The following is a 113,643-nucleotide window of genomic DNA, read 5'->3' on the forward strand; positions in this document are numbered from 1 at the left end:
GGCAAGGCTGATGCGGTGGTCGGTGGCGAGCCGGTGGACGGGGGTGGCGTCACGGAACCAGCGCAGCACCAGGACCGCCTGCTGGTAGGGGGTCAGTGCGCGGCGGCCTCGGCGAGTGCCGCGCCGCCTGCGCTGCACCCTCAGAAGACGGGCAACGAACCAGACCAGCTCTCGCGCCACGTCGAGCGTGGCACCATAATTGATCACGTGGGGCCGCTGGAACCTCGGACTTGATCTTCGCAAATCCAGTCCTACCAGGAGCCCCACGCCTCAACCCCGGCCAACACGCGCACCCGGCCCCAGCCTTACTGAGAAAACCTCAATGTGGCCTTGGTTGCGTCTGACGCACCGAAGGCCGCCTTGGGTGCGCCTGACGCACCGAAGGCCACATTGGGGCGCTCGGGTCGGAGCGGCCGGGACGGAGTGAGCGGCGCGCCGGGGCGGCGGGCGAGCCGGGGGCGGGCTCGCACAGTAGGGTTCCGGCCATGGCCAGCAAGCCCAAGCAGCTGCTCGCGGAGTTGACGCACCCGGGTCCGCACGAGGTCCTGCGGGGCGATCTCGCCCTGGTCGGGCTGCCCGGCGTGGTCTTCACGCCGCGCGCCGGGCTGGGGTTGCCCGCCGTCGCCTTCGGGCACGGGTGGCTGCAGCCGCCCCATCGGTACGCGCAGCTGCTGCGCCACCTGGCCAGCTGGGGCGTGGTCGCCGCCGCGCCGGCCACCCAGCTCGGGCCGCTGCCGTCGCACCGGCTGCTCGCCGCCGACCTGCTGACCACGCTGGACGTCGTCACCACCGTGCGGCTCGGCCCGGACGGCATCAGCGTCGACCCCGCCAAGCTCGGCCTCGCCGGGCACTCGAGCGGTGGCGGCTCCGCCGTCCTCGCGGCCGCTCAGGACGCGCAGAGCGAACGGCCGCGGATCAAGGCCGTCGCCACCATCACCGCGGCCCAGACGCTCCCCTCGGCCACCGAGTCGGCGAAGGCGATCACCGTCCCGGGCCTGCACCTCGCCGCCGAAGACGACCTGGTCGCCCCCGCGGTCGCGCACGCCGAAGCCATCGCCGACGCCTGGGGCGGCGACGACGTCCAGCTGCGGTTCCTCGGCAAGGCGTCCCACCTGGGCGTCACCGAGGGCAAGCACTGGTCGCAGCTGTTCCTGCACGGCAAGCCGCACCGCAAGACGCAGCAGCTCACGCGGGCGCTCTTCACGGCGTTCTTCCTGACCCACCTGACCGGCACCGACAAGTACCGGCCCCTGCTCGAGGCGGACGTCAAGCGCGCCCCGATCGAGCGGGAGGAAGAGCCCGCCCGCTGACGCGGCCGGGTCAGTCGACCAGCCAGGAGTTGTTCGAGAAGTCGTCGTCGTCGAAGGATTCGACGCGGGCGTGGCGGCCCGTGCGGCGGGGCGCCGGCGGCGCGGGTTCCGCCGACGGCGGGGGCTCCGGGGCCGCGCCGTGCGCCGGTTCGGGCACCCCGGGCACCGACGGCGCGATCGGCGGAGGCGGCGGCGCCGTCTCGTGCCGCGGCTCCGGCCGCGCGTAGCTCGCGAACTCGTCGGCCGGAGCCGGTTCGTCGTCTTCGGGCCCGAACGACATCTTGTGGTCGCGGTCGGCGAGCGCCTTCTCGGTCAGCCAGCCGCCGGACTTCTGCTGCCGCTTGTTCAGCTCCTGCATGCGCTCGATGTAGCGCGCGTGCACGGCCGCGTCGCGCTTCATCGTCTCCAGCGCCGCGGCCTTGCCCTCTTCGACGTGCCGTTCGCGCAGCCCCCGCTGTTCCTGCTGTTCCCGGGTGGCCATGGCCAGCGCGTTCATCGCGGCCGCCAACCTGTCCGCAGCACTCATCGGCGCCTACCCCCTCATCGCTCGTAGCTGATCGAACGGTCGCCTTCGTCGTCCAGCGATCCGCTGATCCGCCCGCCGGACCCGCGGGTCTCGAAGACCGCGCCTTCGACGCGGTACTGGCTCGGGCCGCGCTGCTGGTCGCCCCCACCGCCGCCGGGCGCCCCGCCCATCATGCCGCCCATCATGCCCATGCCGGGCATCGAGCCGCCCGCCGAGGCGCCGCCCGCCGACGCCATCGCGTGGTCCATCCCCGTGGGCGCGACGCCGAGCCCGACGTCCGCCGAAGCCACCGGCGTGGTGGCCCCGGTGGTGGCGCCCGCTTCGAGCGCGGTGCCCTCCCCGGTGATGGCGTTGCCGAACCCCGCCGTGGTGGTCGCGTCGGCCGCGCTGCCGCCAGCGGATTCCGCACTCCCACCGCCGGTCGCGGCACCGCCGCCTTCGCCGCCCGCGGTCGCCTCGGCGGTCACGGCGCCGGCGTCCACGCCGCCGGGGGCGCTGAACCCGCCGGTCGCCGCGGCGGAGGCCACCGGAGCCGGCTGGCCGTCGGCGCTCGCCGGCATCGTGGTGACCTTCTCCGGCCTGCCGTCCGGACCGGCCGGACCGGACGCCTTGTCGCCACCCTTGTCCGCCCCGGCGCCCTTGTCCTGGCCGTCGGTCTTGTCCGGCCCGCCTGCCTTGTCCGAGCCGTCGGCCTTGGCGTCGCCGCTCTTCTCGTCGTCCAGGGTGTAGGTGGTCGGCTCGCCCTTGCCGTCGTCGACCGTCACCACGGTGGGCCCGTCCGGGCCCTCCGGCTGCTCGGCGGTGATCTTGAGGTTGCCGTCCTGGATGTGGATCTTGCCGTCCGGGCCCGGGTGGTACGCGCCGTCCGGCCCCGGCTTGCCGTCCTTCGCGCCCTGCGGGCCGAAGTCGCCGGTCTTGCCGTCGGCCCCGGTGGCTCCGGCGGCGCCGTTCTTGGCTTCGCCGTCCTTGGGGGTGTCGAAGTCGAGCTGGTAGTCCTTCGGGTGACCCTTGCCGTCGTCGACCTTGACGTCCATCTTGCCGTCCTGGTCGGGCTCGGTCATCGAGATCTTGTTGTCGCCCTTCTGGACCGTGACGCTGTCGTGGTCGACGTCCTTGATCGTCGCCCCCGTCTTGGGGTCGATCGGGTAGGGCTGCCCGGTGTCCGGGTTGACCTCCAGCGGTTTGCCGGTGACGGGGTTCGTGCCGTCCCCGGGCTTGTGTTCCGGCTCCGCCGTCGGCGGCACCGACGCCGACGGCGTCGTCGAGCCGCCACCCGTCCCACTGCCACCCCCGGTGCCCGTTCCCGTCCCCGTACCGGTTCCGGTTCCGGTTCCGGTTCCCGTGCCCGTCCCGGTCCCGTTTCCATTGCCGTTCCCGTTTCCGTTGCCGTTGCTGGGCTTCGGCGCGGCCGCCGGGTCGGGGAACGGGTTCGTGTAGTCGGCCATGAACCGCGTCAACGTGTGGAAGTGCTGGTTGATCGTGTCGGTGGCGTTCTTGCACAGCGCCTTGAACGCGTCGTAGCGCTGCCCGAAATCGGCGGCGAAGCTGCCCTTGAGCCACTGCTTCGCCGCGCCGATCGCGTATTCCTTGTTGTCGTCGTTCAGGTCCTTGCTGTCGTCGCGCAGCCGCTGCTCGAGGTTGTTGCCCGGGCACGCCGAGTCCAGCCAGTGCGCGATGTCGAGCAGCTTGTCCTTCGAGTCGACCTTGCCGTTCGCGACCTCGATGACCTGCTTCGCGATGTACAGGGGCGCGGTGGCGACCTTGTCCGTGCGCAGCTTCAGCACCTCGTCGACCTTCGTCTTCAGCGAGGTGTAGATGTGCGTCATCGTCTCGGGCACGAGCTTCCCGACGCCCTCCATCTGCGTCAGCAGTTCCTGGGCGTCGGGCTGGATGCGCTGCTCGTACTTGACCTTGGCCGCCTTGGCGCCGTCGCCCTTCCAGTCGTGGAACAGCGTGTTCAGCGAGTTCGTGGCGTCGGTGCGGGTCTGGTCGACGACCTGGTGGGACTTGGTCATGTCCTCGACCTCGTCGAGGAACTTCTGGAAGTCGATCTCCCGGTTCTCGTGGAACTTGTCCCAGACGTCCTTCTTGTGGTCGATGGGGCCGGGGCAGTCCGGCATCTTGTTCCACACCTGCTCGGCCCACTGGGAGAAGAAGTCGAGCGCGGGGTTGCCGAGGTCGAGCACCTCGTCGGACTTGGTGACGCCGACGCCGCCGACCGCGGGCGGGGTCTGGGCGTTCAGGTCCTGCTCCGCCTTCTTGGCGGCGTCGCCCTGGGCCTTGTCGGCCTGGGCGTTCGAGTCGTGTTCGGCCTTGGCCTTGGCGTACGCCTGCTCCGGGTTCCCGAACACCATCGCGGTGAGGAGCGAGTCCTTGGTGCCCGCGGTGACGTAGGGATCGTCGAGCATGGCCTGGATCTCGGCCTTGGTGGGCTGTGCCATCAGTTCGCCCCCGCCTTCTTCGCGGCCGCCGCCTGCTGCTCGTCGTTCGAGGTGTACTTCGTCGCGGCCGTGCCGACGCCGCCGCCGAGCTGGGTCAGCTGGCCCGCGTACCCCTTCATCGCCGCGCCGATGCTGTCGATCCCGGCCTTGTAGTCGGCGAAGTACTGGCCGTGGACGCGGCCGAAGGACTGCTGGGCCAGGGGGGTCGGCGCCACCTTGCCGGCCTGGCTGGTGGTCTTCTCGGCGGCGCGTTCGAGCGCCGTCTGCGCCGTGAGCATCGCGTCTGAACTCGCCTGGTAGCCGCCGTCCGGCATGACCAGCGCCCCCTCCTCGTCGGTGAAACCCTTCGCCCCGCACTGTCCCGGCTACGACGCACGCCGATGGCCCGCGGTGCCGTCGCACATGCACACAAAATGTACCGAGCGGCCTTCCGGGCCGCCCGGGCCTTCACCCGGCCCGCTGCCCCAGCCGGACCACGGGCCGGTCACCCTCGACGGTGTCGGCGAGGACCTCCGCGGCGTTCCGGATGTCGACCAGCCGATCCAGCTCGTCGAGATCGATTTCGAGCCCGAATTCGACCTCGACCTCCACGAGCAGCCGGACCCGCTGCCGCGAATCGACGCCCATTTCGGCGAACGGGGTGTCCGGGCCGATCGTCGCGGGGTCGACGTCGAACACCCGGCACACGAGGGCGATGATCCGGTCGAAGTACTCCGCGGCGGGCATGCCCCGATTGTGACTCATGCCCGCACTCAGCGGGGCCGTTTGGCCCAAAAGCGGGTCCGGGCCGCCGACCGGGACACCTTCCCGCTCGAGGTCCGCGGCAACGCACCCGGCTTGACCAGCAGGAACGTGTGCACGCGGAGGTCGTGCCCGGTGGCGACGGCCCGCCTCGCCGCCCGTGCCACTTCGTCCTCGGCCACCCCGGCGCCCGCGGCGCCGCGGGCGCGTTCGGCGACGACCACCAGCTTCTCCCCCGCCGGGTCGTCCACGCCGAAGGCGGCGATCCGGTCCGGTCCCAGCGCGGGGTGGGCCGCGGCGACGGTTTCCTCGATGTCCTGCGGGGTGTGGTTGCGGCCGTCCACGATGATCAGGTCGCGGATCCGCCCGGTGACGTAGAGCCGCTCGCCGTCCCAGAACCCCAGGTCGCCGGTGCGCAGCCAGCCGTCCTCGCCGTCGAGCCGCCCGCCGAACACCTCGGCGGTCAGCTCGGGACGGCGCCAGTAGCCGTCGGCGACGTTGGGCCCGTGCACCCAGATTTCGCCGGTCTCGCCGTCCGGCACGGCGACGCCGCGCCCGGGGTCGACGATGCGCAGCCGCTGACCGCACGGCCGTCCGGCGGAGACCAGCTCGCGCCCGGACACCTCGGTGGTGACCGGCCCCGTCCCGTCACCGCCGGCGACGAAGACGGTTCCTTCGGCCAGGCCGTACGACGGCCGGTACGCCCCGCGGGGGAACCCGTGGGGCTCGTACGCGGCGAGGAAAGCTTCGACGGTCTTCGCGCGCACGGGCTCGCTGCCGTTCAGCGCGACATGTACCCCGGAGAGGTCGAACTCGCGGCGCCGGGCCTCGGGCACGGCTTCCACCAGCAGGTCGTAGGCGAAGTTCGGGGCCGCGGTGAGCGTCTTCGGGTACGCCGCCATCATCGTCAGCCAGCGGACCGGGCGGCGGACGAACTCCAGCGGCGCCAGGAACACCGAGCGCCCGCCGCTGTGCACCGGCCCGCAGACCAGCTGGATCAGCCCCATGTCGTGGAAGAACGGGATCCAGCCGACGCAGGTGACCGCGGAATCGACGGCATAGGCGGCGCACACCTGCCAGCAGGCGGCAGCGAGCGCGCGGTGGCTGATCACCACTCCGGCCGGCGACCGGGTGGTGCCGGAGGTGTACTGCAGGTAGGCCGGGTCCTCGGGGCGGACCGCGGCCGGCGGGAACTCGGCGACCTCGGGCAGGGTGTCCACCGCGACGACGGCCCGCGGCCGCGGCACGCCGTCCAGCTCCCGGACCTTCGCCAGCAGCGGCTCGGTGGTCAGCCAGACGGCGGCGGCGCAGTCGTTCAGCGCACCGGCGAGCCGCTCGCGCTGCGCGCGCAGGTCCGGCGCCGACAGCGGGACGGCCACGGCACCGGCGTAGAGCGCGCCGAAGAACGCGACGACGTACGACAGGTCCTGCCGCGCGATGATCGCGACCCGCTCGCCGGGTTTCACCCGTTCGCGCAGGTCCGCGGCGACGGCGCGGACCCGCGCCAGCAGCTCGGCCCAGGTCAGGGTGCGCTCGGCGAGTTCGGCCCCGCCGGAGCAGTCGAGGTGGGTGTAGGCCGGGCGCGGGTCGGCGGCGCGGCCGGCCAGCCGGAACGTCAGCGGGGTCGCCAGCACGTCTTCGGGAACCTCGTCCGGCACCACGGCATCATACGGAGGTGGACGACTTCCTCGTACTGGACGCGCGCGCGGACCGGGCCGCCGTGCTCCGCGACCCGCGGCTGAGCTCCAGCCCGGACACGTCGGTCCCCGCGAACCTGCTATTCATGGACGGCGCGGAGCACCGGCGGCTGCGGGAGGTCGTCAAGGAGGTCATCGGGCTCGTCGAGCCGCTGCCCGCCGAGGTCGGGGCGGGCATCGAAGAGATCGTGGGCGGGCTGGCGGACCGGGCCGAGTTCGACCTGGTGGCCGACTTCGGCCGGCCGGTGGCCGCGCTGGTCGCCGCCGCGGTGCTGGGCGCGGGGCCGTTCGACGACCGGTTCCTCACGGCGCTGTCGGAGACCACGGCCAACCTGAACGTGTGGTCGGGCCAGGCGTCGCCCGCCGGCGACGTCGCGGCGCTGCGCGTGGCGATGTTCTTCCTCAAGGCCCCGGACACCGGCCGCGGCGGGCTGGCCCTGCTGCGCCGCGCGCACGCGGAGGGGCGGATCAGCGAAGACGAGCTGATGGTGACGCCGGTGATGCTCGCGCACGCGGCGTACGAGAACTCGATGAACTTCCTCGCCCTGGCCGGGCTGGGCCTCGTGACGACCCCGCGGGACGACCTCGGCGCGGCCGGAGTGCGGAACCTCGTCCAGGAGATCGCCCCCACCCGGTACGCGGCCCGGCGGGCGGCGGCCGCCTGCGAGGTCGCGGGCCGGTCGCTGGCCGCGGGCGAGAAAGTGGCTGTCCCGCTGGGTGACGGCCTGGCGTTCGGCCTCGGCCGGCACGCCTGCCCGGGCGCGCGGGTGGCGGTGGCGGAGGGCGAGATCGCCCTCCGCGCCCTCGCTCGGATCCTCACGCCGGACCACGTCGTCACCGGAGTCGGGTGGAAAACCCACCCGGTGTTCCACGGCCTGGCCTCGGCGCGCGTGGTCGTGCGCGGCAAGGCGGGTTGACCCGCGCCTCGCCGCTCACGAGCGGCTCAGGAAACGGCCGAGACCACGCCGGCCAAGCGGTCGGCCGCCGCCTGGGCCGTCGACTGCGCCGGCGCCTCGACCATCACCCGGACGAGCTGCTCGGTGCCCGACGGGCGCAGCAGCACGCGGCCTTCCTCACCCAGCTCGGCCTCGACCTCGCCGACGGCGTCCCGGACCTCGGCGGAGCCGGCGACGGCGGCCTTGTCGGCGACCGGGACGTTGACCAGCACCTGCGGCAGCCGGTTCATCACCGCGGCCAGGTCGGCCAGGGACTTGCCCGTTTCGGCCATCCGGCTCATCAGGCGCAACGCCGTCAGCAAACCGTCGCCGGTGGTCGCGTGGGCCGGGAGCACGACGTGGCCGGACTGCTCGCCGCCGAGGGCGAACCCGCCGGCGCGCAGCTCCTCCAGGACGTACCGGTCGCCCACCGCGGCCGTGACGACCGTGATGCCGTGCGCCTTCATCGCCAGGTGCAGGCCGAGGTTGCTCATCACGGTCGCGACCAGCGTGTCCTTGGTCAGCTCGCCGGCCTCGGCCAGCGCGAGCGCCAGGACGGCCATGATCTGGTCGCCGTCCACCAGCTCGCCGGCGGAGTCGACGGCCACGCAGCGGTCGGCGTCGCCGTCGTGCGCGATGCCCAGGTCGGCGCCGTGCTCGACGACGGCCTTGCGCAGCTTCTCCGGGTGGTTCGAGCCGCAGTGCTCGTTGATGTTGATGCCGTCCGGCTCGGCGAACAGCGCGACGACCTCGGCGCCCGCCCGGCGGTAGATCTCGGGCGCGGCGGCCGACGACGCCCCGTTCGCGCAGTCGACGACCACCTTGAGCCCGGCCAGCGGGTGCGGCGTGGCGTCGAGCAGATGGGCGGCGTAGCGGTCGAGGGCGTCCTCGACATCGGTGACGCGGCCCACACCGGCGCCGGTCGGGCGGACCTTGCCGTCCGCGAGGCCCGCCTCGATCTCGTCTTCGATGCCGTCGGGGAGCTTGTGCCCGCCCGCGGCGAAGAGCTTGATGCCGTTGTCGGGCATCGGGTTGTGCGACGCGGAGATCATCACGCCGAGATCGGCCTCGAGCGAACCGACCAGGTAGGCGACGGCGGGCGTCGGCAGCACGCCGACGCGCAGGACGTCGGCCCCCGCGGAGGTGAGGCCCGCGACGACCGCGGCTTCGAGCATCTCGCCGCTGGCGCGCGGGTCCCGGCCGACGACGGCGACCGGCCGGTGCGAGCGGTCGTGCGCGGCCAGCACGCGGGCGGCACTGGCCGCCAGCGCCAGTGCCAGCTCCGGCGTCAGCTCGGCGTTGGCCAGGCCACGTACCCCGTCGGTACCGAACAGGCGTGCCATCGATCGACCTCCCTTGTGGAATGACCACGACAACCTAGCGACGTGGGCGGAGCGCGTTCCCCCACCCCCGAGTGTCGCTCCGGACCGCGGAGGCGAAACACCCCGGGAATCGCCGGGTCTGGAAAACGCCGGAGCGCCCATCCGATGGACGGATGGGCGCTCCGGTGGGTTGCGCCAGGGGCGCGATCAGCGCTTGCTGTACTGCGGGGCCTTGCGGGCCTTCTTGAGGCCGTACTTCTTCCGCTCCGTGGCGCGGGCGTCACGGGTCAGGAAGCCGGCCTTCTTGAGGGCCGGGCGGTCGTCGGCGTCGACCTCGACGAGCGCGCGGGCGATCGCCAGGCGCAGCGCGCCGGCCTGACCGGAGACGCCGCCGCCCTTGAGGTTGGCGAAGATGTCGAACGAGTCCGGCTTCTCGACCGTGACCAGCGGCTCGCGGATGAGCTGCTGGTGCACCTTGTTCGGGAAGTACTCCTCGAGGGTGCGGCCGTTGAGCTTGAACTCACCGGTGCCCGGGACGACCCGCACGCGGACGACGGCTTCCTTGCGGCGGCCGACGGTCTGGGCGTTGCCGCCGGCGGCACGCGACGGACGCGGCGCGGCAGGGGTTTCGCTGGTCGCGACGGCGCCGGTCTCGGTCGCCTCGGACACTTCAGCGGCCTCGACGACCTCGGGGGTCTCGGTCTCGGTGCTGGTCACAGACTGTTCCTCACTCACTGCGCGACCTGCGCGATCTTGGTGATCTCGCGCGCCTGCGGCTGCTGCGCGGCGTGCGGGTGCTGCGGGCCGGCGTACACCTTCAGCTTCTTCGCCTGGGCGCGGCCGAGCTTGTTCTTCGGCAGCATGCCCTTGACGACCTTCTCGACAAGGTGCTCGGGCTTGGTGTCCAGCAGCTCGCCGAACGAGCGCTTCCGCAGACCGCCCGGGTAACCGCTGTGCCGGTAGGCGAACTTCTGCTCGCGCTTGTTACCGGTGAGCGCGACCTTCTCGGCGTTGACGATGATGACGAAGTCACCGGTGTCCACGTGCGGGGCGTAGGTCGGCTTGTGCTTGCCGCGCAGCAGCGTGGCGACCTCGGTCGCCAGCCGTCCGAGCACGACATCCTCGGCGTCGATCACGTGCCAGGCACGAGTGACGTCGCCGGGCTTGGGGCTGTACGTGGGCAAGGGTCTACCTCGTCGTCAACATTGCGTGTGGGTTCTGTGCGGGCCTAGCGCTTACGCGCCGCAGCGCACAACGACATATGAAGATACCCCCACGGTCACCGCACCCGCGCATGGGGGGTGGTGGAAGCGCCCATATTAGGCTCCAGGCGGCCCGGGCGCAGCCGGGACCCTACCGGATTTCCCCGCCGAACCGCCTGCACGCGCCACCGCGACACGCGAGGATGGGGCCATCCGGACGGCACCAGTCGAGCAGGGGACGGCATGAGGAAACGACCGACGGCGATCTTCGTCCTGGGCGCCCTGCTGGCCCTGGCCAGCGCCTGCGGCACGGCGAAGGCGGGCACCGCCCTGCCGAAGGGCGACGACGCCGCGGACTACGTCGGCGCCAAGTTCGAGCAGGTCATCGGCAAGCTGTCGGACGCCATCACCGACTCGCGCGACGTCACCAACTCACTCGACGCCTACTTCAGGTTCGACGACAAGTGGGTGCACAGCACGGTGACGTCGGCGCGCACCGGCAGCCCGGAGAGCCGGGCGGTGCGGCACCGCTCGCAGAAGAACCCGGACGAGATCATCGACACGTACACGCCGGCGGACGGCACGGTCGAGTACACCTACCTCGGCCCGATGTACGTGCAGAAGGGCGTCTCGCCGACGGCGTGGGTGTCGATGCCGAAGCCGGAGGGCGGGCTGGTCGTGCCCTGCGCCTGGGGCGGGGTGCTGACGCCGTGCCGGATGGCGGACTCCACGCTCGACGCCTACAAGGCCGACAAGCGCGCCGTCCGCGGGGCGAAGAGCCTCGGTGACGGCAAGACGGCGCTGACGGTGAACGTGCCGTTCGGGATCTTCGTCGAGAACAAGGTCGAGATCCTGCCGCCGAGCATCACCGGTCAGGTCGGGCCGGAGCTGAAGAAGGCCGCGGTCCCGGCCACGATCACGCTGAACCCGGACGGCAGCCTCGTGTCCTTCGTGATGGAGGCGAAGTTCGCCGGCGACGGCCACCAGCTGGAGCTGAAGTACGAGTTCCGGTTCACCGGCAAGGCGAGCCTGCAGGACATGCCGAAGCTGCCGGAAGCGAGCCAGATCACGGTGCTGCCGGACCGGGCGGCGATGGACGAGTTCTACCGGCGGCTCGGCGAAGCGCAGGGCAGCTGAGGCGTGACCACGACCCGAGGTGATCTCCGATGACACAGCCGCCAAAGCCGCCACAGCCGCCACAACCGTCGCAGCCGTCCCAGCCGTCCGATCCGCGGCAGCCGCAGTGGTGGCAGCCGCCGGCTCCCGGCGCCGCACCACAGCCCGGCGCACCACAGCCCGCCGCGCCACAGCCCGCAGTACCGCAGCCCGGTGCGTGGCAGCCCGAGCAGCAGGCGACCGGCCCGCACGCCGGGCAGTGGCAGCAGCACGCCGACCCGGGCACCGGCTCCTACACCGGGGCGTGGCACCCGGGACAGCCGTCGGGCTCGTTTTCCGGGCCGTGGCAGCCGGGCGGGCCGAGCGGGCCGTGGCAGCCGCCGTCCCAGCCGACGCCGCAGCAGCAGCCGCCGACCCCGACCTCGACCCCGCAGCCGCCGGCGCCGGGCCACGGGCAGCCGCAGTACGGCGGCGGGTTCCAGCCGGGGCAGTACGGCGGCCTGGGCGCGTTCCCGGCCGAGCCGGCGAAGAAGCCGAAGTCGAAGAAGCCGGCGCTGATCGCCGTTGGCGCGGTCCTGGTGCTCGCGCTCGGCGGCGGCGCGGCGTGGCTGCTGGGGGCGTTCCGCGGGGACGTGCTCGAGCAACAGTCCCTTGAGGACGGTGTGGTCAAGGTCCTCAACGAGAACTACGGCGAGCCGGACGTGAAGAACGCGCAGTGCCCGGCGAACGAAGCCGCGCAGAACGGCACGACGTTCGACTGCACGGTGACCATCGGCGGGCAGCAGAAGAAGGTGACCGTGCGGGTGCTCAACGACCGGCCGGAGTACGAAGTCGGCGCGCCGCACTGAGTTCACCGCCGGTACGCCGCGCGTTCTCCGCGCCTTGGCGGCCGGTTCCCTTACCGCGCACCGCGCTTACGGTTTTCGGTGCAGCACAAAGGAAAACGGCGGGCTCCGCACCGGAGTGCGGGCCCGCCGTGGTTTCCGGGACTACCGGCTCAGAACAGGCCTTCGACGGCGCTGTCCGTGGACTGGTAGCCGTCGGCGATCTGCGGCAGGGCGGCGGCGATCTGCGCCAGAACCTGCTTCAGGTCCTCGAACTTCTGGTCCCAGGTGCGCTGCGCCGCGTCGTACTGCTCCTTCGCGGAACCGGTCCAGGTGGTGACCAGCGGCTTGAGGTCGTCCTTGAGCCGGTCGAACGCGGTCTGCAGCTCGGTACCGGTCTGCGTGCAGTCGTCCGCGGCCGCGCGGATCGTGGCGTAATTGACGAGAATGCCGGGTGCATCGGGCATGATGAGCTCCTTTTTTGCGGAGGAAGTTCAGGTGGGTGGCGAAAAGATCAGGGTGGCGCTCAGCCGAGCTGGTCGAAGCCCTTGTTGACGGCGCTGAGGATCTCCTGCTGCTGCTGCTCGGAACGCTCGTACTTGGAGCCGGCCTCCTTGAGGAGCTCACCGATGCGCTGCAGGGCCTGCGCCATGCCGCGGGCGTCGTCGTCGAACCGCAGCATCACGTGGTCGAAGGCCTTCTTGGCCTCACCCTGCCAGCCGGCCCGGGTGGCCTCGATGCGGTCGCGCAGCGTCGCCAGGTTCTGGTCCATCTGCGCACGAACCTCGGTCACCTTGCCCTCGGCGTCGGTGAACTGGGCAACTGTCCCTGCAAATCCAGGCCCGCTCATACCGGGACCCCCTTCTCAAGTGTGATGGTTGGCCGTAACCAAGCTTCTTCGTTCGTACGGCCCTACGACGCAGACACTGCCATGTCCGGTTCCCCCTTGTCGTGGTTCTTCCGGAAGTAGTTGCTTGCGTTAACGCCCGCGCCGGGAACCGGTCGCCGCCGGTATCCGCAGAACGCTCCGCACCGGTGCGGCAGCAGCCGGAAACACGTTCCCCACCAGCGGAATTAGCACGCGCACAGCGACCATCCGCCGAGTTTCAGCGGTCGCGCTGCATGATTCGCATCTGGGAAAAGTCTTCGTCGTCCTCACCCGATCGAGGGGATCGCGCGGAAGATTGCGAACGCGAAGTAACCGGATCGGGAACGGCGGGAACCGCGAGCCCGCGGGCGCGGCGGAATCGTTCGGCGGCCGCGCGCAGCGTGCCCGGCGTCGGATCGCCGGACTTCGCCCCGCGCCCGCTCTGCTTCAGCAGTTCGGCGTTCTCGCTGTGCCGGCGGCGGCTGCGCGCGAGCGCGTTCCCGGCCACGCGCCGGGAATGCGTCACCGCGTCCTGCCCGAGCCGCCGGAAGGACGCCGCGGCGCTTTCGAATTCTCCGGACGGCACCGCGTGCCCGCCTCTCAGTTGAGGATTTCGACGGTGCGCACGGCCTGCACGCACGCGGCACCGACCCGGTCCCGCAGCGGCGCCGTGGCGTACTGGCAGCCGATGTGGACCCGGATCCGGCCCTTCGCGACCACGTACCAATCGACCTGGAGATCGGGCCGGTCCGGCTTGCTCTCGTGGTAGCCGATCACCGTCTTGCCGGCGTAGGACAGGCCCGGGTTGAACGCGCTGTAGCGCTCGGGCTCCTGGTCCGCGCTGCGCTTCAGCTGGTCGGTGAGCTTCTGCGGGTCGGCGGTCGCGTCGTAGTCCATGACGTACTCCTGGGCGACCACGAGGTCGTTGCCGTCGCGCGACTCCTGCGGGTGGATCACGACCTGCTTGTCGGCCACCCGGTCGTCGGTCTGCACCCAGTCGTCCGGGGCGACGAACTTGAAGTCGTACTGCGACAGCGTCCGGCCGGTCTCGACCTGGTTCCCGGAGTTGCGGAACACGAAGAACCCGCCGACGACGAGCGCGGCCACGACGACCACCGCCACCGCGAGCACGCCCCACAGCCTGCGGCGGTCCTTCCCGGCCGGCTCGGGCGCGGGCCGGGCGCCGGCGAGCGGGCCCGGCGGGTTCGGCGGCTTCGGCCGGGCGGGCTGCCCGGCGGGCGGTGTCCAGGGTCGGGCCACCGGCTGGCCGGACGGCGGCGACGGCGGGGGCACCGGCCGGTTCCCGTACCCGCCCGGCGGTGGCGGGGTGCGCGGCGGGGACGGGCGCGGGGCGACGTCGCCGGGGCGGACGACCTCCGTGCGCTGCGCCGCCGGGCCGGTGGCGCCGCCCGGGGTGGCGGCCAGCCGGGCCATCGCTTCGCCGGGCAGCGCGCCGGTGCGGTCCGGGTCCACCAGCACCGCCCGCAGCGCGCCGCGCGCGACGACCGTCTCGGGCTGGTCGAGGCTCGTCGGCACGACGCCGGTGCGTTCGTGCACCAGCCGCGAAATCATCGGGATCCGGCTCGACCCGCCCACCAGGAAGATCGCCGTGAGCTGCTTCGGGCGCAGGCCGGCGTCGCCGATCGCGGCGACCGTCAGCTCGACGGCCCGGCCCAGCGGCGCCGCGATCAGCCGTTCGAGGTCTTCGCGGGTCACGTGCGCGTCGGCGAACGGCGGTGGCATCGGCACGTCGGTGTAGGCGTGCCGCGACAGCGTCTCCTTCGCGCCCCGCACGTCCTGGCGCAGCACGCGCCGCCTCCGCCGGTCGGTCAGCTCACGGCCTTCGACCAGCTCGCGCCAGGCGGCCGGATCGGCCGCGGACACCAGGGATCCGATGTGCTCGAGCAGCGCCTGGTCGATGTCCGCGCCGCCGAACCCGGGGTCGCCCCGGGTGGCCAGCACCTGGAACCCGCCGCGCTGCGGACGGCCGGCCCGGTCCCGCGCGGTGTCCGGCGGCAGCCGCCGCACCACGCTGACGTCGACCGTGCCGCCGCCGAGGTCCAGCACCGCGAGCGCGTCGCCGGGGCGGCCGCTGAACTCGACCGTGCGGTCGTTCGTCACGTCCTGCGGCGCGAAGGTCGCCGCGTGGTAGACCGCCGCCGCGACCGGCTCGGGCACCAGCGCGACCTCGCGCGCCAGCCCGCCCGCGGCCTGCCGCAGCAGCCGGGTGCGGATCGCGCCCCAGTCCGCGGGGTGGGTCAGCACCAGCAGGTCGACCTCGGCGTCGCCGGCCAGCCGGCGGGCTTCGGCCACCGCGCGGCCCAGCACGGCGTGCACGACGTCGGTGACCCGCAGGACCTTCTCACCCAGCAGCAGCTCGCCCTCGTCGATCCGCCGCTTCGGGTTCGGCTCGTACCGCGACGGGTCGACGGCCGCCTGCCGCTCGGCCTCCTGGCCGACGAACAGCGTGCCGTCCGCCGCCGCGTACACCGCCGAGGACATCAGCGGCTGGCCGTCGATCACCACGACCTGCGGCTCGCGCCCGTTCACCGAGGCGACGACGCAGGTGCTCGACGTCCCGAAGTCCACCGCAACCCGGACCGTCACCAGCAGCTCCCGCACATTTCGTCGCGCTCCCCCGCGCCCCGCCGGCGGGACGCCTCCACGGGGAGGAACCTACCTCCCGGTGCGGAACGCCCCGCCGTCGTGCTCAGTCCGGCTGGATCCACGACACCTGGATGAGCTGCTTGCCGTACTTGCGGGTGAGCATGTTGCCCCGGCCCGGCGGCATCGCGGACGGCTTGATGTTGCCGACCAGCGCGCCCTCGTCGCGGGAACCGTTCATCACCATGCCCGGGGCCGCGATCTCCTTGAGCTTGCCGATGATCGGGTCGTACATCGCCTTCGACGCACCACCGGTGCGCCGCACGACCACCAGGTGCAGGCCGACGTCCTTGGCCTGGGGCAGGAAGTCGGAGATCTTCCGCAGCGGGTTGTTCGTCGACGTGGCGACCAGGTCGTAGTCGTCGACGAGGATGAACAGCTCCGGCCCCTTCCACCAGGACCGCGTCTTCAGCTGCTCCTGCGTGACGTCGGGGCCGGGCAGGCGCCGCGTCATCGAGTTGAAGACGTCGTTGATCATGCTCTCCAGCTGCGCCGCCGACACCGCGTACCCGAGCAGCGAGTCGCCCTGGATGAACCCGAGCATCGTGCGCCGGTAGTCGACCAGCAGGATCAGGCCTTCCTTGGCGGTGTAGCGCTCGGAGATACCCCGGGCGATCTGCCGCAGCAGGTTGGTCTTGCCCGACTCGCCGTCCGCGAACGCGTAGAAGTGCGGCTCGGCGTTGAAGTCCAGGTAGACCGGCTGCAGGTCCTCTTCGTTGACGCCGATCGGGATGAGCTTGGAGTCCCGGGCGGAGTCGAGCTTGAGCACCTCTTCGTAGGTGATCAGCTCCGGCAGCAGGCGGACCTGCGGCGCGACGCGGCCGCGCCAGGCGCCCTTGATCTTCGCCACCGCGTCGGCCACGCCGGCCGCGATCGTCTCCGGGTCACTCGAGCCGTCGATCCGCGGGAGGCCGCCCAGCATGTGCAGCTTGTCGCGGGTGAGGCCGCGGCCCGGCCGCCCGGCCGGGATGTTGACCGCGATGCGCCGGTCGATGTCCGACTCGGTCGGGTCACCGAGGCGCAGCTCGAACCGGGTGCCGAGCATGTCCTTGATCGCCGGGCGGATGTCGGCCCACCGGTTGGCGGCGATGATCACGTGCACGCCGTAGGACAGACCCTGCGTGGCGAGCCGGGTGATCGTGCCTTCGAGCTCCTCGAAGTCGTCGCGCAGGGCCCGCCAGTTGTCCACGATCAGGAACGCGTCGCCGAACGGGTCCTGCTCGGGGCGGATCTCGCCGCGGCGCTTGCGGTTGCGGAACTCGGTCATCGAGTCGATGCCCATCGCCCCGAACCGGCCTTCCCGCTCGGTGAGCAGGGTGGTCAGCTCGGCCACGATCCGCCGCGCCTTGTCCGGCTCGCGCCGGGCCACCGCGACCCCGCCCACGTGCGGCAGGTCGGCCAGCCCCGCCAGGGTGCCGCCACCGAGGTCGAGGCAGTAGAACTGCGCCTCTTCGGGAGTGTGCGTCAGCGCCATCGACATGATGAGCGTCCGGAGCATCGTCGACTTGCCCGTCTGCGGGCCGCCGACGATGACGCCGTGCCCCGCCGCACCGGAGAAGTCCGCCCACAGCGGGTCACGCCGCTGCTCGTACGGCCGGTCGATGATGCCCAGCGGCACCTGCAGCCGCCCGTTGCCGAAGAAGCCGACCGGGGACAGGCCGCGGTCGTCGGTCGGGTTCAGGTTCGGCAGCAGCGTGTCGAGGGAGTTCGGGTCCTTCAGCGGCGGCAGCCACACCTCGTGCGCCGGCGGGCCCTGGCCCACCAGGCGCGAAACGATGACGTCGAGCTCGCTGGGTTCGACCGCCTCTTCGGGCTGCCGCTGCTCTTCCTTCGGCGCCGCCTCGATGATCTGCGGCTCCGGCTCCTTCGGCAGTTCGACGAAGTCCGGGACGAACAGCTGCGGCCGCTTGTCCGCGCGGACCACGGTCGCCGCCGGGCCCGCCGCCTTGAGGCCGGCCGGCCGGTACGGGCCCGAGACGTAGGCCGCCTTGAACCGCACCAGCGTCGAGGTGTCGTACTTGAGGTACCCGCCACCGGGGACCGACGGCAGCTCGAAGGCGTCCGGGACGCCGATCGCCGCGCGGGATTCCGCGGCCGAGAAGGTCTTGAGGCCGATCCGGTACGACAGGTGCGAGTCGAGGCCGCGCAGCTTGCCTTCCTCGAGCCGCTGCGAGGCCAGCAGCATGTGCATCTGCAGCGACCGGCCCAGCCGGCCGATGGCGACGAACAGGTCGATGAAGTCCGGCTTCGCGCTCAGCAGTTCGGAAAACTCGTCACAGACGATGAACAGTGCCGGCAACGGGTCGAGGTCCGCGCCGTTTTCGCGCGCCTTCTCGTATTCCCAGACGTTCTTGAAGTTGCCGCCGTTCTTCAGCGCTTCCTGGCGCCGGTTCATTTCGCCGGCCAGCGCGTCCTTCATGCGGTCGACCAGCGTGACCTCGTCCGCGAGGTTCGTGATCACCGCCGACACGTGCGGGGCCTTGTCCAGGCCCAGGAACGTCGCGCCACCCTTGAAGTCGACGAGGACGAAGTTGAGCGTGGACGAGGAGTGCGTGGCCAGCAGGCCCAGCACCAGCGTGCGGAGGAACTCCGACTTGCCGGAACCGGTGGCGCCGATGCAGAGGCCGTGCGGGCCCATGCCTTCGGCGGCGGCTTCCTTGATGTCCAGCTCGACCGGCTGCCCGTACTCGCCGACGCCGAACGGGACGCGGTAGCGGTCGCGGATCGGCCGCGGCCGCCACGCCTGCTGGACGTCGAAGGTCATCGGGTCGCCGGGGATGCCGAGCAGCTCCAGCAGCGACGGGTTGGACAGCAGCGGCTCTTCGTCGCCGACGTCCTGGCCGGCGGCCCCGCCGACGCGGTACGGCGAGATGAGCCGGGCCAGCGACTCGGTCTCGACCAGGCTGAGGGTGTCCGGGCGGCCGAACCACTCGACGCCGCCGGCGCTGCGCGCGCCCAGCCGCTCGGCCTCGACGACGAGCCGGAGGCCGCGGCGGGCGGCGAGGTTGCCGAGGGAGTCGGACAGGTCGATCAGCGTGACGCCGACCAGGCCCTCCTCGAGGACGATCTGCTCTTCGCGGGTGACCTCGGCGTCGTCGATGATGATGACGACGTGCGGCTGGTCCGGCGCGGGCGTGGCGTTGCGGGAGAAGCGCTGGCGGTCACGGAGTTCTTCGTCGAGCCAGTCTTCGATCTGGGCCAGCGAACCGGCCATCATGCGGAGCTGGCCGATGCCGTCCGACAGCGTGGGGTGCTGGGCGTGCGGCAGCCACTTCGCCCACTCCCACTCCTCCTTCGCGCGGCCCGCGGTCGCCACCGCGATCAGCACGTCGTCCGGGCTGTGGAAGGTGACGAGCTGGGCGAGCATCGCGCGGGTGAGGCCGCGGGTCAGCGCGCGGTCGCCCTGCATGCTGACCGCGGCGAACCCGCGGAGGGTGATCTGGGTCGGCAGGTCCGGCACGATCGAGTGCGCGCGCACGAACCGGCGCAGCGCGAGGGTGGCGATCGGCTCCAGCTCGTCGACCGGCCCGGTCTGCGGCGGGACCAGCCGCGTCGCGAGGCGGTGCGAGCTGCGCCCGACGCGCAGGTGCAGGAAGTCCTGGTCGTTCTGGCGGCGTTCCCACATCCGGCGGCTGGCGGCCAGCGACCAGAGGGACTGGGGGTCGGGGTGCACCCATTCCAGGGCGGCGCGCTGGTCGACCATGGCCTCGCGGGCGCGATCGCGCATCTGGCCCAGGTAACGCAGGTAGTCCTTGCGGTCTTCGTCCATCTCGGCGCGCTTGGCGCCGCCGCCCTTGCCGCCGCCGCCGGCCATCATCCCGAGCGTCCCGACGACCATCATGCCGCCCATGGCCATCATCATCGGGTTCCGGTTGCTGGCCTGGAACATGAAGACCATCATCCCGAGCGAGGCGACGATCATGACGACCGGAAGCGCCTTCATGACGATGTTGCCGGGGATGACGCGGGGCACCTCGGGTGGCGGCTCCAGGTGCACCTCGCCGCCCGGCGGCCGCGGTGCCGCCAGCCGCGGCGACTTCTTGAACTGCAGCGTGCTCATCGAAGGACCCCTCTTCAAACTCGACGATGGCGGCCACCGCAAGGTGTGCGGACAACCTATCGAACGCCCCGTGGGAATTTCGCCGGATGCTCGGAAACCCCTCGTGAACGCGCGTTTGCCCTCGTCGTCCGAGTGTACGGCCCGGCACCGGCAGTAATGCCGCGTTCGTCGCGCCGAGCTGGAATGCCGGTGAATTTCGGACGTTCGGTGATGGCCGCGGCGGGGTTCGGTATAAGTTCCTGCGGGAGCAGCATCGACCGAGCGGGGGCAGTGCAGTGGCCACGGGCACGACAGTTTTCAGCAGGGTGACGGTCGTCGCGCCGTCCACCCGGATCGACGTCGCGCTGCCCGCGGACGTCGCGGTGGCCGATCTGCTGCCGATGCTGCTGGACATGGCCAAGGAGACCTCGCCCGACGGCGGGGCCCGCCACGGCGGCTGGGCGCTCGCGAAGCTCGGGGACGCTCCCCTCGACCCGAGCCGCACCCTGGCCTCGCTCGGCGTGGTCGACGGCGAACTCCTCCAGCTGCGCAAGCGCAACGAGAACCCGCCGCCGCCGCTGTACGACGACGTCGTCGACGCCATCGCCGAATCCTCCCCCGACAGCTTCCGCCCGTGGACCAAGGAGACGGCGAACCGCTTCGGGCACGTCGCCGGCGGGCTGGCGCTGTTCGCCGCCGCCGTCGCGCTGTTCATGAGCGGCTCCTTCTACGGCGGCAGCGCGCTCGGGGCCGCCATCGCCGGCGGCATCGGGGCCATCGCGTGCGTCGCGGTCGGCGCGACGCTCGCGAAGGCCTACCAGGCCGAGGCCACCGGCGTCCTGATCGCCGCGGCCGGGGGCCTGCCCCTGGCGTTCGTCAGCGGGTTCTACATCGTGCCGGGGCTGTCCCTGCGGGCGAACCTGCTCCTCGGCGCGGTACTGGTGATCATCGTCGCGTCCGTCTGCATCATGGTCATCGGCGCCGGCATCACGACGTTCATCGCCGCCGCCACCGCGGGCACCTTCGGTGCACTGGCCTTCCTCTTCGGCACGCTCGTCGCGCACCCGGCGCCCGGCATCGCCGCGGGCACGGTCGCGGTCGCCCTCGCCTGCATCTCGATCCTGCCCCGCGCCACCATCTGGCTCGCGAAGCTGCCGCTGCCGCACGTCCCGAGCAACGCCGAAGAACTCAAGGAAGACTCCGGTTTCCCGGACTACCGGGCGATCGAGCGCCGCACCGCCGTCGCGCACAACTACATGACCGGCCTGATGGTCGGCTGCGGGGCCACGGTCGCGGTGTCCGCGATCATCGCCGCCACCGCGCCCGGTGCGTTCGGGATCATCCTGGGTGTCGTCGCGACGCTCGTCCTGCTCCTGCGCGCCCGCGCGTACGCCAACGGCAGCCAGGCGATCGCCCTGCTCACCACCGGCCTGGTCTCGGCCACCGGCATCGCCGTCGGCTGGCTGGTCACGGCGAGCGCCCAGAACCGCCTGCTCTACATCTTCGGCGCGCTGATCCTGCTCGCCGCGGGCGCGCTGGTGGTCGGCGTGATCTTCCCGAACCAGCGGTTCTCGCCGCCGCTGCGGCGCACGGTGGAGATCATCGAAGCGATCTGCATCGCCTCCGTGCTCCCGCTCGCCCTGGGTGTGATGGACCTCTACACCACCCTGCGGCACCTGAACTTCAAGTGACCGGATCGGGTGAATCTCGGATGTCAGCAGGACGCCCCTTCGGCCCGGTCCGGCGCGCCACGACGGCCCTGTTCGCCGGCACGATCGGCGTCCTGGCCTCGGTCGCCGTCGCGGCACCCGGGCAGGCCCAGACCGCGCCGGCGGACGGCTACTTCGCGACCCCGCCGCCGGTGGACATGGGCAAGCTCATCCCGGACGCCCGGCAGCCGGACAAGAGATACAAGCAGTCGAAGGGCTGCGTCCAGCGCAGCACGCTCGGCCAGAACATCGTGCTGAAGAACCGGCCGTGGGGCCAGGACTACCTGCAGATCTCGAAGGCGCAGGAGATCGTCAAGGCGGCCACCGGGAGCGCCGGCGGCAACGTCCGGGTCGCCGTCGTCGACACCGGCGTGACCCCGCACCCGTGGTTCCAGAACCGGGTCAAGTCCGGCGGCGACTACGTCGCGAAGCCGAACGGCGGCAAGCCCGACGGCCTCGAGGACTGCGACGGCCACGGCACCGAGGTCGCCGGCATCATCGCGGGCAAGCCGGACAACCCGGAGGTCGGGTTCGTCGGCGTCGCCCCGGACGCCACGATCGTCTCCTACCGCCAGCTGAGCGAGAACTACGAGCCCGACACGTCGACCTCGACCCCGCCCACCGGCACGTCGAGCGGGACGCCGTCGTCGAGCACCAACCCGCCCGCCGGTTCCGAGTCCGCGGCGCCGCCGAGCACCGAGGGCGGCGGTGGCGGCTCCGGGGAAGGCGACCGGACCTCGCCCGGGCAGTCGAACGGCGGGCGCCAGCTGGAAAAGGCCGGCACGGCGGGCACGCTGAAGACGCTGGCCGAGATCATCCACGGCATCGCCGAGCGGAAGGAGGCCGACATCATCAACATGTCGGTCGACAACTGCCGCCCGGCGACGGGCTCGATCACCGAAGGCGAGCAGCAGGTCCAGGCCGCCGTGCGGTTCGCGGCGCAGGCGGGCATCGTGATCGTCGCCGCCGCGGGCAACGCGACGGACACCTGCCCCCAGAACGACCAGCCGGACGCCCGGAAGCCGAAGACGATCGTGACGCCGCCGTGGTTCGCCGACGACGTGCTGTCGGTCGGGGCGATCGACGAGTTCGGCAGCGTGGCTTCGTTCAGCGTGCACGGCCCGTGGGTCGGTGTCGCGGCGCCGGGGACGCAGATCATCTCGCTCGACCCCGCGGAAGGCTCCGACAGCCTGGCGAACCTGACGTTCGAGAACGGCGACAAGGCCAGCCCGATCCAGGGCACGAGCTTCGCGGCGCCGTACGTGGCGGGCCTCGCGGCCTTGGTCAAGGCCAAGTTCCCGAACCTGGACGCGAAGGGCATCATCAACCGCATCAAGGAGACGGCCCAGCACCCGGCGGCCCCGGGTGGCCGCGACAACTTCGTCGGCTACGGGGTCATCGACCCGGTGGCCGCGCTGACCCAGAGCCTCCCGTCCGAGGTGGGCAACCAGGCCCCGATCCCGCCCCCGCAGGCGGCCCAGCTCCCGCCGGCGAACGACAACAACACGACCCCGATGATCGTGGCACTGGCCGGAACGGCCGGCGGCCTGGTGGCCCTGCTGATCACGCTGTTCGTGATGCGCACGATCCGCCGCAACCGCCCGGCCGACCCCGGCCCCGCCCGCCGCTGACCCGCTGCGCCCGTGCGGGAACGGGCATCACCCGTGATCGGACGGGCATCACCCGTGATTAGAGGGTCATCACCCGTGATTAGCGGGGCATCACCCGTGATCGGACGGGCATCACCCGTGATTAGAGGGTCATCACTCGTGATTGGGCGGGCATCACCCGTGATGCCCCTCTGGACACGCGTGATGTCCCTGGGGTCACTTCGCCGGGGGTTTCTTCGGCGGTGGGGTTTCGTCCTCGCCGATCACCGGTGGGGCGACCAGGCCCGGCTCGCCCAGCAGCTCCGACGGCTTCGTCGCCGGGCGGGTCTTCGACTGGCGGCGGCCGCCGCCCCCTCCGCCGAACGCGCCGAAGCCCATCATCGGCATCATCGGGACGCCGCCCGACGCGCTCTGGTGGTCGTCGGCGGGCGGGGGCGGGGCGGGCGCGTCGGCGGGCTTGGCGTCGTCCGGGGAGGCGGCACCCGTGTGCTTCGGCTCGGCGGCCGAAGACGGCGTCATGACCTCCTCGGAATCCCCTTCGTTCAACGCGTCGTCGTGCAGCTTGAAGCGTTCCGCGGGGTACCGGTGCCGGATCTCGATGGTGCGGGACGCCGCGTCGGGGTCGTCGACGCCGTTGCACAGCCGGTCGAACGCCTCCAGGACGTCGCGCGCCGTCTCGTGCAGCGACTTCGCCGAGTCCTGCGTCTCCTCCAGCTGCGCACGGGCCCGCTTGGCGCCACCGCTCGGCAGGAGCATCGTCTCCGAGGTCAGCTCCGCCGCGTCCACCAGCACCTCGGCGAGGTCGACGACGACGTGCCGCAGGGTCGTCACCACCTCGTCCAGCGCGCCGGCGAGGGCTTCGAGCGCTTCACGCAGGTCGCCGCCCGCCACGCCGATCGCGCGGATGTAAGCGACGAACGAGTCCGCGTCCCGGCCTTCCCAGCCCGCGTCGAGCCGGCCGAGCCGGTCGTCGAGGCGCGCCGAGACCTCGGCCGCGGCCGACGCGGCCCGGCGCAGGCGGTCCGCCTCGGCGCCCAGGTCGGCCCAGCGGCCGACCAGGGGGCGGAAGTACGTCTCGACGGGGTCGATGACGCCGAGCTCGCGCGCCAGGCCGGTGAGGTACTCCAGGTACGGTTCCGCCGCCGCCGTGAGGTCCTCGCCCGCGGGACCCGGCACGGTCGCGTTCCCGGCCCTCATCCGTCGAGCCGCCCGGCCCGCTTGATCAGCTCGGCGGCCTCCGCGTCCTGCCCGCCGTGGCGGACCGCGACGTGCCGCAGCGCCTCCGCGGCCGAGTTGAGCGCCTCCGCGCCGTCGGCCAGCTGACGCCGCAACGCCCCGGCCGCGCGGCCGTACGACTCCCCGAGGCCGATCCGCGCCCCCAGCGCGCCGAACGACTCCCCGGCGACCCCCTCGCCACCCAGGTCCGCCGCGGCGGCGTGGAGCTCGCCGGCGGCCTCCTCGGCCGTCTCGGCGTAGTCCGCGACGACCGCGGCGTCCATCCTCAAGCCGGCCATGGCACCTCTCCGCTCACCCGGGAACCCCTCCGGCGTGTGACGTCCGCGGGCGCCCGCCGGTTCCGCCTCAGCCGCCCGCCTGCTGCGTCTGGACCGGGAACGAGCCGGCGTTCGGGTCGATCGGCACGGCGTCGAACTGCTTGAGCACGTCCTGGGTGTTCAGCGAAGCCCCGGTCGGCAGCAGGCCGATGATCGACTCCGGCGCGGGCTGCCGGTTGTTCAGCCCGATCGCGTCCGCGGTCGCCGCGTCCGGGACGCTGTAGCGGACTCCGCGGTCGGAGATCAGCTGGATGGCGCCCTTGCCGAAGCTGGCCTTGCCGGTCGCGGACTGGACCACCGCGCCGAAGCCGGGCGGCAGGTAGAAGCCGGTGATCGGCACGCGGTTCGGGCCCGGCGTGGTCACCTTGATCGTGGCGAACTTGGCGCCGTGGCTGTTCTGGCCCGGCAGCTGGGTGTCGATGTAGACCGACGTGTGGCCGTCGCGGTTTTCGCCGTCACCGACCACCGACCAGCCGAGGCAGGCGACCGCGGAGTTCTTCGTCGCGTCGAGCACCGTCGGCACCGAACGCGGGAAGTCGTCGACCCTGATGTAGTCCGGGTCGGTCGGCTGCAGGACGCGGACACCGTTCAGCTTGTCGAGGCCCAGCGTCTGGATCCGGCCGGAGCTGCCGTTCTTGTCCACGCGGATGATGTCGGCGACGGCGTTGGACACCTTCTGGATGCCGCTCGGCGTGATCGCCCAGAACTCCGGGTCCGCACCGGCCGGCTGCGTCGCGAAGACGTCGCCCGTGGTCAGGCCCCCGAAGTTCCCCGGGGCCGCGCCGTCCGGGATGTGCGGCGGAGTCAGCCGCGACACTTCGGGGATCGCGTTCAGCAGGCCCTGGGTGATCTTGCGCGGCTTCTGGTTCAGCTGCAGCGCCGTCGAGACCGCGTTGTGCGTGTCACTGGTGTCGATCTCGGCGCGGACGGTGTTGGCGTTCGGGCGGTTCTGCGTGCTCGGCAGCCGGTAGATCAGGTACGTCTTGCCGTTGTCCGCCTTCGCCAGCAGCGCTTCCTTCTCCCCCAGTTCGGTGCCGAGCGCGCTCGGGGCGACACCGCCGAAGACGTACGTGTTGGTCTGGTTCACGCTGTCGGGCACCGGCAGCGTCGGGTCGAGCAGAACCTGGTCGCACACCGCCCAGTTGGGGGAAATCCGCTGGGAATCCGTCGGAATCAGCTGCGGTCCGTCCGGAATTCCGGTCAGTTTTCCGCGCGGAATGTCCTTCAGCTGCTCGTCGGAAACGACCGTGGGATTCTTCACACTCGCCGCACTGGGTGCGGCCGGCGCCGGCGCCGGCGCCGCTCCGCCGGCGTTCCCCGCACTCGATGACTTTTGCTGGGCCAGGAGAAGAAGCCTCGCGGAAGCCAAGTTGAACGTCGGGACAAGGGTCTTCGGGTTCCCCATCACCACGTAGACCGTGCCGGACTGTTCCCCGATCACGATGTTCCCGGCCTCGGGCACCGACGGCGCCGGGCTGAGCAGCCCCCAGACGACGAAGACGATCATGCCGAGCGCGCCCAGCACCACTCCCACGATGGTGGCCCGCGTGTGGGTGCGCATCGGGTCGTGCAGCATCACGGCGTCCCGCCGGACCAGCGCCGACTGCATCCGCCGGAGGACGAACTGATACGCCTGGACCTGAGACTTAGTCGTCGGTGTTGATGGCATTCTCGACCTACAGCTCTCCCCGTCGCGGTACGGTTCCGCAGGATAGCCGTACGGGGACCGTCTGGTGTGGGGTTTCTACCAACTCAAGCTAGTGTCGGGCACCCCGGGACCCGGCTTCCGGGTACGCAGCAAGCACGAGGGGAAGAGAAAGCGCGGATGTCCGTCACCACTCCTCCACGTCCGCCTGGCCCGCCCGGGCCCCCGCCGCCCGGTGGCCGTCCGCCGGGCCCACCCCCGCGGCCCGGCCGGCCCGGTGGACCCGGTGGCCCGGGCGGCGTTCCCGGCGGACCCGGTGGCGTCCCTGGTGGACCCGGTGGCGGACCCGGCGGCGTTCCCGGCGGTCCCGGTGGACCCGGCATGCCGCCGCGCGGTCCGGGCGGCCCCGGTCCCGGTCCCGGCCCTGGCGGCCCCGGCGGACGTCCGGGTGGCCCTGGCGGACCCAGCGGCCCGGGCGGACCCGGCGGTCCTGGCGGGCCCGGTGGTCCCGGAGGCGGTGGTCCCGGCGGCCCTGGCGGCCCCGGCGGTGGCGGCCCGGGTGGTCCCGGCGGCCCGCAGGGACCGGACGACAGCGGACCCGCCACTCCGCCGCCCGCGGCTCCCCGCGTGGCCCCACCGGCGCGGCGCCGCTCCTCCGGTGTCACCCTCGGCCCGCTGCCCGTCGCCAACCTCGTCGTGCTCGAAGTCGGCCTCGCGATCGGCCTGGTCCTGCTGGCGATCGACATGTCGCTGAAGTGGGTCGGCGTCGGCATCCTCGGCTTCGCGCTCATCGTCGCGCTGCTGCGCTGGCGCGGCCGCTGGTTCACCCAGTGGGTCGGGCTGACGCTGCGCTACTCCTTCCGCGCCCACGACCGGGTCGCGAACCCGCTGCCGCCGAGCACCGTCGAGGAGCTGGCCGCCGAGGAAACCACGGTCACCGGGCCCGACGACGCCCGCGTCAACCTGCTCCGCGTCGCCGTGCCGGACCTCGTCGTCGCGCACGGCGTCGACCACGAACGCCAGCAGGTCGGGCTCGCCTGGAACGACGGCACGTGGACGGCGGTGCTGCTCGTCGAGCCCACCCCGGCGCTGATCACCCAGGCCGACGGTGCGCCGAGCCTGCCGCTGTCGGCGCTGGCCCCCTGCCTCGAGGACCGCGGCGTGGTGCTCGACTCGATCCAGGTGATCTGGCACTGCTACCCGGGCAGCGCGGCGCTGCCCTCGGACTCGCCGGCGCTGAGCTCCTACATGGAGGTGCTGGGGCCGCTGCCCGCGGCGGCGCGGCGGACGACGTGGGTGGCGATCCGGCTCGACCCGAAGCGGTGCCCGGCCGCGATCCGGGAACGCGGCGGCGGCGTCGTCGGCGCCCACCGCGCGCTGATCGGCGCGCTGTCGCGGGTGCGCAACGCCTTGGAGTCCCAGGGCGTGCCGACGCGCCCGCTCGACCCGGACGAGCTGCTGCGGGCCGGCATTTCGGCCGCGGAGCTGACTTCGGTGGCCGGTTCGCCCACCAAGGTGACGTTGCAGGAACGCTGGTCCGGCGTGACCGCGGCCGGCATCGGGCACGCGAGCTACGCCATCACCGGCTGGCCGAAGGGCAAGATCACCGGCACCCTGAACGCACTGACGAGCGTCCGCGCGCTGTCGGCGACGCTCGCGATGTCGATCTCCCCGGCGTCCGACGAAGGCAAGATCGGGCTGCGCGGCGTGGTCCGGGTGAGCGCGCGGAACCCGCGTGAGCTCGACGCCGCCGACCAGCGGCTGCACGGGTTGTCCGAGCGGCTGGGGGTGGACCTGACCCCGCTGCGCGGGCTGCAGGTCTCCGCGTTCGCCGCGACCTTGCCGATCGGAGGCACAGCATGAGGGACCTTGCGACCGGATCATCCGGCACTGCGTCTTCGGCGAAGGCCGCACCCAGCGCCAGCGAGGTGTGCGCATGAGTTCGCGCGTCCGTGACGCGGGGCAGAACAGCGGCGTCGCACCGGAGTTCACGGTGGACCCCGCGATGCTCGACGCGATCAGCCCGTCGGGTGACCGCGGCGGCATCGTGCTCGGTTCGGGGCTGAAGGGCGAGCCGCTGACGATCTCGGCGCTGCGCTCGACCCCCACCCGGATCGTCCTGGTGGGCGGGCTGTACCTCGCCCGCCAGGTGGCCATGCGGGCGATGGCGGTCGGCGCGTGGGTCGTGGTCGCGACCGGGCGCCCGACCGAGTGGCAGGTGCTGTCCCGGGCGGCGGGCAGCCGCGACGGGCGGCCGTCGCCGCTGGTGCAGATCCGCCGGCTGTCGCCGGTTGAGCTGCCGCGCCCCTCCGAGGACGCGCCGCTGCTGGTGGTGACCGACGGCGGCCCGACCCCGCAGGACCTGTTCCCGCCCCGCTCGCCCTGGCAGACGACGGTCTACGTGCTCCCGTACCTGCACCCGCAGGCGGGCGCGACGGCCAACGCGGCGGACCTGGTGCTGATGCAGCGCCTCCCGGCGGGCCAGGCCGAGCTGGCGGCCCGCATCTGGCGCCTGCCGCCCCAGATGATGCGCCAGCTCACGACATTGCAGGACGACCAGGTGGTGGCCCTGGGCCGCAACCTCTGGCGCCCGCTGCGGCTGGTGACGACGGGCAAGGAGCAGCAACTCCTCGGCCCGGTCCGCCGCGGCGACTGAGGTTTGTTCCGGACAGGCGAAAGCGGGTGGTTCCCTTCGGGGAGCCACCCGCTTTTCGCTGGTCAGAGTGAGGTGCGGACGTTCCGCGTCTGTTCGGCGCGGGCGGCCAGCTCCGCGTCCGGCGGGTAGTCCACGCCCAGGAGCGTCAGGCCGTGGGCCGGGGCGACCGCGCTGTCGCGGAGGCCGCTCTCCAGGACCTTCGACGGCCACGCGCCGGTGCGGCGGCCGTCGCCCACCAGGAGGAGCACTCCCACCAGGCTGCGGACCATCGAGTGGCAGAACGCGTCCGCCGAGACGCGGACCTCCAGCAGGTGGTCGTCCACCCGCGTCCACTCCAGGCGCTGCAGCTCGCGGATCGTCGTGCCCGTGTCACGCTGCTTGCAGTACGCCGCGAAGTCGTGCAGGCCCAGCAGTTCCGCCGCGGCCGCGTTCATCGCGTCCGTCGACAGTGGACGGTTCCACGCCAGGGTGTCGTGGCGGCGCAGGGGGTCCACGCCCCAGGGCGCGTCCGAGACCCGGTAGCGGTAGTGACGGCGGATCGCCGAGAACCGGGCGTCGAAGCCCTCGGGAGCGATCCGGGCGCCCAGCACCCGCACGTCACCCGGCAGCAGGCGGTTCCAGCGGCCCGCCATGCGCGTCAGGTCCGGGATGCCCTCGGGGGACACCGGAATCCGGCCGGACTCCCCCGGAACGAGCGGGACGACGTCGACGTGCACCACCTGGCCGGTCGCGTGCACGCCGGCGTCCGTGCGGCCCGCCACGACGACGGACTTCGGCACCGCGGCCCCCGGAGGCTGCCGCCGCAGCGCCTCTTCCAGCAGCCCCTGGACCGTCCGGCGACCCGGCTGGCGGGCCCAGCCCGAGAAGTCCGTGCCGTCGTAGGAGACGTCCAGGCGCAGACGAACGAGCCCGCCCTCCCCGAGGGGAGTGGCGGGCTCGTCCGGTGTCGAATCGGCCGTCAGGACGTCAGTCCTTCTTGGCGTCCGCGTCCGCGTCGTCCGAAGCCGGAGCCTCGGTCTCGGCGGCGGCGGTGTCCTCGGCCTTGGCCTCCTCGGCCGGAGCCTCCTCGGCGGCGGGCGCCTCGGTGGTCTCCTCCGCGGCCGGAGCAGCGGCGGCCTTCTCGTCCTTCGCGAACTTCGTCTTGCGAGCGCGCTCGGCTTCCGAAGTCACCGTCTTCTCGGCCACCAGCTCGATGACGGCCATGGCGGCGTTGTCGCCCTTGCGCGCCATCGTCTTGGTGATCCGGGTGTAACCGCCCGGACGCTCCGCGAAGTGCGGACCGATCTCGGCGAACAGCTTGTGCACGACGTCCTTGTCACGGACGACCTTCTGCACCTGACGACGGTTGTGCAGGTCGCCCCGCTTCGCCTTCGTGATCAGCTTCTCGGCCAGCGGGCGGACCCGGCGGGCCTTCGCCTCGGTGGTCGTGATCTTGCCGTGCTCGAACAGCTGCGTGGCCAAGTTGGCCAGGATCAGCCGCTCGTGCGCGGACGACCCGCCGAGCCGGGCTCCCTTGGTAGGGGTGGGCATTGGTTCTCCTAGTTCAGCTCACAGCGTCCAGGCACACGGCCTCAGAGCTGCTCGGTCTCTGCGTAGTCCTGGCCATCGTCGTGGCCGTCCGAAATCCCGTCGGCGATGCTGCCGACCCCCTCCGACCAGCCTTCACCGTCGTAGCTGGCGGCCGCGGCGGTCGGGTCGAACCCGGGCGGGCTGTCCTTCAGCGCGAGGCCGAGGCCGACGAGCTTGAGCTTGACCTCGTCGATCGACTTGGCGCCGAAGTTGCGGATGTCGAGCAGGTCCGCCTCGCTGCGCGAAACCAGCTCGCCCACCGTGTGGATGCCCTCGCGCTTGAGGCAGTTGTACGACCGGACGGTGAGGTCCAGGTCCTCGATCGGCATCGCGTAGGCGGCGATGGTGTCCGCCTCCTGCGGCGACGGGCCGATCTCGATGCCCTCGGCGTCGACGTTCAGCTCGCGGGCGAGACCGAACAGCTCCACCAGCGTCTTGCCGGCCGACGCGACCGCGTCGCGCGGCGTGATCGACGGCTTGGTCTCGACGTCCAGGATCAGCTTGTCGAAGTCGGTGCGCTGCTCGACACGGGTGGCCTCGACCTTGTAGGTCACCTTGAGCACCGGCGAGTAGATCGAGTCGACCGGGATCCGGCCGATCTCCGCGCCCGCCTGCTTGTTCTGCAGGGCCGGAACGTACCCGCGGCCGCGCTCGACGACGAGCTCGATCTCGAGCTTGCCCTTGCCGTTCAGCGACGCGATGTGCAGATCCGGGTTGTGCACGGTGACACCCGCCGGCGGCACGATGTCGGCCGCCGTGACCTCACCCGGGCCCTGCTTGCGCAGGTACATGGTGACCGGCTCGTCCTCTTCCGAGGACACCACGAGCTCCTTGAGGTTCAGGATGATGTCGGTGACGTCTTCCTTCACCCCGGGAACGGTGGTGAACTCGTGCAGCACGCCGTCGATGCGGATGCTCGTCACGGCCGCGCCCGGGATGGACGACAGCAGCGTACGACGCAGCGAGTTGCCGAGCGTGTAGCCGAAGCCGGGCTCCAGCGGTTCGATGGTGAACCGGGAGCGGGTCTCGTTGACCGTCTCTTCGCCGAGAGCCGGCCGCTGGGAAATCAGCATTTCTTCCTAATTCCTTTCCAGACGACGCCCGCCATATGACGTCGAAGGGATGGCGCGGCGGCGGCGCACCTGTTGCGCCGCCGCCCGTACTCCAGCCGGGGCCGGACTACTACTTCGAGTAGAGCTCGACGATCAGCTGTTCCTGAACCGGAACGTCGATCTGCGCACGCTCCGGGAGCTGGTGGACCAGCACGCGGAGGTTGGACTGGACGACCTGCAGCCACGCCGGGATCGGGCGGTCGCCGAAGGACTCCTTGGCCACGACGAACGGCAGCATCGAGAACGACTTCGGCCGCACGTCGATGATGTCCCACTTCGAGACCTGGAACGACGGGACGTTCACCTTCTGGCCGTTGACCAGGAAGTGGCCGTGGCTCACCAGCTGACGCGCCTGGCGGCGCGTGCGGGCGATGCCGGCGCGGTAGATCACGTTGTCCAGGCGGGACTCGAGGATCTGCAGCAGGTTCTCACCGGTCTTGCCCGGACGCCGGACGGCTTCCTTGTAGTACCGGACGAACTGGCGCTCGAGCACGCCGTAGGTGTAGCGAGCCTTCTGCTTCTCCTGCGACTGCAGGAGGTACTCGGACTCCTTGATGCGCCCGCGGCCGTGCTGGCCCGGCGGGTAGGGGCGACGCTCGAAAGCCTGGTCGCCGCCGATGAGGTCAACCTTGAGGCGACGCGAAATACGCGTCGCGGGGCCGGTGTAACGAGCCATTTCTTCTTACTCCTCCCCGTTCCTCAGACCCGGCGCCGCTTGGGCGGGCGGCAGCCGTTGTGAGGCTGCGGGGTCACGTCCTGGATGGTGCCGACCTCGAGGCCGGCCGCCTGCAGCGAGCGGATCGCCGTCTCGCGGCCCGAACCCGGGCCCTTCACGAAGACGTCGACCTTCTTCATGCCGTGCTCGGCGGCCTTGCGGGCAGCGTTCTCGGCGGCCATCTGCGCGGCGAACGGGGTGGACTTGCGGGAGCCCTTGAAGCCCACGTGCCCACTCGACGCCCACGCGATCACGGCACCGGTCGGGTCCGTGATCGAGACGATGGTGTTGTTGAAGGTGCTCTTGATGTGCGCGTGACCGTGCGCGACATTCTTCTTTTCCTTGCGGCGGACCTTCTTGGCCCCGGCCGCAGTACGAGACTTCGGTGGCATGTTCTGAGGGTTCTCCTGTTAGCGCGCGTTCTCTTGGTGAGCGGCGACCGCTTCGGCCTGGCCGCGCCGGATGATCGAACCGGCGTCGGTGTACAGGTTGCGGAGCGCCATCGGGCGGGCGTAGAGCGCCTTGGGCGAGACACAAGCCGAGCCGCGGCGGTGAACGCCACCCATCTGCACGACCTTCTTGCCCTGGACGCTCACTTCTTGCCAGCCTTCTTCTTGCCGGCGACCGTCTTCTTCGGACCCTTGCGGGTGCGGGCGTTCGTCTTGGTGCGCTGACCACGGACGGGAAGTCCGCGGCGCCAGCGAAGGCCCTCGTAGCACCCGATCTCGATCTTCCGACGGATGTCGGCGTTCACCTCACGGCGAAGGTCACCCTCGACCTTGAAGTTCTCTTCGATGTACGTACGCAGCTTCGCGAGGTCGTCATCGCTGAGGTCCTTGACGCGGGTGTCCGCGTTGAGCTCGGCAGCCTTGATGAGCTGCTTCGAGCGGGTACGGCCGATGCCGTAGATGTAGGTAAGCGCGATCTCCAACCGCTTTTCGCGGGGGAGGTCTACGCCAGCGAGTCGTGCCATTGGCGTTGATGCTCCTTCTTCGGTTTCATCTTCAGGTCTGCTCCCCGTCCGGTTCCGGGACCGACTCGCCTGTCGTGCCCTCGGCTTGCGCTTCGGGTGTCCCGGCCCCGGCCTGAAGCCCGGGGGTGAACCGGTTCGCTCGCGTGAACCGGCAGGTGCGGGGAGGTTGTGTAGCCGTCAATCCACTCTGCTCGAGTGCTGTGATCAGCCCTGCCGCTGCTTGTGCCGCAGGTTCTCGCAGATCACCATGATCCGGCCGTGACGGCGGATCACCTTGCACTTGTCGCAGATCTTCTTGACGCTCGGCTGGACCTTCACGTCTTCTGCTCTCCTAGTAGCTGCTCTTCGTGATCACTTGTAGCGGTAGACGATGCGACCACGAGAGAGGTCGTAGGGCGAGAGCTCCACGACAACCCTGTCCTCGGGCAGGATGCGGATGTAGTGCTGCCGCATCTTGCCGCTGATGTGTGCCAGGACCTTGTGACCGTTCTCCAACTCGACGCGGAACATCGCGTTGGGGAGCGGCTCGACTACGCGGCCTTCGACCTCGATGGCCCCGTCTTTCTTCGCCATGTCCTCCGCATTTCCTTGTCTGCACTGTCGGCCGCCACACCTGATCAACTCGAGCACTAGTGCTGGGTCGGGTGTTGCGTGGCACACTGGTGCCCGGCTCCCAAGACCGTGAATTCACGAGCGCGCAGGATCCGGGCGCGATAAGTGCGCCGACTTGACAGTGTACGCATGTCGTGTCGCGACCCCCAAACCGGGGGTGACCATGCTAAAGGACCGTGCAGGTGGACGTGACGACGATCACCGCTTGTGGGTGAATGCGCAGGTCAGGCGTCTTCCGCGGCAGTAAGCACCCAGGGGCCGTCTTCGGTGATCGCGACGGTGTGCTCCCAGTGGGCCGCGCGGGAGCCGTCGGCCGTGACGACCGTCCAGCCGTCGTCCAGCTCGCGGGTCTCGCCGCCGCCGCCGGTCAGCATCGGCTCGATCGCCAGCGCCATGCCGGGCTTGAGCCGCGGGCCCTTGCCCGGCTTGCCGACGTTCGGCAGGAACGGGTCCATGTGCATCTGCCTGCCGATGCCGTGCCCGCCGTACTCGACGATCATCCCGTACTCGACGCCGTCGTCGCGGCCCGCGCGCTCGGCGGCGGACTGGACGGCGTAGGAGATGTCGGTGAGCCGGCCGCCGGCGCTGACCGCCTCGATGCCGGCCCACATCGCCGCCTCGGTCGCGGCGGACAGCGCCAGGTCGGCGTCGGAGACCTGGCCGATGGCCAGCGTGACGGCGGAGTCGCCGTGCCAGCCGTCGAGGATGGCCCCGCAGTCGACGGAGATGATGTCACCGTCGGCCAGCACCTGGGTCCTGGCCGGGATGCCGTGGACGATCTGCTCGTTCACCGACGCGCAGATCGACGCCGGGAACCCGTGGTAGCCCTTGAACGACGGCACCGCGCCGGCGTCCCGGATCGTCTGCTCGGCCAGCTCGTCGAGCTCGGCCGTGCTGACACCGGGTTTCGCGATGGCGCGGACCGCCGCGAGCGTGCGGGCGACGACCAGGCCCGCGGCCCGCATCGCCTGCAGCTCGTCCGGGGTCTTGACTTCGATCATGCGCCCGCGGCGGAGCACTTGCAGAACACGCAATCCTCCGAGGTTCACGTGCGGTCGCGCAGCGCTTCCAGCACCCGGCCGGAGATCTCTTCGACACTGCCGACACCGTCGACGGTCACCAGGATGCCGGCGTAGTACTCGAGCAGCGGCGCCGTCTCCGACACGTAGATCTGCTGACGGCGGCGGATGACGTCTTCGGTGTCGTCCGCGCGGCCACGCGACATGAGCCGCGTGACGACGACGTCCTCGGGCACCTGGAGCTGGATCACCGCGTCGAGCGCGACGTCCGCGTCACCCAGGATCTCGCCGAGGACCTCGGCCTGCTTGGTGTTGCGGGGGAAGCCGTCGAGCAGGAAGCCGGCCTTGGCGTCCGGCTCGGCGAGCCGCTCGCGGACCATCTCGTTGGTCACCGAGTCGGGCACGAGCTCACCCGAGTCCAGGTAGCGCTTCGCCTCCTGGCCGAGCGGGGTCTCCTGGCCGACGTGCGCGCGGAACAGGTCACCCGTGGAGATGTGCGGGACGCGCAGCTGCTCCGACAGGGCCACCGCCTGCGTACCCTTGCCCGCGCCGGGCGGACCCACGAGAACCAGACGCGTCACTTCAAGAACCCTTCGTAGTTGCGCTGCATCAGCTGGCTCTCGATCTGCTTCACGGTGTCGAGGCCGACACCGACCATGATCAGCACAGCCGTGCCACCGAACGGGAAGTTCTGGTTGTTCCCGCTACCGGTCACCGACAGGAAGAAGTTCGGAAGGATCGCGATGATGCCCAGGTACAGCGAACCCGGCAGGGTGATGCGGCCCAGGACGAAGCTCAGGTATTCGGCCGTCGGGCGGCCCGGGCGGATGCCCGGGATGAACCCGCCGAACTTCTTCATCTCGTCCGCACGCTCGTCCACGTTGAACGTGATCGTGATGTAGAAGTACGTGAAGAAGATGATCAGGCCGAAGTACAGCGCGATGTGCACCCAGCTGGACTGGTTCACGATGTAGTTCTTGATGAACACCTGCCAGCCGGAGTTGCTGTTCTGGTCGCCGACGAGGCGGCTGATCAGGTCCGGCAGGTACAGCAGGGACGACGCGAAGATGACCGGGATGACGCCGGCCTGGTTGACCTTGATCGGCAGGTAGGTCGACGTGCCGCCGTACATCCGGCGGCCGATCATGCGCTTGGCGTACTGCACCGGGATCCGGCGCTGCCCCTGCTCGACGAAGATGACGCTCGCGATGATCACGAGGCCGAAGATGCAGATCATCGTCAGCGCGATGCCACCGCCGTTGGACAGGATGTTCCCGCCCTCGACCGGGATGCGCGCGGCGATGTTCAGGAAGATCAGGACGGACATGCCGTTGCCGACGCCGCGCTCGGTGATGAGCTCACCCAGCCACATCATGACGGCGGTGCCCGCGGTCATGGTGATGACGATGATCGCCAGCGAGTAGACGCTGTTGTCCGGGATGATCGGCTGGTCGCAGTCCGGGAAGAGCTGCTTGCGGTCCGCGAGCGCGACCACGCCGGTGGCCTGCAGGATCGCCAGCGCGATCGTCAGGTACCGGGTGTACTGGGTCAGCTTGCCCTGGCCCGACTGCCCTTCCTTCTTCAGCTCCTCGAACCGCGGGATGACCACGGTGAGCAGCTGGATGATGATGCTCGCCGTGATGTACGGCATGATGCCGGTCGAGAAGAGCGACAGCTGCAGCAGCGCACCACCGCTGAACAGGTTCAGCAGCTGGTAGACGCCCTCCTGCTGCGCCTGGGAGCTGCAGGCCTGTACGGCGCCGTACGAGATGCCGGGCGCCGGAATGGTCGCACCGATTCGGTAAACCGCGACGATGGCTAGCGTGAACAGGATCTTCTTGCGTAGATCCGGCGTCGCGAGAGCCGAGCGGAAGGCGCTGAGCACGCGGGGGACCTCCTCGGCGTCGTCGGCTGTCCTAACCGACGATCGGCTTGGCCGGCACGGGGCCGGCGGGAACACACAGCACTACCTGGCACGCAAGCCAGGAACGCTTCGGGGCACACTCGTCCCGAAGCGTGTCGCCGACTCTAACAGCTTCACAGGGCGTGTCCGCAGTCCGTGTGCGTTTTCCGTACCAAGGTTGCTCCGGCGGGTTGATCCACATCGCCGTCTTGGCCGTATTCCTTGACAGATCGACTGACAGATCGACTGACAGACCGGCTGACAGACCGGCTCACGCGTTCGACGTCGCGAGCACGCCGGCGAGGCCGACGAGGACCACTCCGGTGCCCCGGTCGAGGGTGCGCCGCGCCCGCCGGGACAGCTTGACGGTCTTCACCGCGGCGCCGGCGCCGACGTAGACCGAACCGGCCAGGAACTCGGCCAGCAGGTAGACCGCGCCGAGCAGCGCGATCTGGGCCGGGAATGCGCCCTGACCTGCGTCGATGAACTGCGGGACGAACGCGGTGAAGATCAGGATCGCCTTCGGGTTCGTGATCGCGACACCGAACTCCTTGCGGGTGACGCGCCAGGCCGTCGTGGGGGTCTTCGGCAGTTCCGCGGTGCCGGTTTCGCCCCGGAACGTGGCGATGAGCACGCGGAGGCCGAGGTAGAGCAGGTAGGCGGCCCCGGCCCACTTGATGATCGTCAACGCGGTCTCGGACGCGGCCAGCAGCTGCCCGAGCCCGGCCGCGACGGCGGCGATCAACAGGGTGAAGGCGGCCAGCCGGCCGCCGAGCCCGGCGAGGCCGTGGCGGACACCGTGCGTCATGCCGTGGTGGAGACCGAGCAGGTTGTTCGCCCCTGGCGTAAGCGCGACGAGCACGGACGCGCCGAAGAAGACCCACACGTGTTCACCGTAGCGGCGGTCCGGGGTGTTCGTCGGCTTCTTCGTCCGGCGGCAGGACGGTGATGGCGACCCCGGATGGCGGCGTCGGGGTGTCGGCGTAGGCGACGGCGGGATCGGCCCAGCCGGGCCGCCGGGGCAGGTGGGCGAGCACGGCGCCGGCCGCGGCGGCGACGGCACCCGCGGCCGTCAGCCACATGCCCGGCCCGACGGTGACTTCGACGCCGGTCTCGTCCGGCACGGCGCCCCACCCGATCCCGCTGGTGGCGACGGTGAAGACGACGCCGGCGCCGAAGACGGCGCCGGCCGCGATCAGCCACCGCCCGAGCGGGCGATCCGGCCGGAGGAGGGCGACGGCCCCGGCCACGGCCAGGAGGGCGGCGCCGAAGAGGAGCGGGAGCCCGAGCGGCGAGCCCGCCTGTTCGGTGGCCTCTTGACCGGGGAGCTCGAAGATGTGGCCCCAGGCGGTCTCGGTGATGAAGACCCGGCCATCGATTGCCCGGTCGCCGCCGCCGAGGGGCTCTTGGATCAGGAACAGGGGGAGGAAGACGCCGAGCGCGGTCAGCAGCGCGGCGACGACGGCGAGCGCGGGCGGGGCGAACCGGAAGAAGGAGGGTGCGGCGGTGGTCGTGGTCGCGGGCCGGGGCGGGGGCGGCTCGGTGGGCGGTGCGGAACCGGTTCCCGGGATGTGCGCGACGGGGTAGGGCAGCTGGGTGGCGGGCTGGACGGGCGACGGCTCTCCGGTGAGCGGAGACACCTCGAGCCGTGGAGCCTGCGGAGGAAACCGCGACGGCTCCGCACGCTGGAACGGCTCAGCTGCAGCCTCGAGGGGCGACTCCGGCCGCGAAGCCTCGACCGGGAACCGCAACGGCTCAGCAGGCTCGAACGGCTCGACGGCACCCCCGAAGGGCAACTCCGGCCGCGAAGCCTCCGCCGGGAACCGCAGCGGTTCTGCCTGGGGTACCCCCGGCTCCGGACCGGCCGTCGAGGGGGTCTCGACCGGGGAGCTCGGCGGTGACTCGGCGCCGCCGGGCGGGGTCTCGGGCTCCTGCGACGGTCTGTCCACCCTGCGATCTTCCGTCCGGATTCCCGTTCCGGCAAGGATGTCCCGGTCAGCTGTCCTCGGGCGGCAGCACGGTGATCACCACCCCCGACGGCGGGGTCTCCGTGTCCGCGTACGCCGGGTGGGCCGGTGGTCCGGGGCTGCGGGCGCTCCGCACCGCCGCCACCACGGCCACCACCGCGCCGGCGAGGAGCAGCCACATGCCGGGCTCGAGCGTCAGCCGGGCGTCGCGACGGCCGAGCAACAGGTTCGCCGCCAGCATCGCGACCGTGCTCACCGTGCCCAGCAGGAACGCCGTGCCGGTGAGCGTGGTCCGGCTCGCCGCCTTCCGGATTCCGACGATCGCCGCGGCGAGGAGGATCGCGCTCGCCACGAGCAGCGGGACCCCGACCGGTGCGGCCGGCGCGGTGAGTTCGTCCTGGCCCGGGAACCGGTAACTGCTCCGCCAGGCGCCCGTGACCGCGCGAACCGTCTCGGTGGTGCCGGATCCGAACGGCTGGTCACTGCGGAACAGCGGCAGGAACGAACCGGTGATCGTCAGGAGCGCCGCGAGCGCGGCGAGCGCCGGGACCGAAAACCGGCGAGCGGGAGATTCCACTCCCCCGATCCTTCACCCGGCCCCTCGGTCGGGACAAGGCAAAAACGGCGAAGGCCCGCCTGGCGGAGCCAGACGGGCCTTCGACCTCAACGACCTCAGTTGGTGGTGGCGGAGCCACCGGCCGCTTCGAGCTTCTCCTTGGCCGAGCCGGAGAACGCGTCGGCGGTGACGTTCAGCTTGACGCCGTTCACGTCGCCGTTGCCGAGGACCTTCACCAGCTTGCCCTTGCGGACCAGACCGCCCTTGACGAGTTCCTCGGCACCGATGGTGCCGCCGTCCGGGAAGACGCGGGCGATGTCGCCCACGTTCACCGGCTGGTACTCGGTGCGGAAGCGGTTCTTGAAGCCGCGCAGCTTCGGGAGCCGCATCTGGATGGGCATCTGCCCACCCTCGAACCGGGCCGGCACGTTCTTCCGGGCCTTGGTGCCCTTCGTACCGCGACCGGCCGTCTTGCCCTTCGAACCTTCACCACGGCCCACGCGGATCTTGTCGCGCTTGGCGCCCGGAGCCGGACGCAGGTGGTGGATCTTGATGGCCGTCATGCCTGAACCTCCTCGACCTCCACCAGGTGGCGGACGGTGTGGATCAGGCCGCGCACCTGGGGGGTGTCTTCACGCACGACGCTCTGGCGGATCTTGCGCAGCCCGAGGGTGCGCAGCGACTCGCGGTGAGCGTGCTTCGTGCCGATCTTGCTCTTGACCTGGGTGACCTTGAGCTGAGCCATGTCAGACCTCCTGGCCGGCACGCTGGCGCAGCATCCGGGCCGGCGCGACGTCCTCGAGCGGCAGGCCACGGCGGGCCGCCACCTCTTCGGGACGCTGCAGACCCTTCAGGGCCGCCACGGTCGCGTGCACGATGTTGATCGCGTTGTCGGAGCCGAGCGACTTCGACAGCACGTCGTGGACACCCGCGCACTCCAGCACCGCGCGGACCGGGCCACCGGCGATGACGCCGGTACCGGCCGACGCCGGGCGGAGCAGCACCACACCGGCGGCTTCCTCACCCTGGATCGGGTGCGGGATGGTGCCGCCGACGCGCGGAACGCGGAAGAAGTTCTTCTTCGCTTCCTCGACGCCCTTGGCGATGGCCGCGGGAACTTCCTTGGCCTTGCCGTAGCCGACGCCGACCTGACCGTCGCCGTCGCCGACGACCACCAGGGCGGTGAAGCTGAAGCGACGACCACCCTTGACGACCTTGGCGACGCGGTTGATCGTCACGACCTTCTCGAGGTGCGGGGTCTTGTCCTGGGCCGCCCCGCCACGGCCGCTGTCGCGCCGGTCGCGGCGGTCGCGACGGTCACCGCGGTCGTTGCCGCCCTGCCCGCCGGGTCCACCCTGGCCGCCGCCGAATTGCCGTGTACGTCCCGGCATCAGGCTTTCCTTCCATTAACGAGCATCTGCATCAGAACTCCAACCCCGCCTCACGGGCGGCGTCGGCGAGCGCGGCGATGCGGCCGTGGTAGGCGTTGCCCCCGCGGTCGAACACCACAGCCGAGATCCCGGCGTTCTTGGCCCGCTCGGCGACGAGGGCGCCGACCTTGGCGGCCTTCGCCTTCTTGTCGCCGTCGGCCGACCGGACGTCCGCCTCGAGGGTGGACGCCGACACCAGCGTGTGGCCGGCCAGGTCGTCGATCACCTGCACGGCGATGTGCCGCGAGGACCGCTTGACGACCAGGCGCGGGCGCTGCTCGGTGCCCGAGACCTTCTTGCGGAGCCGGAAGTGCCGACGGGCCTTCGCGACGCGGCGGCGGGTCGAGATGTCCTTGCCCACCGGCTTGCGCTTCGTAGTCGTGTCGCTCATGATCACTTACCCGTCTTTCCGACCTTGCGGCGGATCTTCTCACCCTCGTAGCGCAGGCCCTTGCCCTTGTACGGGTCCGGGCGCCGCAGCCTGCGGATGACGGCCGAGATCTGGCCGACCTTCTGCTTGTCGATGCCCGAGACCGAGAACCGGGTCGGGGACTCCACCTTGAAGGTGATGCCCTCGGGGGCCTCGATCTTGACCGGGTGCGAGTAGCCGAGGGCGAACTCGAGGTCCGAGCCCTTGGCCTGCACGCGGTAACCCACGCCGTGGATTTCCATCTTCTTCTCGTAGCCGGCGGTGACGCCGACGACGAGGTTGTTCACCAGCGTCCGGGTGAGCCCGTGCAGCGCCTTGGAGGTGCGCTCGTCGTCCGGACGCTTGACCAGCAGCGTGCCGTCTTCGTCGCGCTCGACGGTGATCGGCTCGGAGATGGTGTGCTCGAGGGTGCCCTTGGGCCCCTTGACCTGAATGTGCTGACCGTCGATGGTCACCTCGACCCCGGAAGGGACGGCGACCGGCAGCTTTCCGATGCGTGACATGCCTTTACCCCTTCCCTTACCAGACGTAGGCGAGGACTTCGCCGCCCACGCTGTTGCGCTTGGCCTGCCGGTCCGTCTGCAGGCCACCGGACGTCGAAATGATCGCGATGCCCAGGCCGCCGAGCACGGACGGCAGTTCGGTCGATTTTGCGTAGACCCGCAGACCGGGCTTGGAGACGCGGCGCAGGCCGGCGATGCTCCGCTCGCGGTTGGGGCCGTACTTGAGCTCGACGACGAGGTTCTTGTGCTTCTCGCCCGGCTCGTCGTGGTAACCCGCGATGTAGCCCTCGCGCTTGAGGATCTCGGCGATGTTCGCCTTGAGCTTCGAGTGCGGGAGCTTGACCTCGTCGTGGTACGCCGAGTTCGCGTTGCGCAGACGCGTCAAGAAGTCTGCGATGGGGTCGGTCATCGTCATGGTGACCTGTCAACCTTTCTCGCCTGGTTCCCCGCCCCTCGAAGGGGGCGGGGCCTGTGGCGAAGTGGAGTTAAATAGAAGCTCTTACCAGCTGGACTTGCGGACGCCGGGCAGCTCGCCCGCGTGCGCCATCTCGCGAAGGCAGATCCGGCAGAGCCCGAACTTGCGGAACACGGCGTGCGGGCGGCCGCACCGCTGGCAGCGGGTGTAGGCGCGCACGGCGAACTTCGGCTTCTTCGCGGCCTTGTGGACCAGCGCTTTCTTGGCCATCGGCTCAGTTCTCCTTGAACGGGAAGCCGAGCTTGCGCAGCAGCGCCCGGCCCTCGTCGTCGTTCGTGGCGGTCGTGACGACGGTGACGTCCATGCCGCGGGGGCGGTCGATGGAGTCGGGGTCGATCTCGTGGAACATCGACTGCTCGTTGAGACCGAACGTGTAGTTGCCGTGGCCGTCGAACTGCTTCGGCGAAAGTCCGCGGAAGTCGCGGATACGCGGCAGCGCGATGGTCAGCAGCCGGTCGAGGAACTCCCACATCCGGTCGCCGCGCAGCGTGACGCGCGCGCCGATCGGCTGGCCTTCACGCAGCTTGAACTGCGCGATGGACTTGCGGGCCTTCCGGACCTCCGGCTTCTGGCCGGTGATCAGCGCGAGGTCCTTGACCGCGCCCTCGATCAGCTTGCTGTCGCGGGCGGCGTCGCCGACGCCCATGTTCACGACGACCTTCACCACGCCCGGGATCTGGTGGACGTTGGCGAAGGAGAACTCGGCCTGCAGCTGGCCCTTGATTTCCTCGCGGTACCGCACCTTCAGGCGCGGCGAGGTCTTCTCAGTGTTAGTCGTAGGGGCGGTCATCAGATGTCCTTACCGTTCCGGCGCGAGATCCGGACCTTCTTGCCGTCCTCGCCGATGCGGTAACCCACCCGGGCCGGCTTGCCGTCCGAGTCGACGACCATCACGTTCGAGACGTGGATGGGCGCCTCCTGCGTGACGATGCCGCCGGACTGCGCACCGCGCTGGGTCTGGCTGATCCGCGTGTGCTTCTTGATCCGGTTCACGCCTTCGACCAGCACGCGCTCGCGCTCGGGGTAAGCCTGGATGACCTTGCCCTTGGCGCCCTTGTCCTTGCCGGCGATGACGACGACCGTGTCGCCCTTCTTCACCTTCATCACAGCACCTCCGGCGCGAGCGAAATGATCTTCATGAACTTTCGGTCGCGCAGCTCGCGGCCCACCGGGCCGAAGATGCGGGTGCCGCGGGGCTCGTTGTCGTTCTTGATGAGCACGGCGGCGTTCTCGTCGAACCGGATGTAGGAACCGTCCGGACGACGGCGCTCCTTGACCGTGCGGACGATGACGGCCTTGACGACGTCGCCCTTCTTCACCCCGGCAGCCGGGATGGCGTCCTTCACGGTGGCGACGATGATGTCGCCGATGCCGGCGTAGCGCCGCCCGGAGCCACCGAGAACCCGGATGCAGAGGATTTCCTTCGCACCCGTGTTGTCGGCTACCCGAAGCCGCGACTCCTGCTGGATCACGTCTACTCCTGTATGTCGCGCCGGTTCTCGCGTGTCTGTGACGAGTCACAGTCCGCGAGCCTTGCGGAACTAAGAACTCTTAACGAGCCCTGCTTACTTGGCCTTCTCCACGATCTGCACCAGGCGCCACCGCTTCGTCGCCGACAGCGGGCGGGTCTCCATCAGGGTGACCCGGTCGCCCACGCCCGCCTCGTTGTTCTCGTCGTGCACCTTCACCTTGGAGGTGGACCGGACGACCTTCGAGTAGCGGGGGTGCTTCTTGCGGTCCTCGAGCTCGACCACGATCGTCTTGTTCATCTTGTCCGAGACGACGTAGCCCTCGCGGACCTTGCGGTCGTTCCGGGCCGGCGTCTCGGTGGTGGGCTCGCTCATGCGGCACCTTCACTCTCGGCGTCGGGGGCAACGGACAGGCCGAGTTCGCGCTCGCGCATGACCGTGTAGATCCGCGCGATGTCCGTACGGACGGTGCGCAGACGGCGGTTGTTGTCGAGCTGCCCGGTCGCCATCTGGAAGCGGAGGTTGAACAGCTCCTCCTTGTATTCCTTCAGACGCAGGACGAGCTCTTCCGCGGTGAGCTCACGCAGCTCCGATGCCTGGGCGGCACCTGCCTTCGCCATCAGAACTCACCACCTTCACGGGTCACGATGCGGCACTTCATGGGCAGCTTGTGGATCGCGCGGCGCAGCGCCTCGCGAGCCGTCTCCTCGTTCGGGAACGAGATCTCGAACATCACACGGCCCGGCTTCACGTTCGCGATCCACCACTCCGGCGAACCCTTACCGGAACCCATGCGGGTTTCGGCCGGCTTCTTGGTCAGCGGGCGGTCCGGGTAGATGGTCGTCCACACCTTGCCACCACGCTTGATGTGACGGGTCATGGCGATACGAGCGGACTCGATCTGCCGGTTCGTCACGTAGCTGTGCTCAAGCGCCTGGATGCCGTACTCGCCGAAGCTGACCTTCGTGCCACCCTTGGCGGCGCCGTGGCGCTTCGGGGAGTGCTGCTTCCGGTGCTTGACCCTGCGCGGGATGAGCACGTCTCAGCCCTCCGTCTTTTCTGCGGTCTCGGTGGCCGGGGCCGCCGGGGCCTCGGTCGTGGCGGCGGCGGCCGCACGACCGGCTTCGGTCGAGGTGGCGGTCGTGCCCGAGGCGCCGGAACGACGCGGGCGGGACGGCCGGTCGCTGCGGTCGCGGTCGCGACCACCGCGCGGCGCGCGCTCGGCGGCGTCGCGGGCCTCGCGGGCCTTCAGGCCACCGACGAGCTCACCCTTGTAGATCCACACCTTGACGCCGATGCGACCGAACGTCGTCTTGGCCTCGAAGAAGCCGTAGTCGATGTCGGCGCGCAGCGTGTGCAGCGGGACGCGGCCATCGCGGTAGTGCTCGGAGCGGGACATCTCGGCACCGCCGAGACGACCGCCGCACTGCACGCGGATGCCCTTGACCTGCGGCGAGCGCATGGAGGTCTGGATCGCCTTCCGCATCGCGCGGCGGAACGCCACGCGGTTGGAGAGCTGCTCCGCGACCGCCTGGGCGACCAGCTGGGCGTCGGCCTCGGGGTTCTTGACCTCGAGGATGTTCAGCTGGACCTGCTTCTTGGTCAGCTTCTCCAGCGCGCCGCGGATCCGGTCGGCCTCCGCGCCGCGGCGGCCGATGACGATGCCCGGCCGGGCGGTGTGGATGTCCACGCGGACGCGGTCACGGGTGCGCTCGATCTCGACCTTGGAGATGCCCGCGCGCTCCATGCCGGTGGCGAGGAGCTTGCGGATCTTGACGTCCTCGGCCACGTACTCGGCGTACTGCTTGTCGGCGTACCAGCGCGACTTCCAGTCCGTGGTGATACCCAGGCGGAAGCCGTGCGGGTTGATCTTCTGGCCCACTACCGGCCACCTGCCTTCTTCTTGCTCTGAGCCTTCTGCGCGCCGGCCTTCTGCGCGACGACCGGACGCGACTCCACCTCGACGGTGATGTGGCTGGTCCGCTTGCGGATCCGGTACGCGCGGCCCTGGGCCCGCGGGCGGATGCGCTTGAGGGTGGGGCCCTCGTCGGCGTAGGCGTTCTTGACCCAGAGCGTCTCCGGGTCCAGCTGAAGGTTGTTCTCGGCGTTGGCCACGGCGCTGGCGAGCACCTTCGCGACCGGCTCGCTGGCCGCCTGGGGGGCGAACCGGAGCACGGCCAAGGCGTCGGCGGCGCTACGTCCCTTGATGAGCTCGATCACCCGGCGCACCTTGGTCGGCGAGTCCCGGACGAAGCGAGCCCGCGCGTAAGCCGTAGGCAGGGCCTCGACCGTCGCGTCGTTCTGGGCGTTCATCGCTACTTCCCTTGTCTTGTTTCGTGCCCGCTCAGCGGCGGCGCGACTTGCGGTCGTCCTTGATGTGGCCCTTGAAGGTCCGCGTCGGGGCGAACTCGCCCAGCTTGTGACCCACCATGGCCTCGGTGACGAACACCGGGACGTGCTTGCGGCCGTCGTGCACGGCGATCGTGTGACCCAGGAAGTCCGGGATGATCGTCGAGCGGCGCGACCAGGTCTTGATGACCGTCTTCTTGCCCGATTCGTTCAGCGCGTCCACCTTCTTGAGCAGGTGGTCGTCCACGAACGGGCCCTTCTTGAGGCTACGTGGCATGTTGTTCTACCTCCCTGCTCAGCGCTTGTTCTTGCCGGTACGCCGGCGGCGGACGATGAGGGCGTCGGACGCCTTGCGGCGACGCGTGCGGCCCTCGGGCTTACCGTTCGGGTTGACGGGGTGACGACCACCGGACGTCTTGCCCTCGCCACCACCGTGCGGGTGGTCGACCGGGTTCATGACGACACCACGGACCGTGGGGCGCTTGCCGCGCCAGCGGTTGCGGCCGGCCTTGCCCCAGTTGATGTTGGCGTGGTCGGAGTTGCCGACCTCGCCGACCGTGGCGCGGTTGCGCACGTCCACGTTGCGGATCTCGCCCGAGGGGAGACGCAGCTGGGCGTACGGGCCGTCCTTGGCGACGAGCTGCACCTTCGCGCCCGCGGACCGCGCCATCTTCGCGCCGCCGCCGGGGCGGAGCTCGATCGCGTGGATCACGGTGCCGACCGGGATGTTGCGGAGCGGCAGGTTGTTGCCCGGCTTGATGTCGGCCCGGGGGCCGTTCTCGACGGTGTCGCCCTGCTTCAGCTTCTCCGGCGCGATGATGTAGCGCTTCTCGCCGTCGGCGTAGTGCAGCAGCGCGATGCGAGCGGACCGGTTGGGGTCGTACTCGATGTGCGCGACCTTGGCGGGGATGCCGTCCTTGTCATTGCGACGGAAGTCGATGACGCGGTAGGCGCGCTTGTGGCCGCCACCCTTGTGCCGGGTGGTGATCTTGCCGGACGAGTTGCGACCGCCCGAACCGCTCAGCGGACGAAGCAGCGACTTCTCCGGGGTGGAGCGGGTGATCTCGGCGAAGTCCGAGACGCTCGAACCGCGACGACCGGGGGTCGTCGGCTTGTACTTGCGGATGCCCATTGTCAGCTCAGTCCTTTACGCGGTGGGTCCGCCGAAGATCTCGATCGCCTTGCTTTCGGGCGAAAGAGTCACGATGGCGCGCTTGGTGTCCTTGCGCTTGCCGAAGCCGGCGCGAGTCCGCTTCCGCTTGCCCTGGCGGTTGGCCGTGTTGACGCTGACCACCTTGACGCCGAACACCTTTTCGACCGCGATCTTGATCTGGGTCTTGTTGGCGTCCGGGCGGACGATGAACGTGTACTTGTGGTCCTCGAGCAGCCCGTAGGACTTCTCGGAGATGACCGGCGCGAGCAGGATGTCGCGGGGGTCCGGAATGGCGACCGAACTCACTTCTCGTCACTCCCTTCCGTGACCTCGCCCGACCGCGCGGAGGCCTTGGCCTTGCCGCGGGCGGGGCCGGCGACGAACACGTCGTACGCGGCCTTGGTGAACACGACGTCGTCGTTGACCAACACGTCGTAGGTGTTGAGCTGGTCGGCCCAGAGGATGTGCACCTCGGGCAGGTTCCGCAGGGAAACCCAGCTCAGCTCGTCGGCCCGGTCCAGCACCACGAGCACGCGCCTCGCCTGCGTCACGGCGGCGAGGGCGGTCTTGGCGGCCTTGGTCGACGGCTTCTCACCGGTCACCAGCTCGGTGACGATGTGCAGCTGGCCGGCGCGGGCCCGGTCGGAGAGGGCGCCACGCAGGGCGGCGGCCTTCATCTTCTTCGGGGTCCGCTGCGAGTAGTCACGCGGCGTGGGGCCGTGGACGACGCCACCACCGGCGAACTGCGGCGCGCGGGTCGAACCCTGGCGGGCACGGCCGGTGCCCTTCTGCCGGTACGGCTTCTTGCCGCCACCGGAAACCTCACCACGGGTCTTCGTGTCGTGCGTGCCCTGGCGCGCGGCGGCCTGCTGGGCCACCACCACCTGGTGCATCAGCGCGACATTGGCCTGCACGTCGAAGATCTCCTCGGGGAGGTCCACGGTGCCGTCGGCTTTACCGGCCGGGGTCTTCAGCTCGACGCTTGTCATTCGGAGTTACCACCCTTCGCGGCGCTGCGAACGAACAGCACGCCGCCCTTGGGACCGGGCACAGCGCCCTTGATCAGCAGCAGGCCGTCCTCGGCACGCACCGCGTGCACGGTCAGGTTCTGCGTGGTGACCCGGTCGTTGCCCATCCGGCCCGCCATGCGCAGGCCCTTGAAGACGCGGCCGGGGGTGGCGCAGCCACCGATGGAACCCGGCTTGCGGTGCACGGCCTGGGCACCGTGGCTCGCGCCCTGGCCCTTGAAGCCGTGGCGCTTCATGACACCCGCGTAGCCCTTGCCCTTGCTGGTCCCGGTCACGTCGACCTCGACGCCGGCGGCGAACACCTCGGCGGTGATCTCCTGGCCGACCTCGTAGGTCTCGGCGTCGGTGGTGCGCAGCTCGGCGAGGAACCGCCGCGGGGTCACGCCCGCCTTGTCGAAGTGGCCGGTGCGCGGCTTGTTCACCTTGCGCGGGTCGACCGCGCCGAACGCCAGCTGCACGGCCTTGTAGCCGTCCTTGTCCTGGGTCCGAACCTGGGTGACCACGTTCGGACCGGCCTTGACGACGGTCACCGGGACAACCCGGTTCTGTTCGTCGAAGACCTGGGTCATGCCGAGCTTGGTGCCCAGGATGCCCTTCATCTGCCTGTCAGACATGAGTCTCTTATCTCCGCCGCTCGCCCGCCGCTACTACTGGATGTTGACGTCGACGCTCGCCGGGAGGTCGATGCGCATGAGCGCGTCGACCGTCTTCGGCGTCGGGTCGAGGATGTCGATCAGACGCTTGTGCGTGCGCATCTCGAAGTGCTCGCGCGAGTCCTTGTACTTGTGCGGCGAGCGGATGACGCAGTAAACGTTCTTCTCGGTGGGCAGCGGCACCGGCCCGACAACACGGGCGCCGGTGCGCGTGACCGTCTCCACGATCTTGCGCGCCGAGGTGTCGATCGCCTCGTGGTCGTAGGCCTTGAGCCGGATGCGGATCTTCTGTCCCGCCATGGTGGCTGCTCGTTCCTTGTCGTCTCGTGCCGCTATCTCACAAACCCCGGCCGGTGTAGCTAGCCACCAGACCATGGGTTTCCGCAGTTCAACGGCCCTGTCCCCGGTCCACGCGGTCGGGCGTGTCGCGCCCGACGCACAGACGGATCCCGCGGGATCGTCGTCTTGCCTGGTCTTCCTCAACGTGAGGAGGCTTCGAGCCGGCACCGCTTTTGCAAGCACTGTCGTCTCACTGCCGTTGCCCGCTCGCCTGCAACCCGAAGGAAGAGCTCGGCGGACCGTGGCCACTCGCACCGGAGCGGCCGGACCCTGTCGTCGGAAACCCGAAGGATCGGCCGCCCCAGGACGAGCAACCAAAATAGTGTCGCACACGTGAGTTGACGCCCTGCACCCGGGGGTGTATTACCCGGGCGCAGGGCGCCTACGTCACTTGATGATCTTCGTAACCTGGCCCGCGCCGACGGTCCGGCCACCCTCGCGGATGGCGAAGCGCAGACCCTCGTCCATCGCGACCGGCTGGATCAGCTGGACCGAGATGTCGGTGTTGTCGCCCGGCATGACCATCTCGGTGCCCTCGGGGAGGGTCACGACGCCGGTCACGTCGGTGGTGCGGAAGTAGAACTGCGGGCGGTAGTTGTTGAAGAACGGGGTGTGACGGCCACCCTCGTCCTTCGACAGGATGTAGACCCGGCCCTCGAAGTCGGTGTGCGGGGTGGTGGTGCCCGGCTTCACGACGACCTGGCCGCGCTCGACGTCCTCGCGCTTGATACCGCGGACCAGCAGGCCGACGTTGTCGCCCGCCTGGCCCGAGTCGAGCAGCTTGCGGAACATCTCGACACCGGTGACGGTGGTCTTGGTCGACTTCTCGCGGATACCCACGATCTCGACCTCTTCGTTGACGTTGATCTGGCCGCGCTCGACGCGACCGGTCACCACGGTGCCACGACCGGTGATGGTGAAGACGTCCTCGATCGGCATCAGGAACGGCTTGTCGAGCTCACGCACCGGGTCCGGCACGTTGTCGTCGACGGCGGTCATCAGCTCGAGAACGGCCTCGGACCACTTCTCGTCGCCCTCGAGAGCCTTGAGGCCGGACACGCGCACGACCGGCGCGTCGTCGCCCGGGAACTCCTGCGAGGACAGCAGCTCGCGGACCTCCAGCTCGACGAGCTCGAGGATCTCCTCGTCGTCGACCATGTCGGCCTTGTTCAGCGCGACCACGATGTAGGGCACGCCGACCTGGCGGGCGAGCAGCACGTGCTCACGGGTCTGCGGCATCGGGCCGTCGGTGGCGGCCACGACCAGGATCGCGCCGTCCATCTGGGCGGCACCGGTGATCATGTTCTTGATGTAGTCCGCGTGACCGGGGGCGTCCACGTGCGCGTAGTGACGCTTCTCGGTCTGGTACTCGACGTGCGAGATGTTGATCGTGATGCCGCGCTGCTTCTCTTCCGGCGCGTTGTCGATCTGGTCGAACGCCCGCGACTCGTTCAGCTCCGGGTACTTGTCGTGCAGCACCTTGGTGATGGCCGCGGTCAGAGTCGTCTTGCCGTGGTCAACGTGACCGATGGTGCCGATGTTGACGTGCGGCTTGGTCCGCTCGAATTTCGCCTTCGCCACTGGAATGTCCTCCTGGACTGATTTCGCTTTGTGCTCGTGGGGCGGCGTGGCTGCCGCCCCACGATTGTTCCTTCGTCGGTGCTGCGGACGTTCAGGAGAGTCCCTTAATGCCCGCGAGCGCTGGGGGAGTTACTCCCCCGTCGCCTTCGCGATGATTTCCTTCGCGACGTTCGCGGGAACCTCGGCGTAGGAGTCGAACACCATGGAGTAGTTCGCCCGGCCCTGGGTGCGGGACCGCAGGTCGCCGACGTAGCCGAACATCTCCGACAGCGGGACCAGCGCCTTCACGACGCGGGTACCGGACCGCTCCTCCATGGCCTGGATCTGACCACGGCGGGAGTTGAGGTCACCGATGACGTCACCCATGTAGTCCTCGGGCGTGGTCACCTCGACCGCCATCATCGGCTCCAGGATCACCGGGCCGGCCTTCTTCGCGGCTTCCTTCATCGCCATGGAACCGGCGATCTTGAACGCCATCTCCGAAGAGTCGACCTCGTGGTACGCACCGTCCAACAGGGTGAACTTCAACCCGACGAGCGGGTAGCCGGCCAGGACGCCGTACTGCATCGCGTCCTGCGCGCCCGCGTCCACCGACGGGATGTACTCCCGCGGCACGCGACCACCGGTCACCTTGTTGTCGAACTCGTAGAGCGCGCCGTCGGTGCGCTCGAGCGGCTCCAGCTTCACGATGACCTTCGCGAACTGGCCGGAACCACCGGTCTGCTTCTTGTGGACGTAGTCGAGCTTGTCGACCGTCTTCTTGATCGTCTCACGGTAGGCGACCTGCGGCTTGCCGATGTTGGCCTCGACCTTGTAGTCGGACTTCATCCGGTTCACCAGCACCTCGAGGTGCAGCTCGCCCATGCCCGCGATGATCGTCTGGCCGGTGTCCTCGTCCAGCTTCACCTGGAACGTCGGGTCCTCTTCGGCCAGCTTCTGGATCGCCAGGGACAGCTTCTCCTGGTCGGCCTTCGTCTTCGGTTCGATCGCGACCCGGATGACCGGCTCGGGGAACGTCATCGACTCCAGCACGATCGGGTTCTGCGGGTCCGCCAGGGTGTCACCCGTGGTGGTGTCCTTCAGCCCGATGACCGCGTAGATGTGGCCGACCTGGGCGTCGTCGACCGGGTTCTCCTTGTTGGAGTGCATCTGGAAGATCTTCCCGATGCGCTCCTTGCGCTCCTTGGTCGCGTTGATGACCTGCGCGCCGGAAGCGACCTTGCCCGAGTACACCCGGATGTAGGTCAGCTTGCCGAAGAACGGGTGCGCGGCGATCTTGAACGCGAGCGCGGCGAACGGCTCGTCGACCGACGCCTTGCGGGTCGCCGTGGTCTCGCCGTCGGGCAGCAGGCCCTCGACGGCCGGGACGTCCAGCGGCGACGGCAGGTAGTCGATCACCGCGTCGAGCATGGGCTGCACGCCCTTGTTCTTGAACGCGGAACCGGCCAGCACCGGGAACGCCGCCCGGGTGATGACGAGCTTGCGGATGCCGGACTTGATCTCGGCCTCGGACAGCTCTTCGCCCTCGAGGAACTTCTCCATCAGGGAGTCGTCGGTCTCGGCGACGGTCTCGACCAGCTTCTCGCGGTACTCCGCGGCCCGGTCGGCCAGGTCGGCCGGGATCTCCTCGACGGTGTAGTCCTCGCCCTTCTGCACCTCGCCGCGCCAGACCAGGGCCTTCATCCGGACCAGGTCGACGACGCCTTCGAAGTCGTTCTCGGCGCCGATGGGCAGCTGGATCGCCAGCGGCTTGACGCCGAGGCGCTCCTCGATGGTGCGCAGGGTGTAGTAGAAGTCCGCACCCAGCTTGTCCATCTTGTTGACGAAGCAGATGCGCGGGACGTCGTACTTGTCCGCCTGCCGCCAGACCTGCTCGGACTGCGGCTCGACACCTTCCTTGCCGTCGAAGACGGCGACCGCGCCGTCGAGCACCCGCAGGTTGCGCTCCACCTCGACGGTGAAGTCGACGTGCCCGGGGGTGTCGATCAGGTTGATCTGGTGGTCGTCCCAGAAGGTGGTGGTGGCAGCCGAGGTGATGGTGATACCCCGCTTCTGCTCCTCCTCCATCCAGTCCATGGTGGCGGCGCCGTCGTGGACTTCACCGATCTTGTAGTTGACCCCGGTGTAGAACAGGATCCGCTCGGTGGTCGTCGTCTTGCCGGCGTCGATGTGGGCCATGATGCCGATGTTGCGGACCTTGTTCAGGTCGGTCAGCACTTCACGTGCCACGAGAGTGTTCCCCTGTTCTCAAGCTTGGGGCCCGGCATGGCTGGCCCATAAGGACGGGCGGCGATGCCGAACTACTTACCAGCGGTAGTGCGCGAAGGCCCGGTTGGACTCGGCCATCTTGTGCGTGTCTTCGCGACGCTTCACCGAGGCACCGAGGCCGTTGGAAGCGTCCAGCAGTTCGTTCTGCAGGCGCTCGATCATCGTCTTCTCGCGGCGGGCCTGCGAGAAGGAGACCAGCCAGCGCAGCGCCAGCGTGGTGGAGCGGCCCGGCTTGACCTCGATCGGCACCTGGTAGGTGGCACCACCGACGCGGCGGCTCTTCACCTCGATGGTGGGCTTCACGTTGTCGAGGGCGCGCTTCAGCGTGACGACCGGGTCAGTGCCGGTCTTCTCGCGAGCGCCTTCGAGCGCGCCGTACACGATGCGCTCGGCCAGGGACCGCTTCCCGTCCTTCAGCACCTTGTTCACCAGCTGGGTGACCAGTGGGGAGGCGTAGACGGGGTCGGAGATCAGCGGCCGCTTCGGGGCCGGACCCTTGCGGGGCATTAGCTCTTCTCCTTCTTCGCGCCGTACCGGCTGCGCGCCTGCTTGCGGTTCTTGACACCCTGGGTGTCGAGCGAACCGCGGATGATCTTGTAACGGACACCCGGAAGGTCCTTCACACGACCACCGCGCACGAGCACCATCGAGTGCTCCTGGAGGTTGTGGCCCTCACCGGGGATGTAGGCGGTGACCTCGATGCCGCTGGTCAGCTTCACACGCGCGACCTTGCGCAGCGCCGAGTTCGGCTTCTTGGGGGTCGTGGTGTACACGCGGGTGCACACGCCACGCCGCTGCGGGCTCCCCTTGAGGGCCGCCGTCTTCTGCTTGGCAGCCTTGTCCTGGCGGCCCTTGCGGACCAGCTGCTGGATCGTGGGCAATGGACCAGCTTCCTGTCGTGATCTGCTTCTTCGTGTCTTCACCGGCCCCCGCGGTCGGGCGTGTCGGCCCGCGTCACGGTCTCGCGACCGGTAACTTCCCGGAGGGATTTCCGTCGGAACCCCGACCTGCCGAAGCCGGTGACCGGGTGCCTGAGCACCCCGCCCATGCGCACGGCACGCGGAGCGGCCCGACGCATGCCGGGCACGGTCTCCAAAGATACCCGCCCGGGTCCGGGAGGAACGCGGCGGGGGGTCTGTAGGTCGGCGAACCTCCAGCGTACCTCTCAACGCCCCCGGGCTGCGGGACATTCCCACGCCTCGGGTCGGCGACTTCCGAGGCGGGCCCGGTGCGCCGGTCGCCGGAGTCGGCAGAGTTATCAACGCCCGGCCGTGGTGACGCATTCCCGTTGCGGGGTCGAGGCTTGGCCGGGCGAGCAGCTCGGTGGTCACCGAGCGGCCGCCCCCGCCGCGGCGGGCCATCACGGCCCCCGCGGGCTCCTTCTGTCTCAGTCCTCGTCCGGCTTCGCGTGGTCCGGCTTGCCCGGGTTCGGGTCCCGGGACAGGTCGATCAGGGGGTGCACGCCCGCACCCTCCGGGGCCGCGTGGCTGCCCGTCGACTTCGGTTCTTCGTCGGGCCGTCCGGCCCCTTCGGTGCTGGTCATCACACACTCCTCGCGCTTGGTCCCCCTGCTTCCCTCTCCGCCGAAAACCTACCCATTACCCGGTCGGGTGATGCAGTGGGATCGGATCGGCCGTTCCGTGCGTCACAGTGCGGTCGGGGGATCACGATGGGTGCACCACGAGGCGAAAGAGGCGGGCATGTCGGGCGAGTTCGAGCACCTGGTGGCCGAGTTCGAGCGGTTCCGGGCGGGGATCCGCACGGCCGACGAGCGGTTCGCCGGGCTCGGCGCGATGCAGCAGCAGCTGGCCGCGCTGCGGGCGAGCGCCGCGTCGCCGGACGGGGGTGTCACCGTCGTCACCGGGCCGGGCGGGGCCGTCCTGGACGTCCGGTTCACCGAAGCCGCGCTCGCCAAGGGCCCGCAGGCCCTTTCGGCCACCCTGCTCGCCACCCTGCGGGAGGCCGTCGGCGAGGCGGCCCGGCGGCAGGCCGTGCTGGTCGAGGAACACCTGGGCGACGACCTCGGCCTGGTCGAACAGGTCCTGGAAACCCAGGCCGCGGCGTTCGGAACCACCGTCGAGGAACTGCGGTCGAAGCTGCCGGGAGACCAGCCGCAGGCCGAGGACTTCTCGGAGCAGCGAGTGCTGCGCCCGGCCGGCCCGCCACCGGCGCCGCCCGCGGCGGGCCCGTCGCCGGGTGACCGCTTCCTGCGCTCCCTGTTCGACGAGGAGGACTGATGGGCGGCGGTTACCGCGTCGAGGTCGACGCACTGCACAAGTACGTCGGTGACCTGGGCAAGTACCGCGAGCAGGGCGCGAAGATCACCGAGCAGGTGGCGCGATCCGACGTCGGCGGCAAGTCCTGGGGCGTGGTCGGCGTCTTCACGAAAGGCGGCTACGACGACACCCTGCGCGAGCTGCAGTCCCTGCTCGCGTCGATCGCGGACGGGCTGGCCTCGGCGCAGGCGAAGCTGACCGACGCGGCGAACGTCTACCAAGGCGTCGAAGACGACCACAAGACCTTCTTCGGCCAGGTCGAGACGCTGCTCGACGGCCCGGGAAAGCACTGAGGGGGAACGCATGGCCGAGGTCGAAGACGTCGCGGGCGGGATCACCGTCGAGTCCGAAGATCCGAAGACCGTGCTCGGCGTCAACGTCGGCAACGCGGTCAAGGCGACGCCGTTCGCGGGCAGCGCCGTCACCGTCGGCACGGACGCGGTCTCGGTGACGAAGGCGGTCTTCGCGCCCCACCCCGACGGCGCGGACATCACCCTCGCCCTCGGCACGATCGCCACCGACACGGCGAGCTTCATCCAGTCGAGCTCGAGCACCATCACCGACATCGCGACCGACCCGCTCGGCTGGCTGGTCGGGCAGGGGCTGAACTTCCTGGTCAACGCCGTCCAGCCGATCCAGGACGCGATCCACTTCGTCAGCGGCGACGGACCCGCGCTGAGCGTCGCGGCGGAGAACTTCGGGGCGATCGCCACCGGGCTCGACCAGCTGGCGAAGAACTTCGCCGAAGTCGCCGACGAGTCGCTGAAGGGATGGGAGGGCGACGCGAGCAACGCGGCGAAGGCGGCTCTCGGCGAGTTCGCGCACGGCATCGAGGGCGTGGCGGGCCGGTCCGGCGACCTGGCCCGGATGCTGCAGCTGAACAGCATGCTGATGAGCTTCGCCGAGGACCTGGTCAAGGCCATCCTCACCGAGTTCGTCACGTGGCTGATCCTGCTGTGGGTGCCGGCGCTGGCCGCCGCGGTGCCGACCTGCGGGGCCTCGCTGTCCGCCGCCGCGCCGGTCACCGAGGTCAAGGCCGCGCAGACGACCGCGAAGACCACCCAGAAGGTGAACAAGCTCCGCGAGCTGCTGCAGAAGGTGCTCGGCTGGCTCCGGAAGCTGCAGCAGAAGTTCGCCTCGACGACGCTGGGCAAGTCGCTGACGAAGATCGCGGAGGAGAACGAGGGCAAGGACCTCCTCCAGAAGGCCGTCGGCGACCAGGGCCTGATCGGCAAGCGCTGGGCGAAGGCGTTCGAGAACCCGGTCCTCGACGCCGCGGGCAAGGTCGACTACCGGAAGACGATGCTGAAGGCCGGCGCCACCGAGGCGCTGAAGAAAGGTGGCGAAGCCGCGGTCAAGGGCGTGCTCGGCTACCAGCCGGGCGACCCGGGCGACAACCCGGCCAAGACGGTGAACGACCACCTCGGCAAGCTCACCGGCCACGTGAAGAACGCGAAGAAGGCGAGCGACTACGACGGGACGGGCCGCGACCAGTCCGTCGAAGAGACGCGCGAGGACCTGGACTTCTGACGATGCAGACGCTCTTCACCATCGGCGTCCTGGTGGTCGTGGCCGCGGTGGCCGCCGCGATCTGGTGGCGGTCGCAGCGGCGGGCCGCCGCCGGCCGTGCAGGGCACTGGTTCGGGGCGTTCGCGGCCGAGCACGGCGGCACGTCCGGCAGCGGCGACGGCGGCGGCTCCCCCACTTTCGGCGTGGTTCACCCCACCGGGCGACCGCTGACCGGCGCGCCGAGCGATCCCTGGGTCGAGTTCCGCCTCGGCGACCGGCCGGTGCTCGCGATCGACACGCGGGAGTCCTACCGGCACGTCGACGACCACGTCCACTTCCGGGACCTGCACGTCACGCAGGTGCGCGTGCCGCCGGGCCCCGAGCTGCGGATCGTCCCGGGCCGGCCGGTGTCGATGCCGACGCTCCCGCCGGACTCCGCCCTCGACGCCGAGCTGGCGCGGTGGCTGGCCGCGAACCCGCGGTTCGGGCAGCGGGCGGTGGTCGTCGAGAACGGGTCGGCGCGGACCTGGGGTCCGGGCTGCGCGACGCGGGAGAACGTCGTCGCCGAGGCCCGGTACCTCGCCGAGCTGGCCGATCACCTGCCCGCGACGCTGTGGAACGTCAGCGGCGGCGCGTCGTGAGGTGGGTCAGGCCCGCCGACAACGCGAACACCACGCCGAGGCCGACCACGTAGGGCCCGGCGAGGAGCGCGAATCCCGCGCCGATGTTGGCGTCCGGCTGGTCGGACGTGGCCCGGAAGCCGATCGCCCCGACCGAGAGCAGGATGGCGCCCGCGGTGATCAGCACGACGGCGATCACCGTGAGGCGTTTCGTGACGGGCGTCATGCGTTCATGGTGCCCGGCCCGCCTCGGATCCGCCGGACGGCGGCTCAGCCGAGGCGTCCGGGTGCAAGCGGCCACTTCACCCGGGGCCGGCTTCGGCGCCGTCACCACCCGGCCAGGGAGAGGCGGCATCCGACCGCGCCGCTGCCCTGGCCGAGCACCGACCACCGCGATCAGCGCGATGGCGAGCCTGCGCAGCAGGTGCCGGTTCATGGGGACTCGCAGGGAAAAGGCGGCGGCCCCTCGCACGGAGAGGCCGCCGCCGGGATCAGAACGAAGGCAGGAGCTTGCCGGGCACGCCGTTGATCGACTGGATCAGGCCGAGCACCGGGACGCCGAGCGGGGCGAACGTCCAGATGTTGTGCAGGCCGCTCGTGTCCGGCTCGTCGACCACGACGACGCCGGGGGCGTCGGCGGCCAGCGCCGGGGCCGCCGCGCCGGACAGGACCGCTCCGGCGAGGACCGCGGCTCCGGCCGCGCGGACGAGGTTCTTCTTCATGGCAGGCACCTTTCAGGAGACGGCGGTGAGGAGGCCGAAGACGGGGGCGAGCAGGCCGGCCGGCTGGCCGAGCGGGCCGAGCACGCTGCCGAGGTCGACGCCGGGGACGAGCCAGACCGGGCCCTGAACCGGGTCGGCACCGGCGACACCGCCGGCCAGGCCGGTGAACGCCGTGGCCGCGGCGAGCGGCAGCAGCACGCGGGCAGCAAGACGCTTCATGCGCTTTCCTTTCCTTCCAAGGGTTTTTCAGCGGAGAACCGACGTGATCGGCACGATGGTTCCGTCGGGGACCCACTGGCCCGCGTAGTCGCGGTCCAGCACCATTCCGGTGGCGTGGGGTTCGGTGGGGTCCATCGGCATGGCGTTGACCTGGGCCGCGGCGAAGATCTGCACGTCGCCCGCGGCCACGCCCGCGCCGAGCCAGTTCCGGAAGCCGCCGGGGCTCGGGCTTTCGCCGCCGAAGCGGTTGCCGACCGCGACCGCGTACCCGACCGCGGTGGCTTCCCGCGGGTCGAACCGCAGCGGCAGGGACGCGCTCGCGACGGCGTTGACGATCGGCCCGTTCAGCAGCCACGGCGCCAGGTAGAGCCCGTACTGGTGGGTGGGGTGCAGCCGCTGCAGCTCAGCGGCCCGCGTCATCGCGGTGTACCCGACGCTCCACCCGGAAACGACGACGAGCGCGGTGTCGGGCCCGGCGTCCGGCCGCACCGCCAAGCCGGTCCGCGCCGCGGTTCGCCGCACCAGCTTCGCCGCCGCGACACCGCGCGGCGAGTCGTCCGACACCAGCGTCAGCGCGGACGGCTTGCGGCCGGCCAGGAACTCCACCAGCTTGACCAGCGCTCCCCCGTCCTCCGGGGCCAGCGCGTCGGACGGGCACGCCGTCAGCACGGCGGCCCGGCCGGCGACCAGGCCGCCGAGTGCGGCCGACGCGCATTCCGGCGCGTCGGCGTCCGGGATCGCCGGGCCGGGCGCGGTGCCCGCGTCGACCTCGACGACCGCCGTCGCGGCCCCGCGGTGGATCTCCACGTCGCTGCGGCCGGGCGGGAGGTCGACGTCGGCCCAGGTGCCTTCGGCGCCGGGACGCGCGACGGCCTGGGAGATCAGGCCGCCGCGGACGCCGACGGAGAGGTCGTCGCCCGCACTCGCCGGGAAGTGGACGACGTTGTGCCCCGGCCGCTGCGGGCTGACCAGCACCGGGAACCCGGCCTCGTCGGCCAGCAGCGGCACGCCCGGCACGGGCAGCGACGGCGGCGCCGGGATCGCGCCGAGCGCGCTCCAGGCGGCGAACGCGAGCGCGACGGCGACCGCGCCGAGGCGGTAGGCGCGGGCCCGCAGCACCACCGCGAGCCCGCTCACCACCAGCGGCAGGACCACCACGGCCACCACCACGACCCCGAAGACCGTCGTGCCCAGCCGCCGGTCGAACCCGAGCCCGGACAACCCGAACCGCACCACCCCGGCGACGACGAACAACCCGCCGAAGGTGATCGCCAGGGGCCCGGGCCGGACGGCCGAGGTCGCCACCGGACCGAACAGCGCGAAGCCGAACCAGACGGCCGCCCCGGCGACGAACACCGAGTCCAGCGCGAAGCCGACGCCCGTGTCGCCGAGCGAGGTTTCGAGGACGACCAGCGCCAGCAACGCGACCGACGCCCAGCGCCCGGCCCGCGGCCACCGCAGCAGGAGCGGCACGGCCACCGCGAGCACGACGTGCCCGGCGAGCGCGACGACGTTGATGTCGACGGCGAACTCCGACGCGACGGCGAGCAGCGCCGACAGCCCGCCGAGGCCGGACAGGGTGAGCTTCTGCGTGCGCGTCAGCTCCCCCACCAGCGGCCGCAGCAGCCCGCCGCCCGCGAGGAACGTCGTCGAGAGGAGCAGTGCCAGCCGGAGGACGAGCGCCAGGACGTCCACTGTGGACGAGCCGGTCCCCGGGTCGTGGTGGTGGTCCATGGGGCTACCTCACGTCCGCGTCCGCGACCACGAACAGCTCGGAGTGCGGCTTGGCGTTGCCGAAGGCCCCGTGCGGCCAGGACTTGCGGTTGAAGTTGATGCCGACCTGGCCGGTGAACTCGTCCCGGAAGTCCTGGTCGACCGCGACCTTCCCGTCCGGGCCGAGGTTCAGCAGGTTGACCTTGTGGTCACCGTCGAGCCCGGACCGCGCGACGAAGTAGTTCGACACCGCGAGGTGCTGCGGCGAGGGGGTTTCGTGGTAGAAGCCGTCGTCGCCGAGCGCGAGGTTGTCGTAGGCGCCCCAGTGCGGGCCCGCGCCCGGCGTGCCCGGGTTGATCGGGGCCGCGCCGACGACGGTCGGCAGGTCGCCGCCCCCACCCTGCTGCGCCTTCGCCTTCGTGTCGACCCGGCCCTCGATGTCCTCGATGCGGTCGCCGGCGTCGACCAGCTTCCGGATGTCGAGCACGTAGACGCCGCCGGTGGTGCCGGGGTCGTCGGCCGAGAGGGTGCCCTTCTGCCGCCCGACGATCGCGCGGTAGAGGTACTTGTCGTCCGGGCTCGTCTGGATCCAGCCGCCGTTGGAGCCGGCGCCGTTCGAGTCGTTGTTCGCGTGGATCGCCTTGTTGGCGGCGCCGTCGTCGAACACCTCGATCCAGTGCGGCTCGGCCGCGGTGATGTCCGGCGTGTAGAACACCGCACCGCCCTGCATGGTCTGGGCGAACGCGCCCTTGTGGCCGGGCAGGTTCGTCACGGTCGTCTCCATCACCGCGCGGCTTTCGGCGTGCAGCGGGTCGGCCGGATCGGCACGCGGGCCGTCCTGCAGGTAGGACACCGACTTCAGCCTCGGGTGGTTGCGGTCGGAGATGTCCCAGGTCCGCACGGTCGGGCGGCGCAGGTACGGCGACGGCTGCTTCACCGGGTCGAGGATGATGTTGCGCGGCTCGGCGTAGTCGCTGGTGACGAGCGTGTTCAGGTCCTCGCGGGCCTGGATGCCGTGCGGGTTGGCGCACGTCGGCTTGCCCAGCTGCGGGAGGTTGTCGCAGAGCTTGGCGTTGTCGCCCTGCGGCGTGGCCGCCGGGGACTCCGAGAGCACCTGCGCGTTCTGTCCGAAGTGGACGACCTCGCCGGGGCTGCCCGCGAAGCCGTTGCCGATCTGCGTGGAGCCGTCGGCGTAGGCGTGCGGGCCGGGCACGACCGGGCCGCCCATGTACGTGCCGTACGCGGTGCCGTCCTTGAGCACCCAGTAGGCGTCCGGGACGCTCCCGCCGAGCGTGTTGGTCGGCAGGCTGACGCCCTTGAGCTTGAGCTGCGGCAGCGCGCTGACGTCGAAGGCGTACGTCGCCGCAGCGAACAGTGCGCCGGCGTAGATGGTGTCGCCCTTGTGCCACACGTACTGCATGTGGTGCGGTTCGTTCTCGACCAGCGGGCCGACGGTGGCGGTGTTGACGACCTTGCCGTAGGTCGGCGAGCCCTGCGTCGCGTCGATCACGGCGAGGAAGTCCGGGCCGGGCAGGGCGTTCTTGAGCTTGTTGAGGCCGCCACCGAGCGTGCCGGGCAGGTTCTTGACGTCCTTGACCAGCGTGTCGGCGATGTTCTCGTCACCGGCCCAGACGAGCAGCCACTTCTTGCGCGGGCCGCTTTCCCCGCGGGCGAGGTCCTTCGTGACCAGGTGGTTCTGCACCCAGTACTGCTTGCCGTCGGACGCGGTCTTCGCGTCGGTGACGGTCTGGACGTCGGCGTAGGCGCCGGTGGCCGAACCGGTGTACGTGACTGCGCCGGCCGCCAGGGCGAAAGCGGCGGCGCCGGTCACCACCTTTCGCCACCGGCCCGGGCGCAACGGAGTTGGTCGCATGGTTCTCCCTGTTCTTCATCGCGGACGGAAACCGTTGGGACACAACGGAAAGCTGACATCAGCCGACCAGGACGGGATATTGGCGCCAACCGGACGAAGGGTCCAGCCGTGATCAAAGAATGGGAACCGGCTCGAAAGAGTTAATCTCCCACGAAGTGGGCCGATTTGACGCGTTTCGCTGCGCCGAAAGGGTGAGCCGGAACGCTAGGCCAACCGGCGGTGTCACGGTTGGTCACAACGGCGCAGCCCCGGCGTTTGAACGCCGGGGCTGCGAGTTATGGATTCGTTATGGAGTGCCGGGAACTCGGCTCAGAGTCTGGTGCCGCAGTCCGAGCAGAAGAGCGCGCCCGGTTTGTTGCTTTCGCTCCCGCAGCCACCGCAGGCGGCCTTCAGCGCGAGGGACGTACCGCACGACGAACAGAACTTGCCGCCGTCGGTTTTCAGGCCGCAGCCCGGGCACGTGACCTTCGCGCGGGTGTCGATGTCGAGGCCGGACGTCCAGTCCTTCTCGCGGGCCCTGTCCCAGATCTGGTCGCGCTGGGCCGACGCCTGGGCGCGGGAGATCTCCTCGGCGACGCTCGGCGAGCAGCGCAGGCACTGGCCGATCTCCTCGTTCCAGCACTGCGACTCGCACATCCAGTCGCCGCAGCCGCGGCACTGGCGGAAGCTCGGGGTGATCTCCTGCACCGCCGCCGCCAGGGCCTTGTCCTTGGCCGGGGAGTTCGTCGCGCGGTCGTAGCGCCACTGGTCGGCCGAATTGCTCAGGTCACGCAGCGTCCCGCCGAAGAACGAGCCGACCGCGCGAAGCACGCTCCGGCCGGTCTCGACGTTGTCGCGCTGGAAGGCGGAGCGGAAGCCGTTTCCGCAGCGTTCGCATCGGAACTCGAACTGGTACCCCTGCGTGTTCGAGAGGTCCGAGAAGTTGTCCGTGAAGGGCACAGAGTCAGCCACGGCCCATCTTCGCCGGGCGGCCGTCCTCGCGGTGACGAGAGATTTGCCGACAACGGCTTGGCTACCGCCCGTCACGGGCGGCCGAGAACGCCAGCGGCAGCAGGGCCAGCACCCCGCCGACGACCGCGACCAGCGCGTACCCGCCGCCGGCGAACAGCGCGCCGGAACCCAGCCCGGCCAGGGCGGACGCCGACCAGACGACCGCGTCGACGCTGCCCTGCACCCGGCTGCGCGTCTCCGGCGCGAGGTCGCGGCTCAGCTGCGCGCTGCCGCCGACGAACACGAGGTTCCAGCCGTAGCCCAGGAGGAACAGCGCGATCGGCAGGCCGGACGTGTGCGCCGTCGGGGCCGCGAGCGCGGTCGCCGTCGCCAGGGCGAGCACGCCGAGCCCGGCGTTGATCGCCACGCGCGGTCCCCAGCGGTCGGCGATCCGGCCGGACAGCGGGGCGAGGGCGAACATGCCGATCATGTGCGCGCTCAACACCCAGCCGACGGCACCGAGGCCGTGCCCGTGGCTCTGCAGCTGCAACGGCGTCATGGTCATCACCGCGCCCATCGCGAGCTGCGCGGCGACCATCGCGACCAGCGGGCGCACGAAGCGGGTGCCCGGGGGTCGCTGCGAGCTGTCCGGGGTTCCGGGTGGCGGAGCCTCCGGCCCGGGCCCGAGGCCCGGTTGGCGCCGCGGGGGCACGTGCCGCGGGAGGAACACCGCCGCCAGCGCCGCACCCGCCGTGGCCAGGACCGCCACCGCGGCCGGGCCGGACAGCGACGGCCAGCCGAAGCCGGCCGCGGCACCGGCCGCCGGGGCCATCAGCGCGGGCCCGGCGAGCGCGCCGACGGTTCCGCCCCAGACGACGGTCGAGAGCGCGCGGCCCCGGCGGTCCGGTGGGTACAGGTCGGCGGCCAGGTACCGCGAGAGCTGCGCCCCGCCGTTGCCCAGGCCGACCAGCAGGATGCCCAGCAGCAGCGGCACGACCGACGTCGCCAGCGCGCCCGCGAACGCCACCAGCGCGCCGGCCGCGGCGATGCCGTAGCCACCGGCGAGCACCCGGCGGCTGCCGTGCCGCGGCACCAGCGTCCCGGCGCCGAGCGCGCCCGCCGCGGTGCCGAGCACGTTCGCCACGCTCGGCAGCCCGCTCCACACCGCGCCGCTGCCGGCCGCGACGATCAGCGTGGCCGCGGTGCCCAGGCCGACCGTGGCCGTGTTGAGCAGCGCGACACCGGTGAACAGCACCCCCGTCGACCGGGCCCGGCCGGTCATCGTCGAAGTCCCCATGACCAGCAACTTTAGGGATTCCGCGGTCCGGACCGAAGCGGCGATGCACGGGATTTCGCTCGCCCGACGCCCCCTTCGAAAGGAGAATGCCCGCCATGACCTTCCGTTCGGAAAAGGCGCTGGACGACGTCGACTGGCGGCTGCTGGACCTGCTGCAGGCCGACGGGCGGCTGTCCTTCAAGGAGCTCGGGCGGCGGATCAACCTGTCGGCACCGGCGGTCGCCGAGCGCGTCCGGCGGCTCGAAGAGACCGGCGTGATCACCGGCTACCGCGCGCAGGTCGACGCGCGGCGGGCGGGCCAGCCGCTGCAGGCGTTCGTCGAGATGCGGTGCGCGCTCGCCAGCTGCCTGCTGAAGACGTCGAAGTCCGAAGACTACCCGGAGGTCGTCGAGATCCACCGGCTCTCCGGCGACCACTGCACGATGCTGAAGATCCGGGCCGCGTCGCTCGAGCACTTCGAGGGCCTGCTGGAACGGCTGGGCAAGCACGGCGAGCTGCGGTCGTCGGTGGTGTTGTCGACGCAGTTCGAGGGCCGGCCGGTGCAGCGCCCGCCGAACGACTTCCTCCGCGCGACGAAGGCCGACGGCTGGTCCTGACCCCGACGGCGGCTGCGCGTCCGCGGCCGAGCTGCTAGACGAGAGGGATGCCGTTCTTCACCCGCCGGGTGCGTGCCCTCGCCGTCACCCTCGCCGCCCTGGGCGGCCTCGCCGTGCCCACGCCCGCGCAGGCCGGCACGCCTCGCGCCTTCGTCGCGCTCTCCGACGTGGCGCCGACGATCCTGCAGGACATCCGCTACGACACGCGGCACAACTTCGTCGGCCGCCGCATCGACGGGTACCGGCAGCCGCTGTGCATCCTGACCCGGCCGGCCGCCGAAGGGCTGCGGAAGGCGCAGGCGCGGCTGGTCAAGCTGGGCTACACGCTCAAGGTGTACGACTGCTACCGGCCGCAGCGCGCCGTCGACCACTTCGTGCGGTGGGCGAAGGACCTCACCGACGAGAAGATGAAAGCGGAGTTCTACCCGAACGTCGCCAAGGACCGGCTGTTCGCCGACGGGTACATCGCCGAGAAGTCCGGGCACAGCCGCGGCAGCACCATGGACCTCACGCTCGTGCGGATCCCGCCGCGGTTCCAGCGGCCGTACGTCCCCGGCGAGCCGCTCAAGGCGTGTTTCGCGCCGCGGGACGAGCGCTTCCCCGACAACACCGTCGACATGGGCACCGGCTACGACTGCTTCGACCCGCTCGCCCACACCGACAACCCGGCGATCACCGGCGTCGCGCGGCAGCACCGCGACCTCCTGCGCACCACGATGACCGCGGCGGGCTTCCGCAACCTGCCCGAGGAGTGGTGGCACTTCACGCTGAACGACGAACCGTTCCCGGACACCTACTTCGACTTCCCCGTGTCCCGCGGCAGCCTGCACTGAAAAAGCGCCCCCGGTCCACTGTGGACCGGGGGCGCTCCGTCTTCGGACGTCAGGCCGCGCGACGGCGGCGGCGGGCACCGAACAGCAGGCCGCCGCCCAGTGCGAAGGCGGCCAGGGCGAGCGCACCGAGGCCGAGCGCGTCGACGCCCGTGCTGGCCAGGCCCGAGCCGCCGCTCTGGCCGCCGCCGGTGCCGCCGGGCGCAGCCGGCGTCGCCGGGGTGGCCGCGGTGCAGTCCGCCGGGTTGACCGGGACCGCCGGGGCCGGTGCGGCACCTTCCTCGGCGTCGATCCGCCACACGTGGTGGTTCTCCGGCGGGCCCCAGACGTCGATCCGCACCGGGTTCTCGTACTTCACCTTCCAGCCCGTCGGCGGCAGCAGGTACAGCTGGTACTGGGGACCGGGTGCTACGTCGAGGAACTCGAAGTGGCCCTTCGCGTCGGTCGTCCGCTCACCGGCGACCGGGCAGTGCTGATCGGACACGAGGACGACCTTGACCCCGGCGAGCCCCTGCTTCACCTGGCCCTGGCCGTCGAAGACGCCGATGTCACCCTCGACCACGGCCTTGGCACCCGGGACGGCCGCCTGCGCGTGGGCTTGCGCGTGGTTGTCGATGTCGACCTCGGGGTAGCCGAAGTCGCAGGAGGCCACGACGATCCCGCGGTTGAACGCGGCCTGCGGAACGGCCTCGGAGACGTCGAGCACGCGGGTCTCCCCGGCGGCGATCGTCACTCCGTCTCCGGCGAGATCGCCCCAGCCGGGGGTGCGGCCGCTGAGGATGTAGGGGTCGCCGACGCGGTTGCACTCGGCGACGATGCCGACGAGCGGGACCGGCCCGGAGTTGGTCAGCGTCACCGTGACGTGCGCGGGTTCGCCCACCTGGTAGCTGTCCCGGGTGAACTTCATCGACGCCGTGAGCGCGCCGTTCAGCGGCCGCGCGCCGCGGACGGTGAGCTCGGTGTCCGGGCCGACCTGGACACTCCGGAACGGGAACAGCCAGCCGTCGACGACGTCACCGCCGAGGAAGTACTTGGCCGCCGGGATCTCCCCGAAGTCGAAGTGGCCGCCCTGGCCGCTCGTGGCCTTGTAGGTGAGGTTGCCGTACCGCAGGGTGAGCGTGACGCCGGTCAGCTCCTCGCCCGCGTCGAGCTTGCCGTTGCCGTTCGCGTCGCCGTACACGACGCCGGTCGGGTGCGCGGGTGTCTTCGCGAGCTTGATCGGCACGTTGAAGCTCGGCGCGACGCCGTGACCGTCCTTGTCGAACACGAAGCCGCGCAGGTTCGCGTGGTCCTGGCTGATGTCCTGGAGCTGCCCGACGACCGGCTGCGTGAAGGTCTCCCCCGGCTGCAGCGTCACGCCGGGCTTCCCGCTGAGCGGGCCCCACCCGTCGATGTAGGAGACCACGACGTCGTCCGGCTTGTCGAAGAACTGGGCGACCCGCAGACCCTCGACCGGCACACTGCGCGGGTTGTGGATCTTGATGGCGAAGTGGACGTCCGCATTGGTCGGGTACGACTCGGCGAGGTCGAACGAAACGTCGAGGTCCGGCTGCGGCACGGGGTCGTCCTGCGGCTGGTCCGCCGCCGGCTTGTTCTCGGGCTGCGTGGAACTCGGCGCCGGTGCCTCCGAATTGGACGGCTGTGTGGACGACGGCCCTGTGGACGGCGCTTCGGACGTCGGCGTCGGCTCGTCCGCGGCCGCCGGGCCGGCGAACACGCTGGTCAACAGCGCCGCGGCCGTCAGCGCGGCGAATGCGCGCGCGACGGAACGCGGCTTTCCGGATATGTTCACGAACAGTCACCCCTGATTACCCGCTGGAAACGCGCAAAGCCCCCGAACCGCGTGAACCGGGTTACTGTAGCGACAACGGATGGCCGGTTGGGTGACATTTGCGAAACGACGAAAAGGCCCCCGCCGGAAATCCGGCGGGGGCCTTTCGTCGATTCAGCTTCAGCGGAAGTCGCGGCCGAAGTCGTAGTCGTCCAGCGGGACCGCGGCACCGGTACCCGTACCGAACACGTCCGGGGTGTAGTAGCCGTCGTCGTAGGACGGGATCGCGTACGCCGCGACCCGGGCCTCCTCGGTCGGCTGCACCTGGATGTTGCGGTACTTGTTGATGCCCGTACCGGCCGGGATCAGCTTACCGATGATCACGTTCTCCTTGAGGCCCACGAGCTTGTCCGAGCGGCCGTTGATCGCCGCGTCGGTCAGGACTCGCGTGGTCTCCTGGAACGACGCCGCCGACAGCCACGAGTCCGTGGTGAGCGACGCCTTCGTGATGCCCATCAGCACCGGGCGACCCGAAGCCGGCTCGCCGCCTTCGGCGACCGCGGCCCGGTTCGTCGCCTCGAACTTGGTCCGCTCGGGCAGCTCGCCCGGCAGGAAGTCCGTGGCCCCGGAGTCGATGATCGTCACCCGGCGCAGCATCTGCCGGACGATGACCTCGATGTGCTTGTCGTGGATCGACACACCCTGCGCCCGGTACACCTTCTGGACCTCGTCCACCAGGTGGATCTGCGCCTCGCGCGGCCCCATGACCCGCAGGACCTCGTGCGGGTCCGGCGTGCCCTCGAGCAGCTGCTGACCGACGTGCACGTGGTCGCCGTCGCCCAGCGGGCCGTTCGGGGTGTTCGCGAGCCGCTGCCGCTTGGACAGCTTGTCGAAGACGATCTCCTCGCCCCCGTCGTCCGGGATGAGGGTGATCTTCCAGAACCGCTCGCTCTCCTCGATCCGCACGCGGCCGTCGACGTCGGCGATGGGCGCCTTGCCCTTCGGGACGCGGGCCTCGAACAGCTCCTGGACACGCGGCAGACCGGTCGTGATGTCGTCACCGGCGACACCACCCTGGTGGAACGTACGCATCGTCAGCTGCGTACCCGGCTCACCGATCGACTGGGCGGCGACGATACCCACCGCCTCGCCGACGTCGACGAGCTGACCGGTCGCCATCGAGCGGCCGTAGCAGGTCGCGCAGATACCGACGGCCGACTCGCACGTCAGCACGGAGCGGACCTTGACCTTCGAGATGCCGCTGGAGAGCAGCTTCTCGATGGCCGGGTCGCCCAGGTCGTCGCCGGCGTTCAGCACGACGTTGCCCTTGGCGTCCACCGCGTCCGTCGCGAGGTTCCGCGCGTACACGCTGGTCTCGACGTGCTGGTCGCGCAGGACCTTGCCGTCGCCGATGTCCTCGCCGATCGGCATCATGATGCCGCGGGTGGTGCCGCAGTCGGTCTCGCGGACGATGACGTCCTGCGAGACGTCCACCAGACGCCGGGTCAGGTAACCCGAGTCGGCGGTCCGCAGCGCCGTGTCCGCCAGGCCCTTCCGGGCACCGTGCGTCGCGATGAAGTACTCCGCCACCGACAGGCCTTCACGGAAGTTGGCCTTGATCGGACGCGGGATGTACTCACCCTTCGGGTTCGACACCAGGCCACGCATACCGGCCAGGGACCGGACCTGCGTCATGTTACCGGCGGCGCCCGACTTCACGATCATGGCGATCGGGTTGTCGTCCGGCAGCGCCGTCTCCATGATCTTGTGGACCTCTTCGGTGGCCTGCGTCCACACCTTGACGAGCTCGTTGTTGCGCTCGGCGTGCGACAGCTGACCGCGCTGGTAGCGCTTCTCCACCTGGGAGGCCTTGCCCTCGTACTCGTCGAGGATGGCCTTCTTGCCTTCCGGCACCAGGACGTCGGAGATGGCCACCGTGACACCGGACCGGGTCGCCCAGTAGAAACCGGCGTCCTTCAGCTTGTCCAGGGTCTGCGCGACCTGGGTCATCGAGTACCGCTCGGCGAGGTCGTTCACGATCGCGGCCTGCCGCTTCTTCGGCATCGGCTCGTTGATGAACGGGTAGTCCGCCGGCAGCAGCTCGTTGAACAGCACGCGGCCCAGGGTGGTCTCGGCCAGCCACGCCTTGCCCGGCTCCCAGCCCTTCTCCGCGAGCCGCGCCTCGTCGGCCTTGGCCGGCTGGCGGTCGGTGATGCGGATCTTGACCGGCGCGTGCAGGCTCAGCGCCTTGCGGTCGTAGGCCATGATCGCCTCGGCCGGCGACGAGTACGCGTTGCCCGCGCCCTCGGCCGTCTCGGTGAGGCGGGTCAGGTGGAACAGGCCCGTGACCATGTCCAGCCGCGGCATGGCGAGCGGACGGCCCGACGCCGGCGACAGGATGTTGTTCGCCGACAGCATCAGGATCCGGGCCTCGGCCTGCGCCTCGGCCGACAGCGGCAGGTGCACCGCCATCTGGTCACCGTCGAAGTCCGCGTTGAACGCCTCGCAGACCAGCGGGTGCAGCTGGATGGCCTTGCCCTCGACCAGCTGCGGCTCGAAGGCCTGGATGCCGAGGCGGTGCAGCGTCGGCGCGCGGTTCAGCATCACCGGGTGGCCGGTGATGACCTCTTCCAGCACGTCCCACACCTGCGGCCGCGAGCGCTCCACCATCCGCTTGGCGGACTTGATGTTCTGCGCGTGGTTCAGGTCGACCAGCCGCTTCATGACGAACGGCTTGAACAGCTCGAGCGCCATGTCCTTCGGCAGGCCGCACTGGTGCAGCTTCAGCTGCGGGCCGACGATGATGACCGAACGGCCCGAGTAGTCGACGCGCTTGCCGAGCAGGTTCTGGCGGAACCGGCCCTGCTTGCCCTTGAGCAGGTCGGACAGCGACTTCAGCGGCCGGTTGCCCGGGCCGGTGACCGGACGCCCGCGGCGGCCGTTGTCGAACAGCGCGTCGACGGCCTCCTGCAGCATCCGCTTCTCGTTGTTGACGATGATCTCGGGCGCGCCGAGGTCGATCAGCCGCTTGAGGCGGTTGTTCCGGTTGATCACCCGGCGGTACAGGTCGTTCAGGTCCGACGTCGCGAAGCGGCCACCGTCCAGCTGCACCATCGGGCGCAGGTCCGGCGGGATCACCGGGACGGCGTCGAGCACCATGCCGCGCGGGTCGTTGCCGGTGGCCTGGAAGGCCGCGACGACCTTGAGCCGCTTCAGCGCGCGGAGCTTCTTCTGCCCCTTGCCGTTGCGGATCGTGTCGCGCAGGTTCTCGGCCTCCGCGGCGACGTCGAACTCGGTGGCCAGCTTCTGGATGGCCTCCGCGCCCATGCCGCCGGTGAAGTACTCGCCGTAGCGGTCGACGAGCTCGCGGTAGAGCAGCTCGTCGGCGATCAGCTGGCGGGTGTCGAGCTTCGTGAAGGTCGTCCAGACCTCCTCGAGGCGGTCCAGCTCGCGGCCGGCGCGGTCGCGGAGCTGGCGCATCTCCCGCTCGCCGCCCTCCTTGACCTTGCGGCGGACGTCGGACTTGGCGCCCTCCGCCTCCAGCGCGGCCAGGTCGGCTTCGAGCTTCTGCGCGCGGGCCTCGATGTCGGCGTCACGCTTGGTCTCGAGGTTCTTGCGCTCGACGCCGATCTCGTTCTCGAGGGTCGGCAGGTCGTTGTGCCGCAGCTCCGTGTTCACGCCGGTGATGACGTAAGCCGCGAAGTAGATGATCTTCTCGAGGTCCTTCGGCGCCAGGTCCAGCAGGTAGCCGAGGCGCGAGGGAACACCCTTGAAGTACCAGATGTGGGTGACCGGGGCGGCCAGCTCGATGTGGCCCATCCGCTCGCGGCGCACCTTCGCCCGGGTCACCTCGACGCCGCAGCGCTCACAGATGATGCCCTTGAAGCGAACGCGCTTGTACTTGCCGCAGTAGCACTCCCAGTCCCGGGTCGGGCCGAAGATCTTCTCGCAGAAGAGGCCGTCCTTCTCGGGCTTGAGCGTCCGGTAGTTGATGGTCTCCGGCTTCTTGACCTCGCCGTACGACCACTGACGGATGTCGTCGGCCGTGGCGAGACCAATGCGGAGCTCATCGAAGAAGTTGACGTCCAGCACGTCTAGATCCCCTTGGGGTTGTTTCGGCTAGAGAGGGGGTGGCGGGCGAGCCGGGACCTGTGTCTCACTCGGGAGGCAGGTCCCAGCTCAGCTCGCGATCAGTGCACGACGTCGTCCACCGAGGGCGACTCGTTGCGGGACAGGTTGATGCCGAGGTTCGCCGCGGCGCGCTCGAGGTCCTCGTCGTCGGAGTCGCGCATCTCGATCGCCGCACCGTCGCTGGAGAGCACCTCGACGTTGAGGCACAGCGACTGGAGCTCCTTGAGGAGCACCTTGAACGACTCCGGGATGCCCGGCTCGGGGATGTTCTCGCCCTTGACGATGGCCTCGTACACCTTGACGCGGCCGACCACGTCGTCCGACTTGATCGTCAGCAGCTCCTGCAGCGTGTAGGCGGCGCCGTACGCCTGCATCGCCCAGCACTCCATCTCACCGAAGCGCTGGCCACCGAACTGCGCCTTACCACCCAGCGGCTGCTGCGTGATCATCGAGTACGGACCGGTGGAGCGGGCGTGGATCTTGTCGTCGACCAGGTGGTGCAGCTTCAGGATGTACATGTAGCCGACGGACACCGGGTACGGGTACGGCTCGCCGGAGCGGCCGTCGAACAGGTTGGCCTTCCCGTTCTCCTTGACCATCCGCTCGCCGTCGCGGTTCGGCTTCGTGCTGCTGAGCAGGCCGGTGAGCTCCTCCTCCTTCGCGCCGTCGAACACCGGGGTGGCGGTGTTCGTGCCGGGCGCGACGTCACGCAGCTCGGGCGAAAGGTTCTTCGCCCAGTCCGGGTCGCCCTCGATCGTCCAGCCCTGCGAGGCCAGCCAGCCCAGGTGCAGCTCGAGGATCTGGCCGATGTTCATCCGGCGCGGGACACCGTGGGTGTTCAGGATGATGTCGACCGGGGTGCCGTCCTCCATGAACGGCATGTCCTCGACCGGCAGGATCTTGCCGATGACACCCTTGTTCCCGTGCCGGCCGGCGAGCTTGTCGCCCGGCTGGATCTTGCGCTTCTGGGCCACGTAGACGCGGACCAGCTCGTTGACGCCCGGGGGCAGCTCGTCGTCGTCCTCGCGCGAGAACACGCGGATGCCGATGACCTTGCCGGTCTCGCCGTGCGGCACCTTCAGCGAGGTGTCGCGGACTTCGCGGGCCTTCTCGCCGAAGATCGCGCGGAGCAGGCGCTCCTCCGGGGTCAGCTCGGTCTCGCCCTTCGGCGTGACCTTGCCGACCAGGATGTCGCCGTCGCGGACCTCGGCACCGATCCGGATGATGCCTCGTTCGTCGAGGTCGGCCAGAACCTCTTCGGAGACGTTCGGGATGTCCCGGGTGATCTCCTCGGCGCCCAGCTTCGTGTCGCGGGCGTCGATCTCGTGCTCCTCGATGTGGATCGACGTCAGCACGTCGTCCTGCACCAGGCGCTCGGAGAGGATGATCGCGTCCTCGTAGTTGTGGCCCTCCCACGGCATGACCGCGACCAGCAGGTTCTTGCCGAGCGCCACCTCACCGTTTTCGGTGGACGGGCCGTCGGCGATGACCTGGCCGGCTTCGATCCGGTCGCCCTCGTTGACGATCGGGCGGTGGTTGAAGCAGGTGCCGTGGTTCGAGCGGCGGAACTTGTAGAGGCTGTAGCTCTTGCGCGTGCCGTCGTCGTGCATGACCGTGATCAGGTCGGCCGAGAGCTCCTCGACCACGCCCGACTGCTCGGCGACCAGCATGTCGCCGGAGTCGATCGCGGCGCGCAGCTCCACGCCGGTGCCGACGTACGGCGCCTGGCTGCGGAGCAGCGGCACGGCCTGACGCTGCATGTTCGCGCCCATCAGCGCGCGGTTCGCGTCGTCGTGCTCGAGGAACGGGATCATCGCCGTCGCGATCGAGACCATCTGCCGCGGCGACACGTCCATGTAGTCGATGTCGAGCGGGTCGATCAGCTCGACCTCGCCGCCCTTGCGGCGGGCCATGACCCGGTCTTCGATGAAGGTGCCGTCGTCGGAGATCGGCGCGTTGGCCTGGGCCTTGACGAACCGGTCTTCTTCGTCCGCGGTCAGGTAGTCGATCTGGTCGGTGACCCGGCCCTCGACGACCTTGCGGTACGGCGTCTCGATGAAGCCGAACGGGTTGACCCGCGCGTACGAGCAGAGCGAGCCGATCAGGCCGATGTTCGGGCCTTCCGGCGTCTCGATCGGGCACATCCGGCCGTAGTGCGACGGGTGGACGTCGCGGACCTCCATGCCGGCGCGCTCACGCGACAGACCACCCGGGCCCAGCGCGTTGAGGCGGCGCTTGTGGGTCAGGCCGTCGATCGGGTTCGTCTGCTGCATGAACTGCGACAGCTGCGAGGTGCCGAAGAACTCCTTGATCGCCGCGCCGATCGGGCGGATGTTGATCAGGGTCTGCGGGGTGATCGCCTCGACGTCCTGCGTGGTCATGCGCTCGCGGACGACGCGCTCGGTGCGCGACAGGCCGACCCGGATCTGGTTCTGGATCAGCTCGCCGACGGTGCGGATGCGGCGGTTGCCGAAGTGGTCGATGTCGTCGGTCTCGACCGGGATCTCGGTCCCGTTCGCGGCGGTCATCTTGTCCTCGCCGGCGTGCAGCCGGACCAGGTACTCGATGATCGTGACGATGTCCTCTTCGGTCAGCGTCCCGTTCTCGATCGGGGTCGAGAGGCCCAGCTTCTTGTTGACCTTGTACCGGCCGACCTTGGCCAGGTCGTAGCGCTTCGCCTTGAAGAACAGGTTCTCCAGCAGGGTCTGCGCGCTCTCCTTCGTGGGCGGTTCGCCCGGGCGGAGCTTGCGGTAGATGTCGAGCAGCGCCTCGTCGGTGCCGGCCGTGTGGTCCTTCTCGAGGGTGGCGAGCAGCGTCTCCGAGAAGGAGAAGCGCTCGCGGATCGCCTCGGTGGTCCAGCCGAGCGCCTTCAGCAGCACGGTGACCGGCTGGCGGCGCTTGCGGTCGATGCGGACGCCGACGGTGTCGCGCTTGTCGACGTCGAACTCCAGCCAGGCACCCCGGCTCGGGATGACCCGGACGCTGAAGACGTCCTTGTCGGAGGTCTTGTCGATGTCCTTCGAGTAGTAGACACCCGGCGAGCGGACCAGCTGGGACACCACGACACGCTCGGTGCCGTTGATGACGAAGGTGCCCTTGTCGGTCATCACCGGGAAGTCGCCCAGGAAGACCGTCTGGCTCTTGATCTCGCCCGTGTTGTTGTTGACGAACTCCGCCGTGACGAACAGCGGGGCCGCGTACGTCATGTCCTTGTCCTTGCACTCCTCGATCGAGGCCTTGACCTCGTCGAAGCGCGGGGCGGAGAAGGACAGGGACATCGAACCGGAGAAGTCTTCGATCGGCGAGATCTCGTTGAGGACCTCTTCGAGGCCGCCGACCGGGTTCTCCTCACCTTCCTCGACACGGCGCTGGAACCACGCTTCGTCCCCGGTGAACCACTGGAACGACTGGATCTGGACGTCGAGCAGGTTGGGGGTGTTCAGGGGTTCGCGAATCTTTGCGAAGGAAACCCGCTTGGGCGCGCCGGGGATACCCGAGTTCAGCGCCGACTCCGAGCGAGATTCAGCCGAGGTGGTCGCAGCAGTGGCCTGGTTCGCGGGAGAGACTGCCAAGATGCGTCCTTCCGGGGACAATGAGCGGTGACGGCCGCCATAGCAACAGCTATCAGCGACTGTCAAGGGTGCCGTGTGCCCACTATCCTAACTACCGGCTCCGGGCAGCCTGAAAGAGGGCAGCGCAAAGAGACAGTCTAGCCCGAACGTCGCGGCCTGTCCAGGGGGCACTCCAGATGGGGCCCAGCCTGCTTCGCAACGTCTTCAGGTATGCCTCCGGGCGAGCCAGTGGTCCCTCCCGCAAGGGCCCCGGTTTCGCCGTCGGGAGTAAGCGTGACCCCACCGGCGCTTCCAGTCAAGATGCCACACGGGGGTCCCGCCGGTTGGCGCAGCGTGGAAGAGGTTCAGCGGAGCGTGAGCGGCCCAATATCATTCCAGCTACCGGCCGGTAATGCCACCTTGGCGGCTCTACCTGCGGTTTCGCCGAGCCGCGACGGCTATGGCGAAGGCCACGGGACCGGCCCGGAGTTTCCCGGACCAAGGATTCGGCGGGGCGTGTCGGGGCGCCGGCGGGCGGCCGCCGACCGCGTGCGGCACCCCCGGAAGCCACGGCTCCCGCAGCCGTGGCGCCCCGGTGTCCCCGCGGCTCACTCCTCTCTCCACGACCTCCTCTCTCTACGAGCTGGTCGTCCTCCCGGACCGCCGGGGCCCGCGCCGCCCTCCACAGCGGCGTGACCACGTTCCGCGTCCGCTCGGCCACCCGATCCCGCCACGGCACCCAACCGCGCGGGGACCGGTCGCCTACGAGAACACCTTCCACGCCGCCGCCAGCTCGACCCTCGAGGTGATGTTCATCTTCTGGAACACCTTCTTCAGGTGGAACGCCACCGTGTGCCGGGAGATGAACAGCTGCCTGCCCACCTCGTTGTTCGTGTGGCCCTGGCTCACCAGCTCCGCGACCGCGAACTCCGTGTTCGTCAGCCCGTGCGGCACCAGGCCCTCGCGCTCCACCGTCCGGGTCGTGCCGCGGCGGATGCCGTACTCGCGGAGCTTGTTCACCACCCGGGCGGAGTCGCGGGTGGCGCTCACCGCCGTGTACGCGTCCAAGACCGACTCGAGGATGCGGATGGTCCGGTCGCGCTCGGAACACCGGGCCGCCAGCAGCGTGGCCAGGTCCTCGCGCGCCGACGCCGCGCACCAGCGGTCCGGGTGGATGTCGGCCGCTTCGTGGAGCTTGGCCGCGTCCCGCTCCAGCAGGCCCGCCGCGTGCAGGGCCGAGCCGCGGATCACGCTGAACTCCGCCTGCTCGGCCGCCATCGCGGCGGCCGCCTCCACCGAAACCCGCGCGAGGTCGTGCGCGCCCAGCTTGTCGCAGGCGCGGACCAGCCAGGACGCCGCCGCCGGTTCCGAGACCAGCAGCTGCCGGAGCACCACCGGGTTCGTGACGATGCCGGCGATCAGGCTGGCCGCGCCCTCGACACCGCTGCGGGCTTCCACGGCCTGCGCGGCCACCCACGCACCCGGTGCCTGCCCGAAGTAGCCCAGCAGCGCTTCGTCCGCCAGCTTGTCGACGAAGTGGCGGCACGCCCGCATGTCCGCCCGGCGCAGCGCACCCAGCGCCAGCACCACGTAACTGGGCGGCCGCAGGGACCGGTCGCCGCACCCTTCGGCGATCCGGAGCCCGGTGCTGATCTCCGCCATCGCGTCGTCGACGTCACCCTTCGCGAACAGCAGGCTGCCCCGGACGTTGTGCTCGACGGCGGTCATGCGGTCGGAGGCTGCCCCGCCCCGGCCCGCCTCGACCGACTCGAGCACCCGGCGGCCCGCGTCGAGGTCGCGGGCTTTGATCAGCAGCCCGACGTACCAGAACCGGGCCAGCCGGCCGAGTTCGTCGGATTCCGGGCCGCTGCCCTCCGCCGCGGCTCTCGCGCAGTGCAGGCCGGTGTCGAGCCGGCCGTCGAACCACGACGAGGCGGAGCGGCGGAGGAACCCGGCGGTGTCACCGGACCGCTGCATCAGATCGTCACCGAATCCGGCGAACGGATTCTTCGGCATTCGCAAGTTGGGTACGTCCAACATCGACTATCCCCCAGGCATAGACGGCATGGAACAGAATTCACGGCGCGCCGCGTCGCAGGGGATTTCTCCCGAGAGCGGGCTCGACCGGCACCCCGCAGGGGCCGGTCAAGCCCGATGTAGTGCGCGCCGCGTCAAGAAAGTGTTCACGCGGAACGCGGAATGTGAAGTCAGCGTGTGGCGGCAACCCCGAAGGCGCGTTGGGGCGCGCCACCACAACCTCCCCAGGTTGGTTGTTGAAAATTTACATCCTGCCTGGCCTAGAGTAGCTTCGGCCTGACCGAACGTCATCGGTCATGTGACGGCGATCACAGCCTTTCGGAATGCTCTACGAGATGGCATTCCCTTGGCGCACAAGGTGATTCTCCGATAATGATCATCCCGAATCAGCCCGATGGACTAGCGAGTAAGCGGTTAGTAGTCAACAAACATTAAAGTGAACACCCGAAAAGCTGCGTTACCAGTCCGGCCCGGACGCTGGCGCGTTCAGCGTAGTCCAGTCCCCGGATCGGAGCACAGGTGCAGCAGTGCCCGGGCGGCCAGGCGGTAGCCGAAGGCACCGAGGCCGACGACCACCCCGCTCGCGAGCGGCGCGATGACCGACTCGTGCCGGAACACTTCGCGTGCCCACACGTTGCTCAGGTGGACCTCGACCCACGGCGGCTCGTAGCTGGCCAGCGCGTCCCGCAGGCTCCAGCCGGCGATCATCAGCGCCCCGGGGTTGACGATCGCGCCGACCGTGGTGTCGCGGTGCTCGTGGATCGCGCCGACCAGCTCGCCTTCGCCGTCACGCTGGACCGGAACGACGGTCCACCCCCGGGGACGCACCTCCTCGGCGACCGCCTTCTCGATGTCGGCCAGCGTGTCGGTGCCGTAGATCTCGGGCTCGCGCCGGCCCAGCACACCCAGGTTGGGACCGTTCAGCAGCAGGACGTCGGGCAACGGGAACACCTCGCTCAGCAGGGGGACCGGACCACCTCATGCTGTCGACGCCGGCCCGGGGCACCAACCCCCACGTTGATAGTCGCGCGCGGTGACCTATCAGACCGAGGGATGCCCACCCGGCCGCGGCGAACTTAGGCTCGCGAGCCTAGGCTTCTCCGGCGATCCGGGAATGGAGTTCCTCCGCAGTGACGACCAACGTGACCGAAACCGCACCCAAAAGCGAAGCGCTGCGCTCACCGATCCCCCCGGAGTTCGTCCGGCGCGAGGATCCGTTCCTCGTGCCGCCCGCTTTGGTGGCCGTGTCCGAGCGAGGTCCCGTCGCCCGGGCGACCCTGGCCTCCGGTGATCCCTTCTGGGTCGTCTCCGGGTACGAGGAAGCGCGGGCGATGCTTTCTGATCCACGCTTTTCCGCCGATCGCTTCCAATACCACCCGCGGTTCAAAGAAATGTCGGCCGAGTTCCGAGAACGCCTGCGGGACGACAAATCGCGCGCCGGATCGTTCATCAACATGGACCCCCCGGAGCACACCCGGTACCGGAAACTGCTCACCGGGCAGTTCACCGTCCGCCGGATCCGCGAACTCGGCACCCGGATCGACGAAATCGTCGCCGGGCGGGTGGACGCCATGCTGGCAGGCGGCACCACCGCCGACCTGATGACCGAGTTCGCGCTCCCCGCGCCGTTGCTGATGATCTGCGAACTGCTGGGGGTGCGGTACGAGGACCGGACGGAGTTCCAGCAGCGCGCGGTGGCCCTGCTGCAGATGGACGCGCCGGTCGCGGAAGCCGTCGAGAACGCCGAGGCCCTGCGCGCGTTCATGCAGGCGCTCGTCACGGACAAGCGGAAGAACCCGGCGGGTGACCTCATCTCCGGCCTGATCCACCACGCCGGCGCCGATCCCGCGCTCACCGACGACGAGCTGATCAACATCGCCAGCCTGCTGCTCATCGCCGGCTACGACACCACGGCGAGCATGCTGGGGCTGGGCATCTTCGTGCTGCTCCAGCGCCCGGACCAGCTGGCCGTGCTGCGCGACGACCCGGCCCGCGTCACCGACGCCGTCGAGGAGCTGCTGCGCTACCTGTCCGTGGTGAACCCGGGGATCTTCCGGTTCGCCAAGGAGGACCTGGAGTTCGGCGGCGAGCACATCCCGGCCGGCTCGACGGTGGTGGTCTCCGTGGTCGCCGCCAACCGCGACGCGCGGCAGTGGCCGGATGCGGACCTCGACCTGACCCGCCCCCGCGGCCCGCACCTGGCGTTCGGCCACGGCGTCCACCAGTGCCTCGGCCAGCAGCTGGCCCGGATCGAGATGCAGGCGGGCTACGCGGAGCTGCTGCGCCGGCTGCCGAACCTGCGGCTGGCGGTGCCGCCGGAGGAGGTCCCGCTGCGCAACGACATGCTGACCTACGGGGTGCACTCGCTGCCGATCGCCTGGGACGCCCCCTGACGACGGAGAAGGGCCCGGACCGCCGGACGGCGGTCCGGGCCTTCTCGTGTCCGGGGTCACTGCGTTGTCGACCGCCTGGTGACCTGGGAGTTCTGCCGGTTCCCCGCTCACCGCGATCACCAAGGCTTCCGGTTCGGTCACGCCTGGGTGGCGGCGAACTGGGCGGCGTGGAGGCGGGCGTAGGCGCCGCCGGCGTCGAGCAGGCCGGCGTGGCTGCCCTGTTCGACGATGCGCCCGGACTCCATGACCAGGATCAGGTCGGCGTCACGGATCGTGGACAGGCGGTGGGCGATGACGAAGCTGGTGCGACCACTGCGCAGTGCGGTCAGGCCCCGCTGGACGAGCATTTCGGTGCGGGTGTCCACCGCGCTGGTCGCCTCGTCGAGCACCAGGATGGCGGGTTCGACGAGGAAGGCGCGGGCGATCGTGACCAGCTGGCGCTCCCCGGCCGAGAGGCCACCGCGTTCGGAGTCGAGCACGGTGTCGTAGCCGTCGGGCAAGGTGCGGATCAGGTGGTCGGCGTGCACGGCGGTCGCGGCGGCGACAATCTGCTCGCGGGTGGCCTCGGGCCTGCCGTAGGCGATGTTGTCGGCGATGGTGCCGTCACACAGCCACGTGTCCTGGAGCACCATGCCGATCCGGCGGCGCAGGTCGTCGCGGGTCATGGTGGCGATGTCCACGCCGTCGATGGCGATCGTGCCGCTGACGGGGTCGTAGAACCGCAGCAGCAGGTTGACCAGGGTGGTCTTGCCCGCACCGGTCGGCCCGACGATCGCCACGGTCTGCCCGGACCGGACAGTCAGGGACAGGTCGTCGATCAGGGGCCGGCCGGGCCGGTAGCGGAAGGACACCCCGGTGAAGGCGACCTGGCCGGTGACGGTGGCCGGGCGGTGCGGCAGGGCCGGGTCGGGTCGCTGCGGTTCGGCGTCGTGCAGCTCGAAAACCCGTTCGGCCGACGCGGCCGCGGACTGGATCTGACCGGCCATCGCCGCGATCAGCGAGATCGGCTGGTTGAACCGCAGGACGTAGGCGATGAACGCCTGAATCGCGCCGATGGACAGGGCCCCGGACGCGACGCACAGCCCGCCCGCCACCGCGACCAGCACGTAGCCGATGTTGCCGAGGAAGGTCAGCGCCGGAGCGATCAGGCCGGAGCGGAACTGCGCGTCGGCGGCGGCCGAGCGCAGCTCGTCGTTGTGCGCGGTGAATGTCTCCCGTGCCTGGCCCCAGCGCCCGAACGCGGTGACCAGCTCGTGCCCGGTGTAGACGTCCTCCAGGTGGTCGCCGAGTGCTCCGGTGGCCGTCCACTGCCGGGCGAACTGCGGTCTGGCGCGGCGGGCGAGCGCCTTGCCCGCCCACGCGGTCACCGGGAGCACGACCACCGCCACCGCGGTCAGCAGCGGCGAGATGCGCAGCATCATCACCAGTGTGCCGGCGAACAGGAACACCGAGGCCATCATCTGGTTGGCCGACTGCTGCAGGGACTGGGCGACGTTGTCGATGTCGTTGGTGGTGCGGGACATCAGGTCACCGCGGGACCGGGTGTCGAAATAGGACAGTGGCAGCCGGGACAGCGCGAGGTCGGTGCGTTCGCGCAACCGGAACGCCATCCGCTGCACCACGGTGGCGGTCAGCCGCGCCTGGGTCACCGTGCAGCTCCAGTACAGTGCGGCCAGCACGCCCGACAGCATCAGGAACCGGTCGACCGCACCGAAATCGACGCCGCCGTGGCGGATACCGTCGACGATGGTGTCGGTGGCGCGCCCGAGCAGCAGGGGGACGGCCGCCAGTGCGCCGTTGCCGGCGACGGCCAGGGTGACCATGATGACGAGCCGCGCCCGGTCCGGGCGCATCAGGCCGAGCAGCCGCATGGCGGTCTCCCGGAACGCGGCCGGGTGCGCGGGGGACTTCGGGGAGCCGGAGCTCATCAGGCCACCCCCTCGACGGTCAGCTGCGAATCGACGATCTGCGCGTAGGTGGGGCTGGTGGTCAGCAGTTCTTCGTGCGTGCCGACGGATTCGACCAGGCCCGCCTCGAGCACCACGATCGTCTCCGCGGTGCGGATGCTGGACACCCGCTGAGCGACGACCACCCGGGTGGCGTCCCCGATCTCGCCGGCCAGCGCGGTGTGCAACGCCGCCTCGGTGGCGTTGTCCAGTGCGGAGAACGCGTCATCGAAGACGTAGATCCGGGGCCGCGCCAGCAGCGTCCTCGCGATCGCCAGGCGCTGGCGCTGACCGCCGGACACGGTGCCGCCGCCCTGCCCGAGCACCGTGTCCAGCCCGTCCGGCATGGCCATCACGAACTCGGCGGCCTGCGCGACCTCCAGCGCGTGCCACAGCTGCCCGTCGCCGGCGGACGGGTTGCCGAAGCGCAGGTTGTCCGCGACCGTGCCGGCGAACAGGTAGGCCCGCTGGGGCACCAGCCCGACCTGCTCGGCTACCGCACTCCTGGCCAGGTTCCGCACGTCGGCACCGTCGATGCGCACGGCGCCGTGGTCGGCATCGAGCAGCCGGCAGATCAGGTTGACCAGCGTCGTCTTGCCGCTGCCGGTCGAGCCGATGATCGCGGTGGTCCGGCCGGGCCGAGCGGACAGGCTCACCCCGCGCAGGACGGGACACTCGGCACCCGGATAGCCGAACGTGACGTCGGCGACGTCCAGGTTCCCCCGCCGGTGCTCGATCCGGACGGGCGCGGCGGGTTCACCGACACCCGGTTCGGTGGCCAGTACCTCGGCGATCCGGCCGGCACTCACCCTCGCCCGCGGCGCCAGCACGAACACACCGATCGCCATCGAGACCGCGCCCAGGATCTGGGTCAGGTAGGTCAGGAACGCGATCAGCGTGCCCAGCCGGAGTTCGCCGTCCACGATCCGGTGGCCGCCGATCGCCAGCACCGCGACCGACGCCAGGTTCGCGATCAGCATCGATGTGGCACCGAAGAACGCCTGCACCCGGCCCAGCCGGATGCCGACCCGCATCAGGTCGGTGTTCGCGTCGGCGAACCGGCGCCGCTCCTTCGCGTCGCGGACGAACGCCCGGATCACGCGGACGCCGGTGATCTGCTCGCGCATCACCCGGTTGACCACGTCCATGTACCGTTGCAGCCGCTGTGCGGCAGGCACCATCTGCCGGATGAGCAAGCCGATCGTCACCACCATGACCGGCACCACGACCAGCAGCACCAGCGACGACTCCACGTCCTGCCGCACGGCCAGCAAGATCCCGCCGGCCGCGACGAACGGTGCGGTCAGCAGCAGGGTCAGCGCGGTGAACACCAGCAACTGCACCTGCTGGACGTCGTTGGTGCTGCGGGTCAGCAACGACGAAGCGCCGAACCGGCCCATCTCCCTGGCGGAAAAGCCCGACACCCGGTCGAACAGCGCGGCCCGCAGGTCCGCGCCCAGCCCCATCGCGACCCGCGCGCTCAGATGCACCGCGCCGCCCGCACAGCCGACCTGCGCCAGCGTCGTGGCCAGCATGATCCCGCCGTGTCCCAGTACGTAACCGCCGTTGCCGGTGAGCACCCCGTAGTCGACCACGTCGGCGTTGAGCGTCGGCAGACACAGCAGCGCCAGCGCCTGCCCGGCCTGGAGCGCGGCGATCGCGAGGACCAGCTTGCGGTACGGGCGCAGCAGAGCCGGCAACGACAGCGGCGGCGGCGATTCGCCGGGTGCGGTCATGACGCGACAACAGCGCAAATGGTGTCGGACAATTCTCTCACTCCTGATTATCGCGGTGCCCTTGTGCGCGTCTTCGAACGATGCCCGAGCACGGCCGCTCGGGCATCCCCCGATCGAATAGCGCGGGCGCACCACCAACTTGCAGGATGCCCGGCCGGAGTTCCGGCCTCTACCGTTTGCGAAACGGCAGCGCAGCGCGCCGGCGTTCGCGCCGGCGGATCGCGCGCATTTCGGCACGGAAGGGAAACGACCGATGACCGCCACCGAGGAATCCGCGACGGAAACCGTAGCTTTCCCCCAGGACCGGACCTGCCCGTACCTTCCGCCGCCGCGTTACCGGGAGCTGGCCGAGCGGGGTCCGGTGAGCAGGGTCCGGCTGTGGGACGGCCGTGAGGCCTGGGCGGTCACCGGCTATGCGCTGGCTCGCCAGTTGCTGGTCGACCCCCGGCTCTCCGTCGACCGCCGGAACCCGGGGTACCCCGCGAGGGGTTCGTACGTGTTCGGGACCGGCGAGCGCAGCACGCCGGCTTTGGTGGGTGCCGACGACCCGGCGCACAAGATCCACCGCGGGATGCTGATCTCCGCCTTCACCGTCAAGCGGATCGACCGGATGCGCCCGCTCATCCAGGAGTACACCGACCGGGTGCTGGACGCCGTGATCGAGAAGGGACCTCCCGCGGAGCTGGTCACCGAGTTCGCGATGCCGCTGCCGTCGATGGTGATGTGCCAGGTGCTCGGCGTGCCCTACGAAGACCACGATTTCTTCGAGGAGCAGATCACCCGGTTGCTGGGCGAGCTGCGTCCGGCGGGGCCCATGAAGGAACTCCAGACCTACATCGGCGACCTGATCGGGAAGAACCAGCACCGGCTCAGCGAAGGGCTGTTCAAGGACCTCGCCACCACCCCCGAGAGCCGCGGGATGACGCGCGAGGAGCTGGTCGACCTGATCCTGGTCCTGCTGGGGGCCGGCCATTCGACCACCTCGAACATGATCTCGACCAGCATCTACACCCTGCTGCGACACCCGGAGCAACGCGCCGAGCTCCAGGCGGATCCCTCGTTGATGTCCGCCGCCATCGAGGAGCTGCTGCGGTACCTCAGCATCGCCGACGGGATGGGGCGAGTCGCGACGGAGGACATCGAGGTCGCGGGCACCACCATCCGCGAGGGCGAGGGCGTGGTCTTCCTGACGTCCGTGATCAACCGCGACGAGAGCGTCCACGTCCAGCCGGACGCACTGGACTGGCACAACTCCACGCGGGAACACATCGGCTTCGGCTTCGGCGCCCACCAGTGCCTCGGGCAGAACCTGGCCCGCGTCACCATGGACATCGGCCTCCGCACCCTGTTCGCCCGGCTGCCCGGCCTGCGGCTGGCGGCCGCGCCGGCGGATGTCCCCTTCAAACCGGGAATCGCCATCCAGGGCATGAACGAACTGCCGGTCACCTGGTGAGGACGGGGTTCGCCGGAAGTCATCCGCGGCGGCGTCACCAGCCCGATCCTTGCCTCGCCGTACCACCAGAGGAGGTCCCATTGAGCATGGACACGATCACCCGCGGCGTGCACTCGCCGCCGATCACCGGGGACGCGGCATGAAGGTATCCGCGGACCAGGCCGCCTGCATCGGCGCGGGCCTGTGCGTGCTGCGCCTGCCCGAGATGTTCGACCAGCACGACGACACCGGCGTCGTGGTGCTCCGGCAGACCGAACCGGGGCCGGCGCCCGAGGACGAGAAAGCGGTGCTCGAGGTGGTCGAGCTTTGCCCGGCCAGGGCGCTGCGCGTCGATCGCTGAGGGCCACCCGATCCGAACCGCTCCCCGGGAGCCGGGACTGGGAATCCGGTTCCGGCTCCGGGGGAGCGGTTCGCTGTCTCCGGGAAGTTCGTCGCCCGGGCGGCAGCGGTCTCCCGGTTCCCGGTGATCGACCGGTTCGGTCCCCCGCCGCCGAGCGGGTCAGTGCCCGTCGTGGCCGGAGTGCACGGAAGGCGTGGCGGGCATCGAATGCCCGCCGTGGCCGGACCCGCCCGAGCGCATGTGGAACCGGGCCACCTCGGGCGGGTGCACCACGAAGGGCCGCATCATGCCTTCGTCTTCGTGGTCGAGGATGTGGCAGTGGTACATGAACTCACCGGTTCCGCCGTCGAACCGGCCGGCGACGGTGATCCACTCGCCCTGCCGCAGGTTGAACGTGTCCTTCCAGCCTTCCTCGTACTGCTCGATCGGCAGGCCGGCACCCGGCGCGGGCAGCGGCGTGGTGGTGCCGCCGGTCGCGAGGTCGAAGGGCTTCAGATCGCCGATCGCCCGCCGGTTCAGCAGCTGGAACCGCGCCAGGTGGATGTGCATCGGGTGCGGGGCCCCGCCGAGGTGGATGAGGTTCCACACCACCCAGCGGCCCCGGTCGACGAAGATCGTCGTCGTGTCGTCGAACAGGCGAGCGACCTTGCGGAACGTCCGGACCATTCCCATCGCCGGGTCGGTGAGCTGGATGACCCCCTCCGCCGGGAACTTCGCCGGCAGCGCGCCGGGGTCCGTGATCTCCTGCAGCTCCCACATTTCCGGGTGCGGCCTGCCGGACACCCCCGGCGGGGTCATCGCGACGAACACCTCGTCGTGGTCTTCCGGCACGGTCGTACCGGAGACCAGCCGGACGTACGACGGGGACAGCCGCGCCGGCGGGGAGAACGAGACGTTGCGGGCGCGGCCCTCGACGCGGAACTCCATGATGTCGGGCTCGACCGAGGCGCCGGTGTTGACCAGGCGCAGGCGCTGGCCCGGGAACCGGCTGAAGTCGATCAGCAGGTCGGCCCGCTCGGCCGGGGTGAAGGTCAGCCCGTCCGCCGGCATCGGCGCCGGAGCGGGCAGCAGTCCGGCGTCGGTACCGGCGATCCGGATCGCGTCGTTGTGCACGGTGCCCGCCTCGTCGACGAGGTTGAGGCGGAAGAACCGGGCGTTCGCCGCGTTGAGCACCCGGAAGCGGTACCAGCGCGCGTCGACGTCGAGGTGGGGCCAGATGACCCCGTTGACGAGGGTGAACGGGCCGGTGACGGGAGACGACGTGCCGCTCGGCAGGTACTGGAACTTGAACAGCAGCTGACCGGTGAGCGCGCCGGTCGCCGGGTCGGTGTCGAGGTTGCGGTCGGCGATGATCAGCGGCACCTCGTGGTCACCGCCCGGGAGCCCGAGCGCGGCCTCCTCGTCGTCGCGAACGAGGTACATACCGGCGAGACCGGCGTACACGTTGAAGCGCGTCACGGCCATCGCGTGGTCGTGGTACCAGAGACCTGTCGCGGCTTGGGCGTTCGGGTACTCGGCCAGCTGAGTGCTGCCCGGCAGCATGCCGTTGTGCGCCCAGCCGTCGTTGCCGCCGTTGGTCACCGCGCCGTGCAGGTGCACGACGTTCCAGGGCACCAGGTCGGCGACCCCGTCGATCAGCTCCACACCGGACGCCATGCTGCCGTCCTGGTTGCGGTAACCGGGCAGGTTCGCCGGCGTCGGCTGTGCGAACGGCGCGCGCACGGCCACGAGCGGGACGGTGCCCTGCAGCTCGTTGGTCCATGCGACCCGCAGCCTTCTGCCGCCGCGCACTTCGACGGTCGGGCCGGGGTACTGTCCCTCGTAGGTCCACAGGTTGGTCTCGGGCAGCTGGGAGTGCAGCCGGACCCGCGCGTTGGTCATCGTGATCGTCAGCTCGTCCTGGTACCGCCGCGTATACGCCCGGAGCACCGGCGGGGTCTTCAACGGGTCGAGGAACTTCGTGAGACCGAAGTCCGGCGCCGGGAGCTGTCCCGCCTGTATCGGGCGCCTCGGCTGCCCGCCGGTCGCCGGCAAGGTGGCCGCTCCCGGTGCGCTCGAACCGAGCAGGCCCACGCCCGCCACGACGCTCGCGGAACCGAGCACGGCGGAGGTGAGGAAGCGGCGACGATCGACGGAGCCGTCCATCGGTGTTTCTCCTGGTTCATTTCGGGGAGGGGAGGGAGCAGACCCGTTGTGCGGCAAGGGTTCACCGCCCGGGTCACGGGTTTCGCCGATCAGGCTGCGGGGCCGGTCGGCGCAGCGCGTGCCGGCACGTCACAGCACGCGGGCATCCGGGCTCATCGGCGTCGGCGGTACCCCGGAGCCAGCCGCGGCAACTTCCTAGTTCGCGAAGTCCGCCTGGTGGTCCACTGCCCACTCGGCGAAGGTCCGGGCCGGCTTGCCGAGGACCTCCTCGACGGTGCCGTCGATCTCGACCGGCCCTTCGAGGGCCGCCACGTAGTAGCGGATCCTGGTCTCGACGATCTCCGGCGCGGCTGCCGGTTCGATCACTCCGCTCCGGATGAGTTCCCGGAGGCGGGGCTCGAACCGTCGGCGGAGTTCCACGCGCACGTCATCGCCGGTGACGTCCTCGAACGCCAGGTCGCGCCCGATCGCCTTGCCGATGAGGGCGACCTGCTCGGCCTGGGTGATGCTGTCGCCGCCGGTGATGTGGTACTTCGCCCCGGCGTGGCCGTCCTGGAGCAGGGCGCAGGTGCTCACTTCGGCGATGTCGCGCTCGTGGATGGCCGACACGTACGAGTGTGCGTAGTGGAGCCGCACCGGCACTCCGGCCTTGACGGACTGGGCCCACGACAGGGCGTTTGCCGCGAACAGGCCCGGCCGCACGAACGTCCACGCCAGGCCGGACCGCTCGATCGCCTCCTCGGCGGCCCGGTGCCACCGCGCGACCCAGTGGTCCGGGTCGGGACCGGCGACGGCCAACGAGGACAGGAGCACGGCGTGCTCGACGCCGGCGGACTTCGCGGCCGCCATGATCCCGTCGATGGCCGACGGCTGGGTGTACAGGAAGACCTTCTCCACGCCTTGGAATGCCTGCTCGAACGTCTTCGGGTCGGTGAGATCCGCTCGGCGGACATCGACCTCCGCCGGCAGGTCGAGCGACTCGGGGTCACGGGAGGTCGCCCGCACGTCCGCTCCGGCCCGCACCAGCAGGTCCACGACGTTACGGCCGACATTGCCGGTCGCGCCGGTCACCAAGATCATCGTGATTCTCCAGCCTGGATCGCTCTTCCGGTCCATCGGGGAAGCTGCGGCTCGACGAACAGCGCTTCCCCGCACGGTCCGGGCGTCAGACTCGCCGACGTCGCCCGGCGGGACCATCACCAATGTGAGTAGTCCCGGACACGTACCAGGTCGCGGGCGGCCACCTGCCCGGCCGGCTGGGCACGCTCGGTGACCGGAAGCGAGCGGACCGTCCCCCTGCACGTCGCCGCACGAGCCCTGCCGGCCGCTCGTCAGGCGACGAAACGGGAGATTGCGTCCGCCAGCGACTCGGCGTCCAGGCCGAACAGGCGGTCGTGTTCCTCGGCCGTGCCGTAGACGCGGGCTTCGCGGTCGCGCCAGGTGCCGAACGACCGGAGGCGGTGCGGGACGTCCGCCAGCGCCTCGGTGACCTCGAACGCCGACGTCCCGCGCAGGTACGGCTCGACCAGCACCACGTCCGGCGCCGACGCGGTCACCGCCGCGCGCAGGCCCGCGTGGTCGAACGGGCGGATCGTCGACGCGTACAGGACCGTCACGTCCGCCGTGGCCGTGGCGGCCAGGACCTGGTCCAGCACCGGGCCCACCGCGAGCACCACGCCCGCGCGGCCCCGGCGCAGCACGGTGAACCCGTCCGACACGGGCACCGATTCGCGGTTCGCGCGTTCGGACAGCCGGACGTAGACGCGGTTGTCGCCGGCGATGGCCCGGCTCAGCAGGGGCGCGACCTCGTCCTCGTGCCCCGGCACGTGGATCGTCCAGCCCGGCAGCGTGTCCAGCAGCGCCACGTCACCGGGCGCCTGGTGGGTGCGGCCCCACGACGGGTCGTCGTAGGAGGCACCCACGCTGACCAGCACCGCGCCGACGTCCTGGTGGCCGAGGCCGATCTTGAGCTGCTCGAACGGCCGCTCGACCAGGAACGGCGCGTACGTGTGCACCACCGGCCGCTGCCCGGCCAGCGCGAAGCCGCCGGCGATGTCGATCATCGCCTGCTCGCGGATGCCGAAGTTGTGCACGCGGTCCGGGAACTCCTTCTTCGCGTCCCAGAAGAACCACGACGAGATGTCGGCGGTCAGCATGACCACCCGCGGGTCCGTGGCCAGCGACTCGACCACCGTCTCGGCGAAGACGGTCCGCATCTGCTTCCTCGTCACCTGCGCGGTCATGCGCCCGCCCCTTCCTCGATCGGGAGGATCTCCGCGACGACGGCCCGCGGCCGCCCGTCGGTCTCCCCGGTCAGCGCCTTCTCCAGCGCGTCGTGGTCGCGGCCGTCGACCGTGGTCGCGGCCCAGCCCTCCAGCTCGAAGCGCGCGGCGATGCCGCCCGGCCAGCCGAGGCTGGCGGTCTTGTTGTCGATGACGATCGCGGTGAGGCGGTCGAGGCCGAGGCGTCCGGCGATCGACATCGTCTCGTGGTTGCTGCCCTCGTCGAACTCGCCGTCGCCCATCAGCACGAACACGCGGGCGTCGCGGCCCTGGGCGCGCAGCCCGAGCGCGGTGCCGACGCCGAGCGGCAGCCCGTGGCCCAGCGAACCGGCGCTGATTTCGACGCCCGGGGCCAGGGCGCGGTCCGGGTGCATGCCGAGCGGCGAACCCCACTGCCGCCAGGTGTCCAGCGTCTCCGGCGCCATGAACCCCTTCGCGGCGAGGACCGCGTAATAGGCCATCGGGCCGTGCCCCTTGGACAGGTAGAACCGGTCGCGGTCGGGGTCGTCGATGTTCGACGGCGACACGTTGAGCACGCGTTCGTAGAGCACCCAGATCGCGTGCAGCGTCGACGCCGCGGCCCAGCCGTGCTTCTCGTCGCCCGTCATCCGGGCGAACAGGCCGCGGAGGTTCTCTTCGGTCATCTGCGTGGTTTCGGCCATGGTCTCGGGTTCCTCACTCGGGCTTGCGCGCGGTCAGGAGGACGTAGCCGAGCGACGGTTCGCCGCTGAACGCGCGGAACCGGCCCAGCGTGACCTCGAACTGCGCGGCCTCGATGTGCTGCAGGGCCTGCTCCCGCAGTCCTTCGAACCGCTCCGCCGCCTTGGCCCACGACGGCCGGGTGTACTCGCTGACGTCTTCGGCGTTCTCGGGCTCGAGGCCGGCCTCGCGCAGGTGGGCCTGGTACTCCTCGAGCGAGACGACCGCCACCACGCCCTTGCCGACCTCGCGGACGCGCTCGGCGTCCGCCTCCAGCCCGGCCGGGCTCGGGACGAGCAGGAAGTCGCCGAGCGCCAGGCGGCCGCCCGGGCGCAGCACGCGGGCCGCCTGGCGGATGACGTGCCAGCGGTCCGGCATGTGGTGCAGCGACTCCAGCGCCCAGACGACGTCGAACGAGCCGTCCTCGTACGGCAGCTCCATCGCGTCGGCGTACTCGAAGACGACCCGGTCGTCGACGTCGGCCTTGTAGGCGCGGTCGTTCGCGCGCTCCACCTGCTTCTCGCTGATCGAGATGCCGGTGACCATGACGTCGTTGGCGGTGGCCATCCGGATCGCCGGCTCACCGTTGCCGCACCCGATGTCGAGCAGCCGGTCGCCCGCGTGCAGCGGCAGCATGCCGGCCAGCCGGTCGGTCAGCCGCGTGGTGGCCTCTTCGAGCGTCGCGGACTCGTCGTCCCAGTAGCCGTGGTGCAGATTTTCGCCCCAGAGCTGGTCGAGCAGGTCCGCGAAAGCGTCGTAGCCCTTACCAATCTCGTTCGGAGTCGGCTTCGTCACCAGTACCCCTAAGCATCGTTTCGCGTGACCGCGTGTCGATCAACGCCTGGCCTGCAAGGTCTCCGGCGACATTAGGTCAGGGCCGCCGCGCCGGGCATCCCTCGTTCTGATAGCGCTCCGACCGTCCACAAGGGACATCCGACCGAGCACTGTCAGGTTGGGGGATGCTCAACCGGCCGTCCCTTCCCTAGCGTCCGAACGCGGGGGCCGCGGCGTGCCCGCCCCACGCGGGACCGCCCGCGTGGCCAACAGGAAGGGGATGGCCATGACCGCCACCGCCAAGCCGACGGCCGAGCCGGTCGACCTGTTCTCACCGGAGGTCGTCGCCGACCCGTTCGGCTGGTACGCGCGGCTGCGCGAGGAGCCGTCGCCGGGGACCGGGACGCTGAACATCGGCACCATGATGGGCGGGCCGGACATGTGGCTGGCCACCCGCTACGAAGACGTGCTGACCGTCCTCACCGACCCGCGGTTCCTCACCAACCCGCCGGCGGACTCGCCGCTGGCCGACATCCGCGACGGCGTGTTCAAGGCGATGGACTTCCCCGAAGACCTCATCCCCTGGATGGCGAACAAGCTCAACACCGCCGACGGCGAAGACCACACGCGGCTGCGCAAGCTGGTCTCCTACGCGCTCACCGCGCGCCGCGTCAACGCGCTGCGGCCGCGGGTCGAGAAGATCACCGAGGACCTGCTGGACAAGATGGCGGAGCAGGGCAAGGACGGCTCGCCGGTCGACATCGTCGAGGAGTTCTGCTTCCCGCTGCCGGTCACGGTCATCTGCGAGCTCGTCGGCATCGACGAGGAAGACCGCGCGGCCTGGCACGCCTGGGGCAACGCGATGGCGACGATGGACGGCCCGAGCATCCCGCCCGCGCTGCGCGAGTGCATCGCGCTCTCGCGGGAGCTGATGGCCCGCCGGCGCGTCGAGCCGAAGGACGACCTGGTCACCGCGCTCGTGCAGGCCCAGGCCGAAGATCCCGGGCGGGTGTCGGACGACGAGATCGTCGGGATCCTGTTCAGCCTGGTCACGGCCGGGCACCAGACGACGACCTACCTGATCGGCAACTCGGTGCTCTTCCTGCTCGAGCACCCGGACCAGCTCGCCCGGCTGAAGGCCGAGCCGTCGCTGTGGACGCAGGCCGTGCGCGAGCTGCAGCGCCTCGGGCCGCTCCAGTTCACCCAGGCCCGGTTCCCCTCCGAGGACGTCGAGCTGGGCGGGGTCACGATCCCCCGCGGGACGCCGGTCGCGCCGCTGCTGCTGGCGGCCAACACCGACCCGCGCAAGTTCCCCGAGCCGGACAAGCTGATCGTCGACCGGCTGAGCGTCGCCAACGAGATGCACCTGTCCTTCGGCAAGGGCATCCACCGCTGCCTGGGCCAGCACCTCGCCTACCAGGAGGCCGAGGTGGCGCTGCACGGGCTGTTCACCCGGTTCCCGGACCTGGCGCTGGCCGTGCCGCGCGAGGAGATCCCGTGGATCCTTCGGCCGGCGTTCACCCGGACCAGGACGCTCCCCCTGAAACTCGCTTAGGACCCATCGGAAGGGAGTCCGCCGTGCACCGACCGGACGCCGAAAAATGGCTGCGCCGCTTCGAGCGGGCACCGGACGCGCGGGCCCGGCTCGTGTGCCTGCCCCACGCCGGCGGCTCGGCCAGCTTCTTCTACCCGCTGGCCAAGGCCCTCGCTCCCGCGGTGGAGGTACTGGCGGTCCAGTACCCGGGCCGCCAGGACCGGCGCCACGAGCCGCCGATCGACAGCATCGGCGGGCTGACGAGCCGGCTGCTGGCGGTGCTGCGCCCGTTCGGTGACCGGCCGCTGGCGCTGTTCGGGCACAGCATGGGCGCGCTCATCGGCTACGAAGTGGCACTGCGGATGCCCGAAGCCGGGCTGCCTGCGCCCGCGCACCTGTTCGCCTCCGGGCGGCGGGCGCCCTCGCGCTACCGCGACGACGACTTCCGCGGGGTGTCGGACGAGCGGCTCGTCGCCGAGCTGCGGAAACTCGGCGGTTCCGACGCGGCCATGCTCGCCGACCCGGAACTGCTGGCCATGGTCCTGCCCGCCATCCGCAGTGACTACCGCGCGGTCGAGTCCTACCGGCACGCACCCGGGCGGCGGCTGGACTGCCCGATCACGGTGTTCACCGGCGACCGCGATCCGCGGGTGTCCGTCGAGGAGGCCCGCGCCTGGGAAGCCCACACCACCGGGCCGTCCGAACTGCGGGTGCTGCCGGGCGGCCACTTCTTCCTGGTCGACCAGGCGGCCCCGATGATCGCGACGATGACGGAGAAGCTGGCCGGCCCCGCGCTGACCGGGTCCACGGGGAGGACTTCGTGACACGAACCGCGTTCCGGCGGGCGCTGGCGCCCAGCGAAAGCATCCACGCCGCCAAAGAGGCCTACATCGGGTACACCGTGCGCGCGGCGGGCCGGCTCGACCCCGAGGCGCTGACCACGGCGTTCGAGGCGGTCTGCCGGGCCTACCCCCACCTCTCGGCCCGGGTGGAGTCCACCGGCGAGGGCGCGGTGCTCACGGAATCCGGTGCTCGCCCGGAAATCCGGTTCGCCGACGGCGACCCCGACCGGCCGCTGGCCGGGCTGGACCTCGACCAGAGCCGCTCGTTGAGCGCGCTGAACATCGTCCGCGACGGCGACGAGGCCAGTGCCTGCCTGGCGATCCAGCACAGCGTCGCCGACGCCCACCACGCCACCGCGATCCTCGAGGCGCTGTGGTCCGCCTACACGGACGTCGTCGAGGGCGTGCCGCTCGACCTGGGCCGGCACCCGTACCCGCGGTCGCTGGAGGACCTGCTGGCCGAGCGCGGCATCCACGCGAGCGCCCCGGCCGTCCCGGTGGCGCCGCCGCCGGCCGCCCCGCCGTCGTCGCGGCCGGACCCGGTCGTCCGCCACGTCGTCCAGCTCCGGCTGACCGAAGCCGAGACGACCGCGCTGGTGAACCTCGGCCACCGCGAGAAGGTCACGATCAACGGCCTGGTGTCGGGCGCGGTGCTGCTCGCCGAGGCCGAAATCCGCGACATGCCGCTGACCGACCTCGTCCACCGGTATTCGGTGAACCTGCGCAGCAGGCTGACCCCGCCGGTCGGCGCGACCGAGGGCACGAACGTGCTCGGCGGCGTCGGCTTCAAGGTGACGGACGACCTCCCGCCCGACGCCGTCGCGATCGGCCGGGCCATCGGTGCGCAGCTGCGCGCCGGCCTCGCCGACGGTTCCGTGCAGCGCAGCATCCTCGACATGTTCAGCAGGCCGGCCGCCGCGAAGCCGTGGGACCCAAAGCTCGCCCTCGCCGTGGTCAGCATCATGAACTGGGGCGTCGCCCCGCCGCTGCGCACGCCGGACGGCCTGCGGCTGACCAACCTGCACTCGGCGTCCCGGATGCGGGAGACCACCGCGCTCGGCGGCTACGTGCTGACCAGCTTCGGCGGCCGCGTGGGCATCGACCTGGGCTGGCCCGAGGGTGACCCGTCGCTGCCGCAGCGCGTCGACTGCCTGCGCGACCGGCTGGCCCGCCTGACCCGCGACCTGTGAGGTTCCCTTTGACGGACACGGACGTCGTCATCGTCGGCAACGGCCCCGTCGGCGCCACCCTGTCGGTGCTGCTGGCGCAGCGAGGCTGGCGGGTGACCGTGCTGGAGCGCCGGCCCCGGCCGTACAAGCTGCCGCGCGCGACCAGCTTCGACGGCGAGACCGCCCGGCTGCTGGCCGCCACCGGCATCGGCCCGGACCTCGGGCGGATCACCGCGCCGGCCAACGGCTACCAGTGGCAGACCGCCGGCGGCGAGACGCTGCTGGACATCGCCTTCACCACCGAGGGCCCGTACGGCTGGCCGGACGCGAACACCATGCACCAGCCGGCGCTGGAAGAGCTCCTCGCCGCCCGGGTGCAGCAGCTGCCGGGGATCACCGTGCTGCGCGGCCACGAGGTCGTGGCCATCACCGACGGCGACTCGCACGTCGAAGTCACCGCCACCGACCCCGACGAGGTGACGCGGACGATCTCGGCCCGGTGGGTCGTGGGCTGCGACGGCGCCAACAGCTTCGTGCGCGATCACCTCGACGTGCCGGTGACCGACCTCGGCTTCTCCTACGAATGGCTGCTCTGCGACGTCCGGCTGACCGAGCCGCGCGAGTTCGTGCCGACGAACGTCCAGATCTGCGACCCGGCCCGGCCCACGACGCTGGTGGGCAGCGGCCCCGGCCGCCGTCGCTGGGAGTTCATGCGGCTGCCGGGCGAGAACGCAGCCGAGCTGAACAAGGACGAGACGGCGTGGCGGCTGATGGCGCCCTTCGGCGTCACCCCGGGAACCGCGACCCTGCTGCGCAGCACCACCTACATCTTCCAGGCCCGGTGGGCGGAGCAGTGGCGGGCCGGGCACGTCCTGCTCGCCGGGGACGCGGCCCACCTCATGCCGCCGTTCGCCGGGCAGGGCATGTGCTCCGGCATCCGCGACGTCACCAACCTGGCGTGGAAACTGGACCTGGTCCTGGACGGGCGGGCCGGTAAGTCCCTTTTGGACAGTTATGGCGAAGAACGCCGGGAGCAGGCGCGCGAGGCCATCCTGGCGTCGGTGCAGCTGGGCCGGGTGATCTGCGTGACCGACCCCGAGGCCGCGGCCGAACGGGACGCGACCGTGCTGGCCAACCGCGGAGGCAAGCCGGCGGGCCGCCCGGAACCGGCGAAACCGCTCACCGGCGGGCTGCTGCACGAGAGCCCGGGTGCGGGTGTGGTCGTGCCGCAGGGGCGCGTCCGGTGGAACGGCACGACCGGGCTCTTCGACGACGTCGTCGGCCGGGGATTTGTCCTGCTGACCACCGAAGCCGCGCCCACGGGCTTCCTGGCCGAGCTCGGGACGCACGTGGTCCGCCTCGACGACGACGTGGACGTCGACGACGTCTACCGCCAGTTCCTGGACCGGTTCGGTGCGGCTTCGGTCCTCATCCGCCCGGACTACCACGTCTTCGGCACGGCGGGCACCGGCAGGCTCGACACCCTCTCCAGCGCCCTGCTGGACCGCCTGCGCACCCCGGTTCCAGCCCCCTGACACAAGCGCCCCAAGGCGGCCTTGGTTGCGTCCGACGCACCCAAGGCGGCCTTCGGTGCGTCTGACGCACCGAAGGCCGCCTTGGGGCGCTTGGCGGGGGGCAGACGCGGCGACTGCCTGGGAGGTCCTGCGGCAGATCGTCCGCGGAGGGGGCCGGTGTCGGCTCCAGCTCGCCCAGGACACGCCGCAAGCCATCACCAACGCGGGTAGTCCCGGCCGGTCGCCCGCGGCGGCCTACCACGTTGAGGGATGTCCGCTCCTCCCCGCGCTTCTAGCGTGATTCGGGTGTGAGGTCCGCAATCGAGGAGGAGGGCATGGTCGACCCGGCCCGATCGGGCCTGCCGGCGCGGGTCCGCGTTCGTCGCCACGCACCGCCCGCACGAACGTCCACAACGGACTGATTGATAGGAAAGGAAGGCCCATGACCACCACTGCCGAGACTTCGGCCGAACCGGTCGACCTGTTCTCCCCGGAAGTGGTCGCCGACCCGTGGGGCGCGCACGCGCGGGTGCGCGAGGCACCGACGCTGCAGATCGGCGGCTTCATGGGCGGGCCGCCGATGTACCTGGCCGCCCGCTACGAGGACGTGCGCCAGGTCCTGATGGACCAGCGGTTCCAGTGCAACCCGCTGGCCGACTCCCCCGCCGAGGACATCCGCAACGGCGTCTTCCGGCACCTGGACATGCCGGAGGAGCTGATCCCCTGGCTGAAGAACCTCATCAACGCCTCCGACGGCGAAGAGCACGCCCGGCTACGCAAGCTGGTCTCCTACGCGCTCACCGCCCACCGGGTCGGCAAGTTCCGCCCCCGCGTCGAGGCACTCACCTCCGAGCTGCTCGACAAGCTCGAAGCCGAGGGCGGCGACGGGACGCCGATCGACCTCGTCGAGTCGTACTGCTACCCGCTGCCGGTCACGGTGATCTGCGAGCTGGTCGGCGTGGACGCGGAGGACCGCCCGCAGTGGCGCGCGTGGAGCGACGCGATGGCCACCCTGGACGGCAAGCGGCTGCCCGAGGAGGTCCGCAAGACGCTGGTCGCGGCCCGCGCGATGATCGAGCGGCGGCGCGAAGAGCCGAAGGACGACATGGTCACCGCGCTCGTCGAGGCGCAGGCGAAGAACCCCGGCATCGCCACCGACGACGAGCTGGTCGGCATCCTGTTCAGCCTGGTCACGGCCGGCCACCAGACGACGACCTACCTGATCGGCAACTCGGTGCTGGCCCTGCACGAGCACCCGGACCAGCTCGCCCGGCTGAAGGCCGACCCGACACTGTGGCCGCAGGCCGTGCGCGAACTGCAGCGCCTGGGCCCGATCCAGTTCGGGCAGCCGCGGTTCGCCACCGAGGACATCGAGGTGGGCGGTACGGTGATCCCGCGCGGGATGCCGATCGTGCCGCTGATCATGGCGGCCAACAGCGACCCGCGGAAGTTCCCGGAGCCGGAGAAGCTGAAGATCGACCGGCTCGCCGTCGGCAGCGAGAGCCACCTCGGCTTCGGCAAGGGCATCCACCGCTGCCTCGGCCAGCACGTCGCCTACCTGGAGGCGGAGGTGGCGCTGCGCGGGCTGTACACGCGGTTCCCGGACATGACGCTGGCGGTGCCGCGCAAGGAGATCCCGTGGATCCTGCGGCCCGGCTTCACCCGGACCAAGGACCTCCCGGTGCGGCTCGTCACGCCGACGTCCTGACGTCCTCTTCGTCGGAGGAATCCCCTTGACCGACGAGGAAGCCCCCTTCGGCCGGCCGGGTGCTCCCCGGCCGGCCGGAGTCTTGGCCGGGTCAGGCGCACGTGCCGGTGGACAGCCACTCCGCTCGGGCGCCGGGGACGACGACGTTCAACTCCGTCGACCGGTCCGCCGGCGGCAACGGCGATCGCGCCACCACCGTGCGGGGGCGCTTGGTGAACTCCAGCGGCTCGGGCCGGCGTTCAGGTACTCGCCACAGCAGTCACGGTGCTTCTCCCGCCGCCACCAGGCCGGCGAGGGCCACCGCACCCCGCAGCGACGACAACCCGCCCAGCGCGGCCGGTTCCACCGGGACCGGGGCCTGGCCCTGACGCACGAAATCCGCGAGGTGCCCCGCCACCGACGGCACGATATCCGGGATCCCCGCCGCGAACCCGCCGCCGATCAACGCGCGGTCCGGGTGGACCAGCTCCTGGACCCCGGTCACCGCCGCGGCCAGTGCCCGGGTGGTGCCTTCGAGGGCGTCGGCGGCCCACGGCTCTCCGCTGCGCAACGCCCGCTGCAGCCCGTAATAACTGACGTCCGCTCCGCGCAGCAGGGACGCGCGGCGGAGGGTCGCCGGGCCGGAGGCCAGCGCCTGGAGGCACCCTCGGCGGCCGCAGACGCACCGCACCCCGCCCATCTCGACGATCACGTGGCCGATCTCGAACGAACCGCGGCCGAGGCCCGGGCACGGCACGCCGTTCAGGACCAGGCCGCCGCCGATGCCCGTGCCCACCCCGATGTACAGCAGGTTCTGACAGCCCGAGGCCCGGGCCTCCGCCAGCGCACCCAGGTCGCCGTCGTCCGCCCAGGCGACCGCCGCCTCGGGGAACAGCGAGCGCAACGTCGTCCGCAGATCCACGCCGGTCCACTCCGGGCGGCTGGGCCAGGTCGCGACCCGGCCGTCCGGGCCGACCGTGCCGGGCATCGCGACCCCGACCGCCGCCGGCGGCTCGGCGAGGCGCTCGCGCAGGCCGGCCACGTGGGCGGCCAGCTGGGCGAGGTCGTCCTCCGCGCTGCGCCGGGCTCCCCAGGAGAACGAGGTTTCCTCGACGCCGACGGAGTCCTTCTCGACGCGGAAGGCGACCTTCGTGCCGCCGACGTCGATACCGAGGTGGAACACGCGATCAGCGGCCAGGCAGCGACGGGCAGAGCGCGAGCAGGTCGGCCGGCTGTCGCAGCACCACGTCGGGACCGGCGGCGAGGAGCTCGCCGATGTCGTCCGGAGGCGCCCACAGCGCGGCCGCCGAGGCGACACCGGCGCCGCGCGCGCTCTCCAGGTCGGTCGGGGCGTCGCCGATCATGATGGCCTGCTCCGGCGGGACGTCCAGCAGGCTCAGCGCGTGCCGCACGATGTCGGGGGCCGGCTTGGGCCGGGCGACCTCGTCCGAGCCGATGACGTGCTCGAAGAACGGGAGCAGCCCCAGCTTCTGCAGCAGGGACCGGGCCCGCGGCCCGCTCTTGCCGGTGGCGATGGCCAGCCGCAGGCCACGGGCCCGCAGCGTCAGCAGCAGCTCGGTGACCCCGTCGAAGACCTGCACCTGGTCCGCGAGGCGGTAGCTCTCCCGGACGAAGGGTTCTTCCATTGCCGGCGGAAGGTCCATGATCCGCATGATATCGGGAAAATAACGGCCGAGGTGGCGCCGATACTCCGCGAAGGGCGCCGGCCCGTCCCCGACGACTTCGGCGTAGGCGATGGCGAAGGCCTCGCTCATCACCGCGAAGCTGTCGACGACGACCCCGTCGAGGTCGAAGACGACCGCGTGCCGGACCGGTACCGAGGGATCGGCCCCGGTGTCCGGCCGGTCGACGATCGGGAATGTCATGGAGCGCCCTCTCTACTGGTACGCCGGGACCGCGGCGCGCGCCGAGCCCGCGGAGGCATAGAAGTTCTCGATCATCTGGACGATCGGCCGCGCTTCGGCGACGGCCCGCCCGCGGTTGCCGGGATCGGCCAGCATCGCGGCGAGGTCGCCCACCTGGCGCGTGTATTCGACGCCGATCCGCTCGGGCGGCACCGGCAGCCGGGTCGTGGTGCCCTCGCGGGTCACCGTCAGCACGGGTTCGGGCTCGCGGTTGGGGCTGAAGCCGAAGGTGCACCGCAGGTCCGCGGTGCCGGCCGTGCCCTCGACGTGGAGCACCGAAACGTCCCGCGCCTGGTGCGAGGCCCAGCTCGCGCGCAGCGAGACCGAGACGCCGTCGTCGCGGACCAGGAAGCCGCGCGCGGTGTCCTCGACATCGGCGGTGTCGGCGCCGAGCTGGTCCTGCCGCCACGCCGCGCGCCAGGCGCCGGCGTTGACGAAGTCGTCCGACGTCACGCCGATGACCTGGGTGAAGGCGGCCGGGCCGAGCAGGAACGCGAGTGTGTCGAGCAGGTGCCAGCCGAGGTCGTACAGCGCGCCTCCGCCGGCCTTCTCGCGCTGGGTGAACCAGCCGCCGGCCCGCGGGACGCCCCGCGCCCGGATCCAGCCCAGGGCGACGTGCCGGATCTCGCCCAGCTCGGGCAGCAGGTCCCGCAGCGTGCCGACGTCACCGCGGTACCGGGCGGCGCTGCCGGCCAGCAGCATGCCGCCGCTGCGTTCGGCCGCCGCGAGGACGTCGATCTCGGCCGAGGTCAGGCACACCGGCTTCTCGAGGAAGACGGAGATGCCGGTGGCCAGCAGCGCGCCCGCCACCTCGGTGTGCAGGTAGTTCGGCACCGCGACGACGGCGAGGTCGACCTCGCGCGCGGTCAGCGCCGACACCGCGGCGTGCGTGGGGATGCCGGTGGCCTTGGTGAACGCCTGCCGCGACGCCGGGTCGGCGTCCACGGCGGCGACCACCTGGAAGTCCGCGTGCTCGCGCAGCAGGGGCAGCCAGAGCTCGCGGCCGGCCCAGCCGAGCCCGACCACCGCCGCCCGGACACTCATGCCCGGGCCACGGCGTCGGCGACGATTTCCGCGGTCGCGTGCATCGCCGGCTCCCCGGCGAGCAGGACCCGGTGGTGCAGCCAGACGCAGTCCTGGCTGATCGCGTCGGTGTGGGGGCACCGCCGCGCGATCGCGTCGACGCTCTCCTCGGGGGCGCCCAGCTCCCAGAAGGCGTCGGTGCGGTAGATCGCGCGGAACGCCGCGAAGGCGGGCACGCCGGCTTCGACGAGCCGGTCGACCAGGGCGTTGCGCCGCTCCTCGGTGAGTCCGGGGATGCGGAACATGGCCATGTAGTGGGAGTTGCGGTCGGCGCGCACGTCGCCGCCCTGGGGCACGACGCCGTCGATCTCGCCGAGCAGCCGGGCCAGCAGGGCCCAGCGCTCGTCGCGCACGGCGATCTGCTCGTCGAGGCGGGCCAGCTGCGCGCGCAGCACGGACGCGGAGAACTCGTTGAGCCGCATGTTGGAGCCGGCGATCTTGTGGAAGTAGCGGCGGTCGTCGCGGGGACGGCCGCAGCTGTGCCGGAGGAACGCTGTCTCGTACTTTTCGGTCTCGCCCTCGGGGAAGACGACCGCGCCGCCCTCGCCCGCCGTCATCAGCTTGCCGTTCTGGAAGCTGAAGGTGGCGATGCTGCCCAGCTCGCCGACGCGCTTGCCCTGCCAGCGCGCGCCGTGCGCGTGCGCGGCGTCCTGCAGCAGCGCGACGCCGGTGTCGGCGGAGACCTTCGCCAGCGCGTCCATGTCGGCCATCAGCCCGGCCATGTGCACCGGCATGATCACCTTGGTGCGCGGGGTGACGGCGGCGGCGACCGCTTCCGGGTCGATGTTGTAGCTGGCCGGGTCGACGTCGACCGGGACGGTGACCGCGCCGAGCCGCTGGGCCGCCTGCGACGAGGAGATGAAGGTGAAGGCGGGCACGATGACCTCGGTGCCCGGGCCGACGCCCATGACCTGCAGGGCCAGCTCCAGCGCGTGCGTGCCGTTCGTGACGGCCAGCGCGTGCGCGGCGCCGTGGTGCTCGGCGAACTCGCGCTCGAAGGAGTTCACTTCGTCCCCGCCCATGCGCCACCACTGACCCTGTTCGAGCGCGCGGAGCAGGCCGTCCCGCTCGGCGTCGTCGTACTGCGGCCACGCGGGGAATTCCGGTGCCTTTCGCGCGTTCATGGTTCTCCGAATCTCCGCTGGGGTTCGAATGGGAAAAAAAGCCCGTGCCGTGCCCGGAATGCGTCGGAATCAGCGTCCCCACCAGGCTAGGTCGGGCCCCGGGGCGGTGACATCCCTCGGCTTGGTAGTGGCCGGTTCGTCAGCCGATGCCGAAGAATTCGCGATAGGAGTCCAATTGCGCGGCGAGCATGTGGAATCCGTAATGGACGGGGTGACCCAGCGCCGCGGCTTCGCGCAGGAGGCGGGTCTCTCGGGGCTTCATGACGATGTCGGCGACCACGCTGCCCGTGGCCAGCGCGGCCGGGGAGAACGGCAGCGGGTCCCCGGGCCGCAGCCCGAGCGGCGTCGCGTTCACGACGATCTCGGCGCCCGCGGTGTCCGGCTCGGCCGACACCGAGGTCCGGCCCGCCCAGTGCGTGTCCAGACGGGCCTTCAAGGCGGCCAGTTTCGCGGTGTCCGGGTCGCACACCGCGAGCCGGTCGGCCCCCGCGGCCAGCAGGGCGGCCGCGATGGCGCTGCCCGCACCGCCGGCCCCGACGAGGGCCACCGGCCGGGCCTTCGGGTCGTGCCCGGCTTCGGCGAGCCCGGCCACGAAGCCGGTGCCGTCGAAGTTCTCGGCGTACCACCGGCCGTCGGCCTCGCGGCGCAGGGCGTTGGCGCTGCCGGTGATCTCGACCATCGGGCTGCACCGGTCGGCGAGCCCGGCCGCGGCGAACTTGTGCGGCACGGTGACGAAGATGCCGTCGAGGTTGGCGACGGCCTTCAGCCCGGCGACGATCGCCGCGAGGTCCCGCGCCGGTGCGTGCACCGGGACGAGGACCGCGTCGACGCCCAGTTCCGCGAAGAGCGGGTTCAGCAGCCCGGGCGACCGGACCTGGGCGACCGGATCACCCAGCACGACGTACAGACGGGTGGTGCCGCTGATGTCCATCTCACCCTCTCCTCAAGCGCCCCAATGTGGCCTTGGTTGCGTCACACGCACCCAAGGCGGCCTTGGTTGCGTCTGACGCACCGAAGGCCACATTGGGGCGCTTCCGGCTAGCCCAGCAGCTTTGCGATCGCGGATGCCAGTTCGATCGACTGGCTTGCGTTGAGCCGCGGGTCGCAGGCGGTCAGGTAGCGGTCGGGCAGGTCGGCCTCGGCGATGCCCGCGGTGCCGCCGAGGCACTCCGTGACGTCCTCGCCGGTCACCTCGACGTGGATCCCGCCGGGGTGGGTGCCGAGCTGCCGGTGCACCGCGAAGAACCCGGCCAGCTCGGCGGCGACGTGGCCGAAGTGCCGGGTCTTGTAGTCGTTGCCCGACGTCCGGGTGTTGCCGTGCATCGGGTCGCACTGCCAGATCACCTCGTGCCCGGAGGCGGTGACCTTCTCCACGATCGGCGGGAGCAGCTCGCGGACCTGCGCGTGCCCCATCCGGCTGACCAGCGTCAGCCGGCCCGGCGTGCGGTGCGGGTCGAGGCGCCGCACGTACTCGACGGCCTCCTCCGGGGTGGTGGACGGCCCCAGCTTGAGGCCGATCGGGTTGGCCAGCAGCTCCGCGAACGCGATGTGGGCGCCGTCGAGCTGCCGGGTGCGCTCCCCGATCCACAGGAAGTGCGCCAGGCCGCTGGACAGCCGCGGTTCCGGGCCGCCGGAGTCCGCCCACAGCACGGCCCGCTCGTAGTCGAGCAGGAGCAGCTCGTGGCTGACGTAGACCTCGGCCGGCCGCGGTGGGCGTCCGCCGTCCGCGATGGGATGTCCGGCCGAGGACGCGCGGCGGGCGCCGGCGAGCACGGCCTGCGCCATCAGGGGTTCTTCGAGGCCCTCGGCGCAGAGCTTGCGGACGACGTCCATCGCGCCGGCCGCGTGGGCGTGGGCCAGCAGCATCCGGTGCGGGTCGGGGGTCCGGGCGGCGGCCGTGCCCTCCGGGGAGTTCACGATGTCACCCCGGTAGACCGGCAGTCCCCGCGCGTCGACGGTCTGCGACCGCGGCTTGGCGAACTGTCCGGCCATCCGGGCGATCTTGACCACCGGCAGGCCGGCCGCCTCGGCCAGGACCCCGGCCATCCGCTCGAGCACCTCCAGGTTGGCCCGCAGGTGCGGTTCGGTGTTGCCGGCGAACGTCTCCGCGCAGTCCCCGCCCTGCAGCAGGAACGCCTCGCCGCGGGCGACCGACGCCAGGCGCGCGGTCAACCGCGCGGTCTCCTCCGGCGCCACGATCGGCTCGGCGTCGTGCAGCAGCTCGACCACCGCCTCCGCGCGCTCGGCGTCCGGCCAGCACGGCTGTTGCGCGGCCGGCCGGGCCAGCGCCGCGCTCAGCCGCCCGGCCAGCACCCGGTCGACCGCCCGGCCGTGGGCGGCGAGGTACGGCAGCCGTTTCACGTCGCCGCCGCTTCCGTCGCACCGACCAGGTTTTCCAGGCGCTCGCGCGGCATCCCGGCCAGGACGTCGGTGACGACCTGCGGCGGCACGTCGCTCACCAGCTCCGCACCGCGCGGCCCGCTCAGCACGAAGGCGAGCCCGGTGATCGCCTTCTTGTCCCGGTGCATCTGGCGGACGAGCACGGCCGGGTCGACGTCCTCGGGCAGCGCGGCCGGCAGGCCGTAGTGGCGGACGACCGCGAGGTGTTCGTCCACTCCGGACTGGTCGAGGCGGCCCAGCGCGCCCGCCAGCCGACCCGCGAAGACCGTGCCGATGGCCACCGCCTCGCCGTGGCGCAGGGCGAAGTCCGTCGCGATCTCCAGGGCGTGCCCCAGCGTGTGGCCGTAGTTGAGCAGGTGCCGCAGCCCGGTGTCCCGCTCGTCCTCGGCCACGATCCCGGCCTTGAGCGTGACGCTGGCGGCGATCTGCTCGGGCAGCGGCCGGCCGCGCAGGTCGGGCGCGCCGATGAAGTGGCAGCGCGCGATTTCGCCGAGGCCGTTCAGCACCTCCCGCCGCGGCAGCGTCGTCAGGTAGTCGGTGTCGCACAGCACCGCCCTGGGCTGCCAGTACGCGCCGACGAGGTTCTTGCCGTCCGGCAGGTTCACCGCGGTCTTCCCGCCGACGCTGGCGTCCACCTGCGCGAGCAGGGACGTGGGCAGGTGGACCACGGCGATCCCCCGGTGGTACAGCGCGGCCGCGAGCCCGACGACGTCCGTGGTGGTGCCGCCGCCGCAGGAGACGACGACGTCGGAGCGGGTCAGCCCGAACCGCGCGAACTCACCGCACAGTTCCTCCACTGTGGACAACCGCTTGGCGTGTTCGCCGTCGCGGGCCGGCAGCAGCAGGGTGGGCACCCCGGTGTCCGGCACCCAGTCGGCCGGCCGGGCCGACACGACCACCGCCCGCCGGGCGCCCACGCCGCGGACGACCTCGGGCAGCGCCGTCCGCACGCCGGGACCGACGAGCACGTCGTAGGAACGCTCGCTCAGGCGTACCGGGATCGTCGTCTTCACGGCGACGGCTCCCTCGGCTCCGGCACCGTCACGTAGGGCAGGTCGGCGATCCGGGACACCGGCTCACTGCCGTGGTGCAGGTACTCGCCGCCGTAGAAGAAGTTGAGGTACGGGACGTAGTGCTGCTTGTACGCGATCCTGCAGAAGCCGGCGAACTTCGCCAGCAGGCCCTCTTTTTGCCGCATCGTCGTGCCTTTCGCCAGGTTTCAGCCGAGGTCGCCGGAGAGCACGCGGGCCACCAGCGCCCGGTGCTCGTCGTCGTCGGTGATGGTGCGCACCTGCTCGCGGCCGTCGGCCACCGTCAGGTACCGGCGCTGCCGCAGGAAGACCTGGCCGTTGCCGGTCGCGCGGCCGCACAGGGTCTCCTGGGTGTCGGTGCGGGTGGTGTCCCCGACCAGTGCGCGGAAGTTGTCCTCCAGCTCCTTCCAGTCGCTCCACCGGCGGGGCTGCGTCGTGAACGTGTAGACCACGCTCCAGCGGGTGACCGCACCCCGGCGCTGCAGGGCGTACCCGGATTCCTGCTCCACCAGCCGGAACTGGCTGCCGTACTGGGTCCGCACCGCGGGCGACACCGGCAGCGGCTCGACGTAGGTCGGGCCGGGGTAGCCGACGTCCACCAGCCAGCCGGCCCCGTCGAGGGTGACCAGGTTGAACATGTGCTCGACGTCGGTCCCGAAGGTTTCCCGGCCTTCGGTGGTGCTGCCGGCCAGCGGTGTGACGTCGTAGCCGAGCTCGGTCAGTAGCCGGTGGAACAGCCGGTTCAGGTGGTAGCAGGCGCCGCCCTTGCCCTCGGCGACGCTGGTCACGAAGACGTCGTCCTCGTCGAGGTCGACGACGGTCACCGCGTCGCGCAGTTCGTAGGCGAGGCTGTTGTACGGGATCGCCATCAGGTGGTTCTTCTGCAGCTTCGCCAGCGTCTCGAGGTCCACGCCGGTTTCCCCGCCGCAGCCGATCCGCTGGAGGTAGGTCTCCACGTCGAACACGTTCACCAACCTTCTTTCAGAGCAGCTCGTTCAGGTGCGCGGCGAGCAGGGCCGGCGTCGGGTGGTCGAAGACGACGCCGGGCGCGATCTTCCGTTCGCTGCGGGCCCGCAGCCGGTTGCGGAGCTCGATCGCGGTGAGCGAGTCGAAGCCGATTTCGAACAGCCCCTGGTCCGGGTCGACCTGGTGGGCCGCGCGGTAGCCCAGCACTCCGGCCACCTGGCCGCGGACCAGCTCGAGCAGGACCTTCACCCGCTCGCCCGGCTCGAGCCCGGCCAGCCGGCCGGGCCAGTTTTCGTCCACAGTGGACGCCGCACGGACCTGCTGCCGTCCCGCGCGGACCAGGCCGCGCAGCAGGTGCGGCACTTCGGCGCCAGCCGCCGCTTCGGCCCGCAGGCCCCGCAGGTCGAGCTGGGCGGGCACCAGCAGCGGCTCCCCCGACCCGATGGCGGCGTCGAAGAGGTCCATGCCGTCCGCGGGTTTCATGGCGACCAGCCCGCCGCGCCGGGTCATCCGGGCCCGGCCGGCTTCGTCGGTCCCGGCCGCCATGCCGCCGGTGGCCTGGTCCCACAGGCCCCACGCCAGCGACTGGCCCGGCAGGCCCGCCGCCCGGCGGTGGGCCATCAGTCCGTCGAGGTACGCGTTCGCCGCGGCGTAACTGCCGCTGCCCGCGCCCATGAACACCGCGGACACCGACGAATAGACGACGAACGCGTCGAGGTCGGTGTCCCGGGTCAGCTCGTCGAGGTGGCGGACCGCGTCGGCCTTCGGCGCGAACACCTCGGCCAGCCGGTCCGGGGTCACCGTCCCGATCACCCCGGCGTCGGCGATCCCGGCCGTGTGGACCACGGCGGTCGGCCGGTGCTCGGCCAGCAGGGCCGCCACCTGGTCCCGGTCCGAGACGTCGCAGGCGGCGACGGAGACGTCGGCGCCCAGCCCGGTGAGGTCGGTGACCAGGTCCTTCGCGCCTTCGGCGTCGAGCCCGCGGCGGCTGGCCAGCACCAGCTGCCGGACGCCGTGCCGCTCGACCAGGTGCCGGGCGGCCAGGCCGCCGAGCGACCCCGTCCCGCCGGTGACCAGGACCGGGCCCTCGGTCTTGAACCCGGCGGGCGCGTCCGGCCGGGCGACGCGGGCGAGCCGCGGGATGGACAGTGTCGTGCCGCGGACCGCGACCTGGGGCTCGCCGTCGGCGAGCACCGAAGCCAGCAGCGAAGGCACGTCGGCGGCGGGCTCGACGTCGAGGAGGACGATCCGGTCCGGGTTCTCCGCCTGCGCGGCCCGGACCAGCCCCCACACCGCGGCCGCGGCCGGGTCGGTCACCCCGCCGTCGCCGGCGGGTACCGCGCCCCGGGTCACGATGGCGAGCTTCGTCGCCTCCAGCCCGCCGCCGGCCAGCCAGCACTGGACGACGTCCAGCACCCGGACCGTGAGCGCCAGCACCGGATCCGCACCGGAGACGGCTTCCAGGACGGCCACCTCCGGGGCGTCGGCCGCGCCGGTCAGCACGTCGTCGGCCAGGGTCGCCACCTGTTCCGCGGTGGCCACCGGCACCCAGGACGGCACCGGCCGCGTGCTGTCCACAGAGGACATCGGCGTCCAGTCGACCCGGAACAGCGACCCGGCGCCCGCCGGGCCCGCCGCCGTCGTCAGCTGGTCGTTCGACACCGGGCGGCCGATCAGCGAATCCAGCGTGACGACCAGGCCGCCGGTCTCGTCCACGGCCTCCAGCGACATGCTGTCCCGCTCGGGCTTGCCGACGCGGACGCGCAGCGTCGAGGCCCCGGCCGCGTGCAGCCGCAGCCCGTTCCACGCGAAGGGCAGCCGCACCTCGTCCCCGTAGGACTCGGTGTCCGCCGCGGCGCTGACCATCGTCGAGTGCAGGGCCGCGTCCAGCAGCGCCGGGTGGATGCCGAACGCACCGGCGTTCGCGTCTTCGGGCAGGGCGATCTCGGCGAAGGTCTCGGCGTTCTCCCCGCGGCCGCGCCGCCACACCGCGCGCACGGCCCGGAACGTGGGCCCGTAGCCGTAGCCGACGTCCGCGAGCACGTCGTAGGCCCCGGTGATGTCCACCGGTTCGGCGCCGGACGGCGGCCAGGCCGCGAAGTCGAACGCGGCCGTCCCGCGCGGCCGCTCGTCCGGGACGAGGACGCCGGTGGCGTGCCGGACCCAGGTGTCGGAGTCTTCGCGCAGCGAGTGGACGTCCACCGTGCGGGAGCCGTCCTCACCGGGGCCGCCGACCGCGACCTGCACGCGGACCCCGCCGCGGCGGGGCACCACGAGCGGCGCCTCGATCACCAGCTCGTCGAGCACCGGGCAGCCGGCCTCGTCGCCGGCCCGCACGGCCAGCTCGACCAGCCCGGTGCCGGGGACGATCACGACGTCCCGGACCGCGTGGTCGGCCAGCCAGGGGTGCGAGCGCAGCGACAGCCGCGAGGTGCACACCAGGCCGTCGGACTGCGGGAGCGGCACGACCGCGCCGAGCAGCGGGTGGTCGGCCCCGGCGAGGCCCAGCGAGACGGCGTCGGACGCGGTCCCGGCCGCGCGGAGCCAGTAGTGCTCGTGGTCGAAGGCGTACGTCGGCAGGTCCACCCGGGCAGGAGACACCAGCGTGGTCCAGTCCAGGTCGACTCCGCGCACGAACAGCTCGGCCATCGACGTCAGCAGCCGCCGCCGGCCACCGTCGTCGCGCCGCAGCGAGCCGGTGACCAGCGCAGTGGTGTCTTCGGTGAGCTCAGTGACCGGCTGGACCAGCACCGGGTGGGCGCTGATCTCGACGAAGACGCCGTGGCCCTGTCCGAGCAGCGTCATCACGGCCGGCCCGAACCGCACCCGGCCGCGCAGGTTCCGGTACCAGTAGCCGCCGTCGACGATCCCGGCGCCGGTGATCCACTCGCCGGTCAGGGTGGAGAGGAACGGCACCAGCGGCGCCCGGGCGTCGAGCCCGGCCAGCGCTTCGGCCAGCGTCTCCTCGATGTCTTCGACGTGCCGGGTGTGCGAGGCGTAGTCCACCGCGACCCGCCGGACGCGCACACCCTCGCCGGACAACGCTTCGAGCACCTGCTCCAGGGCTTCGGCGTCTCCGGCGATCACCGTCGACGAGGGGCTGTTGACCGCGGCCACCTCGACCCGGTCGGCCCACGGCGCCAGACGCGTGACGGCGGCTTCTTCGCTCAGCGCGACCGACGCCATGCCGCCGCGGCCGGAGAGCTTCGCGGCGATGGCCCGGCTGCGCAGCGCGACCACCTTCGCCGCGTCTTCGAGGGACAACGCCCCCGAGACGCACGCCGCGGCGATTTCGCCCTGGGAGTGGCCGAGCACGGCGTCGGGGACCACCCCGGCCGAGGACCAGACGGCGGCCAGGCCGACCATCATCGCGAAGCTCGCGGGCTGGAGGACGTCCACCCGGTCCAGCAGGCCGGGGTCGTCGCCGCGCAGGACGTCGAGCAGCGACCAGCCGGTCCACGGTTCGAGGGCGGCCGCGCACTCGCCGATCCGCTCGGCGAACACCGGCGAAGAGTCCAGCAGTTCGCGGCCCATGCCCACCCACTGCGTCCCCTGCCCCGGGAACACCCAGACGAGCTTGCCCGGGCCGCCGGACGCGGGCACCCGGCCGGTGACCAGGCCCGGCTCGTCGGTCCCGTTGGCGAGCGCCGTCAGCCCGGTGCGGGCCTCCTCGGCCGAGCCCGCCACGACGACCGCCCGCTCGCCGAACACCGCGCGGCTGGAGACCAGCGCACCGGCGACCTCCGCCGGCGGCGGGGAATCCTCGAGGAACGCGGCCAGGCGGCCGGCCTGACCGCGCAGGGCACCGGCGCTGCGGGCCGACACGACCAGCGGCACCACGCCGCCGTCGTGCGGTCCGGCGGCCGGCTCCGTCTCCGGCGGGGCTTCTTCGAGGATCAGGTGAGCGTTCGTGCCGCTGATCCCGAACGAGGACACCCCGGCCCGGCGCGGCCGGCCGGTGCGCGGCCACTCGCGCGCCTGCGTGAGCAGCGAGACCGCGCCCGCGGACCAGTCGACCTGGCTGGTGGGCTGCTCGACGTGCAGGGTCGGCGGCATGACGCCGTGCCGCAGCGCCTGGACCATCTTGATCACGCCCGCGACGCCGGCGGCCGACTGCGTGTGCCCGAAGTTCGACTTCACCGAACCCAGCCACAACGGCGTCTCCGGGTCCCGGTCCCTGCCGTAGGTGGCCAGCAGGGCCTGTGCCTCGATCGGGTCGCCGAGCGCCGTCCCGGTGCCGTGGCCCTCCACGATGTCCACATCGGACGGGGTGAGCCCGGCGCCGGACAGGGCCCGGCGGATCACGCGCTGCTGCGACGGCCCGTTGGGGGCGGTCAAGCCGTTGGACGCGCCGTCGGAGTTCACCGCGCTGCCGCGCAGCACGGCCAGGACGCGGTGGCCGCGTTCGCGGGCCACGGACAGCCGCTCCAGCACGACGACCCCGACGCCCTCGGCCCAGCCGGTGCCGTCGGCGCCCTCGGCGTAGGCCTTGCACCGGCCGTCGCCGGCCAGGCCGCGCTGCTTCGCGAACTCCACGAAGGTGCCGGGCGTCCCCATCACGGTGACGCCGCCGGCCAGGGCCATCGAGCACTCGCCCTGCCGCAGGGCCTGCCCGGCCAGGTGCATCGCGACCAGCGACGACGAGCACGCCGTGTCGATCGTGACGGCCGGGCCTTCGAAGCCGAAGACGTAGGAGATCCGGCCGGACACGACGCTGGACGCGCCCGCCGTGCTCGCGTACCCCTCCAGTTCGGCCGGGTCCGCGCCCATCCCGTAGCCCTGGTTGGACACCCCGGCGAACACGCCGACGTCGGCGCCCTTCAACGAACCCGGATCGACCCCGGCGCCTTCCAGCGCCTCCCAGGACGCCTCCAGCAGCAGCCGCTGCTGCGGGTCCATCGCCAGGGCCTCCCGCGGCGAGATCCCGAAGAAGCCCGCGTCGAACAGGCCGGCACCGTCGAGGAACCCGCCCTGGCTGGTGTACGTCGTACCGGAGCGGTCGGGGTCGTCGTCGAACAGGTTCTCCAGGTCCCAGCCCCGGTCCTCGGGGAAGGGGGACAGCCCTTCGCGGCCGTCGCGCACCAGGCGCCACAGGCCGTCGGGATCGGTGACCCCGCCCGGCAGGCGGCACGCCATGCCGACGATGGCGATCGGCTCCCCGGCGTCCGCGGCGGTCGTGGTGACCGTCGGCGTCTCGGCGGCCGTGTCGCCGAGTTCGTCCCGCAGGTAGCGGGCCAGCGCGACCGGCGCCGGGTAGTCGAAGACCAGCGTCGCGGGCAGCTTCAGCCCGCTCGCCTCGCGCAGCCGGTTCCGCAGCTCCACCGAGGTGAGCGAGTCGAACCCGGCGTCCTTGAAGGCCGTGTCGGGGCGGACGGCTTCCGGTCCGGCGTGCCCGAGCACCAGCGCGACCTGCGTGCGGACGACGTCGAGCAGCAGCGCCTCCTGCTCGGCCGGGGCGAGCCCGGCGAGCCGCCCGGCCAGTCCTTTGTCCACAGTGGACGCGGGGCGCGCCTGCTGCCTGGCGGGGCGGACCAGGCCGCGCAGGAGGTGCGGCACCGTCCCGCCGGCCCGGGTCCTGCGCAGGTCCAGCTTGACCGGGACGACGAGCCCGTCCGGCGCTGCGTCGAACAGATCCATGCCCTCGGCGGGCGAGATGGCCAGGACACCGCCGCGGCTGGCCCGCGCCTGGTCGGCGCCGCCGAGGTGCGCGGTCATGCCGTCGGTCTGTGCCCAGAGGCCCCAGGCGAGCGACGTCCCGGGCAGGCCCGCGGCCCGGCGGTTCGCGACCACGGCGTCCAGGTAGGCGTTGGCGGCGGCGTAGTTGGCCTGCCCGGCCGAGCCGAAGACCCCGGACGCGGACGAGAACACGACGAAGGCGTCGAGGTCGAGGTCGCGGGTGAGCTCGTCGAGGTGGCGGACCGCGTCGACCTTCGGCGCGAACACCCGGGCCAGCCGCTCCCGCGTCAGCGACTCGAAGACGCCGTCGTCGAGGACGCCGGCGGTGTGCACGACGGCGGTGGGCCGGTGCTCGGCCAGCAGCGCCGCGACCTGGTCCCGCTCGGCCAGGTCGCAGGCGACCACGGTGACCTCGGCGCCCTGGGCGGTCAGTTCCGCGGTCAGCTCGGTCATGCCGCCGGCGGCCGGGCCGCGCCGGCTGACCAGCACCAGCCGCCGGACCCCGTGCCGGGCCACCAGGTGCCGGGCGGTGAGCACGCCGAGCGAGCCGGCGCCCGAGATCAGGACCGTCCCGCCGGACACGGCCGGCGTCCCGGCGGCTTCGGCGCGCGCCAGCCGGGGGGCGGTGAGCGTGGTGCCGCGGACGGCGACCTGGGGTTCACCGGAGGCCAGCACCCGGCCCAGCGGCACTTCGCCGTCGGTGTCGAGCAGGACGATCCGGTCCGGGTTCTCCGCCTGCGCGGCCCGCAGCAGGCCCCACACGGCCGCCCCGGCGGGATCACGGACGCTCCCGCCGACCCCGACAACCTCGTCGACCCCGCCGACCCCGGCACCGGCGGGGACCGCACCGCGGGTCACCACGACCAGGCGCGTGTCGTCGGCCGCGCCGTCGAGCCAGGCCTGCACGGCTTCCAGCACCCGGCCGGTCAGCTCCAGTGGCTCCTCGCCGGACGCTTCGAGCACCTCGACACCGTCCGCGGCTGCGTCCTCGGCCGCGGAGATCTCGGTCCACTCCAAGCGGAACAGGCCGTCCCGGTTCGCCGCCGCGCCCAGCTGCTCGGCCGACACCGGCCGGGAGACCAGGGAGTCCGCCGTCACGACGAGCCCGCCGGCCTCGTCCGCGGCCTCGACCGACAGCGCGTCGGGCCCGCTCGGGGCGAGCCGGACCCGCAGCGCGGACGCCCCGGCGGCGTGCAGGACCAGGCCGTTCCAGGCGAAGGGCAGTACCGGCCGCCCCGGCTCTTCGGTCGTGACGGCCCCGGCCATCCCCGCGTGCAGGGCGGCGTCCAGCAGGCCCGGGTGGATGCCGAACCGGGCCGCGTCCGCGCGGTCGTCCTCGGCCAGTGCCACCTCGGCGAAGACCTCGTCCCCGCGGCGCCACACGGCCCGCAGGCCCCGGAACGACGGCCCGTACGCGTACCCGCGCTCGACGAGGCCGTCGTAGAAGTCGTCGACGTCGATGCGCTCGACGCCGGGCGGCGGCCAGGCGGTGAAGTCGAACGGTCGCGCCGCCGGTGGCGTCGCGGTCAGGAAGCCGGTCGCGTGCCGCGTCCACACGTCTTCACCGGCGTCCTCGCGCACGGAGTACACCTCGACCGTGCGCGAGCCGGTCTCCCCCGGCGCGCCCACGACGACCTGGATCCGGACCCCGCCGTGGCCGGGCACCACCAGCGGGGCCTCGATGACGAGTTCCTCGAGCACCGGGCAGCCGGCTTCGTCCCCCGCCCGGACCGCCAGCTCGACGAGCCCGGTGCCCGCGACGAGCACCACCCCGCCGATGACGTGGTCGGCCAGCCAGGGGTGCGACTTCAGCGACAGCCGCGAGGTGAAGACCAGCCCGTCCGGCTGCGGCAGCCGCACCACCGCGCCCAGCAGCGGGTGGTCGGC

Annotated in this window: 109 protein-coding genes and 1 pseudogene (1 of these 110 only partly in view); 22 read left to right on the top strand and 88 right to left on the bottom strand. The window is 71.0% G+C overall.

Annotated elements, in window-relative coordinates; genetic code table 11:
* Window positions 1-180, bottom strand: a pseudogene (locus tag ACLJOU_RS38110) (IS5/IS1182 family transposase); the annotation flags it as partial.
* A 305-nt stretch (window positions 181-485) separates the two neighbouring features.
* Here ACLJOU_RS38110 and ACLJOU_RS38115 point away from each other — a divergent pair.
* Complete coding sequence (locus tag ACLJOU_RS38115; RefSeq protein WP_410574147.1) at window positions 486-1,310, top strand: dienelactone hydrolase family protein; 825 nt, start codon at window positions 486-488, stop codon at window positions 1,308-1,310.
* A 10-nt stretch (window positions 1,311-1,320) separates the two neighbouring features.
* Here the strand turns inward: ACLJOU_RS38115 and ACLJOU_RS38120 are convergent, their stop codons facing one another.
* The 5 genes from ACLJOU_RS38120 to ACLJOU_RS38140 form a co-directional block, all read right to left on the bottom strand.
* Entirely contained in the window at window positions 1,321-1,836 is a 516-nt protein-coding gene (locus ACLJOU_RS38120) for a hypothetical protein (RefSeq protein WP_410574148.1), read from the bottom strand.
* 14 nt (window positions 1,837-1,850) lie between these two features.
* The gene (locus ACLJOU_RS38125; RefSeq protein ID WP_410574149.1) at window positions 1,851-4,277 is read right to left on the bottom strand and encodes a hypothetical protein; all 2,427 of its coding nucleotides are present in this window, start codon (window positions 4,275-4,277) and stop codon (window positions 1,851-1,853) included.
* The gene (locus tag ACLJOU_RS38130; RefSeq protein ID WP_410574150.1) at window positions 4,277-4,591 is read right to left on the bottom strand and encodes a hypothetical protein; all 315 of its coding nucleotides are present in this window, start codon (window positions 4,589-4,591) and stop codon (window positions 4,277-4,279) included. Before ACLJOU_RS38130 ends, ACLJOU_RS38125 begins: the two co-directional genes overlap by 1 nt.
* 133 nt (window positions 4,592-4,724) lie before the next feature.
* Window positions 4,725-5,003, bottom strand: a complete 279-nt coding sequence (locus ACLJOU_RS38135) for an acyl carrier protein (RefSeq protein WP_410574151.1) — start codon at window positions 5,001-5,003, stop codon at window positions 4,725-4,727.
* 26 nt (window positions 5,004-5,029) lie between these two features.
* Window positions 5,030-6,679, bottom strand: a complete 1,650-nt coding sequence (locus tag ACLJOU_RS38140; protein ID WP_410574152.1) for a fatty acyl-AMP ligase — start codon at window positions 6,677-6,679, stop codon at window positions 5,030-5,032.
* 14 nt (window positions 6,680-6,693) lie between these two features.
* Here ACLJOU_RS38140 and ACLJOU_RS38145 point away from each other — a divergent pair, with 14 nt between their 5' ends.
* Window positions 6,694-7,632: a cytochrome P450 gene (locus ACLJOU_RS38145; protein WP_410574153.1), complete on the top strand. Its 939-nt coding sequence runs from the start codon at window positions 6,694-6,696 to the stop codon at window positions 7,630-7,632.
* Between the two features lie 26 nt (window positions 7,633-7,658).
* On the opposite strand, the gene glmM is transcribed toward ACLJOU_RS38145, so the two are convergent.
* The 3 genes from glmM to rplM all read right to left on the bottom strand — a co-directional run bounded on the left by glmM (window position 7,659) and on the right by rplM (window position 10,156).
* Window positions 7,659-8,993, bottom strand: coding sequence for a phosphoglucosamine mutase (gene glmM / locus ACLJOU_RS38150; RefSeq protein WP_410574154.1), 1,335 nt, complete (start codon window positions 8,991-8,993; stop codon window positions 7,659-7,661).
* A 186-nt stretch (window positions 8,994-9,179) separates the two neighbouring features.
* Entirely contained in the window at window positions 9,180-9,689 is a 510-nt protein-coding gene (gene rpsI, locus ACLJOU_RS38155; protein WP_410574155.1) for a 30S ribosomal protein S9, read from the bottom strand.
* Window positions 9,690-9,703: 14 nt separating this feature from the next.
* Window positions 9,704-10,156 carry a 50S ribosomal protein L13 gene (gene rplM, locus ACLJOU_RS38160; protein ID WP_004560141.1) on the bottom strand — a complete coding sequence of 151 codons (453 nt, stop codon included), beginning with the start codon at window positions 10,154-10,156 and terminating at the stop codon, window positions 9,704-9,706.
* Between the two features lie 261 nt (window positions 10,157-10,417).
* Between rplM and ACLJOU_RS38165 the strand changes: the two genes are divergently transcribed.
* The gene (locus ACLJOU_RS38165; protein WP_410574156.1) at window positions 10,418-11,311 is read left to right on the top strand and encodes a hypothetical protein; all 894 of its coding nucleotides are present in this window, start codon (window positions 10,418-10,420) and stop codon (window positions 11,309-11,311) included.
* A 29-nt stretch (window positions 11,312-11,340) separates the two neighbouring features.
* Window positions 11,341-12,138 carry a DUF4333 domain-containing protein gene (locus ACLJOU_RS38170; protein WP_410574157.1) on the top strand — a complete coding sequence of 266 codons (798 nt, stop codon included), beginning with the start codon at window positions 11,341-11,343 and terminating at the stop codon, window positions 12,136-12,138.
* 149 nt (window positions 12,139-12,287) lie between these two features.
* Here the strand turns inward: ACLJOU_RS38170 and ACLJOU_RS38175 are convergent, their stop codons facing one another.
* The 5 genes from ACLJOU_RS38175 to eccCa form a co-directional block, all read right to left on the bottom strand.
* A complete protein-coding gene (locus ACLJOU_RS38175) occupies window positions 12,288-12,581 on the bottom strand; it encodes a WXG100 family type VII secretion target (RefSeq protein WP_410574158.1) in 294 nt (97 codons plus the stop codon).
* A 59-nt stretch (window positions 12,582-12,640) separates the two neighbouring features.
* A complete protein-coding gene (locus ACLJOU_RS38180; protein ID WP_410574159.1) occupies window positions 12,641-12,964 on the bottom strand; it encodes a WXG100 family type VII secretion target in 324 nt (107 codons plus the stop codon).
* 256 nt (window positions 12,965-13,220) lie between these two features.
* Window positions 13,221-13,568 (bottom strand): hypothetical protein, encoded by a 348-nt coding sequence (locus ACLJOU_RS38185; RefSeq protein WP_410574160.1) that lies wholly within the window; start codon window positions 13,566-13,568, stop codon window positions 13,221-13,223.
* A gap of 14 nt (window positions 13,569-13,582) precedes the next feature.
* Window positions 13,583-15,589: a type VII secretion-associated protein gene (locus tag ACLJOU_RS38190; protein WP_410574161.1), complete on the bottom strand. Its 2,007-nt coding sequence runs from the start codon at window positions 15,587-15,589 to the stop codon at window positions 13,583-13,585.
* Between the two features lie 103 nt (window positions 15,590-15,692).
* Window positions 15,693-19,706, bottom strand: coding sequence for a type VII secretion protein EccCa (eccCa, locus tag ACLJOU_RS38195; protein ID WP_410574162.1), 4,014 nt, complete (start codon window positions 19,704-19,706; stop codon window positions 15,693-15,695).
* Between the two features lie 305 nt (window positions 19,707-20,011).
* On the opposite strand from eccCa, the gene eccD reads away from it, so the two are divergent.
* Window positions 20,012-21,376 carry a type VII secretion integral membrane protein EccD gene (eccD, locus tag ACLJOU_RS38200; protein WP_410574163.1) on the top strand — a complete coding sequence of 455 codons (1,365 nt, stop codon included), beginning with the start codon at window positions 20,012-20,014 and terminating at the stop codon, window positions 21,374-21,376.
* Window positions 21,377-21,396: 20 nt separating this feature from the next.
* Entirely contained in the window at window positions 21,397-23,025 is a 1,629-nt protein-coding gene (locus ACLJOU_RS38205; protein WP_410574164.1) for a S8 family serine peptidase, read from the top strand.
* Between the two features lie 195 nt (window positions 23,026-23,220).
* Here the strand turns inward: ACLJOU_RS38205 and ACLJOU_RS38210 are convergent, their stop codons facing one another.
* The 4 genes from ACLJOU_RS38210 to ACLJOU_RS38225 form a co-directional block, all read right to left on the bottom strand.
* A complete protein-coding gene (locus ACLJOU_RS38210) occupies window positions 23,221-24,180 on the bottom strand; it encodes a WXG100 family type VII secretion target (protein WP_410574165.1) in 960 nt (319 codons plus the stop codon).
* A 17-nt stretch (window positions 24,181-24,197) separates the two neighbouring features.
* Window positions 24,198-24,518, bottom strand: coding sequence for a hypothetical protein (locus tag ACLJOU_RS38215; protein WP_410574166.1), 321 nt, complete (start codon window positions 24,516-24,518; stop codon window positions 24,198-24,200).
* Between the two features lie 67 nt (window positions 24,519-24,585).
* Window positions 24,586-26,226: a type VII secretion protein EccB gene (gene eccB, locus ACLJOU_RS38220; RefSeq protein ID WP_410574167.1), complete on the bottom strand. Its 1,641-nt coding sequence runs from the start codon at window positions 26,224-26,226 to the stop codon at window positions 24,586-24,588.
* A gap of 163 nt (window positions 26,227-26,389) precedes the next feature.
* Window positions 26,390-26,839 carry a hypothetical protein gene (locus ACLJOU_RS38225; RefSeq protein ID WP_410574168.1) on the bottom strand — a complete coding sequence of 150 codons (450 nt, stop codon included), beginning with the start codon at window positions 26,837-26,839 and terminating at the stop codon, window positions 26,390-26,392.
* Between ACLJOU_RS38225 and eccE the strand changes: the two genes are divergently transcribed.
* Together eccE and ACLJOU_RS38235 are read left to right on the top strand one after the other, a co-directional pair.
* A complete protein-coding gene (gene eccE / locus ACLJOU_RS38230) occupies window positions 26,830-28,065 on the top strand; it encodes a type VII secretion protein EccE (RefSeq protein WP_410574169.1) in 1,236 nt (411 codons plus the stop codon). The two genes, ACLJOU_RS38225 and eccE, sit on opposite strands and share 10 nt — an antisense overlap.
* Window positions 28,066-28,138: 73 nt before the next feature.
* On the top strand, window positions 28,139-28,858 hold the full coding sequence (locus ACLJOU_RS38235; protein WP_410574170.1) for a hypothetical protein: 720 nt from the start codon (window positions 28,139-28,141) through the stop codon (window positions 28,856-28,858).
* A 62-nt stretch (window positions 28,859-28,920) separates the two neighbouring features.
* Here ACLJOU_RS38235 and truA read toward each other — a convergent pair whose 3' ends face one another.
* From truA to ACLJOU_RS38440, 41 genes are all read right to left on the bottom strand, one after another.
* Window positions 28,921-29,751: a tRNA pseudouridine(38-40) synthase TruA gene (truA, locus tag ACLJOU_RS38240; protein ID WP_410574256.1), complete on the bottom strand. Its 831-nt coding sequence runs from the start codon at window positions 29,749-29,751 to the stop codon at window positions 28,921-28,923.
* A gap of 73 nt (window positions 29,752-29,824) precedes the next feature.
* On the bottom strand, window positions 29,825-30,388 hold the full coding sequence (gene rplQ, locus ACLJOU_RS38245; protein WP_410574171.1) for a 50S ribosomal protein L17: 564 nt from the start codon (window positions 30,386-30,388) through the stop codon (window positions 29,825-29,827).
* A gap of 41 nt (window positions 30,389-30,429) precedes the next feature.
* Window positions 30,430-31,500, bottom strand: coding sequence for a DNA-directed RNA polymerase subunit alpha (locus ACLJOU_RS38250; protein WP_091304679.1), 1,071 nt, complete (start codon window positions 31,498-31,500; stop codon window positions 30,430-30,432).
* Window positions 31,501-31,609: 109 nt separating this feature from the next.
* Complete coding sequence (gene rpsD / locus ACLJOU_RS38255) at window positions 31,610-32,215, bottom strand: 30S ribosomal protein S4 (protein WP_410574172.1); 606 nt, start codon at window positions 32,213-32,215, stop codon at window positions 31,610-31,612.
* A gap of 23 nt (window positions 32,216-32,238) precedes the next feature.
* Window positions 32,239-32,646 carry a 30S ribosomal protein S11 gene (rpsK, locus tag ACLJOU_RS38260; protein WP_004558885.1) on the bottom strand — a complete coding sequence of 136 codons (408 nt, stop codon included), beginning with the start codon at window positions 32,644-32,646 and terminating at the stop codon, window positions 32,239-32,241.
* Between the two features lie 18 nt (window positions 32,647-32,664).
* The gene (locus tag ACLJOU_RS38265) at window positions 32,665-32,850 is read right to left on the bottom strand and encodes a hypothetical protein (RefSeq protein WP_004558884.1); all 186 of its coding nucleotides are present in this window, start codon (window positions 32,848-32,850) and stop codon (window positions 32,665-32,667) included.
* Window positions 32,847-33,227, bottom strand: a complete 381-nt coding sequence (gene rpsM, locus ACLJOU_RS38270; protein WP_004558883.1) for a 30S ribosomal protein S13 — start codon at window positions 33,225-33,227, stop codon at window positions 32,847-32,849. Before rpsM ends, ACLJOU_RS38265 begins: the two co-directional genes overlap by 4 nt.
* A 204-nt stretch (window positions 33,228-33,431) precedes the next feature.
* Window positions 33,432-33,545, bottom strand: a complete 114-nt coding sequence (rpmJ, locus tag ACLJOU_RS38275; protein WP_004558882.1) for a 50S ribosomal protein L36 — start codon at window positions 33,543-33,545, stop codon at window positions 33,432-33,434.
* Window positions 33,546-33,578: 33 nt separating this feature from the next.
* Window positions 33,579-33,800, bottom strand: coding sequence for a translation initiation factor IF-1 (gene infA, locus ACLJOU_RS38280; RefSeq protein ID WP_004558881.1), 222 nt, complete (start codon window positions 33,798-33,800; stop codon window positions 33,579-33,581).
* Between the two features lie 263 nt (window positions 33,801-34,063).
* Window positions 34,064-34,840 (bottom strand): type I methionyl aminopeptidase, encoded by a 777-nt coding sequence (map, locus tag ACLJOU_RS38285; protein ID WP_410574257.1) that lies wholly within the window; start codon window positions 34,838-34,840, stop codon window positions 34,064-34,066.
* A 44-nt stretch (window positions 34,841-34,884) separates the two neighbouring features.
* Complete coding sequence (locus ACLJOU_RS38290) at window positions 34,885-35,439, bottom strand: adenylate kinase (RefSeq protein WP_410574173.1); 555 nt, start codon at window positions 35,437-35,439, stop codon at window positions 34,885-34,887.
* Window positions 35,436-36,743, bottom strand: coding sequence for a preprotein translocase subunit SecY (gene secY / locus ACLJOU_RS38295; protein ID WP_410574174.1), 1,308 nt, complete (start codon window positions 36,741-36,743; stop codon window positions 35,436-35,438). Before secY ends, ACLJOU_RS38290 begins: the two co-directional genes overlap by 4 nt.
* 289 nt (window positions 36,744-37,032) lie before the next feature.
* A complete protein-coding gene (locus tag ACLJOU_RS38300; protein WP_410574175.1) occupies window positions 37,033-37,647 on the bottom strand; it encodes a LysE family translocator in 615 nt (204 codons plus the stop codon).
* Between the two features lie 4 nt (window positions 37,648-37,651).
* On the bottom strand, window positions 37,652-38,710 hold the full coding sequence (locus ACLJOU_RS38305; RefSeq protein WP_410574176.1) for a hypothetical protein: 1,059 nt from the start codon (window positions 38,708-38,710) through the stop codon (window positions 37,652-37,654).
* Window positions 38,711-38,756: 46 nt separating this feature from the next.
* On the bottom strand, window positions 38,757-39,305 hold the full coding sequence (locus ACLJOU_RS38310) for a hypothetical protein (protein WP_410574177.1): 549 nt from the start codon (window positions 39,303-39,305) through the stop codon (window positions 38,757-38,759).
* A 95-nt stretch (window positions 39,306-39,400) separates the two neighbouring features.
* On the bottom strand, window positions 39,401-39,847 hold the full coding sequence (gene rplO / locus ACLJOU_RS38315) for a 50S ribosomal protein L15 (protein ID WP_043781950.1): 447 nt from the start codon (window positions 39,845-39,847) through the stop codon (window positions 39,401-39,403).
* Window positions 39,844-40,029 carry a 50S ribosomal protein L30 gene (gene rpmD / locus ACLJOU_RS38320; RefSeq protein ID WP_004558875.1) on the bottom strand — a complete coding sequence of 62 codons (186 nt, stop codon included), beginning with the start codon at window positions 40,027-40,029 and terminating at the stop codon, window positions 39,844-39,846. The genes rplO and rpmD overlap by 4 nt, the downstream gene beginning before the upstream one ends.
* A 1-nt stretch (window position 40,030) precedes the next feature.
* Window positions 40,031-40,675, bottom strand: a complete 645-nt coding sequence (gene rpsE, locus ACLJOU_RS38325) for a 30S ribosomal protein S5 (protein WP_410574178.1) — start codon at window positions 40,673-40,675, stop codon at window positions 40,031-40,033.
* Between the two features lie 31 nt (window positions 40,676-40,706).
* A complete protein-coding gene (gene rplR, locus ACLJOU_RS38330) occupies window positions 40,707-41,105 on the bottom strand; it encodes a 50S ribosomal protein L18 (protein WP_043781997.1) in 399 nt (132 codons plus the stop codon).
* Between the two features lie 2 nt (window positions 41,106-41,107).
* Entirely contained in the window at window positions 41,108-41,647 is a 540-nt protein-coding gene (gene rplF / locus ACLJOU_RS38335) for a 50S ribosomal protein L6 (RefSeq protein WP_410574179.1), read from the bottom strand.
* A gap of 16 nt (window positions 41,648-41,663) precedes the next feature.
* Window positions 41,664-42,062 carry a 30S ribosomal protein S8 gene (rpsH, locus tag ACLJOU_RS38340; RefSeq protein WP_004558871.1) on the bottom strand — a complete coding sequence of 133 codons (399 nt, stop codon included), beginning with the start codon at window positions 42,060-42,062 and terminating at the stop codon, window positions 41,664-41,666.
* An 84-nt stretch (window positions 42,063-42,146) separates the two neighbouring features.
* Window positions 42,147-42,332: a type Z 30S ribosomal protein S14 gene (locus ACLJOU_RS38345; RefSeq protein ID WP_004558870.1), complete on the bottom strand. Its 186-nt coding sequence runs from the start codon at window positions 42,330-42,332 to the stop codon at window positions 42,147-42,149.
* A gap of 4 nt (window positions 42,333-42,336) precedes the next feature.
* A complete protein-coding gene (rplE, locus tag ACLJOU_RS38350) occupies window positions 42,337-42,912 on the bottom strand; it encodes a 50S ribosomal protein L5 (RefSeq protein WP_410574180.1) in 576 nt (191 codons plus the stop codon).
* The gene (gene rplX / locus ACLJOU_RS38355; protein ID WP_013222610.1) at window positions 42,912-43,226 is read right to left on the bottom strand and encodes a 50S ribosomal protein L24; all 315 of its coding nucleotides are present in this window, start codon (window positions 43,224-43,226) and stop codon (window positions 42,912-42,914) included. Before rplX ends, rplE begins: the two co-directional genes overlap by 1 nt.
* A complete protein-coding gene (gene rplN, locus ACLJOU_RS38360; RefSeq protein ID WP_004558867.1) occupies window positions 43,226-43,594 on the bottom strand; it encodes a 50S ribosomal protein L14 in 369 nt (122 codons plus the stop codon). The genes rplX and rplN overlap by 1 nt, the downstream gene beginning before the upstream one ends.
* A 93-nt stretch (window positions 43,595-43,687) precedes the next feature.
* The gene (gene rpsQ / locus ACLJOU_RS38365; protein ID WP_043781942.1) at window positions 43,688-43,966 is read right to left on the bottom strand and encodes a 30S ribosomal protein S17; all 279 of its coding nucleotides are present in this window, start codon (window positions 43,964-43,966) and stop codon (window positions 43,688-43,690) included.
* Window positions 43,963-44,211: a 50S ribosomal protein L29 gene (gene rpmC, locus ACLJOU_RS38370; RefSeq protein ID WP_004558865.1), complete on the bottom strand. Its 249-nt coding sequence runs from the start codon at window positions 44,209-44,211 to the stop codon at window positions 43,963-43,965. Before rpmC ends, rpsQ begins: the two co-directional genes overlap by 4 nt.
* Window positions 44,211-44,630 carry a 50S ribosomal protein L16 gene (gene rplP / locus ACLJOU_RS38375; protein ID WP_004558864.1) on the bottom strand — a complete coding sequence of 140 codons (420 nt, stop codon included), beginning with the start codon at window positions 44,628-44,630 and terminating at the stop codon, window positions 44,211-44,213. Before rplP ends, rpmC begins: the two co-directional genes overlap by 1 nt.
* A 3-nt stretch (window positions 44,631-44,633) precedes the next feature.
* Window positions 44,634-45,473 (bottom strand): 30S ribosomal protein S3, encoded by an 840-nt coding sequence (gene rpsC, locus ACLJOU_RS38380; protein WP_013222607.1) that lies wholly within the window; start codon window positions 45,471-45,473, stop codon window positions 44,634-44,636.
* Window positions 45,473-45,904, bottom strand: a complete 432-nt coding sequence (rplV, locus tag ACLJOU_RS38385; RefSeq protein WP_410574181.1) for a 50S ribosomal protein L22 — start codon at window positions 45,902-45,904, stop codon at window positions 45,473-45,475. Before rplV ends, rpsC begins: the two co-directional genes overlap by 1 nt.
* 31 nt (window positions 45,905-45,935) lie before the next feature.
* Complete coding sequence (rpsS, locus tag ACLJOU_RS38390; protein ID WP_003102083.1) at window positions 45,936-46,217, bottom strand: 30S ribosomal protein S19; 282 nt, start codon at window positions 46,215-46,217, stop codon at window positions 45,936-45,938.
* A gap of 18 nt (window positions 46,218-46,235) precedes the next feature.
* A complete protein-coding gene (rplB, locus tag ACLJOU_RS38395) occupies window positions 46,236-47,072 on the bottom strand; it encodes a 50S ribosomal protein L2 (RefSeq protein ID WP_043781934.1) in 837 nt (278 codons plus the stop codon).
* Window positions 47,073-47,087: 15 nt separating this feature from the next.
* Window positions 47,088-47,399, bottom strand: coding sequence for a 50S ribosomal protein L23 (gene rplW, locus ACLJOU_RS38400; RefSeq protein WP_003102087.1), 312 nt, complete (start codon window positions 47,397-47,399; stop codon window positions 47,088-47,090).
* The gene (rplD, locus tag ACLJOU_RS38405; RefSeq protein ID WP_410574182.1) at window positions 47,396-48,082 is read right to left on the bottom strand and encodes a 50S ribosomal protein L4; all 687 of its coding nucleotides are present in this window, start codon (window positions 48,080-48,082) and stop codon (window positions 47,396-47,398) included. Before rplD ends, rplW begins: the two co-directional genes overlap by 4 nt.
* The gene (gene rplC / locus ACLJOU_RS38410) at window positions 48,079-48,735 is read right to left on the bottom strand and encodes a 50S ribosomal protein L3 (protein WP_410574183.1); all 657 of its coding nucleotides are present in this window, start codon (window positions 48,733-48,735) and stop codon (window positions 48,079-48,081) included. Before rplC ends, rplD begins: the two co-directional genes overlap by 4 nt.
* Window positions 48,736-48,768: 33 nt before the next feature.
* A complete protein-coding gene (gene rpsJ, locus ACLJOU_RS38415; protein ID WP_003102098.1) occupies window positions 48,769-49,074 on the bottom strand; it encodes a 30S ribosomal protein S10 in 306 nt (101 codons plus the stop codon).
* Window positions 49,075-49,500: 426 nt separating this feature from the next.
* Window positions 49,501-50,694 (bottom strand): elongation factor Tu, encoded by a 1,194-nt coding sequence (gene tuf, locus ACLJOU_RS38420; RefSeq protein WP_091304691.1) that lies wholly within the window; start codon window positions 50,692-50,694, stop codon window positions 49,501-49,503.
* Between the two features lie 129 nt (window positions 50,695-50,823).
* On the bottom strand, window positions 50,824-52,923 hold the full coding sequence (gene fusA, locus ACLJOU_RS38425) for an elongation factor G (protein WP_410574184.1): 2,100 nt from the start codon (window positions 52,921-52,923) through the stop codon (window positions 50,824-50,826).
* A gap of 75 nt (window positions 52,924-52,998) precedes the next feature.
* Window positions 52,999-53,469 (bottom strand): 30S ribosomal protein S7, encoded by a 471-nt coding sequence (gene rpsG / locus ACLJOU_RS38430; protein ID WP_003102106.1) that lies wholly within the window; start codon window positions 53,467-53,469, stop codon window positions 52,999-53,001.
* A complete protein-coding gene (gene rpsL / locus ACLJOU_RS38435) occupies window positions 53,469-53,843 on the bottom strand; it encodes a 30S ribosomal protein S12 (RefSeq protein ID WP_003102113.1) in 375 nt (124 codons plus the stop codon). The genes rpsG and rpsL overlap by 1 nt, the downstream gene beginning before the upstream one ends.
* A gap of 506 nt (window positions 53,844-54,349) precedes the next feature.
* The gene (locus tag ACLJOU_RS38440; RefSeq protein WP_086857727.1) at window positions 54,350-54,505 is read right to left on the bottom strand and encodes a hypothetical protein; all 156 of its coding nucleotides are present in this window, start codon (window positions 54,503-54,505) and stop codon (window positions 54,350-54,352) included.
* A 157-nt stretch (window positions 54,506-54,662) separates the two neighbouring features.
* On the opposite strand from ACLJOU_RS38440, the gene ACLJOU_RS38445 reads away from it, so the two are divergent.
* The 4 genes from ACLJOU_RS38445 to ACLJOU_RS38460 are packed head-to-tail and all read left to right on the top strand — an operon-like array spanning window position 54,663 to window position 57,388.
* Window positions 54,663-55,199 (top strand): YbaB/EbfC family nucleoid-associated protein, encoded by a 537-nt coding sequence (locus tag ACLJOU_RS38445; protein WP_410574185.1) that lies wholly within the window; start codon window positions 54,663-54,665, stop codon window positions 55,197-55,199.
* Entirely contained in the window at window positions 55,199-55,531 is a 333-nt protein-coding gene (locus ACLJOU_RS38450; protein WP_410574186.1) for an ESX-1 secretion-associated protein, read from the top strand. Before ACLJOU_RS38445 ends, ACLJOU_RS38450 begins: the two co-directional genes overlap by 1 nt.
* Before the next feature lie 10 nt (window positions 55,532-55,541).
* Complete coding sequence (locus ACLJOU_RS38455; protein ID WP_410574187.1) at window positions 55,542-56,768, top strand: hypothetical protein; 1,227 nt, start codon at window positions 55,542-55,544, stop codon at window positions 56,766-56,768.
* A gap of 2 nt (window positions 56,769-56,770) precedes the next feature.
* Entirely contained in the window at window positions 56,771-57,388 is a 618-nt protein-coding gene (locus ACLJOU_RS38460) for a hypothetical protein (RefSeq protein ID WP_410574188.1), read from the top strand.
* Here ACLJOU_RS38460 and ACLJOU_RS38465 read toward each other — a convergent pair.
* The 7 genes from ACLJOU_RS38465 to ACLJOU_RS38495 form a co-directional block, all read right to left on the bottom strand.
* Entirely contained in the window at window positions 57,369-57,593 is a 225-nt protein-coding gene (locus tag ACLJOU_RS38465) for a hypothetical protein (protein WP_410574189.1), read from the bottom strand. The genes ACLJOU_RS38460 and ACLJOU_RS38465 overlap by 20 nt on opposite strands.
* Window positions 57,594-57,858: 265 nt before the next feature.
* Window positions 57,859-58,089 (bottom strand): hypothetical protein, encoded by a 231-nt coding sequence (locus ACLJOU_RS38470; RefSeq protein ID WP_410574190.1) that lies wholly within the window; start codon window positions 58,087-58,089, stop codon window positions 57,859-57,861.
* Between the two features lie 12 nt (window positions 58,090-58,101).
* A complete protein-coding gene (locus ACLJOU_RS38475; RefSeq protein ID WP_410574191.1) occupies window positions 58,102-58,308 on the bottom strand; it encodes a hypothetical protein in 207 nt (68 codons plus the stop codon).
* Between the two features lie 27 nt (window positions 58,309-58,335).
* Complete coding sequence (locus ACLJOU_RS38480; RefSeq protein ID WP_410574192.1) at window positions 58,336-60,042, bottom strand: hypothetical protein; 1,707 nt, start codon at window positions 60,040-60,042, stop codon at window positions 58,336-58,338.
* 4 nt (window positions 60,043-60,046) lie between these two features.
* On the bottom strand, window positions 60,047-61,894 hold the full coding sequence (locus ACLJOU_RS38485) for a hypothetical protein (RefSeq protein ID WP_410574193.1): 1,848 nt from the start codon (window positions 61,892-61,894) through the stop codon (window positions 60,047-60,049).
* A gap of 309 nt (window positions 61,895-62,203) precedes the next feature.
* Window positions 62,204-62,845, bottom strand: coding sequence for a zinc ribbon domain-containing protein (locus ACLJOU_RS38490; RefSeq protein ID WP_410574194.1), 642 nt, complete (start codon window positions 62,843-62,845; stop codon window positions 62,204-62,206).
* Window positions 62,846-62,906: 61 nt separating this feature from the next.
* A complete protein-coding gene (locus ACLJOU_RS38495; RefSeq protein ID WP_410574195.1) occupies window positions 62,907-64,121 on the bottom strand; it encodes an MFS transporter in 1,215 nt (404 codons plus the stop codon).
* 95 nt (window positions 64,122-64,216) lie between these two features.
* On the opposite strand from ACLJOU_RS38495, the gene ACLJOU_RS38500 reads away from it, so the two are divergent.
* Both ACLJOU_RS38500 and ACLJOU_RS38505 read left to right on the top strand, forming a co-directional pair.
* A complete protein-coding gene (locus tag ACLJOU_RS38500; protein WP_410574196.1) occupies window positions 64,217-64,717 on the top strand; it encodes an Lrp/AsnC family transcriptional regulator in 501 nt (166 codons plus the stop codon).
* A gap of 47 nt (window positions 64,718-64,764) precedes the next feature.
* Window positions 64,765-65,550: a M15 family metallopeptidase gene (locus tag ACLJOU_RS38505; RefSeq protein WP_410574197.1), complete on the top strand. Its 786-nt coding sequence runs from the start codon at window positions 64,765-64,767 to the stop codon at window positions 65,548-65,550.
* A gap of 49 nt (window positions 65,551-65,599) precedes the next feature.
* Here the strand turns inward: ACLJOU_RS38505 and ACLJOU_RS38510 are convergent, their stop codons facing one another.
* From ACLJOU_RS38510 to ACLJOU_RS38530, 5 genes are all read right to left on the bottom strand, one after another.
* Complete coding sequence (locus ACLJOU_RS38510) at window positions 65,600-67,339, bottom strand: hypothetical protein (protein WP_410574198.1); 1,740 nt, start codon at window positions 67,337-67,339, stop codon at window positions 65,600-65,602.
* Window positions 67,340-67,498: 159 nt separating this feature from the next.
* Window positions 67,499-71,410 carry a DNA-directed RNA polymerase subunit beta' gene (locus ACLJOU_RS38515; protein WP_410574199.1) on the bottom strand — a complete coding sequence of 1,304 codons (3,912 nt, stop codon included), beginning with the start codon at window positions 71,408-71,410 and terminating at the stop codon, window positions 67,499-67,501.
* A gap of 98 nt (window positions 71,411-71,508) precedes the next feature.
* Window positions 71,509-75,021: a DNA-directed RNA polymerase subunit beta gene (locus ACLJOU_RS38520; RefSeq protein ID WP_410574200.1), complete on the bottom strand. Its 3,513-nt coding sequence runs from the start codon at window positions 75,019-75,021 to the stop codon at window positions 71,509-71,511.
* Between the two features lie 741 nt (window positions 75,022-75,762).
* Window positions 75,763-77,016 (bottom strand): helix-turn-helix transcriptional regulator, encoded by a 1,254-nt coding sequence (locus tag ACLJOU_RS38525; protein ID WP_410574201.1) that lies wholly within the window; start codon window positions 77,014-77,016, stop codon window positions 75,763-75,765.
* Between the two features lie 507 nt (window positions 77,017-77,523).
* Window positions 77,524-77,979, bottom strand: coding sequence for a type II 3-dehydroquinate dehydratase (locus ACLJOU_RS38530; RefSeq protein ID WP_410574202.1), 456 nt, complete (start codon window positions 77,977-77,979; stop codon window positions 77,524-77,526).
* Between the two features lie 188 nt (window positions 77,980-78,167).
* Between ACLJOU_RS38530 and ACLJOU_RS38535 the strand changes: the two genes are divergently transcribed.
* Window positions 78,168-79,430 carry a cytochrome P450 gene (locus tag ACLJOU_RS38535; protein WP_410574203.1) on the top strand — a complete coding sequence of 421 codons (1,263 nt, stop codon included), beginning with the start codon at window positions 78,168-78,170 and terminating at the stop codon, window positions 79,428-79,430.
* A 137-nt stretch (window positions 79,431-79,567) separates the two neighbouring features.
* Here ACLJOU_RS38535 and ACLJOU_RS38540 read toward each other — a convergent pair whose 3' ends face one another.
* A complete protein-coding gene (locus ACLJOU_RS38540; protein WP_410574204.1) occupies window positions 79,568-81,358 on the bottom strand; it encodes an ABC transporter ATP-binding protein in 1,791 nt (596 codons plus the stop codon).
* Window positions 81,358-83,112, bottom strand: coding sequence for an ABC transporter ATP-binding protein (locus ACLJOU_RS38545; protein WP_410574205.1), 1,755 nt, complete (start codon window positions 83,110-83,112; stop codon window positions 81,358-81,360). The genes ACLJOU_RS38540 and ACLJOU_RS38545 overlap by 1 nt, the downstream gene beginning before the upstream one ends.
* Window positions 83,113-83,365: 253 nt before the next feature.
* Between ACLJOU_RS38545 and ACLJOU_RS38550 the strand changes: the two genes are divergently transcribed.
* On the top strand, window positions 83,366-84,565 hold the full coding sequence (locus ACLJOU_RS38550; RefSeq protein WP_410574206.1) for a cytochrome P450: 1,200 nt from the start codon (window positions 83,366-83,368) through the stop codon (window positions 84,563-84,565).
* 139 nt (window positions 84,566-84,704) lie between these two features.
* Window positions 84,705-84,905: a ferredoxin gene (locus ACLJOU_RS38555; RefSeq protein WP_410574207.1), complete on the top strand. Its 201-nt coding sequence runs from the start codon at window positions 84,705-84,707 to the stop codon at window positions 84,903-84,905.
* A 159-nt stretch (window positions 84,906-85,064) separates the two neighbouring features.
* Here ACLJOU_RS38555 and ACLJOU_RS38560 read toward each other — a convergent pair whose 3' ends face one another.
* From ACLJOU_RS38560 to ACLJOU_RS38580, 5 genes are all read right to left on the bottom strand, one after another.
* Window positions 85,065-87,050 carry a multicopper oxidase family protein gene (locus ACLJOU_RS38560; RefSeq protein WP_410574208.1) on the bottom strand — a complete coding sequence of 662 codons (1,986 nt, stop codon included), beginning with the start codon at window positions 87,048-87,050 and terminating at the stop codon, window positions 85,065-85,067.
* Between the two features lie 195 nt (window positions 87,051-87,245).
* Window positions 87,246-88,130 carry an NAD(P)H-binding protein gene (locus ACLJOU_RS38565; protein WP_410574209.1) on the bottom strand — a complete coding sequence of 295 codons (885 nt, stop codon included), beginning with the start codon at window positions 88,128-88,130 and terminating at the stop codon, window positions 87,246-87,248.
* Window positions 88,131-88,381: 251 nt separating this feature from the next.
* A complete protein-coding gene (locus ACLJOU_RS38570; protein ID WP_410574210.1) occupies window positions 88,382-89,293 on the bottom strand; it encodes a transketolase family protein in 912 nt (303 codons plus the stop codon).
* Window positions 89,290-89,994: a thiamine pyrophosphate-dependent enzyme gene (locus tag ACLJOU_RS38575; protein WP_410574211.1), complete on the bottom strand. Its 705-nt coding sequence runs from the start codon at window positions 89,992-89,994 to the stop codon at window positions 89,290-89,292. The genes ACLJOU_RS38570 and ACLJOU_RS38575 overlap by 4 nt, the downstream gene beginning before the upstream one ends.
* Before the next feature lie 13 nt (window positions 89,995-90,007).
* A complete protein-coding gene (locus ACLJOU_RS38580; RefSeq protein ID WP_410574212.1) occupies window positions 90,008-90,826 on the bottom strand; it encodes a 27-O-demethylrifamycin SV methyltransferase in 819 nt (272 codons plus the stop codon).
* 259 nt (window positions 90,827-91,085) lie between these two features.
* Between ACLJOU_RS38580 and ACLJOU_RS38585 the strand changes: the two genes are divergently transcribed.
* The 5 genes from ACLJOU_RS38585 (at window position 91,086) to ACLJOU_RS38605 (ending at window position 97,572) form a co-directional block, all read left to right on the top strand.
* Window positions 91,086-92,360 (top strand): cytochrome P450 family protein, encoded by a 1,275-nt coding sequence (locus ACLJOU_RS38585; protein WP_410574258.1) that lies wholly within the window; start codon window positions 91,086-91,088, stop codon window positions 92,358-92,360.
* 50 nt (window positions 92,361-92,410) lie between these two features.
* Window positions 92,411-93,163, top strand: a complete 753-nt coding sequence (locus ACLJOU_RS38590; RefSeq protein WP_410574259.1) for a thioesterase II family protein — start codon at window positions 92,411-92,413, stop codon at window positions 93,161-93,163.
* On the top strand, window positions 93,160-94,371 hold the full coding sequence (locus tag ACLJOU_RS38595) for a phthiocerol/phthiodiolone dimycocerosyl transferase family protein (protein ID WP_410574213.1): 1,212 nt from the start codon (window positions 93,160-93,162) through the stop codon (window positions 94,369-94,371). Before ACLJOU_RS38590 ends, ACLJOU_RS38595 begins: the two co-directional genes overlap by 4 nt.
* 8 nt (window positions 94,372-94,379) lie before the next feature.
* Window positions 94,380-95,885 (top strand): bifunctional 3-(3-hydroxy-phenyl)propionate/3-hydroxycinnamic acid hydroxylase, encoded by a 1,506-nt coding sequence (locus ACLJOU_RS38600; RefSeq protein ID WP_410574214.1) that lies wholly within the window; start codon window positions 94,380-94,382, stop codon window positions 95,883-95,885.
* Between the two features lie 421 nt (window positions 95,886-96,306).
* Window positions 96,307-97,572, top strand: a complete 1,266-nt coding sequence (locus ACLJOU_RS38605) for a cytochrome P450 family protein (protein WP_410574215.1) — start codon at window positions 96,307-96,309, stop codon at window positions 97,570-97,572.
* 259 nt (window positions 97,573-97,831) lie between these two features.
* On the opposite strand, the gene rifN is transcribed toward ACLJOU_RS38605, so the two are convergent.
* From rifN to ACLJOU_RS38655, 10 genes are all read right to left on the bottom strand, one after another.
* Window positions 97,832-98,734 carry a kanosamine kinase gene (gene rifN, locus ACLJOU_RS38610; RefSeq protein ID WP_410574216.1) on the bottom strand — a complete coding sequence of 301 codons (903 nt, stop codon included), beginning with the start codon at window positions 98,732-98,734 and terminating at the stop codon, window positions 97,832-97,834.
* 4 nt (window positions 98,735-98,738) lie between these two features.
* Window positions 98,739-99,437: an HAD-IA family hydrolase gene (locus tag ACLJOU_RS38615; protein ID WP_410574217.1), complete on the bottom strand. Its 699-nt coding sequence runs from the start codon at window positions 99,435-99,437 to the stop codon at window positions 98,739-98,741.
* 12 nt (window positions 99,438-99,449) lie between these two features.
* Window positions 99,450-100,520, bottom strand: coding sequence for a Gfo/Idh/MocA family protein (locus tag ACLJOU_RS38620; protein ID WP_410574218.1), 1,071 nt, complete (start codon window positions 100,518-100,520; stop codon window positions 99,450-99,452).
* Window positions 100,517-101,683: a 3-amino-5-hydroxybenzoate synthase gene (gene rifK, locus ACLJOU_RS38625; RefSeq protein ID WP_410574219.1), complete on the bottom strand. Its 1,167-nt coding sequence runs from the start codon at window positions 101,681-101,683 to the stop codon at window positions 100,517-100,519. Before rifK ends, ACLJOU_RS38620 begins: the two co-directional genes overlap by 4 nt.
* A gap of 139 nt (window positions 101,684-101,822) precedes the next feature.
* Window positions 101,823-102,614, bottom strand: coding sequence for a shikimate dehydrogenase family protein (locus ACLJOU_RS38630; RefSeq protein WP_410574220.1), 792 nt, complete (start codon window positions 102,612-102,614; stop codon window positions 101,823-101,825).
* A 107-nt stretch (window positions 102,615-102,721) separates the two neighbouring features.
* Window positions 102,722-104,044 carry a 3-deoxy-7-phosphoheptulonate synthase class II gene (locus tag ACLJOU_RS38635; protein WP_410574221.1) on the bottom strand — a complete coding sequence of 441 codons (1,323 nt, stop codon included), beginning with the start codon at window positions 104,042-104,044 and terminating at the stop codon, window positions 102,722-102,724.
* Complete coding sequence (locus ACLJOU_RS38640) at window positions 104,041-105,096, bottom strand: 3-dehydroquinate synthase family protein (protein WP_410574222.1); 1,056 nt, start codon at window positions 105,094-105,096, stop codon at window positions 104,041-104,043. The genes ACLJOU_RS38635 and ACLJOU_RS38640 overlap by 4 nt, the downstream gene beginning before the upstream one ends.
* Window positions 105,093-105,281: a hypothetical protein gene (locus ACLJOU_RS38645; RefSeq protein ID WP_410574223.1), complete on the bottom strand. Its 189-nt coding sequence runs from the start codon at window positions 105,279-105,281 to the stop codon at window positions 105,093-105,095. Before ACLJOU_RS38645 ends, ACLJOU_RS38640 begins: the two co-directional genes overlap by 4 nt.
* A gap of 21 nt (window positions 105,282-105,302) precedes the next feature.
* The gene (locus ACLJOU_RS38650) at window positions 105,303-106,085 is read right to left on the bottom strand and encodes an arylamine N-acetyltransferase (protein WP_410574224.1); all 783 of its coding nucleotides are present in this window, start codon (window positions 106,083-106,085) and stop codon (window positions 105,303-105,305) included.
* Between the two features lie 10 nt (window positions 106,086-106,095).
* A protein-coding gene (locus tag ACLJOU_RS38655; protein ID WP_410574225.1) for a beta-ketoacyl synthase N-terminal-like domain-containing protein crosses the window boundary here: on the bottom strand, window positions 106,096-113,643 show its 3' portion. 2,751 nt of this gene lie beyond the right edge of the window; the window shows 7,548 of its 10,299 coding nt (coding positions 2,752-10,299); its start codon lies beyond the right edge, outside the window; the stop codon is at window positions 106,096-106,098.

Source organism: Amycolatopsis sp. cmx-4-61, from assembly GCF_046548775.1.
In the GTDB taxonomy this organism is placed as follows: Bacteria; Actinomycetota; Actinomycetes; order Mycobacteriales; family Pseudonocardiaceae; genus Amycolatopsis.

Bases quoted from the DNA above. Each gene is read 5' to 3' on its own strand.
- ACLJOU_RS38555 (WP_410574207.1), top strand. From the start codon at position 84,705: ATGAAGGTATCCGCGGACCAGGCCGCCTGCATCGGCGCGGGCCTGTGC.
- ACLJOU_RS38615 (WP_410574217.1), bottom strand. From the start codon at position 99,437: ATGACATTCCCGATCGTCGACCGGCCGGACACCGGGGCCGATCCCTCG.
- ACLJOU_RS38645 (WP_410574223.1), bottom strand. From the start codon at position 105,281: ATGCGGCAAAAAGAGGGCCTGCTGGCGAAGTTCGCCGGCTTCTGCAGG.
- eccCa (WP_410574162.1), bottom strand. From the start codon at position 19,706: ATGAGCACGCTGCAGTTCAAGAAGTCGCCGCGGCTGGCGGCACCGCGG.
- ACLJOU_RS38235 (WP_410574170.1), top strand. From the start codon at position 28,139: ATGAGTTCGCGCGTCCGTGACGCGGGGCAGAACAGCGGCGTCGCACCG.
- rplC (WP_410574183.1), bottom strand. From the start codon at position 48,735: ATGTCTGACAGGCAGATGAAGGGCATCCTGGGCACCAAGCTCGGCATG.
- ACLJOU_RS38125 (WP_410574149.1), bottom strand. From the start codon at position 4,277: ATGGCACAGCCCACCAAGGCCGAGATCCAGGCCATGCTCGACGATCCC.
- rplF (WP_410574179.1), bottom strand. From the start codon at position 41,647: ATGTCACGCATCGGAAAGCTGCCGGTCGCCGTCCCTTCCGGGGTCGAG.
- rplE (WP_410574180.1), bottom strand. From the start codon at position 42,912: ATGACCGCCCCTACGACTAACACTGAGAAGACCTCGCCGCGCCTGAAG.
- rpmC (WP_004558865.1), bottom strand. From the start codon at position 44,211: ATGGCGAAGGCAGGTGCCGCCCAGGCATCGGAGCTGCGTGAGCTCACC.
- ACLJOU_RS38460 (WP_410574188.1), top strand. From the start codon at position 56,771: ATGCAGACGCTCTTCACCATCGGCGTCCTGGTGGTCGTGGCCGCGGTG.
- rplV (WP_410574181.1), bottom strand. From the start codon at position 45,904: ATGAACGCCCAGAACGACGCGACGGTCGAGGCCCTGCCTACGGCTTAC.
- rplR (WP_043781997.1), bottom strand. From the start codon at position 41,105: ATGAGCGACACGACTACGAAGCGCAAGCCGGTGGGCAAGGACATCTCG.
- ACLJOU_RS38345 (WP_004558870.1), bottom strand. From the start codon at position 42,332: ATGGCCAAGAAAGCGCTGGTCCACAAGGCCGCGAAGAAGCCGAAGTTC.
- ACLJOU_RS38540 (WP_410574204.1), bottom strand. From the start codon at position 81,358: ATGAGCTCCGGCTCCCCGAAGTCCCCCGCGCACCCGGCCGCGTTCCGG.
- rpmD (WP_004558875.1), bottom strand. From the start codon at position 40,029: ATGGCTCAGCTCAAGGTCACCCAGGTCAAGAGCAAGATCGGCACGAAG.
- rpsJ (WP_003102098.1), bottom strand. From the start codon at position 49,074: ATGGCGGGACAGAAGATCCGCATCCGGCTCAAGGCCTACGACCACGAG.
- ACLJOU_RS38455 (WP_410574187.1), top strand. From the start codon at position 55,542: ATGGCCGAGGTCGAAGACGTCGCGGGCGGGATCACCGTCGAGTCCGAA.
- eccB (WP_410574167.1), bottom strand. From the start codon at position 26,226: ATGCCATCAACACCGACGACTAAGTCTCAGGTCCAGGCGTATCAGTTC.
- rplB (WP_043781934.1), bottom strand. From the start codon at position 47,072: ATGGGCATCCGCAAGTACAAGCCGACGACCCCCGGTCGTCGCGGTTCG.
- ACLJOU_RS38585 (WP_410574258.1), top strand. From the start codon at position 91,086: ATGGCCATGACCGCCACCGCCAAGCCGACGGCCGAGCCGGTCGACCTG.
- ACLJOU_RS38545 (WP_410574205.1), bottom strand. From the start codon at position 83,112: ATGACCGCACCCGGCGAATCGCCGCCGCCGCTGTCGTTGCCGGCTCTG.
- ACLJOU_RS38485 (WP_410574193.1), bottom strand. From the start codon at position 61,894: ATGCGACCAACTCCGTTGCGCCCGGGCCGGTGGCGAAAGGTGGTGACC.
- ACLJOU_RS38440 (WP_086857727.1), bottom strand. From the start codon at position 54,505: ATGACCAGCACCGAAGGGGCCGGACGGCCCGACGAAGAACCGAAGTCG.
- ACLJOU_RS38605 (WP_410574215.1), top strand. From the start codon at position 96,307: ATGACCACCACTGCCGAGACTTCGGCCGAACCGGTCGACCTGTTCTCC.
- rpsS (WP_003102083.1), bottom strand. From the start codon at position 46,217: ATGCCACGTAGCCTCAAGAAGGGCCCGTTCGTGGACGACCACCTGCTC.
- rifK (WP_410574219.1), bottom strand. From the start codon at position 101,683: ATGAACGCGCGAAAGGCACCGGAATTCCCCGCGTGGCCGCAGTACGAC.
- ACLJOU_RS38215 (WP_410574166.1), bottom strand. From the start codon at position 24,518: ATGGCCGGCTTGAGGATGGACGCCGCGGTCGTCGCGGACTACGCCGAG.
- ACLJOU_RS38575 (WP_410574211.1), bottom strand. From the start codon at position 89,994: ATGGCCGAAACCACGCAGATGACCGAAGAGAACCTCCGCGGCCTGTTC.
- ACLJOU_RS38570 (WP_410574210.1), bottom strand. From the start codon at position 89,293: ATGACCGCGCAGGTGACGAGGAAGCAGATGCGGACCGTCTTCGCCGAG.
- ACLJOU_RS38620 (WP_410574218.1), bottom strand. From the start codon at position 100,520: ATGAGTGTCCGGGCGGCGGTGGTCGGGCTCGGCTGGGCCGGCCGCGAG.
- ACLJOU_RS38115 (WP_410574147.1), top strand. From the start codon at position 486: ATGGCCAGCAAGCCCAAGCAGCTGCTCGCGGAGTTGACGCACCCGGGT.
- rpsG (WP_003102106.1), bottom strand. From the start codon at position 53,469: ATGCCCCGCAAGGGTCCGGCCCCGAAGCGGCCGCTGATCTCCGACCCC.
- ACLJOU_RS38630 (WP_410574220.1), bottom strand. From the start codon at position 102,614: ATGGACATCAGCGGCACCACCCGTCTGTACGTCGTGCTGGGTGATCCG.
- glmM (WP_410574154.1), bottom strand. From the start codon at position 8,993: ATGGCACGCCTGTTCGGTACCGACGGGGTACGTGGCCTGGCCAACGCC.
- rplX (WP_013222610.1), bottom strand. From the start codon at position 43,226: ATGAAGGTGAAGAAGGGCGACACGGTCGTCGTCATCGCCGGCAAGGAC.
- rplQ (WP_410574171.1), bottom strand. From the start codon at position 30,388: ATGCCCACCCCTACCAAGGGAGCCCGGCTCGGCGGGTCGTCCGCGCAC.
- ACLJOU_RS38135 (WP_410574151.1), bottom strand. From the start codon at position 5,003: ATGCCCGCCGCGGAGTACTTCGACCGGATCATCGCCCTCGTGTGCCGG.
- rpsH (WP_004558871.1), bottom strand. From the start codon at position 42,062: ATGACGATGACCGACCCCATCGCAGACTTCTTGACGCGTCTGCGCAAC.
- ACLJOU_RS38475 (WP_410574191.1), bottom strand. From the start codon at position 58,308: ATGAAGCGTCTTGCTGCCCGCGTGCTGCTGCCGCTCGCCGCGGCCACG.
- rpsM (WP_004558883.1), bottom strand. From the start codon at position 33,227: ATGGCACGACTCGCTGGCGTAGACCTCCCCCGCGAAAAGCGGTTGGAG.
- ACLJOU_RS38565 (WP_410574209.1), bottom strand. From the start codon at position 88,130: ATGATCTTGGTGACCGGCGCGACCGGCAATGTCGGCCGTAACGTCGTG.
- map (WP_410574257.1), bottom strand. From the start codon at position 34,840: ATGATCGAAGTCAAGACCCCGGACGAGCTGCAGGCGATGCGGGCCGCG.
- ACLJOU_RS38450 (WP_410574186.1), top strand. From the start codon at position 55,199: ATGGGCGGCGGTTACCGCGTCGAGGTCGACGCACTGCACAAGTACGTC.
- ACLJOU_RS38550 (WP_410574206.1), top strand. From the start codon at position 83,366: ATGACCGCCACCGAGGAATCCGCGACGGAAACCGTAGCTTTCCCCCAG.
- ACLJOU_RS38480 (WP_410574192.1), bottom strand. From the start codon at position 60,042: ATGGACCACCACCACGACCCGGGGACCGGCTCGTCCACAGTGGACGTC.
- ACLJOU_RS38250 (WP_091304679.1), bottom strand. From the start codon at position 31,500: ATGCTGATTTCCCAGCGGCCGGCTCTCGGCGAAGAGACGGTCAACGAG.
- ACLJOU_RS38560 (WP_410574208.1), bottom strand. From the start codon at position 87,050: ATGGACGGCTCCGTCGATCGTCGCCGCTTCCTCACCTCCGCCGTGCTC.
- rpsK (WP_004558885.1), bottom strand. From the start codon at position 32,646: ATGCCACCGAAGTCTCGTACTGCGGCCGGGGCCAAGAAGGTCCGCCGC.
- ACLJOU_RS38180 (WP_410574159.1), bottom strand. From the start codon at position 12,964: ATGAGCGGGCCTGGATTTGCAGGGACAGTTGCCCAGTTCACCGACGCC.
- infA (WP_004558881.1), bottom strand. From the start codon at position 33,800: ATGGCGAAGAAAGACGGGGCCATCGAGGTCGAAGGCCGCGTAGTCGAG.
- ACLJOU_RS38175 (WP_410574158.1), bottom strand. From the start codon at position 12,581: ATGCCCGATGCACCCGGCATTCTCGTCAATTACGCCACGATCCGCGCG.
- ACLJOU_RS38495 (WP_410574195.1), bottom strand. From the start codon at position 64,121: ATGGGGACTTCGACGATGACCGGCCGGGCCCGGTCGACGGGGGTGCTG.
- ACLJOU_RS38130 (WP_410574150.1), bottom strand. From the start codon at position 4,591: ATGCCGGACGGCGGCTACCAGGCGAGTTCAGACGCGATGCTCACGGCG.
- ACLJOU_RS38525 (WP_410574201.1), bottom strand. From the start codon at position 77,016: ATGCCGAAGAATCCGTTCGCCGGATTCGGTGACGATCTGATGCAGCGG.
- ACLJOU_RS38470 (WP_410574190.1), bottom strand. From the start codon at position 58,089: ATGAAGAAGAACCTCGTCCGCGCGGCCGGAGCCGCGGTCCTCGCCGGA.
- ACLJOU_RS38170 (WP_410574157.1), top strand. From the start codon at position 11,341: ATGACACAGCCGCCAAAGCCGCCACAGCCGCCACAACCGTCGCAGCCG.
- ACLJOU_RS38205 (WP_410574164.1), top strand. From the start codon at position 21,397: ATGTCAGCAGGACGCCCCTTCGGCCCGGTCCGGCGCGCCACGACGGCC.
- rplO (WP_043781950.1), bottom strand. From the start codon at position 39,847: ATGACGGCCATCAAGATCCACCACCTGCGTCCGGCTCCGGGCGCCAAG.
- ACLJOU_RS38165 (WP_410574156.1), top strand. From the start codon at position 10,418: ATGAGGAAACGACCGACGGCGATCTTCGTCCTGGGCGCCCTGCTGGCC.
- ACLJOU_RS38505 (WP_410574197.1), top strand. From the start codon at position 64,765: ATGCCGTTCTTCACCCGCCGGGTGCGTGCCCTCGCCGTCACCCTCGCC.
- rpsQ (WP_043781942.1), bottom strand. From the start codon at position 43,966: ATGAGCGAGCCCACCACCGAGACGCCGGCCCGGAACGACCGCAAGGTC.
- ACLJOU_RS38465 (WP_410574189.1), bottom strand. From the start codon at position 57,593: ATGACGCCCGTCACGAAACGCCTCACGGTGATCGCCGTCGTGCTGATC.
- rpsE (WP_410574178.1), bottom strand. From the start codon at position 40,675: ATGCCGGGACGTACACGGCAATTCGGCGGCGGCCAGGGTGGACCCGGC.
- ACLJOU_RS38445 (WP_410574185.1), top strand. From the start codon at position 54,663: ATGTCGGGCGAGTTCGAGCACCTGGTGGCCGAGTTCGAGCGGTTCCGG.
- rpsD (WP_410574172.1), bottom strand. From the start codon at position 32,215: ATGGCTCGTTACACCGGCCCCGCGACGCGTATTTCGCGTCGCCTCAAG.
- ACLJOU_RS38120 (WP_410574148.1), bottom strand. From the start codon at position 1,836: ATGAGTGCTGCGGACAGGTTGGCGGCCGCGATGAACGCGCTGGCCATG.
- rplD (WP_410574182.1), bottom strand. From the start codon at position 48,082: ATGACAAGCGTCGAGCTGAAGACCCCGGCCGGTAAAGCCGACGGCACC.
- ACLJOU_RS38500 (WP_410574196.1), top strand. From the start codon at position 64,217: ATGACCTTCCGTTCGGAAAAGGCGCTGGACGACGTCGACTGGCGGCTG.